Source organism: Pseudomonas sp. H1h, from assembly GCF_000633255.1.
Classification (GTDB): Bacteria; Pseudomonadota; Gammaproteobacteria; order Pseudomonadales; family Pseudomonadaceae; genus Aquipseudomonas.
In genome coordinates, this window is record NZ_AYMJ01000005.1 from 57,672 (window position 1) to 173,014 (window position 115,343).

The 115,343-nt window shown below is 59.2% G+C and carries 103 protein-coding genes, 1 other RNA gene, 2 pseudogenes and 1 riboswitch (2 of these 107 cut by a window edge); of the genes and pseudogenes, 41 read left to right on the forward strand and 65 right to left on the reverse strand.

The window, feature by feature from the left end; genetic code table 11:
* The 3 genes from U862_RS0104160 to U862_RS0104175 form a co-directional block, all read left to right on the forward strand.
* Positions 1–2,015 carry the 3' portion of a DUF927 domain-containing protein gene (locus U862_RS0104160; RefSeq protein ID WP_025109235.1) on the forward strand. Its footprint begins 892 nt before the window's first position, so only the last 2,015 of its 2,907 coding nucleotides appear in the window; its start codon lies beyond the left edge, outside the window; the stop codon is at positions 2,013–2,015.
* 87 nt (positions 2,016–2,102) lie between these two features.
* Entirely contained in the window at positions 2,103–2,966 is an 864-nt protein-coding gene (locus tag U862_RS0104165) for a hypothetical protein (RefSeq protein WP_256214619.1), read from the forward strand.
* A gap of 308 nt (positions 2,967–3,274) precedes the next feature.
* Positions 3,275–3,640, forward strand: coding sequence for a histone-like nucleoid-structuring protein, MvaT/MvaU family (locus U862_RS0104175; RefSeq protein ID WP_025109238.1), 366 nt, complete (start codon positions 3,275–3,277; stop codon positions 3,638–3,640).
* Between the two features lie 71 nt (positions 3,641–3,711).
* Here the strand turns inward: U862_RS0104175 and U862_RS0104180 are convergent, their stop codons facing one another.
* The 3 genes from U862_RS0104180 to U862_RS0104190 are packed head-to-tail and all read right to left on the reverse strand — an operon-like array spanning position 3,712 to position 8,284.
* Positions 3,712–4,860 carry a nucleoside phosphorylase gene (locus tag U862_RS0104180; protein ID WP_025109239.1) on the reverse strand — a complete coding sequence of 383 codons (1,149 nt, stop codon included), beginning with the start codon at positions 4,858–4,860 and terminating at the stop codon, positions 3,712–3,714.
* Positions 4,857–5,306 (reverse strand): response regulator transcription factor, encoded by a 450-nt coding sequence (locus U862_RS0104185; protein WP_025109240.1) that lies wholly within the window; start codon positions 5,304–5,306, stop codon positions 4,857–4,859. Before U862_RS0104185 ends, U862_RS0104180 begins: the two co-directional genes overlap by 4 nt.
* Positions 5,306–8,284 (reverse strand): hypothetical protein, encoded by a 2,979-nt coding sequence (locus U862_RS0104190; RefSeq protein WP_025109241.1) that lies wholly within the window; start codon positions 8,282–8,284, stop codon positions 5,306–5,308. The genes U862_RS0104185 and U862_RS0104190 overlap by 1 nt, the downstream gene beginning before the upstream one ends.
* 1,041 nt (positions 8,285–9,325) lie before the next feature.
* On the opposite strand from U862_RS0104190, the gene U862_RS0104195 reads away from it, so the two are divergent.
* Complete coding sequence (locus U862_RS0104195; protein ID WP_025109242.1) at positions 9,326–10,480, forward strand: TIR domain-containing protein; 1,155 nt, start codon at positions 9,326–9,328, stop codon at positions 10,478–10,480.
* A 222-nt stretch (positions 10,481–10,702) separates the two neighbouring features.
* Positions 10,703–11,032: a hypothetical protein gene (locus U862_RS0104200; protein ID WP_025109243.1), complete on the forward strand. Its 330-nt coding sequence runs from the start codon at positions 10,703–10,705 to the stop codon at positions 11,030–11,032.
* Positions 11,033–11,066: 34 nt separating this feature from the next.
* Here the strand turns inward: U862_RS0104200 and U862_RS0104205 are convergent, their stop codons facing one another.
* Entirely contained in the window at positions 11,067–11,822 is a 756-nt protein-coding gene (locus U862_RS0104205; protein ID WP_025109244.1) for a hypothetical protein, read from the reverse strand.
* Positions 11,823–11,941: 119 nt separating this feature from the next.
* Here U862_RS0104205 and U862_RS0104210 point away from each other — a divergent pair, with 119 nt between their 5' ends.
* The 4 genes from U862_RS0104210 to U862_RS0104225 all read left to right on the forward strand — a co-directional run bounded on the left by U862_RS0104210 (position 11,942) and on the right by U862_RS0104225 (position 16,427).
* Complete coding sequence (locus U862_RS0104210; protein ID WP_025109245.1) at positions 11,942–12,307, forward strand: hypothetical protein; 366 nt, start codon at positions 11,942–11,944, stop codon at positions 12,305–12,307.
* A 92-nt stretch (positions 12,308–12,399) separates the two neighbouring features.
* A complete protein-coding gene (locus tag U862_RS0104215; protein ID WP_025109246.1) occupies positions 12,400–13,578 on the forward strand; it encodes a hypothetical protein in 1,179 nt (392 codons plus the stop codon).
* A gap of 161 nt (positions 13,579–13,739) precedes the next feature.
* Positions 13,740–14,435, forward strand: coding sequence for a hypothetical protein (locus tag U862_RS0104220; protein WP_371262553.1), 696 nt, complete (start codon positions 13,740–13,742; stop codon positions 14,433–14,435).
* A gap of 72 nt (positions 14,436–14,507) precedes the next feature.
* A complete protein-coding gene (locus tag U862_RS0104225) occupies positions 14,508–16,427 on the forward strand; it encodes an alkaline phosphatase D family protein (RefSeq protein WP_025109248.1) in 1,920 nt (639 codons plus the stop codon).
* 126 nt (positions 16,428–16,553) lie between these two features.
* Here the strand turns inward: U862_RS0104225 and U862_RS0104230 are convergent, their stop codons facing one another.
* Complete coding sequence (locus U862_RS0104230) at positions 16,554–17,726, reverse strand: aspartate aminotransferase family protein (RefSeq protein ID WP_025109249.1); 1,173 nt, start codon at positions 17,724–17,726, stop codon at positions 16,554–16,556.
* Between the two features lie 102 nt (positions 17,727–17,828).
* On the opposite strand from U862_RS0104230, the gene U862_RS0104235 reads away from it, so the two are divergent.
* Entirely contained in the window at positions 17,829–18,734 is a 906-nt protein-coding gene (locus tag U862_RS0104235) for a LysR family transcriptional regulator (RefSeq protein ID WP_025109250.1), read from the forward strand.
* Between the two features lie 54 nt (positions 18,735–18,788).
* On the forward strand, positions 18,789–19,193 hold the full coding sequence (locus U862_RS0104240) for a GNAT family N-acetyltransferase (RefSeq protein ID WP_025109251.1): 405 nt from the start codon (positions 18,789–18,791) through the stop codon (positions 19,191–19,193).
* 10 nt (positions 19,194–19,203) lie between these two features.
* On the opposite strand, the gene msrA is transcribed toward U862_RS0104240, so the two are convergent.
* The 3 genes from msrA to msrB are packed head-to-tail and all read right to left on the reverse strand — an operon-like array spanning position 19,204 to position 22,294.
* Positions 19,204–19,908 (reverse strand): peptide-methionine (S)-S-oxide reductase MsrA, encoded by a 705-nt coding sequence (gene msrA, locus U862_RS0104245; protein WP_025109252.1) that lies wholly within the window; start codon positions 19,906–19,908, stop codon positions 19,204–19,206.
* Between the two features lie 15 nt (positions 19,909–19,923).
* Positions 19,924–21,732 (reverse strand): cytochrome c biogenesis protein DipZ, encoded by a 1,809-nt coding sequence (locus tag U862_RS0104250; RefSeq protein WP_025109253.1) that lies wholly within the window; start codon positions 21,730–21,732, stop codon positions 19,924–19,926.
* 43 nt (positions 21,733–21,775) lie between these two features.
* Positions 21,776–22,294: a peptide-methionine (R)-S-oxide reductase MsrB gene (gene msrB / locus U862_RS0104255; protein WP_025109254.1), complete on the reverse strand. Its 519-nt coding sequence runs from the start codon at positions 22,292–22,294 to the stop codon at positions 21,776–21,778.
* A gap of 151 nt (positions 22,295–22,445) precedes the next feature.
* On the opposite strand from msrB, the gene U862_RS0104260 reads away from it, so the two are divergent.
* From U862_RS0104260 to U862_RS0104270, 3 genes are all read left to right on the forward strand, one after another.
* The gene (locus U862_RS0104260) at positions 22,446–23,156 is read left to right on the forward strand and encodes a response regulator transcription factor (RefSeq protein WP_025109255.1); all 711 of its coding nucleotides are present in this window, start codon (positions 22,446–22,448) and stop codon (positions 23,154–23,156) included.
* The gene (locus U862_RS0104265; RefSeq protein ID WP_025109256.1) at positions 23,153–24,673 is read left to right on the forward strand and encodes a HAMP domain-containing sensor histidine kinase; all 1,521 of its coding nucleotides are present in this window, start codon (positions 23,153–23,155) and stop codon (positions 24,671–24,673) included. Before U862_RS0104260 ends, U862_RS0104265 begins: the two co-directional genes overlap by 4 nt.
* 119 nt (positions 24,674–24,792) lie before the next feature.
* On the forward strand, positions 24,793–25,497 hold the full coding sequence (locus U862_RS0104270; RefSeq protein WP_025109257.1) for a hypothetical protein: 705 nt from the start codon (positions 24,793–24,795) through the stop codon (positions 25,495–25,497).
* Positions 25,498–25,565: 68 nt separating this feature from the next.
* Here the strand turns inward: U862_RS0104270 and U862_RS0104275 are convergent, their stop codons facing one another.
* From U862_RS0104275 to hmpA, 11 genes are all read right to left on the reverse strand, one after another.
* A complete protein-coding gene (locus U862_RS0104275) occupies positions 25,566–26,057 on the reverse strand; it encodes a RidA family protein (RefSeq protein WP_025109258.1) in 492 nt (163 codons plus the stop codon).
* A gap of 198 nt (positions 26,058–26,255) precedes the next feature.
* Positions 26,256–26,570 carry a DNA-binding transcriptional regulator gene (locus tag U862_RS0104280; RefSeq protein WP_025109259.1) on the reverse strand — a complete coding sequence of 105 codons (315 nt, stop codon included), beginning with the start codon at positions 26,568–26,570 and terminating at the stop codon, positions 26,256–26,258.
* Positions 26,567–26,911: a hypothetical protein gene (locus U862_RS0104285; RefSeq protein WP_029977453.1), complete on the reverse strand. Its 345-nt coding sequence runs from the start codon at positions 26,909–26,911 to the stop codon at positions 26,567–26,569. Before U862_RS0104285 ends, U862_RS0104280 begins: the two co-directional genes overlap by 4 nt.
* Positions 26,912–27,037: 126 nt before the next feature.
* Positions 27,038–27,925, reverse strand: coding sequence for a heme o synthase (gene cyoE, locus U862_RS0104290; protein WP_025109260.1), 888 nt, complete (start codon positions 27,923–27,925; stop codon positions 27,038–27,040).
* A 10-nt stretch (positions 27,926–27,935) separates the two neighbouring features.
* Positions 27,936–28,271, reverse strand: a complete 336-nt coding sequence (gene cyoD / locus U862_RS0104295; RefSeq protein ID WP_025109261.1) for a cytochrome o ubiquinol oxidase subunit IV — start codon at positions 28,269–28,271, stop codon at positions 27,936–27,938.
* Positions 28,271–28,894, reverse strand: coding sequence for a cytochrome o ubiquinol oxidase subunit III (gene cyoC, locus U862_RS0104300; RefSeq protein WP_003227982.1), 624 nt, complete (start codon positions 28,892–28,894; stop codon positions 28,271–28,273). Before cyoC ends, cyoD begins: the two co-directional genes overlap by 1 nt.
* A 3-nt stretch (positions 28,895–28,897) precedes the next feature.
* Positions 28,898–30,925, reverse strand: coding sequence for a cytochrome o ubiquinol oxidase subunit I (gene cyoB, locus U862_RS0104305; protein ID WP_025109262.1), 2,028 nt, complete (start codon positions 30,923–30,925; stop codon positions 28,898–28,900).
* Between the two features lie 3 nt (positions 30,926–30,928).
* On the reverse strand, positions 30,929–31,870 hold the full coding sequence (gene cyoA, locus U862_RS0104310; RefSeq protein ID WP_025109263.1) for a ubiquinol oxidase subunit II: 942 nt from the start codon (positions 31,868–31,870) through the stop codon (positions 30,929–30,931).
* Between the two features lie 825 nt (positions 31,871–32,695).
* Entirely contained in the window at positions 32,696–33,205 is a 510-nt protein-coding gene (locus tag U862_RS0104320) for a disulfide bond formation protein B (RefSeq protein ID WP_025109264.1), read from the reverse strand.
* Between the two features lie 25 nt (positions 33,206–33,230).
* Positions 33,231–33,791 (reverse strand): ester cyclase, encoded by a 561-nt coding sequence (locus U862_RS0104325; protein ID WP_025109265.1) that lies wholly within the window; start codon positions 33,789–33,791, stop codon positions 33,231–33,233.
* 217 nt (positions 33,792–34,008) lie between these two features.
* Complete coding sequence (gene hmpA / locus U862_RS0104330) at positions 34,009–35,190, reverse strand: NO-inducible flavohemoprotein (protein WP_025109266.1); 1,182 nt, start codon at positions 35,188–35,190, stop codon at positions 34,009–34,011.
* Positions 35,191–35,354: 164 nt separating this feature from the next.
* Between hmpA and norR the strand changes: the two genes are divergently transcribed.
* The 5 genes from norR to U862_RS0104355 all read left to right on the forward strand — a co-directional run bounded on the left by norR (position 35,355) and on the right by U862_RS0104355 (position 39,783).
* Complete coding sequence (gene norR / locus U862_RS0104335) at positions 35,355–36,911, forward strand: nitric oxide reductase transcriptional regulator NorR (RefSeq protein WP_025109267.1); 1,557 nt, start codon at positions 35,355–35,357, stop codon at positions 36,909–36,911.
* A 176-nt stretch (positions 36,912–37,087) separates the two neighbouring features.
* Positions 37,088–37,990, forward strand: a complete 903-nt coding sequence (locus U862_RS0104340) for a chemotaxis protein CheV (RefSeq protein WP_025109268.1) — start codon at positions 37,088–37,090, stop codon at positions 37,988–37,990.
* 27 nt (positions 37,991–38,017) lie between these two features.
* Positions 38,018–38,476 carry a GNAT family N-acetyltransferase gene (locus tag U862_RS0104345; protein ID WP_025109269.1) on the forward strand — a complete coding sequence of 153 codons (459 nt, stop codon included), beginning with the start codon at positions 38,018–38,020 and terminating at the stop codon, positions 38,474–38,476.
* Between the two features lie 147 nt (positions 38,477–38,623).
* Positions 38,624–38,950, forward strand: a complete 327-nt coding sequence (locus U862_RS0104350; protein WP_025109270.1) for a hypothetical protein — start codon at positions 38,624–38,626, stop codon at positions 38,948–38,950.
* A gap of 83 nt (positions 38,951–39,033) precedes the next feature.
* Positions 39,034–39,783 carry a YkgJ family cysteine cluster protein gene (locus tag U862_RS0104355; RefSeq protein WP_025109271.1) on the forward strand — a complete coding sequence of 250 codons (750 nt, stop codon included), beginning with the start codon at positions 39,034–39,036 and terminating at the stop codon, positions 39,781–39,783.
* 140 nt (positions 39,784–39,923) lie between these two features.
* Here U862_RS0104355 and U862_RS0104360 read toward each other — a convergent pair whose 3' ends face one another.
* The 4 genes and pseudogenes from U862_RS0104360 to U862_RS0104370 form a co-directional block, all read right to left on the reverse strand.
* Positions 39,924–41,027, reverse strand: a complete 1,104-nt coding sequence (locus U862_RS0104360; RefSeq protein ID WP_371262556.1) for a methyl-accepting chemotaxis protein — start codon at positions 41,025–41,027, stop codon at positions 39,924–39,926.
* 204 nt (positions 41,028–41,231) lie between these two features.
* Positions 41,232–41,513 (reverse strand): annotated as a pseudogene (locus U862_RS31370) (PAS domain-containing protein); the annotation flags it as partial.
* Positions 41,514–41,662: 149 nt separating this feature from the next.
* Positions 41,663–41,902 (reverse strand): hypothetical protein, encoded by a 240-nt coding sequence (locus U862_RS0104365; RefSeq protein ID WP_025109273.1) that lies wholly within the window; start codon positions 41,900–41,902, stop codon positions 41,663–41,665.
* 111 nt (positions 41,903–42,013) lie between these two features.
* A complete protein-coding gene (locus tag U862_RS0104370) occupies positions 42,014–42,319 on the reverse strand; it encodes a type 1 fimbrial protein (RefSeq protein ID WP_025109274.1) in 306 nt (101 codons plus the stop codon).
* Between the two features lie 605 nt (positions 42,320–42,924).
* On the opposite strand from U862_RS0104370, the gene U862_RS0104380 reads away from it, so the two are divergent.
* From U862_RS0104380 to U862_RS0104410, 7 genes are all read left to right on the forward strand, one after another.
* Entirely contained in the window at positions 42,925–44,082 is a 1,158-nt protein-coding gene (locus U862_RS0104380; protein WP_025109275.1) for an efflux RND transporter periplasmic adaptor subunit, read from the forward strand.
* Positions 44,079–47,192, forward strand: coding sequence for a multidrug efflux RND transporter permease subunit (locus U862_RS0104385; protein WP_025109276.1), 3,114 nt, complete (start codon positions 44,079–44,081; stop codon positions 47,190–47,192). Before U862_RS0104380 ends, U862_RS0104385 begins: the two co-directional genes overlap by 4 nt.
* A gap of 9 nt (positions 47,193–47,201) precedes the next feature.
* On the forward strand, positions 47,202–47,879 hold the full coding sequence (locus U862_RS0104390) for a heavy metal response regulator transcription factor (RefSeq protein WP_025109277.1): 678 nt from the start codon (positions 47,202–47,204) through the stop codon (positions 47,877–47,879).
* The gene (locus U862_RS0104395; protein ID WP_025109278.1) at positions 47,869–49,233 is read left to right on the forward strand and encodes a heavy metal sensor histidine kinase; all 1,365 of its coding nucleotides are present in this window, start codon (positions 47,869–47,871) and stop codon (positions 49,231–49,233) included. Before U862_RS0104390 ends, U862_RS0104395 begins: the two co-directional genes overlap by 11 nt.
* Before the next feature lie 153 nt (positions 49,234–49,386).
* Positions 49,387–49,608, forward strand: coding sequence for a hypothetical protein (locus U862_RS0104400; protein WP_025109279.1), 222 nt, complete (start codon positions 49,387–49,389; stop codon positions 49,606–49,608).
* A gap of 197 nt (positions 49,609–49,805) precedes the next feature.
* Positions 49,806–51,122, forward strand: coding sequence for an OprD family porin (locus tag U862_RS0104405; protein WP_025109280.1), 1,317 nt, complete (start codon positions 49,806–49,808; stop codon positions 51,120–51,122).
* A 195-nt stretch (positions 51,123–51,317) separates the two neighbouring features.
* On the forward strand, positions 51,318–52,826 hold the full coding sequence (locus U862_RS0104410) for a sensor domain-containing diguanylate cyclase (protein ID WP_025109281.1): 1,509 nt from the start codon (positions 51,318–51,320) through the stop codon (positions 52,824–52,826).
* A 178-nt stretch (positions 52,827–53,004) separates the two neighbouring features.
* On the opposite strand, the gene lpxC is transcribed toward U862_RS0104410, so the two are convergent.
* The 18 genes from lpxC to rsmI all read right to left on the reverse strand — a co-directional run bounded on the left by lpxC (position 53,005) and on the right by rsmI (position 72,593).
* Positions 53,005–53,916 carry a UDP-3-O-acyl-N-acetylglucosamine deacetylase gene (gene lpxC, locus U862_RS0104415; protein WP_007961638.1) on the reverse strand — a complete coding sequence of 304 codons (912 nt, stop codon included), beginning with the start codon at positions 53,914–53,916 and terminating at the stop codon, positions 53,005–53,007.
* 112 nt (positions 53,917–54,028) lie between these two features.
* Positions 54,029–55,225 (reverse strand): cell division protein FtsZ, encoded by a 1,197-nt coding sequence (ftsZ, locus tag U862_RS0104420; RefSeq protein WP_025109282.1) that lies wholly within the window; start codon positions 55,223–55,225, stop codon positions 54,029–54,031.
* Between the two features lie 104 nt (positions 55,226–55,329).
* Entirely contained in the window at positions 55,330–56,589 is a 1,260-nt protein-coding gene (gene ftsA / locus U862_RS0104425) for a cell division protein FtsA (RefSeq protein ID WP_003228014.1), read from the reverse strand.
* 15 nt (positions 56,590–56,604) lie between these two features.
* The gene (locus tag U862_RS0104430) at positions 56,605–57,471 is read right to left on the reverse strand and encodes a cell division protein FtsQ/DivIB (protein WP_025109283.1); all 867 of its coding nucleotides are present in this window, start codon (positions 57,469–57,471) and stop codon (positions 56,605–56,607) included.
* A gap of 4 nt (positions 57,472–57,475) precedes the next feature.
* On the reverse strand, positions 57,476–58,450 hold the full coding sequence (locus tag U862_RS0104435; protein ID WP_025109284.1) for a D-alanine--D-alanine ligase: 975 nt from the start codon (positions 58,448–58,450) through the stop codon (positions 57,476–57,478).
* Complete coding sequence (gene murC, locus U862_RS0104440) at positions 58,447–59,907, reverse strand: UDP-N-acetylmuramate--L-alanine ligase (RefSeq protein WP_025109285.1); 1,461 nt, start codon at positions 59,905–59,907, stop codon at positions 58,447–58,449. Before murC ends, U862_RS0104435 begins: the two co-directional genes overlap by 4 nt.
* Positions 59,900–60,970, reverse strand: a complete 1,071-nt coding sequence (gene murG, locus U862_RS0104445) for an undecaprenyldiphospho-muramoylpentapeptide beta-N-acetylglucosaminyltransferase (protein WP_025109286.1) — start codon at positions 60,968–60,970, stop codon at positions 59,900–59,902. Before murG ends, murC begins: the two co-directional genes overlap by 8 nt.
* Positions 60,960–62,177 (reverse strand): putative lipid II flippase FtsW, encoded by a 1,218-nt coding sequence (ftsW, locus tag U862_RS0104450; RefSeq protein ID WP_025109287.1) that lies wholly within the window; start codon positions 62,175–62,177, stop codon positions 60,960–60,962. Before ftsW ends, murG begins: the two co-directional genes overlap by 11 nt.
* Positions 62,174–63,520, reverse strand: coding sequence for a UDP-N-acetylmuramoyl-L-alanine--D-glutamate ligase (murD, locus tag U862_RS0104455; RefSeq protein ID WP_025109288.1), 1,347 nt, complete (start codon positions 63,518–63,520; stop codon positions 62,174–62,176). The genes ftsW and murD overlap by 4 nt, the downstream gene beginning before the upstream one ends.
* A gap of 5 nt (positions 63,521–63,525) precedes the next feature.
* The gene (gene mraY / locus U862_RS0104460; protein ID WP_025109289.1) at positions 63,526–64,608 is read right to left on the reverse strand and encodes a phospho-N-acetylmuramoyl-pentapeptide-transferase; all 1,083 of its coding nucleotides are present in this window, start codon (positions 64,606–64,608) and stop codon (positions 63,526–63,528) included.
* A complete protein-coding gene (gene murF, locus U862_RS0104465) occupies positions 64,608–65,975 on the reverse strand; it encodes a UDP-N-acetylmuramoyl-tripeptide--D-alanyl-D-alanine ligase (protein ID WP_025109290.1) in 1,368 nt (455 codons plus the stop codon). Before murF ends, mraY begins: the two co-directional genes overlap by 1 nt.
* Positions 65,968–67,431: a UDP-N-acetylmuramoyl-L-alanyl-D-glutamate--2,6-diaminopimelate ligase gene (locus U862_RS0104470; RefSeq protein WP_025109291.1), complete on the reverse strand. Its 1,464-nt coding sequence runs from the start codon at positions 67,429–67,431 to the stop codon at positions 65,968–65,970. Before U862_RS0104470 ends, murF begins: the two co-directional genes overlap by 8 nt.
* Complete coding sequence (locus U862_RS0104475) at positions 67,431–69,170, reverse strand: penicillin-binding protein 2 (protein ID WP_177327312.1); 1,740 nt, start codon at positions 69,168–69,170, stop codon at positions 67,431–67,433. Before U862_RS0104475 ends, U862_RS0104470 begins: the two co-directional genes overlap by 1 nt.
* Positions 69,170–69,463 carry a cell division protein FtsL gene (gene ftsL / locus U862_RS0104480; protein ID WP_007956777.1) on the reverse strand — a complete coding sequence of 98 codons (294 nt, stop codon included), beginning with the start codon at positions 69,461–69,463 and terminating at the stop codon, positions 69,170–69,172. Before ftsL ends, U862_RS0104475 begins: the two co-directional genes overlap by 1 nt.
* Positions 69,460–70,407 carry a 16S rRNA (cytosine(1402)-N(4))-methyltransferase RsmH gene (rsmH, locus tag U862_RS0104485; RefSeq protein WP_025109293.1) on the reverse strand — a complete coding sequence of 316 codons (948 nt, stop codon included), beginning with the start codon at positions 70,405–70,407 and terminating at the stop codon, positions 69,460–69,462. Before rsmH ends, ftsL begins: the two co-directional genes overlap by 4 nt.
* Complete coding sequence (gene mraZ / locus U862_RS0104490; protein ID WP_003205355.1) at positions 70,404–70,859, reverse strand: division/cell wall cluster transcriptional repressor MraZ; 456 nt, start codon at positions 70,857–70,859, stop codon at positions 70,404–70,406. The genes rsmH and mraZ overlap by 4 nt, the downstream gene beginning before the upstream one ends.
* 401 nt (positions 70,860–71,260) lie before the next feature.
* Positions 71,261–71,614: RNase P RNA component class A (gene rnpB, locus U862_RS29095), an RNA gene on the reverse strand.
* A gap of 73 nt (positions 71,615–71,687) precedes the next feature.
* Positions 71,688–72,593, reverse strand: coding sequence for a 16S rRNA (cytidine(1402)-2'-O)-methyltransferase (rsmI, locus tag U862_RS0104495; protein ID WP_081794844.1), 906 nt, complete (start codon positions 72,591–72,593; stop codon positions 71,688–71,690).
* Positions 72,594–72,770: 177 nt separating this feature from the next.
* Here rsmI and U862_RS0104500 point away from each other — a divergent pair, with 177 nt between their 5' ends.
* The 4 genes from U862_RS0104500 to U862_RS0104515 all read left to right on the forward strand — a co-directional run bounded on the left by U862_RS0104500 (position 72,771) and on the right by U862_RS0104515 (position 76,217).
* Positions 72,771–74,582 (forward strand): penicillin-binding protein activator, encoded by a 1,812-nt coding sequence (locus tag U862_RS0104500; protein WP_025109295.1) that lies wholly within the window; start codon positions 72,771–72,773, stop codon positions 74,580–74,582.
* Positions 74,582–74,944 carry a YraN family protein gene (locus U862_RS0104505; protein ID WP_025109296.1) on the forward strand — a complete coding sequence of 121 codons (363 nt, stop codon included), beginning with the start codon at positions 74,582–74,584 and terminating at the stop codon, positions 74,942–74,944. Before U862_RS0104500 ends, U862_RS0104505 begins: the two co-directional genes overlap by 1 nt.
* 104 nt (positions 74,945–75,048) lie before the next feature.
* Positions 75,049–75,642 carry a phosphoheptose isomerase gene (locus tag U862_RS0104510; RefSeq protein ID WP_025109297.1) on the forward strand — a complete coding sequence of 198 codons (594 nt, stop codon included), beginning with the start codon at positions 75,049–75,051 and terminating at the stop codon, positions 75,640–75,642.
* Positions 75,639–76,217 carry a BON domain-containing protein gene (locus U862_RS0104515; RefSeq protein ID WP_025109298.1) on the forward strand — a complete coding sequence of 193 codons (579 nt, stop codon included), beginning with the start codon at positions 75,639–75,641 and terminating at the stop codon, positions 76,215–76,217. Before U862_RS0104510 ends, U862_RS0104515 begins: the two co-directional genes overlap by 4 nt.
* A 51-nt stretch (positions 76,218–76,268) precedes the next feature.
* On the opposite strand, the gene U862_RS0104520 is transcribed toward U862_RS0104515, so the two are convergent.
* The 7 genes from U862_RS0104520 to rplM form a co-directional block, all read right to left on the reverse strand.
* On the reverse strand, positions 76,269–76,682 hold the full coding sequence (locus U862_RS0104520; protein ID WP_003228047.1) for a ClpXP protease specificity-enhancing factor: 414 nt from the start codon (positions 76,680–76,682) through the stop codon (positions 76,269–76,271).
* A gap of 16 nt (positions 76,683–76,698) precedes the next feature.
* Positions 76,699–77,316, reverse strand: a complete 618-nt coding sequence (locus U862_RS0104525) for a glutathione S-transferase N-terminal domain-containing protein (RefSeq protein WP_007917025.1) — start codon at positions 77,314–77,316, stop codon at positions 76,699–76,701.
* A gap of 146 nt (positions 77,317–77,462) precedes the next feature.
* On the reverse strand, positions 77,463–78,245 hold the full coding sequence (locus U862_RS0104530; protein ID WP_025109299.1) for a cytochrome c1: 783 nt from the start codon (positions 78,243–78,245) through the stop codon (positions 77,463–77,465).
* Positions 78,245–79,456, reverse strand: a complete 1,212-nt coding sequence (locus U862_RS0104535; protein WP_025109300.1) for a cytochrome bc complex cytochrome b subunit — start codon at positions 79,454–79,456, stop codon at positions 78,245–78,247. The genes U862_RS0104530 and U862_RS0104535 overlap by 1 nt, the downstream gene beginning before the upstream one ends.
* Positions 79,456–80,049: a ubiquinol-cytochrome c reductase iron-sulfur subunit gene (gene petA / locus U862_RS0104540; RefSeq protein WP_003228055.1), complete on the reverse strand. Its 594-nt coding sequence runs from the start codon at positions 80,047–80,049 to the stop codon at positions 79,456–79,458. Before petA ends, U862_RS0104535 begins: the two co-directional genes overlap by 1 nt.
* A gap of 269 nt (positions 80,050–80,318) precedes the next feature.
* A complete protein-coding gene (gene rpsI / locus U862_RS0104545) occupies positions 80,319–80,711 on the reverse strand; it encodes a 30S ribosomal protein S9 (RefSeq protein WP_003228056.1) in 393 nt (130 codons plus the stop codon).
* Positions 80,712–80,725: 14 nt separating this feature from the next.
* Complete coding sequence (gene rplM / locus U862_RS0104550) at positions 80,726–81,154, reverse strand: 50S ribosomal protein L13 (protein ID WP_003228062.1); 429 nt, start codon at positions 81,152–81,154, stop codon at positions 80,726–80,728.
* Between the two features lie 245 nt (positions 81,155–81,399).
* Between rplM and U862_RS0104555 the strand changes: the two genes are divergently transcribed.
* On the forward strand, positions 81,400–82,440 hold the full coding sequence (locus U862_RS0104555; RefSeq protein WP_025109301.1) for an NADP(H)-dependent aldo-keto reductase: 1,041 nt from the start codon (positions 81,400–81,402) through the stop codon (positions 82,438–82,440).
* A gap of 101 nt (positions 82,441–82,541) precedes the next feature.
* Here the strand turns inward: U862_RS0104555 and U862_RS0104560 are convergent, their stop codons facing one another.
* Positions 82,542–83,678 (reverse strand): acyl-CoA dehydrogenase family protein, encoded by a 1,137-nt coding sequence (locus tag U862_RS0104560; protein WP_003228064.1) that lies wholly within the window; start codon positions 83,676–83,678, stop codon positions 82,542–82,544.
* A 250-nt stretch (positions 83,679–83,928) separates the two neighbouring features.
* Between U862_RS0104560 and U862_RS0104565 the strand changes: the two genes are divergently transcribed.
* Positions 83,929–84,825, forward strand: a complete 897-nt coding sequence (locus tag U862_RS0104565; protein WP_177327313.1) for a GlxA family transcriptional regulator — start codon at positions 83,929–83,931, stop codon at positions 84,823–84,825.
* Between the two features lie 197 nt (positions 84,826–85,022).
* On the opposite strand, the gene zapE is transcribed toward U862_RS0104565, so the two are convergent.
* From zapE to U862_RS0104580, 3 genes are all read right to left on the reverse strand, one after another.
* Positions 85,023–86,117 (reverse strand): cell division protein ZapE, encoded by a 1,095-nt coding sequence (zapE, locus tag U862_RS0104570; protein ID WP_025109303.1) that lies wholly within the window; start codon positions 86,115–86,117, stop codon positions 85,023–85,025.
* Between the two features lie 90 nt (positions 86,118–86,207).
* A complete protein-coding gene (locus U862_RS0104575) occupies positions 86,208–87,563 on the reverse strand; it encodes a tryptophan--tRNA ligase (RefSeq protein ID WP_025109304.1) in 1,356 nt (451 codons plus the stop codon).
* A 24-nt stretch (positions 87,564–87,587) separates the two neighbouring features.
* Positions 87,588–88,217 (reverse strand): alpha/beta hydrolase, encoded by a 630-nt coding sequence (locus tag U862_RS0104580; RefSeq protein WP_029977455.1) that lies wholly within the window; start codon positions 88,215–88,217, stop codon positions 87,588–87,590.
* A gap of 144 nt (positions 88,218–88,361) precedes the next feature.
* Between U862_RS0104580 and U862_RS0104585 the strand changes: the two genes are divergently transcribed.
* A complete protein-coding gene (locus U862_RS0104585; protein WP_007961596.1) occupies positions 88,362–88,796 on the forward strand; it encodes a YhcB family protein in 435 nt (144 codons plus the stop codon).
* Between the two features lie 228 nt (positions 88,797–89,024).
* Here the strand turns inward: U862_RS0104585 and U862_RS0104590 are convergent, their stop codons facing one another.
* Both U862_RS0104590 and U862_RS0104595 read right to left on the reverse strand, forming a co-directional pair.
* Positions 89,025–89,759 (reverse strand): OmpA family protein, encoded by a 735-nt coding sequence (locus tag U862_RS0104590; protein ID WP_025109306.1) that lies wholly within the window; start codon positions 89,757–89,759, stop codon positions 89,025–89,027.
* Positions 89,760–89,872: 113 nt separating this feature from the next.
* Positions 89,873–90,517: an MBL fold metallo-hydrolase gene (locus U862_RS0104595; protein ID WP_025109307.1), complete on the reverse strand. Its 645-nt coding sequence runs from the start codon at positions 90,515–90,517 to the stop codon at positions 89,873–89,875.
* A 205-nt stretch (positions 90,518–90,722) separates the two neighbouring features.
* Here U862_RS0104595 and U862_RS0104600 point away from each other — a divergent pair, with 205 nt between their 5' ends.
* Positions 90,723–95,024, forward strand: coding sequence for a M10 family metallopeptidase (locus U862_RS0104600; RefSeq protein ID WP_025109308.1), 4,302 nt, complete (start codon positions 90,723–90,725; stop codon positions 95,022–95,024).
* A gap of 97 nt (positions 95,025–95,121) precedes the next feature.
* Here the strand turns inward: U862_RS0104600 and U862_RS0104605 are convergent, their stop codons facing one another.
* The 5 genes from U862_RS0104605 to U862_RS0104625 all read right to left on the reverse strand — a co-directional run bounded on the left by U862_RS0104605 (position 95,122) and on the right by U862_RS0104625 (position 104,658).
* A complete protein-coding gene (locus U862_RS0104605) occupies positions 95,122–97,854 on the reverse strand; it encodes a LuxR C-terminal-related transcriptional regulator (protein ID WP_025109309.1) in 2,733 nt (910 codons plus the stop codon).
* A 170-nt stretch (positions 97,855–98,024) separates the two neighbouring features.
* Complete coding sequence (locus U862_RS0104610; protein WP_025109310.1) at positions 98,025–99,389, reverse strand: DUF1329 domain-containing protein; 1,365 nt, start codon at positions 99,387–99,389, stop codon at positions 98,025–98,027.
* A 28-nt stretch (positions 99,390–99,417) separates the two neighbouring features.
* Positions 99,418–101,307: a DUF1302 domain-containing protein gene (locus tag U862_RS0104615; RefSeq protein WP_025109311.1), complete on the reverse strand. Its 1,890-nt coding sequence runs from the start codon at positions 101,305–101,307 to the stop codon at positions 99,418–99,420.
* Positions 101,308–101,644: 337 nt separating this feature from the next.
* A complete protein-coding gene (locus U862_RS0104620) occupies positions 101,645–103,327 on the reverse strand; it encodes a fatty acid--CoA ligase (protein WP_025109312.1) in 1,683 nt (560 codons plus the stop codon).
* 146 nt (positions 103,328–103,473) lie between these two features.
* The gene (locus U862_RS0104625; protein ID WP_025109313.1) at positions 103,474–104,658 is read right to left on the reverse strand and encodes an MFS transporter; all 1,185 of its coding nucleotides are present in this window, start codon (positions 104,656–104,658) and stop codon (positions 103,474–103,476) included.
* Between the two features lie 100 nt (positions 104,659–104,758).
* On the opposite strand from U862_RS0104625, the gene U862_RS0104630 reads away from it, so the two are divergent.
* The gene (locus tag U862_RS0104630; protein WP_025109314.1) at positions 104,759–105,523 is read left to right on the forward strand and encodes a helix-turn-helix domain-containing protein; all 765 of its coding nucleotides are present in this window, start codon (positions 104,759–104,761) and stop codon (positions 105,521–105,523) included.
* 122 nt (positions 105,524–105,645) lie between these two features.
* On the opposite strand, the gene U862_RS0104635 is transcribed toward U862_RS0104630, so the two are convergent.
* Positions 105,646–106,275 carry a LysE family translocator gene (locus U862_RS0104635; protein WP_003228086.1) on the reverse strand — a complete coding sequence of 210 codons (630 nt, stop codon included), beginning with the start codon at positions 106,273–106,275 and terminating at the stop codon, positions 105,646–105,648.
* 242 nt (positions 106,276–106,517) lie between these two features.
* Here U862_RS0104635 and U862_RS0104640 point away from each other — a divergent pair, with 242 nt between their 5' ends.
* From U862_RS0104640 to U862_RS0104650, 3 genes are all read left to right on the forward strand, one after another.
* Positions 106,518–107,483, forward strand: a complete 966-nt coding sequence (locus U862_RS0104640; RefSeq protein ID WP_025109315.1) for a 2-hydroxyacid dehydrogenase — start codon at positions 106,518–106,520, stop codon at positions 107,481–107,483.
* Positions 107,484–107,516: 33 nt separating this feature from the next.
* Positions 107,517–108,515: a class I SAM-dependent methyltransferase gene (locus tag U862_RS0104645; protein WP_025109316.1), complete on the forward strand. Its 999-nt coding sequence runs from the start codon at positions 107,517–107,519 to the stop codon at positions 108,513–108,515.
* A 40-nt stretch (positions 108,516–108,555) separates the two neighbouring features.
* A riboswitch (yybP-ykoY riboswitch) is annotated at positions 108,556–108,678 on the forward strand.
* A gap of 89 nt (positions 108,679–108,767) precedes the next feature.
* The gene (locus tag U862_RS0104650) at positions 108,768–109,352 is read left to right on the forward strand and encodes a TMEM165/GDT1 family protein (protein WP_025109317.1); all 585 of its coding nucleotides are present in this window, start codon (positions 108,768–108,770) and stop codon (positions 109,350–109,352) included.
* 138 nt (positions 109,353–109,490) lie between these two features.
* On the opposite strand, the gene U862_RS0104655 is transcribed toward U862_RS0104650, so the two are convergent.
* The gene (locus U862_RS0104655; protein WP_025109318.1) at positions 109,491–110,309 is read right to left on the reverse strand and encodes a M48 family metallopeptidase; all 819 of its coding nucleotides are present in this window, start codon (positions 110,307–110,309) and stop codon (positions 109,491–109,493) included.
* 1,353 nt (positions 110,310–111,662) lie between these two features.
* On the opposite strand from U862_RS0104655, the pseudogene U862_RS31375 reads away from it, so the two are divergent.
* Positions 111,663–111,860: pseudogene (locus tag U862_RS31375) on the forward strand (HAMP domain-containing protein); the annotation flags it as partial.
* A 111-nt stretch (positions 111,861–111,971) separates the two neighbouring features.
* Positions 111,972–112,715 (forward strand): methyl-accepting chemotaxis protein, encoded by a 744-nt coding sequence (locus U862_RS31380; RefSeq protein WP_371262557.1) that lies wholly within the window; start codon positions 111,972–111,974, stop codon positions 112,713–112,715.
* Positions 112,716–112,813: 98 nt separating this feature from the next.
* Here the strand turns inward: U862_RS31380 and U862_RS0104665 are convergent, their stop codons facing one another.
* Genes U862_RS0104665 through U862_RS0104675 form a run of 3 tightly spaced genes read right to left on the reverse strand, consistent with a single transcriptional unit; the run spans position 112,814 to position 113,926 of the window.
* Positions 112,814–113,437 carry an SOS response-associated peptidase gene (locus tag U862_RS0104665; protein ID WP_025109320.1) on the reverse strand — a complete coding sequence of 208 codons (624 nt, stop codon included), beginning with the start codon at positions 113,435–113,437 and terminating at the stop codon, positions 112,814–112,816.
* Positions 113,438–113,473: 36 nt separating this feature from the next.
* Positions 113,474–113,734 carry a putative signal transducing protein gene (locus tag U862_RS0104670; RefSeq protein ID WP_025109321.1) on the reverse strand — a complete coding sequence of 87 codons (261 nt, stop codon included), beginning with the start codon at positions 113,732–113,734 and terminating at the stop codon, positions 113,474–113,476.
* Positions 113,735–113,743: 9 nt separating this feature from the next.
* Positions 113,744–113,926 carry a CPXCG motif-containing cysteine-rich protein gene (locus tag U862_RS0104675; RefSeq protein WP_020799766.1) on the reverse strand — a complete coding sequence of 61 codons (183 nt, stop codon included), beginning with the start codon at positions 113,924–113,926 and terminating at the stop codon, positions 113,744–113,746.
* 142 nt (positions 113,927–114,068) lie between these two features.
* On the opposite strand from U862_RS0104675, the gene U862_RS0104680 reads away from it, so the two are divergent.
* The gene (locus U862_RS0104680; RefSeq protein WP_025109322.1) at positions 114,069–115,232 is read left to right on the forward strand and encodes a 1-acyl-sn-glycerol-3-phosphate acyltransferase; all 1,164 of its coding nucleotides are present in this window, start codon (positions 114,069–114,071) and stop codon (positions 115,230–115,232) included.
* A gap of 65 nt (positions 115,233–115,297) precedes the next feature.
* Here U862_RS0104680 and U862_RS0104685 read toward each other — a convergent pair whose 3' ends face one another.
* Positions 115,298–115,343, reverse strand: the 3' end of a protein-coding gene (locus U862_RS0104685; RefSeq protein WP_007967709.1) for a hypothetical protein. It continues 233 nt past the right edge of the window; the window shows 46 of its 279 coding nt (coding positions 234–279); the start codon falls outside the window, past its right edge; its stop codon occupies positions 115,298–115,300.

The following is a 115,343-nucleotide window of genomic DNA, read 5'->3' on the forward strand; positions in this document are numbered from 1 at the left end:
GGGTAATCGCGCTGGAGGTTTTCAAACGCAAGCCGACGCTGAAGAACGACCGCGCCGCGTTCGCCAAGGATGGTCAATGGGATGACGGCGACGATGCCGCCGATGCGCTTGGCAAAGGCTGGACCGCCGGCCACTTCGCCGCGCTGGAAAGCAGCGGCGAGCTGTTCGGCGTGATCAAGCAGGAGGTGGTTGCTACTCCAGTTAAACGCGAGCCGGAAGCGAAGCCCAAAGCACCGGCCAAACGCCCTACCAAATCGAAAAACGACCTGATGCCGGGCGGCTTTCGCCTGACGCCCGAAGGTGTGTTTTATGCCGGCGATGATGGTGAAGCACGGCCAGTGTGTTCACCACTGGCGATCCTCGCCCGTACGCGTGACGAGAAGGGACACAACTGGGGCTTGCTGGTCGAGTTCGACGATCCCGATGGCACCAAGAAACGCTGGAACATCCCGGCTCGCACCATGACCGGCGACTTCGGCAAGGACGTGCTTGGCCCACTGGTAGATATGGGTTTGCGTCTCGCCGGTAGTCGCTCGGGACGCAACGCACGTAATGACCTGCAAAGTTATCTCGGTGGCTTCGACAGCGCCCAACGGGCACGGCTGGTCACGCGATTGGGTTGGCATGACACAGCCTTTCTACTGCCCGAGCAGCAGGTCGGCACGCACAGCGAACACCTGCACTTCTACGAGGCCGGTGCGCAGCTTCCGCCGATCAACGAAGCGGGCACGCTTGAGCAATGGCAGGAACAGATCGGCGCGCTGTGCATCGGTAATCACCGTTTGGCGTTTGTCGTCGGCGTGGCCTTCGCGGGGCCGCTGCTGCACATGCTTGGCCATGAGTCGGGCGGCTTTCACCTGTACGGCGACAGCTCCGGCGGCAAGACCACGCATTTACAAGTCGCCGCCTCGATCTATGGCGGGCCGCGTCTGGTGCGTTCGTGGCGCTCGACCGACAACGCGCTCGAATCCATCGCCGCCGCCCATTCCGACGGCCTTCTGGTCTTGGATGAAATCGGCATGTGCGACCCGCGCATCATCGGCGAGACGGTTTACATGCTCGGCAACGGCACCGGTAAGGCACGCGCCAATGATCGAGGCCAAGCGGGCCGACAGGTACAGGAGTGGCGTTTGCTGTTCCTCTCCACGGGCGAGAAGACCTTGGCTCAGCACATGGCCGAGGCCAACAAGGAGCTGAAAGCGGGCATGGAGGTGCGCATGCTCGCCGTTCCGGCCGATGCCAGCAAAGGCCTCGGGATGTTCGACACGCTCAACGGTTTCGAAGACGCGGCGGCACTGTCCGACGCGCTCAAAGCCCGCGTGGCGAACTACTACGGCACACCACTCACTGCCTTCCTGACGGCGCTATGCGAACCCGGCAAGCGTCACGGCTGGTCGTCCATCCTGCGCCGCACGCTGGAAGGTTTTATCGCCAAGTCGCTCCCGGCGTCCGCCAGCGGACAGGCACATCGTGCTGCTGCTCGCTTCGGCCTCGCGGCTGCCGCTGGCGAGCTGGCCACCGCCATGGGCATCACCGGCTGGCCGGACGGGACCGCCACTACCGCCGCCCGTGTGTGTTTGAACGCGTGGTTAAACGAACGCGGCGGCGCCGGGAACTTCGAGGGCGATGCGATCTTGGCGCGACTGCGCCAGGTCATTGAGCGCTTCGGCGAAAGCCGTTTCACCCGCTGGGAGTCGGCAGCGGCAAAGATCGATGAGCACGGCCCGCGCACCATCGACCGTCTCGGCTTTCGCAAGACGCTGGAGCACGGCATGGGCGACACCATGCACACCACCAACACCTACTACGTGTTGCCCGAGGCATGGCGCTCCGAGATCTTCCGGGGCATGAACATCAACGCCGTGAACAAGGAACTGCTGCAGCGTGGCGTGCTGGAGCCGGCCGGCGACGGTAAGGCATCGAGTCTGGTGCGTTTGCCAGGCCTCGGCCCTCAACGCTGCTACATCGTGAAGACGATTCCGGGAACGGATGACAGCGAGGCTCGGGCTGCCTGAGGGCATCTCCGCTGATCGAGGTAGCGCCGGCTTATTCCGGCCTCGCCAGCCGAATCAACCCAATCGAACTCATCAAGGACACTGAACATGACAATGAATGAATTGAAACAGCAACTCGCCGCTTTGATTGCCGAGCAAGAAGCCATTGAAAAAAGCCTTCCCATTCTGGACGCCGAGTGGCGCAATGCGCCAAGTAACTACAGTCCAATCGGCAACATGATCGGAAGCCCCGAAAGGAGCGCCGCCATGGATCGGTACTCCAGTGCCGAATGCCGCCTCAGAGCCATTCCATCCTCGATCAGTCGTATCGAAGAAAAGATGGCTTACCTGGAGCGCATTGAACAAGTCGACGACATCAAAGCAAAGTCGATCCAGACCATGTCCGAAGCGGCCGCTGAAGTCGAAGCGCTGAAGCAAACACAATCACATCTGAACCAACGCCTTCAGACCATTCAGTCGGATGCGCAGCAGTCGCTGGAGAAAGCACAGCAGGCAGAACGAGACGCTGCAAGCCTGTATGCACGCAGCCTCGCGAGTGGTGATAGCGACGGAGAGAAATCCGCCAATAGTGAAATGCAGAAGGCAGCCAAACAACTCGCAACCACTGATGAGCACGTCAGAAGACAGGAACTCATCATGGAAGCCTTACAGGTTGAACTCGACTCCCTTGAAACACAAATCGCCAATGCTAAGCAGCGCGAGGACGAAGCCAGACGTTCGGCCCTGAACGCTGTAGAGCTGACGCTGGAAGAGAAGTGGAATGCCGCTGCGGAACACTTAGTAGCTCTGGGCGCCCGAATACTTGCGGTTGACTACGCAAGGGGGAACTCGGGATACGGTTTCTCCGACCTTGATGTACCTCGATTCGGTCCATTTCATTCGAATCTACGTCGTTCAGACCTAGCTACCGCAGCCGGCGCTATCAGCGCAGAGGATCTGCTGGCAGCTTGAAACCGAAGCAGCCCGCCAGCGCGGGCTGTTTAGAATCCCATCAGGATAAAAATCATGATCCCTCAAATGCAGAGCAGCGCGAGCTGGACTGATACATTGAAGGCTCGCAAGAACCACTTGATCGGGCTGATGAAAATCTTAGACATCCAAACCGGCAAAGCCTCAAAGGTTCAGACATTAACGGTCAACTTGATCAAGAACGAAATTAATTTCATAGATGAAAAGTTAAAGGGTCGAAAGTAAGTATGAACTCCATGCTGTAATACAATTCAGATAGATATCGCCAAAACACCAAACAGGGAATGCAAATGTCAAAACTTGCCGAATACCGCCAGCTGGAAAAACACTTGGCCGAACAGCTCCAGGCACTGGAAGCGCTGAAGGGCGATTCCGGTCTGAAGAAAGAAATTGAGTTCGAGACAAAGCTCCGTGGATTGCTGGACCAATACGGTTTTAGCCTCAAGCACATCATCAACCTGCTAGATCCGCAGAGCACCAAGCGTGGTGCAGCTTCGATCGCTACGCTAGGCACTCGTAAACCGCGAGCGCTGAAGACATACAAGAACCCGCACACTGGCGAAGTGGTTGAAACAAAAGGCGGCAATCACAAGACGTTGAAAGAATGGAAAACCAAACACGGCGCCGACGAGGTTGAAGGCTGGCTGAATAAATAATGCTATTCCGAGAGAAGGCCTCATAGAGGCCTTTTCCCACACATATTCTACCACTTTCCAAAAACGCTTTCCTAAGCCTGCTTTGGCGAGAAAAAAACTTTTATGGCCTTCAAAACAAATTTCGCAGAGACAAAGGAACCATAACTGTGAATTGAATCGTTCTTTTCATCATCGCACAAATCCACGACTGTTTTAGCACATACACACACCGGTTTACTCACGGAGAGTTCTGCAGCTCGCTGCACCGCAAATACCTCCATATCTAGCCCGTTGACTTTTCTATGAAATCGCTCAATCTGCATCAGATAATCTTTATCAGCGATCACAGCTGATCCACTGGTGAATACAGCAAGAGCCGGATCCGACGCTTCGGTAGGCCGCGTACCTCGATGCCCATGCTCCAACTCTACAATCAAATTTTCATCGTCAAGAATTTCTTGTAACTGAGTAATAAAATTGGCTTCAGTTGACACCTGATATGGCTCATTCTGAAAACCATCCGTGGACCATTTACCGCTTTGATACTCATAAACCATCCTTGAGATCAATAGCTGCCCTAGTTCCGCCCTCTTACTAAAACCGCCACATATACCGCTCATACCGATGATTTTTGGCCTATACCGGTCAATGCAAGTAGCGGCGACTATCGCAGCGTTAACCAAGCCCATCTGTGGCAAAAGAACAACAGATCCTTTTCTGCCTTCCAACTCGAAGTCCCAGCAATTTATACCACCTCTATTGACCTGCTTTCCATCAGCCAACACCACATATGGTTTCCTCTCCTCATGCAGTGCGCAGAAAATTAGGAAATCCATCCGCACATTCTTTTTCAACTGAGTTAGCAAGTGATTCAGAGTTGACTTCCAGCCTGGAACATTTCTATAGTCAGCCAAAATGCAACCTTGGGCTTCAAAATCAGCGCGCACCTCTGGAAAGTCGTCCGGGTATGAGCTGATAGCCAGTAATAGCGCATCATTTTTACCGGCTTTGATTATAGCTTCAAGGATTGCCTTACCATTCGGCACCGCACTTCCATTGTCAAAACTTGGAAGTTTAAAGTCTATGATAAACAACCCAAACTCCTGAGAATTCAAGTGCGCAGCAAAATCCGTCATATTTTTTGCGCGCACTACATCACTTACAGAAACGCCCCTTTCTAATAAATGATCATTAATCGCCCGCGACTTAGCGTCATCATCTTCAATAAGCAATATTTTCATGCGCACAACCTCAAAAGCGATGTAATTTTTTGTAATGTCGGTTTCGACTTGTAGGTATAAAGCACCGCACCTATTACATTCTGACTATACTTCACTCTAATAACATCTATTGAGTTTTTCAGTTTAACTTTAACACCACCGATAAAAAAATCTGGATACTGCGTAACAATCAAAATATTAGCTTTTTTTCGATACGCCTTTAATGCTCTCAGCACTTCTACGCCACCTTGCGCTTGGTCGTGGCCCTTTTTCTTATCGTCAGAATTCTCCCCAAATGTAGAAAGCGCAATATCCAATATAATGAGATCATAATTTACAGCTTTAACTTTCAACACAGCACTGCTTACGCTATCAACTATATCAGGTAAAAATCCAAAAACCTCATTGACGCAACCGTTGATCTCGTCACGCTTATGAACCTCATCCTCAACCAATAAGATATTCATTAAACACTCCCAACGACCGCATCATCACTCACAGTTTCAGAATGCAATGTAAAGCCTAATTTTAACTCTCTACGCTCATCATTCTCTACACACCTTACAGTATGTTTTGTTTCACTTTTCTGAGTAATGAATTTTACTTTCTTTATTCCTGTATACCCTTCTGTCACCATATCGATTCCATTCTCGACCGAGCGTATTGCTTTTTTAATCCGCTCCTTGGAATTCTGATATTCGCCGGGAGACACCGTTGAAGCAATATCGACTGAAACGATATCTAGAATATCGTTGCTATCGGCCTTAATTGCGGAAACATTTACAACCACGGGAGCACCGTCTTCACCGTGTATAACCGCATTTTGCAAAAGCACTGCGATACAGTCATATAGCCTATGGACGCTGATGCCTGTGTACTTATTCCCTAAACCATCACCTGTGTACTCCACCGACTTCGGCCGATTAAGGTCAAAGAGAATAATTTCACAAAGCTCACGTACCGAGGCAGAAATAAACCCCGTCTGAGGAACCCGAAACCAATCAGCCACCTTTTTGAAAACACCACTAACCGCTTCATGAAGTTCGATTTTTATTTGTTCTTCTATACTGCCAAAAGCACCAGAAAAATGCTTGCCAATACTACTAGTAGCCTCCTGCAGGAGCTCTGTTTTAATAAATCTGGCCGCATTTTCGAGCTGAGGAGATATTTGCTTCCAGCAAAAAGAAATTACAAGATCGTTTAAAAGCTGGCTACCCGCAATGCGCAAACTACTAGACAGTATTCTAATATTTTCCCGCGTTGCAGAATCCTCTACGTTCATGTTTGAGTTAAACAACGACGTAGGTGATTTAAATTGAAGATGTTCCCGCCTTAATTTTTCTACGATCGCTTTATATTGCCCCATCCAAGCACCGACTGTTCGTTTCATTCCTGGGCTAGTCATTAACATCCGGTATTCAGGCTTGTTGAAAACAGCATCTACCGTCTCAGTAGTGACGCCATCTAAGGTATTATGCCTAATGCGCCTACCAAGATAAGATTCAATTCCAAATTCTGTATTTAGACAAAACTGCTCAAACGCATCTTTAGCAATTTGGGAAATCAGATGTTCGCTTTGATCACTCAGCGTTATAAAATATACGTCTTTACTTTCACCTTTTTCGTATTCAACGGTACGCACCGTAGCTTGAATACTTGGATACAGCGTCCGAAACTGCTCAGTAGACACCGACGGATTACCATCGAGCCATTTACTCATAGCCAAACTATCAACGTACATTCGGCTGTTATCAAAATATTTTTGCAAGGTTGCTAACTTAGACCGCGTTTCAATAGCATTGGCTTCGATGAGATATTCGATGCGATTGAGTTTTTTGCCAATAAGTGAAAGGATGTCACGTCTAATCTCTGCTGCCTGTGACGCATTCTTTACAATCTCATACATTTTCTCAAGCGTAACTTCATCTAATGACTCAACAATATAGCAGGCTATTTGTGGAGAATCGCTAAGAAGCTCATCGATAAAGCTTACTATCGACCCATCATACAGCGACTGGACATAAGCAATGAAATCTGTACGAAATTCAAAATCCACATCCGGGTCAATTGATTTTTTCCGGAATAGTGCCAGAGACAGAACAGCAATTATATTTTGACTTCCCTCAGGAACGATCCCATAGACCGACCTCATTTCTGGCTCGGTTAGAAGGATTTCCAAGCCCGAAGTATTTTCAAAAATAAATTTTATATCACCTTCTTCCAGCGCCAATAAATTAATTCTCTGAGTTATAAACCTCATGAACAAGAAAGTCCGATAAAAGGCATCTAGTTTTATATTCGGCGTAGTCGATAGCTTTGTACCGTCCACCTTAAGCAAAAGATCTTTATCTATAAAAGAGTCATCACCAATAACGAAGGTTTGGTCAAGAATTTCATTTAAAAGCCTAGCTCCAATCACCCGATCTAGTTCATTTCTAAATTTCGTTAAATGGGTTCGTTCTAGAAAAGCAGCTGAAATCCGATATAAATCTAACGTACTTCCCGTCCCATCCTCATCATCACGCATATAATGTTGAGTCACTAGCAGGTCATCACTGCCTTCACATGCGTGTCTTATTACAACTCTGATCCCTTCTAGCACTTCTGGCTGTAACCGACTCTTGAGCTCAGATACCTGGGCTAGGAAAACCTCTTCAAGATTTAAAAGAATCATTATTGAGTGAAGCGTATCAATCAGGGACGATTCTGTAGCTCGCAAAAGAAAACCGGATAAATCTTTGCCGTCTAGCGGGGTTGGTATGAAATTGCTTAACGAATACGACTTCCTAATATCTCCATCCACTTTCCCGACAAGACCGCTCACACGTCTCTGAGCAATCAAAAACAAAGAAATTCTAGGACTTAAGTTTTCAAGCGCGCTAAAGTGAAAACCCGGCTTGTCACGATGTGCAAACTCTACCTCTATATCATTTATTCTCGCTAATTGAGGGGGCGAAAACTTTCTAGTACTTCTCAGATAAGCAAGCTTGTAAGACAAAAAATTTGACGCACCATAGATCTTGCTTATTTCATATATAACTTCCAAAGCAGCATCAGTTTCAAGAACTTCCACTTGAGCCAACGGGAGCATCAACTTTAACGCTTGTAGCGCATCCAACCCTACGGAATTAACGTAGCCACACGTATATCTGATTTCGTCTCGCCAGTGCAGCGCTGTAAACCTCGTAAACATGAAAAGATTCGAGCTAGTCTTTTTCTTATCATCTTCTAGGAGCCCACCTGTGCCTTTAAGAAGAGCACCAATGACCATCATATCGCTAACGTTATTTTCTTTTCGAACGGAATCAATTTCAGCTCGATTTCTCAACTCCTGAGAAATATAACCGCGCACTAAATTTCTTTTTTGCAACGACTTAACGCTGGAAATTAAGCGATGAACCTGAGCCGAGCGCCCCATATTCGAAGAGACAAGCTTACGAGACATATATTACGCTCCTGCGTTTATATTTATAAATCCTCAACGGCCTGTTACAACTCAGGCTCTCCCCATCAAAACGGTTTGATGCATGCCTTACACGATCGACTGTTCCTTTAACCCATGCAGTCTGCAACTCATCATGACTTTATGCCATCACCATTCTCGTGACAATAACCTGACCCGAGCTCTTTCCACAACCCTACTCAGGATAAGTTTAGAAGTAGCGATACCCGCCGCTCATAGAGCTGCGGGATAGATCAGTTTTGTTTCAGTGGGATTGGTTTGCATCCATCAGTCTTATTCGATCGTCGCCTTATGACTAAGGTCGAGTATTCGCAAGGCGAAACATATGATTGATATCCAAAGTTCTCTCGTGTAATTGACAAATCCGTTTCGGATGAAAACTCCTCTGATCACATCGTTCCGTTACACCTAATCGGCTCAGTAACACCGACATAACTGAAGCGCTAGACCCGGTGTAACTGTCGATTTATCATTTAAATTCAAACAGTTACGACGAACAGTAACACGCGTAACACACGTAACATCAATTTTTAGCCGGTGCGGATCCCCTCCCCCCCTTGAAGTGCAATACCTCCAGCGTAGGGACCCAGAACGTGCGGGGGCCCCTGAAACAACCTCGGATACACGGGGTCGGAAACCCGCCGGACCTTGTTAGCGGGAGAACTCCCAGCTTAGTGAACAGGTGAACCCGGTGAACTGCCTGTTCACCTGTGCATCTGCACTACAAAACAATCGATCCAAGGTCATCATTACCGGTACGGTAACGATGTCCTTTTTTCTTCAAGATCCTTTCAATTTCAACGTTGAAATTTCAGTAAGCTCCAGCATCTCCCGCTACCACAGTCCCGCGGGTTTCCGACCCCGTGTGGCGATGAAATCCTCAGGGGCCCCCGGCTGATTCCACCCCTAGTCAAATTCCTGTCAGCGGAATGCAGATTCCCGAAGGGTGACCTACATTAAACGGTGGGCGATCAGCGCTCGGTCAGCCACTGCCGACCATAAACGACTCATCGGGAGGTAGCTGTGTCGCTAAAGATATTTCTGAGTTATGCGAAAGAGGATAAAGCTCACGCTTTTAAGTATTACGACCTCCTCGCACACGAAGGAATGCGGCCTTGGGTCGATGAGAAACACATTCTTCCAGGTCAAAATTGGGAAGCAGAGATCGACAAAGCTTTCCAGGATGCTCATGTGATCATTCTGTTACTCAGTAAAAAAAGCGTCGACAAGAGGGGGTTTGTTCAAAGGGAGGCCAATGATGCCATCGAGCGTCTTAGGTATAAAAAGCCTACCGATATATACGTAATACCCTTGCTTCTTGAACCATGTGAGGTTCCAAGCAACATCTCCGGGCGTCTGCAGTATGTTGACATCGGCACCGCAGGCGCTTGGGAACAGTTAAGAGCCTCTCTGCTGCTCGCTGCCGAGCAACAGTCGATTGAACTCACTAATGGCTTGAGTGCAGGTCCGTTCAGTATTTTCTCTGAGGTACTTGAGGACTACTGGGAAGGCTTTCCAGGACACGACATCAAAATCGGATATCCACGCTTCGAGTCTGCGACTCGTCCCGATGCGGCTAAGGAGCTATCGCTTTTCTTCGGTGGTCGAGCGACTCGCGCACTCATCGTGTCAAGGCAAAAGCCTTGGGACCAGCATCCGGATCTTTTTACAGAACCGGGAGGTTTTCAGACGCTTAACGGTCGTTGGGACGACTATGGAATTGTTCATGCTAATGACCAGTTCCTGAGCCTTACGTACGAGGTGAGCTGGTATGGCGCTGGCGCAGCGCATCCGAATTCGCACTTTGAAACTTACAATTTCTCCATGCCTGAACGACTTCAACTGCTCACCCTCGACGATTACTTCACAGATCATAATGCTGCTGTTCAGCGCATAAGCGAGCTTTGCATCGCCGAGTTGTGCCGAGAGCACTGGAGAAGGTTCAGCGAAAAACCGGATGAAAATCAGCTTGAATGGTTCAAGGGAGGTGCGGGGCCAAAAGCTGACAATTTCAGCAGCTTTACGGTTGAAGCGGATCACTTCACCTTTCTCTTCGCTCCCTATGAAGTGGCGGCCTATGCGTGCGGGAGATGGAGCGTCGATATCTCTTTTTATGATGTCCTTGATTATTTGAAAGAAGACGGGCCTCATCTGCTGGCGGTACGGCAGACCGTGTAGCTGATGATGCAAGCAGCGGCGATAACCTCGCCAGCAGTTGCGAGGCTGTATCCCTGCTTGTATCCCTAACTATATAATCTTGCTGCAAGCCACAGAATTAGTGGGCCCCGACAGTCTCCCTCGGGGCACCAAAATCAAGAAAGGTCTTGCTTAGCAAGGCCTTTTTTTTCGTCTGCCGGAAAGTGCTGCTGGCCGCCGGCGAGTTCCTACAAAGGTTCACCCATGGAAACGTCACTGGAAACAGTCGCCCTTTTCTCTCTCAAACTCGCTTACGAGGAAGAAGGCCTGAGCCCGATTTTGCGGGATGACATGGTCATGGGTGACTATCAGAAAGACGTGTTCGAATTGCTGGTGCGGCGCGGGGATGTCGAGAGCATCCAGTTCAAGATGAACGAGTGTCTGGGGTTGGCGATGGACGCCTTGGGCGGTGTCGAGAAACCGTTGGGGCGGGAACTGCACAAGTTGTCAGCCGACTTCAGGCAGGCGCAGTCGCTGGAGCAGCTCGATCAGCCGCTCCTCGCGCTCAAGGGTTATTTGAAAGACATTCTGTAATCAGACGCGCAATCTGTAGAAACAGCCCTTCGGATTACTGCCGCACTTTTACCACTCGAATGTCGATGGGAAACCCACCCGGCCCTTCCAGCTTCTTCCATCCCACGTATTGAAAAATCGCCTCCCGATCGATGGTTTCGCCCCTCTCCACCATTTCTCCGCCCAGCACCGCAACTTCCTTATAGACGGCGCAACTGCCCTCATCGGGATGGGCGGTGTAGACCACATAGGGTTTGACGTATCGCACGGCGCGGAAATGTCGGCCGCAGCCCCAATCGACCGTGATCATCAAGGTCTTCAGATACGCTTCGCCATCCGTTTCCGATTCCTCGGCGAGTTCATTGAGCTTGCCAATTCCGCCGACGTCGCTGAAGCCTAGATCGAGGGCGCGCTTGTATTCCGGTGACTTCTCGTGCTCGGCCTGAGCCTTGAAGTATTGCTGTTGAAGCTCCGCGACCAGGACCTCCTCTTCCTTGTTACGGATCACGAACGCTTGAGCAATGACGTTTTCGCAACGGGCATATTCGGGAGAGGTAAGGCTTTCCTGGGCGAGGTGATCGCGATGAACGTAAACAGTGCGATTCAAGCTGTCGACGCGGTCCATCGCTTGCCTGGTTGTCATGACCCCGTTTTGAACGTTGTTCACCACTTGCTGAAAACTCTGACAATCGGAGAGGTATTCTTTCCAGGCGACCTCCGGGGTTTCATCCCAGCCGGCAAGTGCCGGGGTCATTACGGTAGAGAGGAGGAAAGCGCTGAGCAGGCGCGGGACAGAAGAAACGGTAGGCATGTGTAGTCCGTTACGCAGTTGAAGAAAGTGGCGCGAAGCTACTATTTTGATATCTTGCCGTCCACTCTCGCTGGAGGCCTGTCAACCGCCTCTGTTATCGCGCACTCGGGAATAAACCAATGGATGCTTTGTTGTGCTTGCTAGTGATGGCCGGAACCTGGTTGTGGGTGGTGAAGCAACGGGGTGAGTGGAACTTGCTGCTTGGCAACCTTGCTGGCGCCGGAAGTAGCGTGGTAACCGGCATTGTGTTCACGCTGATTTACGGCGCAGTCATTGGTACGTCGATGGCGACACCCAACCTGGATCGCAGTCTGGTGGTGTTCACCACAAGCGCGGGCGTTCTGGCGGGGGTATGGTTGTGGATTGCCAATCGCCGTCAACCCGAACATCCGATTGCACGCCAGTTGCTGGGCGCGGTGTGTGGCTTTGCCGCCGGCATGGCGACCCTGCTAGTGCTGGCTGTGAATTATTTCCCCAACATGTGAACGGAGGGTGTGATTGTTTTGCTATCTTGCCGCCCCCAACGGCGGATCTACTCAGTAGAGCTGACACGAATTAAAGAAAGGAAGTGGATGGGATGGAAACATCGTTGATCGTGATGTTTTTGCTGGTCTGGGCAGGGATGTGGGTCTGGGTCGTCAAGAATCGTGGAACCTGGCCGGTATTCTTTGGCCACTTCGCCGGCCTGATTGCCGGGTTTATCGTGGCAGCCGTGGTGTACGTTATCGTCAACGGACTACTGCCCGAAAAATCCACCCCAGCGACATCCAGCGGCACTCAGCCGCAAATCGCCAACGAAAGCCAGCTCAGATCCTTTGTCCCACGCACGCCGGTCAGTCGCGCATCCGCTCCGACGTCGCCGTTGCTGCCAACCGACAGCCCGCGCTATCCACGGCTCTCTAAACCGCTGCTTGCCGCCAGTCTCGATCCACAGTGGAGAAGCCAATACGCGCAATGGCGAGCCAGCGCAGATATGGTCAACGGGGTCAACGGAAGTCTGGCGGGGCTGATCTGTCGGTCAGCGGCAAAATCCACGCTACGCACTCCGGACTCCGCCTCCTTCGACGAGGCTGAAGACTTTCGATTCGACGGCTACAAATCCCAAACCTACCTCGTCACGAGCAGGATTAGTGGCGAAAACATGGAAGGCACGATGGTCAGTCTCGGCTATGACTGCGCCGTGCAGTTCGTCTCCGGCAACGGGATCAAGGATGACCAATGGCGCCTGCTGGAGTTGACCATGCAAGGAAAATCAGGCCCTGCGGGTTCTGCCAACACGTCGTCCGGGGAAGCATTGCCCGAGTATGTCGCCGATGCGCCTGCTGCTACGCCAGAACCGCTCAAGTCCGGCCTGGTGGAAAACTATCTCAATGAAATACCGAAAACCCGTTCTGAACTGGCGACGGTTCAAGGGATGACTGCGCAACAGACTCTGGCTCATGCGCAGTTGCGAAAAGGGCTCATTGGGGGGCCGGACGCCAACAAAAGGCTGATCGCGTTCCAGATGTGCGAGCCGTTTTTACGCAGCGTTCTGCGTCAGCCGGAACTGGCCTTGTTTGCCGACGACAAGGCTCTCTCGACTCAGCGTTACAAAGATCAGATCTATACCAGCACAAATATGATGAAGATCCAGGACGCTGCGAAAAACTATCTGACCTATCGTTTCGAATGCACCCTGCAGGCTTTGCCAACCATGAACGAAGGTTTTGACGACTGGAAGTTGCTGGATCTGCGCTTCGAACTGACCGGTAGCTGATCGGCTCGATGAACAAGAAGCGCGACGCTTCTATTTTTTTATCTTGCTGCCCATTATTGCAGCGGGCTCGAAGCGTGCTGCCTTGAGCGTTTTTGCAGATTTAAGGACAGGATCGAATGGAGTTTCTGCGTTTTCTGGCGTTTGTCGCAGCCTGGGGTTTCATGTGGCGCTGGGTGGTGAAGAACCGCGGTAGCTGGAATATTTTCTACGGCAACATCGTTGGCGCGGCGGGTGGTTTTATTGTGGCGATGGTGGTGCTGTCGATCACGCTGTCGTTGTTTCCATCGGCGCCGGCGCAAACACAAAGCAGCGAGACACAGAGCGCTGCGGCGGCACTCATGCCTGAGCTGGAACCGGCAATGGAGCCTACACCTGTGATCGCATCCACCCCTGCCGAGTCCGACAACCTTGCGACCTATGTCGCCAGCGAACCACAGAACGAGCCTTCTCCGCCCGAGTCCGCACTTCTGCCGAACTACAGCAAGCGCCTGCCCGCCTCACTGCTGGAGAAGAACTTCAAGGACAACGCGCATAACGACTTTACCGTTTCGCGCCGATTGGCCGGCACTCATCCGAACGCGGACAAATCCATGATGGCGTTCATGATGTGCGAACCCTTCATCAAGAGTGCCATGCGCTTTTCAGCGTCGACAGCGATTGCCAATGCCAAGAGCGCGAGCAGCCAACGCTTCAAGGATCAGACCTATACCATCAGCAGCACCGTCAGCGCTCGCAACATGTTGGGCGACGATGTCAGCTACGGTTTCGACTGCTCAGTTCAACAAGTGGACGGTAACGATACTGACAAGGCCGCATGGCGACTGCTCGATCTGAAAATGAAGAAGATCGAGTCTTAAGCCTCGTTTAAGGGTTCAAGGCGCCGGCTGCGCTATCATCGCCGGCTTGTGCGCCTTGAGCTTCGCCCCCGAATGTCCCCGATACCTGCTGACCTTAACCCGCTGCCTCCCGTTTTGGCCGGCCCGCTATTGCGACGACTGGAACCGACGCGGCTGGTGCTGTGGCTGGTCGGTACCCGCGAACTGGCGCTGACCCTGCGCCTGCAAGGTGTAGGAGACATTCCTCTCGATGCCGGGAAATGCACAGTCATCCCTGTAGGCAGCCAAGCATTTATCCATCTGATCGACGCTGCCCTCGACAGCGCCCTCCCCTTCGACACGCGCATCGACTACGACCTGCTGATCGATGGCCAGACGCCCATCGCCAACTGGGCGCCGCATTTGCTGTATGGAAACGCCCACTGTCCGAATCTTGTCGTGCGCTCGCGCATCAATCAGTTGCTGCACGGCTCCTGCCGCAAACCTCATCACCCGGCGGCAGACGGTCTGCTCTGTGTCGATCAGTTGCTGGCGGCAGAGACCGATCCGCAACAACGCGCCGCCCTGCTGATGATGAGCGGCGATCAGATCTACACCGATGACGTCGCCGGGCCGATGCTGCGAGCCATTCATAGTTTGATCGAACGCCTCGGCCTGTTCGACGAACACCTCGACGGTGCCGTGGTCAGCGACAGCGCCAAGCTCTATGAACACCCGGCCAGTTACTACCACCGTGCAGATTTGTTACCGGCGCTTGAGAGCAACGAGACATTGCGCGAGCGATTTTTCGGCGGCGCGCGCAAGCCGATTTTCACCAGCAGCAGCGCCGACAATCACCTGGTAACCTTCGCCGAAGTCCTGGCGATGTACTTGTTGGTGTGGTCGCCGGTTGCGTGGACGCTAATCGATCCGCAAGCCCCGGTCCTGACACCGGAGCGACTCAAGCGCTACACCCTCGAACAAACCCGCATCGATGGCTTCAAGGCCGGGTTGGGCAAGGTCGCCCGGGCGCTGGCGCACCTGCCGAGCCTGATGATTTTCGACGACCACGACATCACTGATGACTGGAATCTGTCCGCGCAATGGGAGGAAACCGCCTACGGCCATCCGTTCTCCAAACGCATCATCGGCAATGCCTTGATCGCCTACATGCTGTGCCAGGGCTGGGGCAACAATCCGGATGCGTTCAAGGATCTGCTGGAGGACACCCGACGCCTGAGCGCCAGCGGTGATGATCGCTATCTCGACAGCCCGGTGCAGGACGCGCTGATCGATGACTTGCTGCGCTTTCAAAACTGGCATTTCGTGTTGCCAAGCAGCCCCGCGCTGGTGGTGCTCGACACCCGCACTCGGCGCTGGCGCAGCGAGATGGTGCTCAAGCAACCGTCAGGGCTTCTGGATTGGGAGGCGTTGAGCGAACTGCAGCAGGAACTGCTCGATCACCCATCGGCGATCATCGTTTCACCGGCGCCGATCTTCGGCGTGAAGCTGATCGAAACCGTGCAGAAAGTTTTCAGCTGGTGCGGTTATCCGCTGCTGGTCGACGCCGAAAACTGGATGGCCCACCGTGGCGCAGCGCAGGTGATCCTGAACATCTTCCGACACACCCGCACACCCGGAAACTACGTGGTGCTGTCCGGCGATGTGCATTATTCCTTCGTCTACGAAGTGCTGATCCGACACCGCAAGGCCGGGCCACGGATTTGGCAGATCACCAGCAGCGGGATCAAGAACGAGTTTCCGAAAACCCTGCTGGAATGGTTCGACCGCCTCAACCGCTGGCTCTACTCGCCGCGCTCGCCGTTGAACTGGTTTACCAAACGCCGGCGCATGCGCATCGTGCCGTACACCCCGGAGCATGCCGAAGCCGGTGAGCGGTTGTGGAATTCAGCGGGGATCGGGCAGGTGTTTTTCAATACGCAGGGACAGCCGAGCGAGATCATTCAGCACAATTCGAACGGGGCGGTGAAGACGCGGATGCTGGCGCCGCAGTTGGCGGATTATCCGGACTGACACGACGCCTTTTTGAGTGTGTGAGCGGGCTTGCTCGCGAAAGCGTCTGGTCAGTCGACATGGTTGTTGAATGATCAATTGCATTCGCGAGCAAGCCCGCTCACACAAGGGCATATCGGTTGCTTGTCAGTGCGCGGCCAAGGCGCGAGCCACACCTCTGACAATCATCTCCACCTCCCGCTCATCAATCGTCAGCGGCGGCAGCAGCCGTATCGTCTTGCCGCGCGTCACATTGATCAGCAACCCATGATCTCGCGCTGCAATCAACGTCAGATCGCGGATCGGTTGCTTCAACTCGATGCCGATCATCAAGCCCTGCCCACGAATTGCCAACACGTCAGGATTGTCCGCCAGCTCGGCGCGCAGGCGGGTCAGTAGGCGTTCGCCCTGCACCCGGACGTTCTCCAGCAACCCCTGTTCCTCGATGATTTCCAGCACCGTGCAGCCGACTCGGCAGGCCAGCGGATTGCCGCCGAACGTACTGCCATGACTGCCGGGGGTAAACAGATTCGCCGCCCTGCCCCGCGCCAGGCAAGCGCCAATCGGCACGCCGTTGCCGAGGCCTTTGGCCAGGGTCATGACGTCCGGAACGATGCCTTCATGCTGGAACGCGAACCACTGGCCGGTGCGGCCGATGCCGGTCTGGATTTCGTCGAGCATCAGCAACCAGGCGTGCCGATTACACCGTTCGCGCAGGGCTTTCAGGTAGCCGGGCGGTGCCAGTTGCACGCCGCTTTCGCCCTGAATCGGCTCGACCAGAATCGCCACGATCCGCTCGCCATGCTGTTGCTGCACCTGATCCAGCGCCGCCAGATCACCGAAGGGCACTTTGACGAAATCCCCCGGAAGGTCGTTGAAACCCAGGCGCACCGCCGGGCCATCACTGGCCGACAACGTCCCCAGCGTGCGGCCATGAAACGCGTTGGCCATGACCACCACCAGCGGCTGTTCGATGCCTTTGCTCCAGCCGTACAAACGCGCCAGCTTCAGTGCGGTTTCATTGGCTTCGGCACCGGAGTTGTTGAAAAAAGCACGATCCATTCCCGACAGCTGCGTGAGTTTCTGCGCCAGCTGTTGCTGCCAGTCGATGCTGTACAGGTTGGAGGTGTGCAGCAGCATTCCGGCCTGCTCGCTGATGGCCGCGACAATGCGCGGATGCGAATGGCCGACATTGGTCACCGCCACTCCAGCGACGGCATCCAGGTACTCGCGACCGGCCTGATCCCACAGGCGCGTACCCAGGCCTCTGGTGAAGCTCAGGGCCAACGGTTGGTAGGTGTTCATCAGGGCGGCGGTCATGACTTCAAACTCCAGTGAAGGTCGGTGTGTTTGCAGTATGGTTAGCCACCAGAACTGGATAAACTCGGCAGAACTTCAATCATTTAAAAGCAGAGCTTGATAATGGATCTGTTGCAGGCGATGAGCGTGTACGTGAAGGTGGTGGAAACGGGAAGCATGACGGCGGCCGCGCTGCAGTGCGAAATGTCCACGACCATGGTCGGCAATCACCTGCGCGCATTGGAGCAACGGCTCGGCGTACAACTGCTGCAGCGCACCACCCGCCGGCAGCGGTTGACCGAATTCGGTAGCGTTTACTACCAGCGCTGCCTGGACGTTTTGGGTTTGGTGGCCGACTCCGAGCGTTTGGCCGAACAAGCCCTCGACGAGCCGCGCGGCCTGCTGCGTATTACCGCGCCGCTGACCTTTGGTGTCGAACGCCTGGCACCGGCACTCAGCGAGTTTTCCCTGCAATACCCGCTGGTGAAAATGGACGTGGTGCTGACCAACCGCCGCCCGGATCTGCTGGAAAGTGGCCTCGACGTGGCGTTTCGGCTGGGGCATTTCGAGCAGTCGAACCTGATCGCCCGGCCGTTGATCGACTACACCCTGACCGTATGCGCCTCGCCGGCCTACGTCGCCCGACGCGGCATGCCGATGACCCCGCAAGACCTGCAACAACACGATTGCCTGTCGTTCGCCTACCCCGCTGGCGACGACTGGCAATCGGTGGAAAAACGCTGGCGCCTCAGCGGCCCGGACGGTGAGATTCTGGTCGATGTCAGCGGGCCGATGCTGATGAATACCTCCGCCGGACTGCATCAGGCGGCACGCACCGGCATGGGCATCGTGATGTTGCCGGATGCGCTGGTGGAACAGGATCTGCGCGACGGCAAATTGGTGACGGTAATCCCCGATTACCAGCCCCCGAGCCGCCCGTTGCATCTGCTGTACGCGCCGGATCGTTATCGCTTGCCAAAGCTGCGGCGCTTCGTGGAGTTTGCAATGCAGACGTGGGGCCGGTCCTGATCCGGATGCTTTCGACTACGCTCCCATGATCGCCGACAAGGACGCCGCCATCTGATGAAAAACAACCTCACCGTACGCGAACTGTTGCCCACTGAAGTAGAGTCCGTGCGGCTGTTTCTTGGGCAGCACGGCTGGGGTCACCGAACAGGCTCCAGCGACCACTTCGCCCAACTCATCGAAAACTCGCAACGCACTGCCGTCGCGCTGAGCGACGAGAAGATCATCGGTTTCGCCCGAGGCATCACCGATGGCTTGTCCAACGGCTATCTGTCGATGGTTGTGGTCGACGACCAGCATCGGCGCGCAGGCGTCGGCCGCGCGCTGGTCGAGCAGGTCATGGGCGACAACCCCGACATCACCTGGGCACTGCGTGCCGGACGCGAAGGCGCGCAGGCGTTCTTTGCCAGTCTGGGGTTTGAAACATCGGTGATTGCCATGGAACGACCAAGGCTCAAGTAACGCGCCTGGATCACCCCCCGCTTTTCACCAACACCGGCTTCTCCTGATAACGCTGCGCAAACAACTGCTTCAACTGCGCGACCTTCGGCATATCGTTGATCACGATATACGGATAGGTTGGATGCTCGGTCAGGAAGTCCTGGTGGTAGTCCTCGGCCGGGTAGAAGCCGTTGTAGCTTTCCAGTTTCGTGACGATCGGTTGGCTGTAGGCATGTGCCGCATCGAGCTGGGTGATGTAGGCCTGCGCCACGCGTTGCTGGTCGGCGTTGACCGGGAACAGTGCCGAGCGGTATTGCGTGCCGCTGTCGGGGCCTTGGCGGTTGAGTTCGGTCGGGTTGTGGGCCACCGAGAAGTAGATCTGCAGCAGGCTGCCGTAGCTGACTTGCGTCGGGTCGAAGGTCACCTGCACCGACTCGGCATGCCCGGTGTCGCCCTCGCTGACCCGCTCGTATTGCGCCGTGTTCGCTGCCCCGCCGGCGTAACCGGAGACGGCTTTCTGCACGCCTTTGACGTGTTGGAAAACCCCTTGCACGCCCCAGAAGCAACCACCGGCGAACACCGCGGTTTCACTGTGCGCCTGAGAGGTTTCGTCGAGGGTCGGCGGCGGAATGACTACCGCGTCCTCAGCCCCGAAGGAAAACGCCGAACACTGACCGATCACCCCGGCCAGCGCGACACCCAGCAACCCACGCCGCCATTTGTTTTGAGTTTTCATGTTGCGCACTCCCGATCAGCCGAAGGTGAAGGCGTAGGCCGATACGCCCGGGTCAAGAAATTCGATGGTGAAGGTACGATCCTTCACCGCATCGGTTTGCCGCACCAGTTGGTACAGGCGCTGTTCAGTCACGCGGCCGCTGCCATCCGCAGCGACATCGACACCGTGGGCATCACCCGGCGCCTGTCCGTCAATCGACACTTTGAAACGCACCGGTTTGCCATCCGCGCCCGGCCCCAGCACCAGGTGCAGATCGCGGGCGTGGAAGCGGTAGACGATGCGACTGGCCGGCGCGCTGGCGGTGGCGCGCTCGGCACCGACGGCCCATTGGCCGCCGAGGCTCCAGTCATTCAGGGTCAGGTTGGCCGGTGGGTTATAGGTGGCGACCTTGTCAGGCACCAGGCTGGTTTGCGGTACGAAATGCTCCGCACGCTGGTAGCCGACATAGGTTTCCGGCGACAGCACCTGATGCATGTCCGGCGCCAGTTGCACCCCTTGAGCGTCGGCGTTGATCAAGCCGTCAGCGACGCTTTTCGCCCCGGCCTCACGCAACAACTGCTGGATGACCCGTTCCGATTCGGCGTAGTCGCCTTCGCCAAAATGATGGTAACGAATGCGCCCCTGGGCGTCGGCAAAGTAGTGCGCCGGCCAGTACTCGTTGTTGAAGGCGCGCCAGATCTTGTAGTCGTTATCGATCGCCACCGGGTAGTTGATACCCAACTCTTTCATGGCTTTGGTGACGTTGCCCACGTCACGCTCGAAAGCGAATTCCGGGGCGTGCACGCCAATCACCACCAGGCCCTGATCGCGGTACTTTTCGGCCCAGGCTTTGACATACGGCAGCGTGCGCAGGCAGTTGATGCAGGAGTAGGTCCAGAAATCCACCAGCACCACTTTGCCCTTGAGTGCCTGGGCGTCCAGCGGTGGCGAGTTGAGCCATTGCACGGCGCCATTGAGCGGCGGCAACTGGCCTTCGACCGGCAGCGTTCCCGGCGCCTTGTCGGCGATTTTCATCAGCGCGCCCGTGGCCTTCATGCTGTCGTTAGCCGCGTCATCCGTTGCAGGAATTTGCGCCATCATTGTCCCGTTGCCCGCGGCAGATTTGCCAGAGAGCTTACCGACCAGCGCTTGTTCAATCCCGCCAGTGGAAGCCGTCGACAGCCGTGCCAGCAGACCGGTATCCAGGCCCAGCGCAATCGCCGCGACACCCGCGAGCATTGCCGCGCCCAACCCACGCCGGATCCACTCCCCGGTGCCGATCGAGCGCTTCATCAGCGCAAACACCTTACCGCCCAGTAAAAGCGCCGCGGCCAGTGAAGTCGCGGCGCCCGCCGCGTAGGCGAGCAACAACAGCGTGGTGGCGATGCTTGCCCCTTGCAACGCGGCGCCGGTCAGAATCAAGCCGAGAATAGGCCCGGCGCACGGTGCCCAGAGCAGCCCCGTGGCGACGCCGATCAGAAACGACGCGCCGGGACGCGGACGGTTGTCCTGGCCGGCGGCCTCGGACAAGCGGCTGCCGGCCGACACCAGCGGCCGGGTCAGGCGTTCGGCGAGGCGCGGCAGCAGCAGCGTCAGCCCGAACAGTGCAACGAACAGCAACGCGAGCCAGCGACCGTACTGATTGACTTGCACCACCCAACCGCCGCCCACCGCCGCCAACGTGGCGACGAGGGCGAAGGTCAGCGCCATCCCGGCCAATAGCGGCAAGCCACTCTTGATAAACGGCTGCCCGGTGCGAGCGAAGACAAAAGGCAGAACAGGCAGGATGCACGGACTGACGATCGTCAGCACACCGCCCAGATAAGCGAGAATCAAGAGCCACATGGTGTCGTCCTGTAGAAAGTGAAAATCGAATAAGTGCCATGGCTCATGCCGCCACGGGCTTGAACGTCATCGCCAGGCCATTCATGCAATAGCGCAGGCCGGTGGGCTTCGGACCGTCGTCGAAGACATGCCCCAGATGCCCACCGCAGCGCCGGCAGTGGACTTCATTGCGCGACATGCCGAAGGAACGGTCCTGTCGCGTGGCCACCGCGTGTTCCAGCGGCGCCCAGAAACTCGGCCAGCCGGTGTGGCTGTCGAACTTGGTCGCCGATGAAAACAGCGCCAGCTCACAGCCCGCGCAGGCGAATGTGCCACCGCGATGCTCATCGTTGAGCGCGCTGGTGTAGGCCCGCTCAGTGCCTTCTTCACGCAGGATTGCGTATTGCTCGTCAGAGAGCAGTGCATGCCATTCGTTGTCGCTGTGGGTGACCTCAAACACCTCATCGGCATGGGCCTGATCAATCAGCGCGGTGCCAGAGGAAAATTTTGGCAATACACCCGCCACCAGGGCTGCAACCCCCAGCCCGCCGCTCGCTACGAGAATCTGTCGCCGTGAAAACATGGCCGTCTCCTAAAATTCCAGGTGCCTGTCATGGAACACAGCCTAGGCTTGGGTTGATCGCCAAATCCTCACGGGAAGTTAACGAATTCGTGATAACTCACCCCGAGGAAAAGCCGCACAATGCGCTCACTGCGCCGAAGGATTGAGCTTGATGGAACCGACCAGACGCATCCTCGTGGTCGAGGATGACCAACACATCGCCGACCTGATTTGCCTGCACCTGCGCGATGAGCATTACGACGTCGTGCACTGCGCCGACGGCGACGAAGGCATGCGCCTGTTGCAACAGGGACAATGGGATGCGCTGATCCTCGACCTCATGCTGCCGGGGGTCGACGGCCTGGAAATCTGTCGCCGCGCCCGGGCGATGGCGCGCTACACGCCGATCATCATCACCAGCGCGCGCTCCAGCGAACTGCACCGCATCCTGGGGCTGGAGCTGGGTGCCGACGACTACCTGGCCAAACCGTTTTCGATGCTCGAACTGGTAGCCCGGGTCAAAGCCCTGTTGCGCCGCGTCGACGCCATGGCGCGCAACCTGAAAATGGACGCCGGCAGCCTGAGCCTCGAGGGTCTGACCATCGACCCGATCACCCGCGACGTCACCCTCAATGGCACCCGTCTGGACCTCACGCCGAGGGAGTTCGACCTGCTGTATTTCTTCGCCCGGCAACCGGGCAAGGTGTTCTCGCGCATGGACCTGCTCAATGCGGTGTGGGGTTACAGCCATGAAGGTTACGAGCACACGGTGAACACCCACATCAATCGCCTGCGGGCGAAAATCGAAAGCGATCCGGCTCAACCGACCCGCATCCTCACCGTGTGGGGTCGTGGCTACAAATTCGGCACGGAACAACCATGAAACTGACCCTGTCGCAGCGCCTGTCGCTGGTGTTCGCCGTGTTGCTGCTGGTGTGCTGCGGCACCTCGGCATGGCTGCAGGTGCGCTCCAGCCAGATGCATGAACTGGAAGTCGTGCAAGGCCTGTCGCGGGATCTGGCACAGCACATCGCCCATGACACGGTGCTGATGGACAGCAACGGCCTGATGCCCGGTGCCGTGCGTGAGTTGTTCGGCAAGTTGATGCTGGTCAACCCCAGCGTCGAGGTGTATCTGCTCGACACCGAAGGGCGGATTGTCGGCAATGCCGCCCCCGAAGGCCGGTTGCGGCGCGAGAAGGTAGACCTCGCTCCGGTTCAGCGCCTGCTCGCCGATCAGCCGTTGCCGATCCTCGGTGATGACCCACGCAGCATCGACGGCCGCAAGGTGTTCAGCGCCGCGCCATTGAAGGTCAATGGCAAACCGGCCGGCTATCTGTACGTGGTGCTGCTCAGTGAAGAACACGATCGTTTCGCCGAACGCGGTGCGACCAGTGCCGCGCTCAACACGGCATTGTTGTCGATCGGTCTGGTCGCGCTGCTGTGCCTGATCGCCGGCCTCACGGCATTCAACCTGATCACCCGGCCATTACGCCGACTGACCGACACCGTCAGCCGTTTCGACATCGACGGCGCGCCGCAATCTGCGCCTGTTGCACCAACGGCTCTGGATAAAAGCGCTGACCCGGATGAAATTGCCGTGCTCGACGCCGCCTTCCGGCAGATGCAAAACCGCCTCGGTGAACAGTGGCGCTCGCTGACCCGCCAGGATCAGGAACGCCGCGAACTGGTGGCGAACATCTCCCATGACCTGCGCACGCCACTGGCCTCGCTGCACGGATACCTGGAAACCCTGTCGCTCAAGGACGCCACGCTCACACCCGAAGAACGCCGCCGCTATCTGGGCATCGCGCTGGACCAAAGCCGCAAGGTCGGCGGGTTGGCGCAATCGCTGCTGGAGCTGGTACGCCTTGAACACGGCTTTGTGCAGCCGGTGCTGGAGCGTTTCTCCCTGATTGATCTGCTACAGGACATCTTCCAGAAATTCGAACTGGCCGCCGAAGCCCGCCACGTTGAACTCAAGGCTGGCTTCGTGCCGAATCTGCCGACGGTCTGCGCCGACCTCGGCCTGATCGAACGGGTGCTGACCAATCTGGTGGACAACGCCCTGCGCCATACGCCCCCGGGGGGCGAAATCGAACTTGATTTGAAACCCCATGGCGCATTGGTTGAGGTCACGGTCAGTGACACCGGCCCCGGCATCGCACCCGAATTACGCGAAGGTCTGTTCCTGCGTCCGTTCAATATCGGCGGAGCGCGGCGCGATGGTGGCCTGGGGCTGCGCATCGTGCACCGCATCCTGCAACTGCACGGACGCGAGATTCAGTTGCTGGATGTTCCGGGGCGCGGCGCGACTTTTCGCTTCTCGTTGCCGACCGATCCGCAAACCGCCGAACAGTGGATGATGCGCTCGATGAATTCCGACACGCCGGGCAAATAATCCGCACCGCCGGCCTGTTGCTCCGTGACAACACCGCCGCGCTCCCCTAAATTAACCGGCCTGAAAAAGACCTCGCGCTTTCTCATCTCCACTCAAGTTAAAAAAGTAGTGAAATTTCAATGTCCGATTTCAACACCGCTGAATCCGTAGTCACCGAATCGTCCAAAGCGGAATACGAAAACTCCATCAATCTTTCACAACACCTTCCACAAGCCAAAATCATCAGCGAGATGGTGCTGGACGCCTTCCAGTCGACCCGCGAAAGCGACCAGATCCGTGAGCTGCGCGCCGCGATCCGTCAAGCGCACGACCGCTTCGATGACGACAAGGCCTACGAGCTGATGGGCCAACTCAAGGCTCTGAAAGACGCCGAAGCTGCCGACATCGCCGCGCTGGAAGACCTGAGCAGCAAGTTCTCGATCGGCCGCATCCTGTCCAGCTTCAAGGACGATCCGGCGTTCCAGGAAATCGTCTACGGCCTGGCCCTCAAAGTGCTGAACCAGACCCACCAGGCGATCAGCAACCCGAGCGGCGGCAAGAGCAAAACGGCCCGCGCCAAGAAAGAAGTCGAAATCTTCACCATCAGCAAGGACGGCAGCAGCGTGACCCTGCCCCTGCGCACTCCTCGTTCGCGCTTGAGCGTTGACCGTGAAGCGCTGGAGTTCCTCGGTTTCACCTTCGTCGGTGAGGGCGAAGAAGCCGAGCTGGAAAGCGATACCTTCGTCGACAACGCCGGCACCGAGCAGGCTGTAAATCGCAAGAACATCATCACCGCCCTGCAACAGCAGACCGCGTTCGATGGCTACAGCATCGCCGCGCAGTAAGCCCCGCACAGACGAAAAAGCCCCGCTCTGAGATTCAGGCGGGGCTTTTTGTCGGGCAACGCGGGGAGTCAGGCCTCCGCGTGTACTGCGGCGATCATGTCGACCTCAATTGCCGCGTTCTTCGGCAGCTGATACACGCCAACCGTGGTGCGAGTATGCCGGCCGGCATCGCCAAGCACATGACTGAAGACGTCCGATGCGCCGTTGGCCACTTCACTCAGGTCGACAAAGTCCGGGGTGGACTTCACATACACCGTGACCCGCAATAACGCCCGGATCTTGTCCAGCGAACCCACCGCATCGACGATCAGCGCCAGGCAGCGCATGGCGCTGATGCTCGCAGCGGCCTGGGCATCCTTGAGCGTCAGTTCCAGCCCTACACGACCCGGATACACAATCCTGCCATTGACCCTCGGCACCATGCCGCTGACGTACAACTCATCGCGATGGCGGATCAGCGGCGCGTAATTGCCGCCGGCGGTGTTCTCGCCATAGATGTCGTAGTTCAGCTCTTGTGCCAGGGCAATGAAGCGTTCATCACAGGTCATCCTCTCAGTCATTTCGCCCAGCCTTTTGATCGATGCATGAAGTATCGCGGAGTAGAACAGTTGAGCGCCGGGGGAATGGCATGACGCTATCACTGAAGGTTGGATCCAAATTTAGGAGGTTTGCGGCAATATCGCAACCTGTCGCCCTGAACGACAAGCCCCGCGACTCTTTAGAATCGCGGGGCTTAAGGATGTATATCAACGAACAATCTAAACAGCCCCTAACCGCTCAACCATATCAGGGAATTTCTCCACCAAGCGGATCAACAATGCCGCCTGAGCATTGGGCTTTGACTTTTCCTGTTCCCAATTTCTCAATGTGCTTGGGCTGGTCCTGATTCGCTTTGCAAATACCGCTTGTGACATGTGCAATTTTTCACGCAGAGCAACGATCTCTTTAGCACCAACCTCGGGAACCGGCTTGTCCTCGACGACTGTATTGCGCAACGTAATTTTACCTTCGCGATGGGCGGCCATCTCTTCAACGCCCTGCATCAATTCCGCAAACAGGTCGCGCTTTTTCATGGGGTACCTCGTTTTTTCAACTCTATTTCAATGGCTTTTTTGAGCGCCTTCTCTTGCTCGGCGGACAGATTCTCAAGCTCATCTTTGTCATAAATCGCAAACATCCAAAACTGACGATCATTCATAAGCCAATAGTAGATAACCCGCAAGCCGCCTCGTCGGCCTTTGCCACGTCGGGCATCAGACCAGCGTAATTTTCGGAAGCCACCCGTTCGCGGCATTACGTCGCCCGCCACTGAATTGCACTGCAGATAGCACTGCAACTCCCGATACTCATCGTCCGTCAGATAACGACCAACGCTCGCGGCAAATACTGTGGTTTCAAAAAATACGGTTCGCATTGGCGAAATATAGGCAACTTACCTATAGCCAGACTATCAACAAATTCGAATTTTGATAAACATTCGATCAACAAAAAACCCCGCACATCTCTCAATGTGCGGGGTTTTTCTTGAGGCCATCAAGCCTTACGGCGCGTACGTCAGCAGCAGCTCGGCCGGCACCTTGAAGTCCAGGGACATCATGACGCTCAGTGCGGTGATGGTGAAGATCGAGAACACGAACAGCTTGCGTGCCCAGACCGTGTCATCCACCGCCTTGTAGCCGGTCCAGGCCATGTACAACCAGTACATGCCCATGGCCGCTGCAACGGCGAGGTAGCTCATGCCGGCGTAACCGCTGAAAGTCAGCATCAAGGTCGCCACGAGGAACGCCAGGATGTAGAGCAGGATGTGCTTCTTGGCCACTTTGATTCCGCGCTTGACTGGCAGCACCGGAATCGATGCGGCCAGGTAGTCGTTGAAGCGGAAGATCGCGATGGCATAGGAATGCGGCATCTGCCACAGGCTGAACATCACCAGCAGGGTCAGTGCGGCCATGTCGAAGCTGTTGGTTACGGCAACGTAACCGATCACTGGCGGCATGGCGCCCGACAGACTGCCCACCAGCGTGCCGTGAACCGACTTGCGCTTGAGGTACAGGCTGTAGAAGCCGACGTAGATGATGAAGCCGATTACCGCGAACAGGGCGGCCAACGGGTTGGCCACTTTGTACAACAGTGCAACGCCGAGAACACCAAGGATGGTCGCGTAGACAAGGGCCAGTTTCAGGGAGATCAAGCCCTGCACCAGCACCCGGTTCTTGGTGCGTTCCATCTTCAGGTCGATGTCGCGGTCGATGCAGTTGTTGAACACGCAACCGGAGGCCACGACCAGGGAAGTGCCGATCATGGCGGCCAGGAACACCGCCAGATCCACATGCCCTTTCGAGGCCAGGAAGAACCCGCCTGCCACAGAAAGCACGTTACCGAAAATGATCCCCGGTTTGGTGATTTGGATAAAGTGCTTGAGCGACATCGGGTCTACCTCACTTCGCCATCATGTACGTGTGGATGCTGAACATGATCCACAGCGACAGGCCAACCAGCAGCAGGATCACGATGGCCGTAAAGACAAACGCGATCACGTTGTTACGCTGCGCCACGGAGCGGTCCAGGTGCAGGAAGTAGTACAGGTGAACGATCACCTGGATTACCGCGAACAGCAGGACGATTGCCAGCGTGGTCGACTTCGGCAAGGTCGGGAACATCACCAGGCCGAACGGGATGACGGTCAGGATCACCGACAGGATGAAGCCAATGGCGTACGACTTTACGCTGCCGTGGCCAGCATCATGGCTGTCATGGGAGTGTGCATTAGCCATTACAGAGTCCCCATCAGGTAAACAACGGTGAATACGCAGATCCACACCACGTCCAGGAAGTGCCAGAACAGGCTCAGGCAGCTCAGACGGGTCTTGTTGGTCGCCGTCAGGCCGTGCTTGTTGACCTGGTACATCATGATGCCCATCCAGATCAGACCTGCGGACACGTGCAGACCGTGGGTACCGACCAGGGTGAAGAACGCCGACAGGAAGCCCGAACGGCTAGGACCGAAGCCCTCGGAGATCAGCAGGTGGAACTCGTTGATCTCCATGGCGATGAAGCCTGCGCCGAGCAGGAAGGTCATGAACAACCAGCCCAGGACCTGCTGCTTTTTACCTTTGTACAACGCCAGCATGGCGAAGCCGTAGGTGATCGAGCTGAACAACAGCAGAGCGGTTTCGCCCAGCACGTATGGCAGTTCGAAGATGTCGTGGCCCGACGGGCCACCGGCAACGTTGTTTACCAGTACTGCGTACACCGCGAAGATCGACGCAAACAGAATGCAGTCGGTCATCAGGTAGAGCCAGAAACCGTATACGGTCATCTCGCCCGAGTCGTGGTGATGGTCATCGTGCCCATGGTCACCATGGGCGTGTCCAACATTGGTCACTAAGTTCGACATGGTTTAAGCCTGTTCCAACGAGGTTACACGGGTGGCATCAGCCGGGATTTTCCCTGCCGCGACCAGACGCTTGTGCTGCTCGGCTTCGATGCGCTCGATCGTTTCAACCGGAACCATATAGCCCTGGTCGTCACGTGCGGCGTGGATCACGAAGTAGATGACAGTGCCGGCCAGGCTGGCGATCGCCAACCACCAGATGTGCCAGATCATCGCGAAACCGAAGACGGTCAGCAGTGCGCCCATGACCACACCGGTAGCGGTGTTGTTCGGCATGTGGATCGGCTCGTACTTGGCCGGAGTCTGGTACGCAGTACCGTTTTCCTTGGCTTCGGTGAACGGGTCGATGCAGTCAGCCTTAGGCAGCACAGCGAAGTTGTAGAATGGAGGTGGCGACGAGGTCGACCATTCCAGAGTGTGCGCATTCCACGGGTCACCGTGATCGCAAACGTTTTCTGGCTTCTTGCGGTCGCGCACACTGACGTACAGCTGGATCAGTTGGCAGGCGATACCGGCAGCGATCATCACCGCACCGAACATGGCAACGTACAGGTACGGTACCCACTCAGGGTTGGTGGTGGCGTTCAGACGACGGGTCATGCCCATGAAGCCCAGTGCATAGAGCGGCATGAACGCAACGAAGAAGCCCGAGATCCAGAACCAGAACGCTGCTTTACCCCAGCCTTCGTGCAGCTTGAAGCCGAACGCTTTCGGGAAGTAGAAGCCGAAACCTGCGATGTAGCCGAATACTGCGCCGCCGATGATCACGTTGTGGAAGTGCGCGATCACGAACAGGCTGTTGTGCAGAACGAAGTCAGCACCCGGGATGGCCAGCAGTACGCCGGTCATGCCGCCGATGGCGAAGGTCACCATGAAGCCCAGGGTCCACAGAACCTGGCTGGTGAAGCGCAGACGGCCCTGGTAGATGGTGAACAGCCAGTTGAATAGCTTCACACCCGTCGGGATGGAAATCAGCATCGTCGCCAGACCGAAGAAGGCGTTGACGCTGGCACCCGAACCCATGGTGAAGAAGTGGTGCAGCCAAACCATGAAGCCCAGTACCGAGATCGCGCCCGAGGCGTAGATCATCGAGTGATGGCCGAACAGTTTCTTGCCGGTGAACGCCGAGATCACTTCCGAGAAGATGCCGAATGCCGGCAGGATCAGGATGTAAACCTCAGGGTGGCCCCACGCCCAGAACAGGTTGACGTACATCATTGGATTGCCACCAAGTTCATTGGTGAAAATGTGGAAATCCATGTAACGGTCAAGGGTCAGCAGTGCCAGGGTAGCGGTCAGGATCGGGAACGAAGCCACGATCAGAACGTTTGCCCAGGTGCAGGTCCAGGTGAAGATCGGCATGTCCATCAGTTTCATGCCAGGGGTACGCATTTTCAGCACGGTCGCGAGGAAGTTAACCCCCGTCAGCGTCGTACCTAACCCGGATAGCTGTAGCGCCCAGATGTAGTAGTCCATACCCACGCCAGGACTGTATTGCAGACCCGACAGCGGCGGATAGGCAACCCAACCGGTCTTGGCGAATTCGCCGACGCCCAGGGACAGGTTGATCAGCACAACGCCGGATACCAGCAGCCAGAAGCTCAGGGAGTTCAGGAACGGGAACGCAACGTCACGCGCGCCGATCTGCAGCGGCACTGCAAGGTTCATCAGGCCGGTGAAGAATGGCATCGCCATGAAGATGATCATGATCACACCGTGAGCGGTGAAGATCTGGTCATAGTGTTCAGGTGGCAGGTAGCCAGGCGAACCTTCGGTGGCCATGGCCAACTGGGTACGCATCATGATGGCGTCGGCAAAACCGCGCAGCAGCATGACCATGGCGACGATGATGTACATCACGCCGATTTTCTTGTGGTCGACCGACGTCAGCCACTCGGTCCACAAATAGGTCCACTTCTTGAAGTAGGTGATTGCAGCGAACAACGCCAGACCACCGAGCGCGATCATGGAGATGGTAATCATCACAATCGGTTCGTGGAACGGGATCGCTTCCCAACTTAATTTACCAAACATCGTTTACTCCTCTGCACCGGCAGCTGAATGCGAACTCGAGTCCACTTCCGTGGCCGCCACTTCTTTCTCTTTCTTCTCGTGCTTCAGCGGCTTGCCCGGCTTCATACCTTCGTACTTGTCGACGATGATCTGGAACTGGTTCGGCGTGACCGAGGAGTAGAGCTCGACTGGGTTGTTCTGGCTCGGCTTGGCAAGGGCTGCGTATTCAGCTTGATCAAGCTGTTTAGGTGACTTCTTGACTTCACTTACCCAGGCGTCGAAATCTTCCTGGGAAGTTGCGATCGCTTTGAATTTCATACCGGTGAAACCGGCACCGCTGTAGTTGGCGGAGATACCGTCCATTTCAGCGTTGCGGTCAGCGATCAGGTGCAGTTTGGTCTGCATGCCCGCCATCGCGTAGATCTGGCCGCCCAGGCCCGGGATGAAGAACGAGTTCATCACGGCGTCGGAGGTGATCTTGAAGTTGATTGGCGTGTGCGCCGGGAACACGATCTTGTTGACCGTGGCAATGCCTTGTTCCGGGTAGATGAACAGCCACTTCCAGTCCAGCGCGACCACTTCGATGGTCACCGGCTTGACGTCAGACTCGATCGGACGATACGGGTCCAGCTTGTGGGTCGAAATGTAGGTGATGTAACCCAGGGCAATGATGATCAGAACCGGGATGGTCCAGACTGCCACTTCGATTTTGGTCGAATGCGACCATTTCGGGGTGTAGACGGCATCCTTGTTGGACGCGCGGTACTTCCAGGCGAACAGGAAGGTCATGACGATAACCGGCACAACGACCAACAGCATCAGCAGCGTGGCGGTGATGATCAGGTTGCGCTGTTCCAGGCCGACCTGGCCCGTTGGATTGAGCAGGGTCATGTTGCAGCCTCCCAGCAACAACGTGCCGAGCAGCGGCACTAGGCCTAGTAATCTGGGGTACCTGTTTTTACTCATCTCACGACCTCTAAAGCAGCTTGCGCAATGCAGTTGGGTTTTGATCGCCAACACTTCACCCTGCCAAGGGTTGGCATTTTCTTTGGATTGAATAAGGGCCGCCCGTCGCGCGTCAGACGCTCGACAAAACCTGGGACAGCGGTCAGTTCTTATTCGAATTCGTGGTCAAAGGCCTTGTTACAGACCAATTCCATTTGGTGCGGAAAGTTGGAAGGCACCGACACCTGGGTGTCTTGAGAGCCTTTCGACTCACTCGACACCCGACTTCCTGCTCGCCTCCTTAATAAAGGCTGAACAGTGCCGGGAATTCAGTGCGGGCGATTGTAGATAGGTAGCGCCCTATACACCATGTCTTATCCCGAAATAATTTTTATCGCCCAGAGCAACAATCCATCACCGTTTTTGCAAAAGTTCCGCATGTTATCGAAATCAATTCTCAACAAAAACACCAAAAAATGTAGGTCTATCCACCTCAGTTCAGACAGCTCTGAGCGATTTTTCCCAGCGCCGAATCGGCGCAAACCCCGATATTCCAAGGCCTCTGGCCATCTGCCAGAGCTTGTTAAAACTGCCTGATCTGGCACACGCGTGCAAAACCAGAAAAATGCCGAAACAGACCAATCCTTTTTTGTAACAACGCAGCGATCCGTGTCGGCGAAATGCCCTGCGACAGGGCGCGTGTGACAACATGTCGCACACCTGTCGCACTCTCCGTTGCCGTTCGTCACGGTGATTTCACACACACTCTGAAATGCAAAACGCCCCGATCGGCTGATCCGCAAATCGGGGCGTTTTCTGTATCGGCCAATCAGCCGAAGAGTTGATTCAGCGCAGTGCTTTTCGGTTACGCGAGGTCAATAGCGGCACCAGGATCACCACCAGCACGAAGGCCACCAGTGCCCACTGCGCCAGCGACAGACCGAGAATCGGCGGGTACGGCGTCGAGCAGAAACCGTCGACCTGGAAGCCCAGCGGGAAAATCTTCGCCAGCGGCAGGTCGTCGACAATTGGCTGCAACACATCGATGCCGCAGCTCACCGCCGGATAGAACTGGGTGTACACATGATGCCCGGCGACACCGGCGCCGGCGATCGCACAGATCACCACCAGCACTTCGAACACCGTGATGCTGCGTCGAGTGCGCATGGCCGCGCCAATAAAGGCGAACAGCGCGATCAGCAGCAATGCATAACGCTGCAGGATGCACAGCGGGCATGGCGCCTCGCCCAGCACGATCTGCATGTACAGCGCGCCACCAATCAACGCCAGGCAGATGATGCCCAGCAGCACCAGAAAGCGCCGCTCACGTCCCAGTCGAATCGTTTCCTCGCTCATCGCGTTTCCCTTGTATGTCCATGGTTCAGCTGGCCGGCGGCTGCGCTTGCAGTTGCGCCATCAGGCTGATGTTGTCTTCGATATGCCAATTGGCCGCGATGCGACCGTTGTCGATCTGATAAATATCGGTTGCCCGGAAGTCTACACGCTGGCCCTGCCCTTTGAGAGCCTTGAACGTACCGCTGAAGTGCCCGCGAAAGTGCAGATGCACCACCACGCGATCACCGGCGACGATCATTTGCTCGATCTCGCAACTCAGGTCCGGCACCGCCGTGCGAAAGAACTTCGACGCCAGCAACGGCCCGGTCGGCCCCTGCACCCGACCTTCGGGCGGTGTCTTGTCGACAAACTGCGGCGACAAGGCTGCCGTGGCCAAGGCCTCTTCTCCACTGTTCCAGAAACTGCCATAACGCCGCGCCGCCAGTTCCATGGCTTCACGTTGTACCTTGGGCAGGCTTTGATCGACGATCAGGCTCTGCGGTGTGATCAAGGCTGATTCGGCGAAGGCAACAGGACTGGCCAGCAACGCAGCCGACAGACCCAGCGTTACCAGGCTCAAACGAGAAGAGAAGATGATGTGCGACATGGGGCGATCCTGATCAGTTGAACAAACGAGCGCCTATCATCAGCATCGGGGAATAAACGATAAACCGGTTAAGAAACGATTAACCTTTAAACAGAATTTAAGAATCAGCACCGTATAACGGCCTTCGCGAGCAGGCTCGCTCCCACAGGATCTGCGTTCGACGCCAATCCAATGTGGGAGCGAGCCTGCTCGCGAATGAAGGCAACTCGGTGCTGGATTATTCCAGGGCAGAAGCCGGCCCAAAGAACTCATAACGACTCTGTTTCTCCGGCACGCCCAGTGCTTTCAAATGGCGCTTGATCGCGCCCATGAAGCCCTTCGGCCCTAAGAAGTAAGCGTCGACATCACGCTGCGCCGGCAACCACTCGCCGAGCAACTCCTGACTCAACATCCCGACCTTGTCCGCCGCCGGGCTTACGCCGTCGTCTTCGGCGTAGCAATAGAAGCGCTTGAGTTGCGGATGACGCTCGGCCAAGCCATCGATCCAGTCGCGGAACGCATGCACGCTGCCGTTACGCGCGCAGTGGATAAAGTGCACCGGGCGCTCGGTTTCCAGTGCCGCTTCGAGCATCGCCAGGGTCGGGGTGATGCCAACACCACCGCTGATCAGCACCAGCGGTTTGTCGCTGGCGGTCAGGGTGAACTCGCCCGATGGCGGGAACAGCAGAATGCTCGCCCCGACATGCAGTTGATCATGCAAGTGGTTGGACGCACGACCACCCGGTTCGCGTTTAACGCTGATGCGGTACTGACCGTTATTGGCCAACGCCGACAGCGAGTAGTTGCGACGGACTTCTTCGCCGTCGAGGACCAGTTTCATGCCGATGTACTGACCCGGCTCTGCGGCCAGGATCGGACCTTTATCCGCCGGCTCGAAGTAGAACGAGATGATCTCGGCGCTCTCTTCGACCTTGGCCGCAACGATGAACTCCCGCGCCCCGCGCCAGCCGCCGACCGCCTGCTCTTTCTGGTCATAGATCGCAGTTTCAGCGCCGATCAGGATATCGGCCAGTTGCCCGTAAGCGGCGCCCCACGCGCTCATCACTTGCGGTGTGGCGATCTCGTCGCCGAGCACTTCGGAGATGGCACGCAGCAGGCACGAACCGACAATCGGGTAATGCTCCGGCAGGATCTGCAGGGCCACGTGCTTGTTGATGATCTTCGCCACCAGATCGCCCAACTGGTCGAGCTGATCAATGTGCCGGGCGTACATCAACACGCCATTGGCCAGGGCGCGCGGCTGGTCGCCACTGGCCTGGTGCGCCTGATTGAACAGCGGGCGAACTTCAGGGTATTCAGAGAGCATCATGCGGTAGAAGTGAGTGATCAGCGCTTCACCGCCGCTTTCCAGCAGGGGAACGGTGGATTTGACGATGGCACGATCCTGGACGCTAAGCATAAGGTTGACTCCTGAGCTTCTTTGAAAAGTTGCCTTAGACTTATCAGTTTTCGTGCCAAGTAATTTATCCTTATAAATCAATGATATGAAATTAATGTAGTCATAATGACGCAAGCAGCCTTATAGTCATCTCGACTACATCTTGTCTCTTTGACTACAAAACCATGACCGCCAAATCCCTGCTGACCGCTCTACTGCCGCTGGTCGCCGACCTGTCCCGCGAACTGCCCGAAGGCGAACGCTACCGCCGCCTGCTCGACGCCATGCGCGCCCTGCTGCCGTGCGACGCCGCCGCGTTGCTGCGTCTGGACGGTGAATGGCTGGTGCCGCTGGCGGTGGACGGCTTGAGCACCGACACCCTCGGCCGGCGCTTCAAGGTCAGCGAACACCCAAGATTCGAGATCCTGCTGGAGGGCGCCGGGCCGACCCGGTTCGCTGCCGACAGTGACTTGCCTGACCCTTACGATGGATTGGTTGACGGCCAGGGCGATCATCTTGAAGTGCACGACTGCCTCGGTTGCCCGCTGTTCGTCGATGAAAAACTCTGGGGCCTGATCACCCTTGACGCCCTCGACCCGGAGCGTTTCGAGCCGATCGAGCTTGATGCCCTGCAAGCATTCGCCAGCCTCGCCTCGGCCACGGTCAACGCTGCCGAGCGCATCGAACGCCTGGCATTGCGCGCCGAGGACGAGCATCAGCGCGCCGAGGTCTACCGTCAGGCCAGCGGCCAGCAGCAACGCGAAATGATCGGCCAGAGCAAGGCGCACAAACGGCTGGTCGAAGAAATCAATCTGGTCGGCGGCAGCGACCTGACCGTGCTGATCACCGGCGAAACCGGAGTCGGCAAGGAGCTGGTGGCGCAGGCGATCCACGCGGCCTCCCCGCGCGCCGACAAACCGATCATCAGCCTCAACTGCGCCGCGCTGCCCGACACCTTGGTCGAGAGCGAACTGTTCGGCCATGTGCGCGGCGCCTTTACCGGCGCCACCAGCGACCGGCGCGGCAAGTTCGAACTGGCCAATGGCGGCACGCTGTTTCTCGATGAAGTCGGCGAACTGTCGCTGACTGTGCAAGCCAAGTTGCTGCGGGTGCTGCAAAGTGGCCAGTTGCAACGGCTCGGTTCGGACAAGGAGCATCAGGTCGACGTTCGTCTGATCGCCGCGACCAACCGCGATCTGGCCGAAGAAGTGCGCAGCGGCCGCTACCGCGCCGACTTCTATCACCGTTTGAGCGTGTACCCGCTGCGAGTACCGGCGCTGCGCGATCGCGGGCGCGACGTGTTGCTGCTCAGCGGCTTCTTTCTGGAACAGAACCGCTCACGCATGGGCCTCAACAGCCTGCGCCTGAGCAGCGACGCCCAGGAGGCGCTGCTCGCCTACACTTGGCCGGGCAACGTGCGTGAATTGGAGCACCTGATTGGCCGCAGCGCACTGAAGGCGCTGGGCAACTGCAAGGTGCGGCCGAAGATTCTCAGCCTGAATGCGGCAGATCTGGATTTACCGCGCGAGGTTGTGGATAACTCGCCCGCAACTTTCACTGACTTGAATACCGCGCCGTTGCCGATCGGCGACCTGCGCAGTGCGACCGAGCAATATCAGCGGCAGTTGATCAGTGCAGCCCTGGCGCGTCATCAGGATAACTGGGCAAGTGCGGCGCGGGAGTTGGGGCTGGATCGGGCGAATCTTGGGCGGATGGCGAAACGGCTGGGCATAAAAAGCTAAAAGCACCCTCTCCCGGAAGGAGAGGGCTGGGCGGGCGGCGCTCCGATGAGGGGCTTTGGATCTGACGCCACCCGACAACGGACCTAAAGCCCAACCTTTTGACGCCGATAACCCGGCATCAATAGTTTCTGGCGATTTGCATCCTCGCCCATCACCTTTTTCCACAGAAGGTTTATATGTCTTCCACCAAAGCCCGCGCAGATTCACTTTCGCTTCTGCTGTTTACCTTGCGCAGCGGCAAGCTGATGGCGATCAACCTGCTGAAAGTCAGTGAAATCATCCCCTGCCCGCCGCTGACCAAGCTGCCGGAGTCGCACCCGCACGTCAAAGGCATCGCCACCCTGCGCGGCGCGTCGCTGTCGGTGATCGACCTCAGTCGCGCCATCGGCGAACGGCCGCTGGAAGACCCGAACGGCGGCTGCCTGATCGTCACCGACGTCAGCCGTTCGAAGCAGGGTCTGCACGTGCAGGCCGTGAGCAAAATCGTCCATTGCCTGACCACCGACATCAAACCACCGCCGTTCGGCTCCGGCGGTTCACGCGCCTACATCACCGGCGTGACCTCGGTTGACGGCACGCTGGTGCAAGTGCTCGACATCGAGAAAGTCATCCACAGCATCGCCCCGGCGCAGATCGAAATGGCTCCGACCGATCTGAGCATGGAAGACGCCGAAGTACTGGGCAATGCGCGGATTCTGGTGGTCGACGACAGCCAGGTGGCGTTGCAGCAATCGGTGCACACCCTGCGCAATCTCGGCTTGCAGTGCCACACCGCGCGCAGTGCCAAGGAAGCCATCGATTGCCTGCTCGATCTGCAAGGCACCGCGCAGCAGATCAACCTGATCGTCTCCGACATCGAAATGTCCGAGATGGACGGCTACGCCTTCACCCGCACCCTGCGCGAGACCCCGGACTTCGCTCACCTCTACGTGTTGCTGCACACCTCGCTCGACAGTGCGATGAACAGCGAAAAAGCCCGCCTGGCTGGCGCCAATGCGGTGCTGACCAAGTTCTCTTCGCCAGAGCTGACCCAGCGCCTGATCGAAGCGGCCAAACACGTCGCGGCCAACGGTCACTGAGTCTTGACCAACAAGTACTGTTTCCTGATGCGGCGCGACCTGCGCCAAGACGTGCCGCCGACTCATTGGCCGGATGGTGTTGAACTGAGCACCTACCGCCCGCAACTGGCGTCGGCCGTGCATCTACTGATGCAACTCGGCTACCGCGAAGGCGGCGGTCGCGTGCCCGCACTGGACGAGTGGCAACAACGGTTTGAAAGCGACCCCGAATACGATCCCGAACTGTGCTTTATCGCCCGCGATGCCGAAGGCGTGGTCGGCGTGGCGCAGTGCTGGACCAGTTCGTACATCAAGAATCTGGTCGTGCATCCGCGCATGCAGGGTCGCGGCCTGGGGCGGGCGTTGCTGCTCAATGCGTTCAAGGTGTTTCAGCAACGCCGTGAAGGCTTTGTCGATCTGAAGGTGCTGGAGGACAACCTGCGGGCGCAGCGTTTGTATGAAAGTGCCGGGATGTATGTGGTTCGCCGGGAAATGGTGCCCATCTGATCTACCGCCTTCGCGAGCAAGCCCGCTCCCACAGAGGAAACGCATTCCAAATTGTGGGAGCGGGCTTGCTCGCGAAGAGGCCGGCTCAGGCAACTTCCAACCATCAGGCATACTCCAACCTTGGCCAAACCCCAAGGATGCCCCGCCATGAAAGCCCTCACCCTAAGCCTGCTCTGCCTCACCGCCCTCGCCTGCCAGGCTCACGCCTCCAGCCCCGACGCCTGGGCCGCCTACGACAAAACCGTGCTCGCCAGTTGCACCAAGGCCAGCGGCCTCAAAGACGCCAAACCCGTCGGCACACCCGCGCAATTCGATGACCGCGTTGGCTACACCGCCGTATTGCTGCAAGGCCAATACCCGCAAAAACACATGAAAGGCCAGCAAGGCACCGAGCTGTGCCTGTACAACAAAAAGTCGAAAACCGCGTTCGTCACCGAATGGGACTCGATCCGCCCAAGCGCCAAGGCGCAGTGAATGGCGCATAACTTGCTTCGATCCGGTCCTGCATGGCGGCTTTACGTCGCCGTTTCACACCTTGATTGAAGATTGATCGTTCGATGAATACGACGTTTTCCTGCGTCGGTTGCGGCAAATGCTGCACCGACCACCATGTGCCTCTGACCCTCGCCGAAGCCCGCATGTGGGCAGCGGATGGCGGGCAGGTGATCGTGCTGGTGGAGGCTTTTCTCGGCAACGGCCTGGGTTTGCCGGCGCAGCAGCGTGAACACGCCGAACGACGTTCGGTGGTGGTGCGCAGCGGCTCGACAGATGTTCACGTGGCCATTACTTTCGCTGCCTACAACGTCGGTCGCTGCCGGAATCTTGACGAAGACAACCGGTGCCGCATCTACGAACGCCGGCCGCTGGTGTGCAGGATTTACCCGGCAGAGATCAACCCGCACATCCCGCTCAACCCGGCCGCCAAGGATTGCCCACCGGAGTCGTGGCAACAGGGGTCATTGCTGATTGTCGGTGGCGAGTTGGTCGATCAGGAACTGCTGGAACTGATCCAGCGTTCACGCCAGGCCGATCGGGATGACATCCGCACCAAGGATGCGATCTGCGCCGCGCTGGGTATTCGCACCACGGCGCTCAAGGGCGATGGGTTTACCGCGTACTTGCCGAACATGAGCGCGTTTGCGGCGGTGATCGATCAGGTTTCTGCGCAACCGCTGAGTGAAGCGTGCAGCGAATGGCTGTTTCATTTGTCCGGTGATGATGTCGCCGGGCAGTTGGTGGCGGCCGGGGCGCAGGTGGTGACGGAGCCGGCGCAGACGTATGCGTTTATTTCTCTGCGCGCGGCTTGATCCGGAATTTGGAGTGGCCGCAATGGCCCCTTCGGGAGCAAGCCCCCTCCCACAAGGATCTGAGTTGTACACAGAATAAGTGAGCAACCGACAGACCTGTGGGAGCGAGCCTGCTCGCGAACAGGCCGGCCCAGGCAACCTCAATCCCGAACCTGCCGCTGCCCCCAGAATTCCCGCGCCAGCAACCTCAAATCCCCCGCCAGCCCCGCCACATCCTCAGAATTGCGCTGGCTCTGCCGTCCCTCATCCACCGTCAATTCGGACGCCGTGCGGATGCTGACGATATTACGGTTGATGTCTTCGCTCACCGCGCTCTGCTGCTCCACGGCGGCGGCAATCTGCAGGCTCATCTCGGTGATCTGCTCGACCCGCTCGCTGATCCCGTCCAGCGCCCGCGCCGCGCGTTGCGCCTGTTCGACACTGTTATCCACATGCTCGCTGCTCTGTTGCATCACCAGCACCGCGTCCCGCGCGCCGTTCTGCAAGGTGCTGATCATCCGTTGAATCTCGTTGGTCGACTGTTGCGTGCGTTGCGCCAACCCACGCACCTCATCGGCCACCACCGCAAACCCGCGCCCGGCATCTCCGGCCCGCGCCGCTTCGATCGCGGCATTGAGCGCCAGTAGATTGGTCTGTTCGGCGATGCTGCGGATCACCTCCAGCACCCCGGAAATCTCAGTGCTGTGGCCTTCGAGCTGATGGATCACTTCGGTCGCTCGCGCCAATTCTTCGGCCAGGCGCAGTACCGCGCTGCGGCTTTCACCGACCAGCAAATGTCCCTCACGGGTTTCCGTCCCGGCCATGTCAGCCGCCACCGAGGCCTGCTGCGCATGGCTGGCGACCTGCGCCACACTGGCGGCCATCTGATGAATCGCCGCCGCCACCTGATCGGTTTCGGCCTGCTGGGCCAAGGAGCTGCTGTGGCTGCTTTGCAGGTGATCAACCAATTGCGCCGCGTGCCCGGCCAACTGTTGCGACGCATCACCAATACGTCCGACCACCGCGCCGACCTGAGCTTCGAGCATCTGCAGGGCGAACTCGATCTGGCCAATTTCATCGCCACGCCCGGTGTAGATGTTCTGGCTCAACGGATTGTCCGCGATCTGGCGCGCCCGCTCGGTCAGACGCTCCAGTGGCCGCAGGATCCAGCGCACGCCCAACGCGCAGAGACTGCTACCGGCGACAAACGCCAGCGCATCGATCCACACAGACTCCGGACGCAACCAGGCCTCGATCCCCAACACCAGCCCCAGCAACGCACTGGCCAACGCCGTGATCCTGCCGCGCAAACCGAGACGCGGCAGTGGCCGCCGCCCCTTCAATTCACCGCGCAACTGCGCATACGCCCGCTCCGCCGCCGCCACTTGCCGCGTGTCAGGCCGGGTACGCACCGACTGATACTCCACCGCCACGCCATTTTGCGTGACCGGCGTGACATAAGCGCTGACCCAGTAGTGATCGCCGTTCTTGCAGCGATTCTTCACCAGCCCCATCCACGAGCGCCCGCGCTTGAGCGTCTGCCACATGTGCGCAAACGCCTGCGCCGGCATGTCCGGGTGACGCAACAGGTTGTGTGGCGTGCCGAGCAATTCCTCACGGCTGTAACCGCTGATCCTGATGAAATCGTCGTTGGCGTAGGTGATCGCGCTGGTCAGATCGGTGGTCGAAAGAATGTTCGCGTCCAGCGCCACATCGACGTTACGGCCGGTTACCGGGAGATTGATCTTCATGGAAAGCGCGCTCGTTTTATTGGAAGAGTCGGCAGGGCTGCTGACTCTAAGCGCACCAATTGGTTAACTATTGATCTGGCTCAGGATCTGAGCACTTAGCCATCACTGCGACCGAAAATCGCAGTCGATGGCCAAAGGCGGGATTTGACTCAGCGCTTGCCCATCGAACGACGGGTCCCCGGTGGCGCCATGCCCGGGGTTTTGGTGTGGCCGTTCTTGGCGCCGTTCTTGTACCACGGCTGGTTGGAACCCTTGGCAGCCGCCAGCTCACCCGGTTTGAACGGGAACTTGAAAGCCGGGATCTCGGGTTTGGTTTCGCTGGCGTCGGCAAGCTCGGCCGGGACATCGCTCACGGCGTCGTCAACCGGCGGTTGGATCGGGGAAGTCATAGAAGCTCCGCAAAGCAAAAAGTCGGGCCCGAACAGTGAGCCGCGAAGGCGCGCAGTATACCTGCGCGCCCGGCCTCGGCACCTGAAGATTTGCAGCGCACGCCGAACGGTTTACAGGTAGGTGATGGTGACGATGCCTTTGTCGGTTGAGGTCTTCAACGGTTCATACGACATGGAAACCGGCAGCGCCTGATGGCTGCAAGCATTGTGATACGTGTCTACATCGACGTTCACACCGGGCTTGATTTCAACCCGACGCGATTCAGTGGAAGACAATGCCCCGGCTCGCTCAACTGCACAGCCGGAATCGACGATTTGCCCGGTGAAACGGATCTCGCCGGATTGACTGCCAGGCGCGGCGAACGCAGTGAGTGGAAGCAGGAGAAGCACACACGGCATTGCGATTTTCAGCTTCATGACCAGACACTCCCGATGTGAGGCCCAGCGAAACCCGGGCTACACACTGTTTATCCGCGCACGGGGCTGGATCTTGAGAAGCGTAGTCGGCAAATGAGTCCCTAACTAAGAATGATCGGTCCTTTTTTTGGGGACGGTTACGCCGCCATCCCGAGCCAGCTCCCTCCCACAGGTGGAATCCGTTTCTCTGTAGGAGTGAGCCTGCTCGCGATGAACGATGACGCGGTGTTCGGACGGATTACGTGTGCGAGCCAGCCCGATCCAGCGCCCGGTTCACCGCCAGCTCGGCGCGCATGACGATCTGCTGGATCGCCAAGGCAGTGCTGGCCGGGGTTTGGATTGGGTGCACTCAGTTGGAGATGGGTCGTCTGGCAGGCCGCCTTCGCGAGCAGGCTCGCTCCCACAGTTGGATTTGGCGTATTCAGTTGGAGAGGGTCGGCTCACAGGCTGCCATCGCGAGCAGGCGAAGGCTATACCCACGCAGCAACGGATATCGACACCCGACGAAACTGACAGCGCTGACAGCTAGCCGTCACCCTCCTGACCCCCAAACAAGTTTATAAAGACCCAACCTGCCCAAACTCCAGCCCCTGGCGCCCCATCGCATGCGAATCCAGAAAAACAAAACCCTGCTAGCCCTAGTGATCGCCCTGGCCGCCGCAGGCATATGGTGGGCAAGCAAACCCGCCCCGAGCAAACTGGCAACCCCGACCGCCATCCCGGTCCGCGTCGTCGCCGTCAGCGTAAAAGACGTCCCCCGCTACACCAGCGGCATCGGCTCCGTACTCTCACTGCACAGCGTCGTCGTACGCCCACAGATAGACGGCATCCTCACCAGAATCCTCGTCAAAGAAGGCCAACTCGTCAAAGCAGGCGACCTGCTCGCCACCATCGACGACCGCTCAATCCGCGCCAGCCTCGACCAGGCCCGCGCGCAACTGGGCGAAAGCCAGGCACAACTGCAAGTCGCCCTGGTCAACCTCAAACGCTACAAACTGCTCAGCGTCGACGACGGCGTCTCCAAGCAGACCTACGATCAGCAACAAGCCTTGGTCAATCAATTGAAAGCCACCGCCCAAGGCAACCAGGCCTCCATCGACGCCGCACAAGTTCAGCTGTCCTACACGCAGATTCGCTCTCCGGTCACCGGCCGTGTCGGTATTCGTACCGTCGACGAAGGCAACTTCCTGCGCATGACCGACGCCGCAGGCTTGTTCACCGTGACCCAGATCGACCCGATCGCCGTCGAGTTCTCCTTGCCCCAGCAAATGCTGCCGACCCTGCAAGGCCTGATCAACGATCCGCAGCGGGCACAGGTCAAGGCCTACATCGGCGCCGACACCGACGGCGAAACCGGCAACCTGCTCGGCGAAGGCCACCTGACCCTCATCGACAACCAGATCAACGCCAACACCGGCACCATCCGCGCCAAGGCCGAGTTCGACAACGCCAGCCAGAAGCTCTGGCCGGGCTTGCTGGTGACGGTAAAAATTCAGACGGCGCTGGACAAGGATGCGTTGGTGGTACCACCCACTGTCGTACAACGCGGCCTCGACCAACACTTCGTTTACCGGGTGAATGGTGACAAGGTCGAAGCCGTACAAGTGCAGATGGTTTATCAGGGCAGCGGCCAGGACATCATCAAAGGTGTGAAGGCCGGTGACGTGCTGGTCACCGACGGCCAGTCGCGGCTCAAACCCGGCTCCACGGTGCAAGTCATGACCGAGCCGGCGCAGGTGGTGCAAGCGGAGCCGAAACCATGAAGGAACACAAAGGCGTCTCCACCTGGTGCATCGATCACCCGGTCGCGACGATTCTGCTGACGATCGCGCTGGTGCTGGTCGGTGCGATTGCCTTCCCGCGCTTGCCGATTGCGCCGCTGCCGGAAGCGGAATTTCCGACGATTCAGGTTTCGGCACAGCTGCCCGGCGCCAGCCCCGACACCATGGCCTCATCCGTGGCCACGCCGCTGGAGGTGCAATTCAGCGCCATCCCCGGCATGACCCAGATGACCTCCAGCAGTGCGCTCGGCTCAAGCCTGCTGACCCTGCAATTCACCCTCGATAAAAGCATCGACACCGCCGCCCAGGAAGTACAAGCGGCGATCAATACCGCCGCCGGCAAACTGCCCAAAGACATGCCGACGCTGCCGACCTGGAAGAAGGTCAACCCGGCCGACAGCCCGGTGCTGATTCTCAGCGTCAGCTCGACACAAATGCCCGGCACCGAACTCAGCGATCTGGTGGAAACCCTGCTCTCACGTCAGATCAGTCAGATCGACGGTGTAGGCCAGATCAACATCACCGGTCAGCAACGTCCGGCGATCCGCGTGCAAGCCTCGGCCGACAAACTGGCAGCAATCGGCCTGACCCTGGCCGACATCCGTCTGGCGATCCAGCAGACCAGCCTCAACCTGGCCAAAGGTGCGCTGTACGGCGAATCGAGCATCTCCACGCTGTCGACCAATGACCAGTTATTCCACCCCGAGGACTACAGCCAACTCATCGTTTCCTACAAGGATGGCGCACCGGTTCACCTGCGCGATGTCGCCAAAGTGGTCAACGGTTCGGAAGATGCCTACGTGCAGGCCTGGGCCGGCGATCAACCGGGGGTGAACCTGGTCATCTCGCGCCAGCCGGGGGCGAACATCGTCGAAACCGTGGACCGTATTCAAGCCGCCCTGCCCGGCCTCGAAGCCATGCTGCCGGCCTCGGTGCAGGTAAAAACCCTGATCGACCGCACCCAGACCATCCGCGCCTCGCTGCACGAGGTCGAGATCACCCTGTTGATCGCGATCCTGCTGGTGGTGGCGGTGATGGCGCTGTTCCTGCGCCAGTTGTCGGCGACGATGATCGTGTCGGCCGTACTCGGCGTGTCGCTGACCGCCAGTTTCGCCCTGATGTACCTGCTCGGTTTCAGCCTGAACAACCTGACGCTGGTGGCGATTGTCGTTGCAGTCGGGTTTGTCGTGGACGATGCGATTGTGGTGGTGGAGAACATTCATCGGCATCTGGAAGCCGGCGACGGCATGCGCGAGGCCGCCATCAAGGGCGCCGGCGAGATCGGCTTCACCGTGGTCTCGATCAGCTTCTCGCTGGTGGCGGCGTTCATTCCGCTGCTGTTCATGGGCGGCGTGGTCGGGCGGCTGTTCAAGGAATTCGCCCTGACCGCGACGTCGACCATCATGATTTCCGTGGTGGTGTCGCTGACCCTGGCGCCGACACTGGCGGCGCTGTTCATGCGCAAACCGGTGCATCACGCTCACGACAAATCGGGTTTCAGCGAACGCCTGCTCGGCTGGTACGAAAAAGGCCTGCGCCGCGCCCTTGCCCATCAAAAATTGATGATCGGCGTGTTCGGCCTGTCGCTGGCGATGGCGATTGCCGGTTACATCTTTATTCCCAAGGGCTTCTTCCCGGTACAGGACACCGGCTTCGTCCTCGGCACCACCGAAGCCGCTGCGGATATCTCCTACGGCGACATGGTAAAAAAACACCTGGCGATGGCCGAAATCGTCGCCGCCGATCCCGCCGTGCAGGCGTTTTCCCACTCGGTGGGTGTGTCCGGCAGTAACCAGACCATCGCCAACGGCCGCTTCTGGATCGCCCTGAAAAAACGCGGCGACCGCGATGTCTCGGCCAGTCAGTTCATCGACCGGATTCGTCCGCAGCTGATGAAAGTCCCGGGGATCGTGCTGTACCTGCGCGCAGGGCAAGACATCAACTTAAGCTCCGGCCCGAGCCGTGCGCAGTACCAATATGTGCTCAAGAGCAATGACGGCGCGACCCTCGCCACCTGGACCCAGCGCCTGACGGAAAAGCTGCGCAGCAACCCGGCGTTCCGCGATATTTCCAACGACCTGCAACTGGGCGGCAGCATCACCCACATCAGCATTGATCGAAGTGCAGCGGCGCGTTTCGGCCTGACCGCGAGCGATGTCGACGAGGCGCTCTACGACGCCTTTGGTCAGCGGCAGATCAATGAATTCCAGACCCAGGTCAACCAGTACAACGTGATCCTGGAACTGGACACCCAGCAACGCGGCAAGGCCGAAAGCCTCAACTATTTCTACCTGCGTTCACCGCTGAGCGGGGAAATGGTGCCGCTGTCGGCACTGGCAAAATTCGATGCACCCACCATCGGCCCGCTGTCGATTGCCCATGACGGCATGTTCCCGGCCGCCAACCTGTCGTTCAACCTCGCGCCCGGCGTGGCGTTGGGTGACGCGGTGATTCTGCTCAATCAGGCCAAGGCCGAAATCGGCATGCCGACCGCAATCAGCGGCAACTTCCAGGGCGCGGCCCAGGCGTTCCAGAGTTCGCTGGCCAGTCAGCCGTGGCTGATTCTCGCGGCGCTGGTGGCGGTGTACATCATTCTCGGCGTGCTTTATGAGAGCTTCGTGCATCCGCTGACGATCATTTCGACGCTGCCGGCGGCCGGGCTCGGGGCGGTGATCATGCTGTGGATCTGCGGCCAGGACTTTTCGATCATGGCGCTGATCGGGCTGGTGCTGCTGATCGGTATCGTCAAGAAAAACGGTATCCTGATGATCGACTTTGCCCTCGAAGCGCAGCGCAATCGTGGGTTGCCACCGCAGGACGCGATTTACGAGGCGTGCATTACGCGGTTCCGGCCGATCATCATGACCACCCTCGCCGCCCTGCTCGGCGCCCTGCCGCTGATGCTCGGCTATGGCACCGGCGCCGAACTGCGCCAGCCGCTGGGGATCGCGGTGGTGGGCGGTTTGCTGGTCAGCCAGATGCTGACGCTGTTTACCACGCCAGTCATATACTTGTGGCTTGAGCGGCTGTTTCACCGACGCTCACACCCAGAAGCATCATCGCCCCCACCGGCACTGGCGACCACAGACTGAGGCAGGGTCATGCGCGTTCTGATTATCGAAGACGAGGAAAAAACCGCGGACTATCTGCACCGCGGTCTGACGGAACAGGGTTACACCGTGGACCTGGCCCGCGACGGCGTCGAGGGCCTGCACCTGGCGCTGGAAGGCGACTATGCGGTGATTGTCCTCGACGTGATGTTGCCGGGCCTGGACGGCTTCGGCGTGCTGCGTGCGCTACGTGCACGCAAGCAGACTCCCGTGATCATGCTCACCGCCCGCGAACGGGTCGAAGACCGGATCAAGGGCCTGCGTGACGGCGCGGACGATTACCTCGGCAAACCGTTTTCCTTCCTCGAACTGGTGGCCCGCCTGCAGGCGCTGACACGGCGCAGCGGCGGCCATGAACCGGTGCAGGTGAGCATCGCCGACCTGTGGATAGATTTGATCAGCCGCAAGGCCACTCGCGCCGGCACGCGGCTGGACCTGACAGCGAAAGAGTTCTCGCTGCTCAGCGTATTGGCACGGCGTCAGGGGGAAATCCTCTCGAAAACCGCGATTGCCGAGATGGTCTGGGACATCAATTTCGACAGCGATGCCAACGTTGTCGAAGTCGCGATAAAACGCCTGCGCGCCAAGCTCGACGGGCCGTTCGACGAAAAACTGCTGCACACCATTCGCGGCATGGGTTACGTGCTGGAGAGCCGCGGTGTCCAGTAATTCGATCGCCCTGCGCCTCAGCGGCATGTTCACGCTGGTGGCGCTGCTGGTGTTTCTGTTGATCGGCGGCGCGCTGTATCAGCAGGTCGACAAGGGCCTGGGCCTGCTGCCGGAGGCCGAGCTGGATGCGCGTTATAGCGTGCTTGAATCGGCCCTCAACCGTTACGGCACACCCGAGCATTGGATGAAGATCAACGCCAAACTCAAGCTGCTCGGTGAGGAAGACAAGCGCATCCATTTTTGGGTGGTCAGCGGTGATCCCGGTTACGAGTATGGCGAGCCGGACGCCCCGATCCGCGCCTTCGCCAAAGGCCCGACGGGCATGCATGACCTGCAGTTGCCCGACCACCCCTATCCGTTGAAAGTGCTGCTGACCGAACTGCCGGCCAAGGATCAGCGCCCGCCGCTGCGGTTCATGATCGGCATCGACACCGAGACCTTCCACGAGACTCAGCACAACTTGCTGATCGCCTTGGTCAGCCTGGCGATTATCGGTGTGCTGATGGCGTCGGCATTGGGTTACTGGGTCGCGCGGATCGGCCTCAAACCGCTGATCAAACTGTCCCACGAAGCCCAGCGCCTGGCGCCGCCACTGCGCGCCGGACGCTTGCGGATGTCACCGTTGCCGCCGGAGCTCGAGCAGTTTGTCGAATCGTTCAACTCAACCTTGGAACGAGTCGAACAGGCCTATTCGCGACTGGAATCGTTCAATGCCGACGTGGCCCATGAACTGCGCTCGCCACTGACCAACCTGATCGGCCAGACCCAGGTCGCACTGACGCGCGGGCGCTCCGCCGAACACTACTTCGAAGTGCTGCAATCCAACCTCGAAGAGCTGGAACGCCTGCGTTCGATCATCAACGACATGCTGTTCCTCGCCAGCGCCGATCAGGGCAGCAAGGCGACCAAACTCACCGAAACTTCATTGGCCGATGAAGTCGCGACCACGCTGGAGTACCTCGACTTCATCCTCGAAGACGCGCAAGTGCAGGTGCACGTGAGTGGTGATGCCCAAGTGCGCATCGAGATCGCGCATTTGCGTCGGGCGTTGATCAATCTGCTGAGTAACGCCGTGCAGCACACCGAGCCTGGCAAGGTGATCGAAGTGCGCATCGAGGTTGCAGAACATCAGGTCAGCATCGGCGTGGCCAACCCGGGATCGCCGATTGCCAGCGAGCATTTGCCGCGGTTGTTCGAGCGCTTCTATCGGGTCGATGCGTCACGCAGCAACAGCGGCAATAACCATGGGCTGGGGCTGGCGATCGTCAAGGCGATTGCGCTGATGCATGGTGGCGATGTGTTTGTGCACAGTGATCGGGGGATGAATACCTTCGGGATTCATTTGCCGGTTTGATAGCCCTCCCCCTGCCCCTCTCCCGTTGGGAGAGGGGGCGATCGTTGCTGTTGCTGTAACAGTCATTTATGAAAATCATGCTGTTTCCCAACGCCCGGCAACTTTATCTTTGCCCGCACCAAACAGCACTTGCCAAGCAAGAAGGTTTTCAAGATGTCCAACAGTATGGGTATTGCCAGCGCGTTCGTTTTGTCCTCATTGATCCTGTCGCCCATGGCGATGGCTGAAGAATCGCAGTCGTTCGTAGCGCAGAATGCCGCTCGCGCTCACGCATTCGAACAGTCTCAGGCAGACGTGATGGCCAAGTCGCAAGACGCATCGCAAGCCCCTCAGGCCGCCACCTCCCAAGCTCAAGCGTCCGAGAAAGACAGCTGAGTCGCGCACCGCGAAAAATTTTCCCTCGACGCGGTTGTTTGGCTCTTCCCGTTCAACCGTCGTCATTCCAGGCCGCTGCCTTTCAGCGGCCTTTTTTCGTTGTGGTCTGAAAGCTGTTTGGTTCGTCTGTAACAACAAGAAACATCCCGCACCTCAAGACATTGAAGTGTCAGTTGACCCAAGGAGCTCCATCGCAAGTGCGTTACCCAGTCAGCTTCACCCCGCTGTTCATTGCAATTGCCGCAACGATTGCACCCGCCGCCCATGCCGACGAAGCCGCCAAGGAAGGCTTCGACGAAGGTTCGAGCCTCAACCTCAATGCTCGCAACTACTACATGAATCGCAACCGTCTGCAGCAGACGGACGACAACATCGAATGGGGCCAGGGTTTTCTCGGGATCTTCCAGTCGGGTTACACCGAAGGCACGGTCGGCTTCGGCATCGATGCCCATGCCATGCTCGGGCTGAAGCTCGACGGCGGTGGCGGTACCGATGGCTCGAGCATCCTGCCGGTCAGCGACGGTAACGGCAAAGCGCCGGGCTCGTTCTCGACTGCAGGCGGTACCCTGAAAATGCGCGCGTTCGACACCGAACTGAAGGCCGGCGACCTGTTCCTCACCAACCCGGTGATTGCCGGCGGTGAAAGCCGCATGCTGCCGCAGACCTTCCGTGGCGTCAGCCTGACCAACCACAGCTTCGACGGCTGGATGTTCGAAGGCGGCCAGGCGAGTTTCACCAAGCCTTACAACCAGAGCGGGCGCCAGCGCATCGGCACGTCCTACGGCAAACTGGCCGATGGCGACGAAAGCCGTCACCTGAACTGGGCCGGGGTGTCCTGGAGCGGCGTCGAAGGGCTGACCAGCAACCTGTATGCCGCCGAGCTCAAGGACATCTGGAACCAGTACTACTACGACCTCGACTACACCTGGGCGCTGAACGATCTGGTCAGCCTCAACCCGGGCCTGCACTTCTATCACACGCAAGACACCGGCGACGCCCTGCTGGGCAACATCGACAACAACACCTACAGCCTGCATTTCACCGTCGGCATCGGCAGCCACAGCGTCACTGCCGCGTACCAGCGCGTGAACGGCAACACGCCGTTCGACTACATCAGCCAGGGCGACAGCGTTTACCTCGACAACTCGCAGCAGTACTCGGACTTCAACGGCCCGAACGAGCGCTCGTGGAAGCTCAAATATGCCTATGACTTCGCCGGTGTGGGCGTTCCGGGGCTGACCTCCGCAGTGTCGTACTCGCGCGGCACCGTAGACCTGACCAAGGTCGATCCGGACAGCAAGGGCTACGCTTCGTGGTACAGCGCCGACGGCCGCAACGCCAAGCACTGGGAGCGCGACATCGACTTGAAATACGTGGTCCAGAGCGGCCAGGCGAAAGATCTCGCGGTACGCCTGCAGTGGGCGACCAACCGTGGCGGCAACGGTTACGGCGCGATTGATACGGACACGGATGAATACCGTGTAATTGTCGACTACCCGATCAACGTCTTCTAAGATCGGTGCTACAGCACCCGTCTTGAATTTTTTGATTTACCTGTGAGAGCGGGCTTGCTTGCGAAAGCGGTGTATCAGTCAACATTCCTGTTGAATGGCACACCGCTTTCGCAAGCAAGCCCGCTCCCACATTGGAATACCGTCACTGACTTCATGCAACTACGCTTATAAGACTCCCCAACCGACAGCCCCATCATGATCGCGAGCCGTACCCCACCTGTGGCGGGCAAGACCGGACGTCCCGAATTGCTGCTGATCTGCGGCAGTTCGCTGACCGTGATCGCGATTCTGTGCATCGTCACGTTTCTGCTGATCCGCGAGCACGCCAACGCTCAGGAATCAGCCACCCGCAGTGCCACCACCATCGCACAACTGATCGACGCTGACGTCCTGCGCACCGTCGAGTTGTATGACCTGACCCTGCAAGGCCTGATCGCCGCCGCGCAGCGCGATGACTTGCGCGACGTCACTCCGCAGATCCGCCACCTGGCGCTGTTCGACCGCTCGACCACCGCGCGCTTCAAAGGCGACATCCTGCTGCTCGACAAACATGGCGATGTGGTCGCCGACTCATCGCGGGTCGAGCCCAAGCCGGGCAACTTCGCCGACCGCGATTACTTTCTCGCCCACGCTTTCAACCGCGACACCGGCATGTTCATCAGCCGCCCGTTCAAGACCCGTTGCGACTGCGACGAAGCCAACCAGTGGCGCATCAGCTTCAGCCGGCGAATCTCCTCGGACACCGGTGAGTTCGCCGGCGTGGCCGTGGCCTCGATGAAGCTCGACTACTTCGATCAGTTGTTCAACAGCCTCGACATCGGCAAAGACAGCACGCTGAACATCATCGACAGCGACGGCATCCTGCTGGCGCAGAAGCCGTATCTGCAAAGCGACTCCATCGGCAAGAGCTTCGGCAACCGGCCCAACGTGGTACGGATCCTGGCCGACAAGGATGGCAATGGCAGTTTCACCAGCACCTCAAGCATGGATCACCAGCAGCGCCTCTACACCTATTCGCGGGTCGGCAACTTGCCGCTGACGGTAATGGTCGCGCTGTCCAGCGATGAAGTGTTCGGCACCTGGCGCCGCACCGCGATGTTGATCAGCGGTGCCACCGGCGTGCTCTGTGCCGGTCTGCTGTGGCTGACCTGGCTGCTCGCCCGTGAGTTGCGTTTGCGCCAACGCGCCGAGCGCGAACTGGCGCAACTGGCTGCCACCGATGCGTTGACCGGTGTAGCCAACCGACGAATGCTCGATCTGTCGCTGCGCCACGAATGGTTCCGCGCCCAGCGCTCGGGCCAGCCGCTGTCGGTGATGATGATCGACGCTGACCACTTCAAGGCCTTCAACGATCGCCATGGGCATCAGGCCGGCGATCAGGCACTGCGCGAGCTGGCCAAGGTGATCAGCGCGAACGTGCGACGTCCGGCGGATCTGGTCGCCCGCTATGGTGGCGAAGAGTTTTCGGTGATCCTCGCCGAAACCGACAGCACCGGCGCACGGCAGATTGCCGAACATATCCGCCAGGCAGTCGAGCAGATGCCGAGAGTCGAGGGAGCGGATGTGGCGATGACCGTCAGTATCGGCATCAGCACCTGGACGGCGGCGGTCGAGATGTCGCTGGAGCAGCTGTTGTTTGCGGCGGACAAGGCTCTGTATCAGGCCAAGGAAGGTGGGCGCAATCGGGTGGTGGTGGCTGGCTGAAATATTGCGGTGGTTGCAATGGCCTCTTCGCGAGCAAGCCCGCTCCCACATTTTGGAATGCGTTCCCCCTGTGGGAGCGGGCTTGCTCGCGAAGACACCAGAACAGACAACATCAAATTCAGGGCATAAAAAAAGGCCATCCGAGGATGGCCTTCAAAAAACTAGAGAGGTTTTTTACTTACACCGCCGCAACCGGGCGCATGTAAGAGATCGGTGCAGTGCTGGCGTCTTCGAACGTCACGACTTCCCACGCATCTGTCTGCTCAATCAACTTGCGCAGCAGCTGGTTGTTCAGTGCATGACCGGACTTGAAGCCTTTGAACTCACCAATCAGGCTGTTGCCCAGCAGGTACAGGTCGCCAATCGCATCAAGGATCTTGTGCTTCACGAATTCGTCTTCATAGCGAAGGCCGTCTTCGTTCAGTACACCATCGGAATCCACCACGATCGCGTTTTCAACGCTGCCGCCGAGCGCGAGGTTGTGCTTGCGCAGGTACTCGATGTCACTCATGAAACCAAAGGTACGGGCGCGGCTGACTTCTTTTACGAACGAAGTGCTGGAAAAATCCACGCTTGCACTTTGGGTGCGGTCCCGGAAAACCGGGTGATCGAAGTCGATCTCGAAGCTCACCTTGAACCCTTCGAAAGGGACGAAAGTGGCGCGCTTGTCGCCGTCTTCCACTGTCACTTCACGCAGGATGCGGATGAATTTCTTGGCGGCGTCCTGCTCTTCCAGGCCTGCCGATTGAATCAGGAATACGAACGGTCCAGCGCTGCCATCCATGATCGGGACTTCGGACGCGGAGAGCTCGACGTAGGCGTTATCGATGCCCAGGCCAGCCATGGCCGAGAGCAAGTGCTCTACCGTGTCCACTTTGACGTCGCCGTTGATCAGCGTCGTCGACATAGTGGTTTCACCGACGTTTTCCGCGCGGGCAGGGATCTGCACCACAGGGTCGAGGTCAGCGCGACAAAACACAATGCCAGTGTCGACAGGCGCAGGCTTGAGGGTCAGGTAGACCTTCTCCCCAGAATGCAGGCCTACACCTGTGGCACGGATAATATTTTTCAGTGTGCGTTGTTTAATCATGGCTTGGGCCGCTTCAGCGCAAATTGCGAACTGGTATCAACAAAGGCTGGCGATAATAGCAGACCGAGCCTTTGCTGAACACCAATCACCGTCATAGCCCTGATACATTCCATCAATCGGCCTGACGACGCAGGAATGCCGGGATGTCCAGGTAGTCCAGATCGTCTTGCGGATTCATCTTCGCGGCAGTCGCAGCACCGGCCTGAGCCTGGTTGCGCATGACGGTCGGACGGTCCAGATCGCGATAGTTCACCGCCGGTGCTTCCTGACGCGCAGGAGCCGGTTGTTGAACCTGAGCAGCGGCCATGGAGGTGTGAACGGTGTTGTCGATGACCTTCACAGGCTTCTCGATTTTCGCGCCCAGACCGGTGGCAACCACAGTCACGTGCAACTCATCGCGCATGTCCGGATCGATAACGGTACCGACCTTGACCATCGCGTGCTCGGAAGCGAAGGCTTCGATGATCGAACCCACGTCGGAGTACTCACCCAGAGACAGGTCAGGACCGGCAGTGATGTTCACAAGGATGCCGCGTGCACCTTGCAGGTTCACGTCTTCCAGCAGCGGGTTGCGGATCGCCGCTTCAGTGGCTTCACGTGCACGGTTCGGACCGCTGGCGCAGCCAGTGCCCATCATCGCCATGCCCATTTCGCTCATCACGGTACGCACGTCGGCGAAGTCGACGTTGATCATGCCCGGACGCTTGATGATGTCGGAGATACCGCGCACGGCACCGGCCAGTACATCGTCCGCCTTGGCGAAAGCCGACAGCAGGCTTGCGTCTTTACCGAGGATGGTCAGCAGCTTCTCGTTAGGAATGGTGATCAACGAGTCGACGCTTTCGGAGAGCATGCGGATGCCTTCGTCGGCAATCTGCATACGCTTGCGGCCTTCGAACGGGAACGGACGGGTCACGACCGCAACGGTCAGGATGCCCATTTCCTTGGCCACTTCGGCAATGATCGGCGCAGCACCGGTACCGGTACCACCGCCCATGCCAGTGGTGATGAACACCATGTTGGTGCCGGCCAGCACTTCAGCGATGCGCTCGCGATCTTCCAGCGCAGCCTGACGGCCGACTTCCGGGTTGGCGCCAGCGCCCAGACCCTTGGTCACACCGGTGCCCAGTTGCAGGATGGTGCGCGCGCCGATGTTTTTCAGCGCTTGAGCATCAGTGTTGGCGCAGATGAACTCAACGCCTTCGATGTTGCTCTTGACCATGTGGTTGACAGCGTTGCCGCCGCCACCGCCAACACCGATAACTTTGATTACCGGGCTTGCGGGGATGTTGTCTACGAGTTCGAACATTTTCCCTCTCCTTACATTCTCTAGTTTTTTCGCCTACTGCATTTTTGTCGCGGTGCATCTACTGCTACTGCTTGCCGCTTGAAGCTTGACGCTTCCAGCTGCTGTTAAAAGTTGCCTTGAACCCACTTCTTCAGTCGGTCCAGCAACGGCGCCTGCGGCTCATCGTTGCTGTAGCTGTCGCGGCTGCCGATGCCCGAGAACGAAATCCCGTCGGACTGCTTCTGCAGGCCGTACATCAACAAGCCAACGCCAGTGGAGTAAATCGGGTTGCGCACCACGTCATCCAGGCCCTTCACGCCATGCGGCACGCCCAGACGGACCGGCATGTGGAAGATTTCCTCGGCAAGCTCAGTGGCGCCTTCCATCTTCGACGTACCGCCGGTCAGGACAATGCCCGCCGGGATCAGGTCTTCGTAGCCGCTGCGACGCAGTTCGGCCTGGATCAGGGTGAACAGTTCGTCGTAGCGCGGCTCGACCACTTCGGCCAGGGCCTGACGCGACAGCTCGCGCGGTGGACGGTCGCCGACGCTTGGCACCTTGATGGTTTCACCGGCACCGGCCAGTTTGGCCAGGGCGCAGGCGTAGCGAATCTTGATCTCTTCGGCGTACTGGGTCGGGGTGCGCAACGCCATGGCGATGTCGTTGGTGACCTGGTCGCCGGCAATCGGGATCACCGCGGTGTGACGGATCGCGCCTTCGGTGAAAATCGCGATGTCGGTGGTACCGCCGCCGATGTCGACCAGGCACACGCCCAGCTCTTTTTCGTCGTCGGTCAGCACCGAGTAGGCCGACGCCAGTTGCTCGAGGATGATGTCGTCGATTTCCAGACCGCAGCGGCGCACGCATTTTTCAATGTTCTGCGCGGCGTTGACAGCGCAGGTGACCACGTGAACCTTGGCTTCCAGACGTACGCCGGACATGCCCAGAGGCTCGCGCACGCCTTCCTGGTTATCGATCACGTAATCCTGCGGCAGGGTGTGCAGCACGCGCTGGTCAGCCGGAATCGCCACGGCCTGGGCGGCGTCGAGTACACGCTCAAGGTCAGCCGAGCTGACTTCACGATCACGAATCGCCACGATGCCGTGGGAGTTCAGGCTGCGAATGTGATTGCCCGCCACGCCGACGAACGCCGAGTGAATGCGGCAGCCCGCCATCAGCTGGGCTTCTTCGATCGCGCGCTGGATCGATTGCACCGTGGACTCGATGTTCACCACCACGCCCTTCTTCAGGCCGCGGGAGGGGTGAGTACCGATACCGACGATTTCCAGCGTGCCGTCGTCCGCGACCTCGCCTACCAGCGCCACCACCTTGGAGGTGCCGATATCCAGACCGACGATCATTTTGCCGCTTTGCACGTTTGCCATGGGTCCTGCCTCTTCTTAATTCTTTGCGACAGCGGGTTTGTCTGTCGTCGGCGCTACAGGTTCCCGCCAGCCAACAGCGAGGCCGTTGGCGTAGCGCAGATCGATGCGCGCAATGTTCGTAATCTGGTCTTTAAGCGTCTTGTCATAGATGGCAATGAAGCGGCGCATCTTTTCCACCAGGTTGCCGCGTCCCAGCAGCAACTCGATGCCGGGGCCGGAACTGCCGGCACCGGTGGTCAGGAACCAGCTACCGCGCTCACGCAATTCCAGGCGTGCAATCGAGAAGCCCAGCGGCCTGAGCATCTGGCTCAGCACCTGGTATTGCTGCATCACTTGCTGCTGGGCCCGTTGTGGGCCGAACAGCTGAGGCAGGTGTTCGTAGTTCGCCAGTTCCTTTGGCGTAAACGCCTGGCCCTGGTTGTTCAGCAGCGACTCGTCACCCCAGCGGGCCACGGGCAGTTGCTCTTCGAGGCGGATCACCACCTGGTCCGGCCACACCCGACGTACTTCGGCGTGGGCGATCCATGGCATCTGCTCAAGCTCGGTGCGCATACCGGCCAGGTCGATGGTGAAGAAGCTCGACGCCACGTACGGGGCGATCCGCTGCTGCACCGCTTGCTGGCTGATGTAGCTCAGGTCGCCCTGCACCGCGATCTTGGTGATCGGGCGGTCGGCGTAAGGCAACAAACGCTGCGCGCCTTCGTACGTACCAAAACCCAGCACCACCAGCAGCACCGGCCAGAACAGACTTTTCAGAAAGCCGAAATTGGCTTTCGGCAGGCGCACGGACATCGGCTCTTTGGCCACCATTCGGCTGGCACCCCGCGGCACCGGCTTGCGGCCGGGTGCGGGTGGCTGATGTCTGAGCTGAGCGCCTTGCATGGTCTTAACCTCGCGCCTCTTTTTTGCCGTCGGCATCGACACTGGCGGCCAGAATGGCCAGGACCAGTTGCTGGAAATCCAGACCGGCCGCTTTCGCCGCCATCGGTACCAGGCTGTGATCGGTCATGCCGGGAGCTGTGTTGACTTCCAGGAACCAGAATTTGCCATCGGCGTCCTGCATCACGTCCGCCCGGCCCCACCCACCAATACCCAGTGCCTCGCAGGCTTGCGCCGTGAGGTCCATGAGCTCTTTTTCCTTGGCGGCATCCAGCCCGCACGGAATCCGATACTGGGTATCGTTGGCGATGTACTTGGCGTCGTAGTCGTAGAACGTGTGCGGCGTGCCCAGGGCGATAGGAGGCAACACCTGGTCACGCAGGGTGGCGATGGTGAACTCCGGACCGTGGATCCATTGCTCGACCAAGACTTGCGAATCGTAGGTACTGGCCGCTTTCCATGCGTCGATCAACTCGGACGCAGAACTCACTTTGGCCATCCCGATACTTGAACCTTCATGCGCCGGTTTGACGATCAAAGGGAAGCCCAGTTCCGTCGCTGCCGAAATACAATCGGCCTCGCTGCACAGTACGGCGTGACGCGGCGTCGGAATCCCGAGGCTGTGCCAGACCTGCTTGGTGCGCAGTTTGTCCATCGCCAGTGCCGAGGCGAGAATGCCGCTGCCGGTGTACGGAATACCGGCACATTCGAGCAGGCCCTGCATGGAGCCGTCTTCACCGCCACGACCGTGGAGAATGATGAACGCGCGGTCGATCTTTTCATTCAGCAGACGCTGCAGAAAATCCTCGCCGACGTCGATCCCGAACGCGTCCACGCCGGCGCTTTGCAGCGCGTCGAGCACCGCGTTACCGGATTTCAGCGAAACCTCACGTTCGGCACTCATGCCACCGAACAGCACGGCGACACGGCCGAAATCTTTCGGCGCGATGGTGGAGAACAGGTTGGCGTAGGCAGCAGTCATTTCAACTTCCCCTCGACCGACGCCGCAACGGCGCCAGCGAACAATTCACTTTTCAACAGCTTCGGCGCGAGACCGCCGATATCACCGGCGCCCTGGCACAGCAGGATGTCGCCCGCACGCAGCAATGGCTTGACCAGCGGCGCGAGGTCGACACCACGCTCGATGTAGATCGGGTCGAGCTGACCGCGCTGACGGATGCTGTTGCACAGCTTGCGGCTGTCCGCGCCCGGGATCGGCTCTTCGCCGGCCGGATAGACTTCCATCAGCAGCAGCACGTTGGCGTCGGCCAGTACATTGACGAAATCGTCGTACAGGTCACGGGTGCGGCTGTAACGGTGCGGCTGGTAGACCATCACCAGACGGCGCTCCGGCCAGCCACCGCGTACGGCTTTGATCACCGCGGCGACTTCGGTCGGGTGGTGACCGTAGTCATCGACCAGCATCACGTTGCCGCCGTCCACCGGCAGTTCCCCGTAGACCTGGAAGCGTCGGCCAACACCCTGGAACCCGGACAGGCCCTGGACAATGGCTTCATCGCTGACGCCTTCATCGCTGGCGATGCAGATGGTCGCCAGCGAGTTGAGCACGTTGTGATTGCCCGGCATGTTTACCGAAACATCCAGCGGCTCGCGATCCGGGCGCAGCACGGTGAAGAAGGTCTGCATGCCTTGCTGGCGTACATTGATTGCACGCACGTCAGCGTCTTCGCTGAAGCCGTAGGTCACGGTCGGACGCTTGACCAGCGGCAGGATTTCACGCACCACCGGGTCGTCCAGGCACATCACCGCCAAACCGTAGAACGGCAGGTTATGCAGAAACTCGACGAAGGTTTTCTTCAGTTTGTTGAAGTCACCGTCGTAGGTCGCCATGTGGTCGGCGTCGATGTTGGTCACCACCGCCACCAGCGGTTGCAGGTGCAGGAAGCTGGCATCGCTTTCGTCGGCTTCGGCAATCAGGTAGCGGCTGGTGCCGAGCTGGGCATTGGTGCCCGCAGCGTTCAGACGGCCACCGATGACGAAGGTCGGATCCAGGCCACCGGCAGCGAACACCGAAGCGATCAGGCTGGTGGTGGTGGTTTTGCCGTGGGTACCGGCAACGGCGATGCCGTGGCGATAGCGCATCAGCTCAGCGAGCATTTCGGCACGCGGCACCACCGGAATGCGGCGCTCCAGTGCGGTCGCCACTTCCGGGTTGGAGGTGTTGACGGCGCTCGAAACCACCAGCACATCGGCGGTCGCGGCGTTCTCGGCACGGTGGCCGATATAGATGTGCGCACCGAACGACTCCAGACGCTCGGTCACCGGCGACGCTTTCAGGTCGGAACCGGACACTTCATAGCCCAGGTTCAACAACACTTCAGCGATGCCGCACATGCCCACGCCGCCGATGCCGACGAAGTGGATGCGACGGATGCGGCGCATTTCCGGCTGTGGCATGGCTTTCTGATTCTCAACCATGGGCCACCTCCAGGCAGGTATCGACCACGCTACGGGTGGCATCGGGTTTGGCCAGACGGCGGGCCGCTTGGGCCATTTCTTCGAGTCGTTGCGGTTGCATCAAGACCTCTGTCAGGCGCGCGGCAAGGTCCGCGGCACCGGTCGTTCTTTGCGGCATCACGAAGGCAGCGCCTTCACGGGCCAAATAATCGGCGTTGCGGGTCTGGTGATCGTCGATCGCGTGGGGCAAAGGCACCAGCATCGAGGGCAGACCGACGGCAGCCAGCTCACTGATGGTCAGCGCGCCAGCGCGGCACACCACCAGGTCAGCCCAGCCATAGGCATGGGCCATGTCTTTGATGAACGGCTGCACCTGCGCATCCACGCCGGCGGCGCGATAGCGCTCTGCAGTCACTTCATCGTGGTTTTTGCCGGCCTGATGAAACACTTCCGGGCGCAAATCGGCAGCGACTTGCGCCAGGGCCTCAGGCAGCAACTTGTTCAACGGTTCTGCGCCCAGGCTTCCGCCAAGGATCAGCAAACGCGCTTTGCGACCGGCCAGGGCTGGTCGCGATGTTTCGAGGAACAGCTCGCTGCGCACCGGGTTTCCGGTGGTACGGCGGGTGTCCGACAGAGTAAAGGTGTCGGGGAACGCTTCACACACCCGGGCGGCGAACGGCACCAGCAACCGATTGGCGGTGCCGGCCACAGCGTTCTGCTCGTGAACGATCACCGGCACACCGGCCAGTTTGGCGGCGATCCCGCCAGGGCCGGTCACATAACCACCGAAGCCGACCACGCAGACTGGACGCAGCTTGCGAATCACCGCCCGCGCCTGCCACACCGACTTGAGCAACATGAACGGTGCCTTGAGCAGCGACAGCTTGCCCTTGCCACGTAACCCCGTGGCATTGATGCGGTGCAGTTCAAGGCCTGCGGCCGGTACCAGATCGTTTTCAATCCCGCGTGGCGTGCCGAGCCAGTGCACGGTGTAGCCGCGCGCCTGAAATTCGCGGGCACAGGACAGCGCCGGGAACACGTGGCCGCCGGTGCCGCCGGCCATGATCAATACGTTAGCGCCCATGGTTCGGCTCCTCGGCGAAGTCGCTCTCATGGAACTCCATCTCTTCACTGCCCAGATGGGTTCGACTCTCCCACTCGATCCTCAGCAACAAGCCGAGGCAGGCGCAGCAGATCACCAGGGAACTGCCGCCATAACTGAGGAACGGCAGGGTCAGGCCCTTGGTCGGCAGCAGGCCGACGTTCACCCCGATGTTGATCAGGAACTGACCGATCCACAGGAACGACAGACCGTACGCTACATAAGCGGCGAAGAACTGCTTGGCCTTCTCGGCCCACAGCCCGATGTACATGCCACGGATACACACGAAGACGAACAGCGCGACGGTGCACAGCGAACCGACAGCGCCCAGCTCTTCGGCCAGCACCGAGAACACGAAGTCCGTGTGCGCTTCAGGCAGGTAGAACTGTTTCTGCACGCTGTTGCCCAGGCCAACGCCCAGCCACTCACCGCGACCGAAGGCGATCAACGCCTGCGACAACTGATAGCCGGCGCCGAACTGGTCGGCCCACGGGTCGGCGAAGTTGGTCAGACGCGCCATCCGGTATGGCTGCATTTGAATCAGCAAGACCACGGCCCCGACCGCCAACACTACCATCAGCGAGAAGCGGAACAACCCGACCCCGCCAAGGAACAGCATCGCCGCTGCGGCCCCCATCATCACGACGGTGGCACCGAAGTCCGGTTCCATCAGCAACAGGCCCGCCATTGGCAGCAGCACGATGAACGGCTTGAAGAAGCCCATCCAGCTCTCGCGCACTTCCTTCTGGCGACGCACCAGGTAACCGGCGAGGTAGATCACCACGAACACCTTGGCGATTTCCGACGGCTGCACGTTGAAGAAGCTGAAACCGATCCAGCGCATCGAACCGTTCACTTCACGACCGATCCCGGGGACGATCACCATGACCAGCAGACCGAATGCGCCGATCAGCATCATCCAGCCCAGACGCTGCCAGGTGGCGATCGGAATCATCATGGTGATGATGCAGGCACCCAGGCCCAGCCCCACGTAGATCAGGTGGCGAATCATGTAGTACAGCGCGCTGCCCGATTGCGCCGCCGCCACTTCGGTGGACGCCGAGGCAATCATGATCAGACCCAGGCCCAGCAGCGCCAGGCAGCCGGCGAGCATCGGGAAGTCGAGGTCGATGCCACGGCCGGTGATGATCGGCGACGGGTACGGCTTGATGATATTGCGCAGGCTCATGCCAGATCCTCCACGGCGCGGACGAACTGGTGACCACGGTCTTCGTAATTCTTGAACATGTCGAAACTGGCGCAGGCCGGCGACAGCAGTACCACGTCACCCGGCTGGGCGACCGCGCGGCATTGCTCGACGGCGTCGACCAGCGATGTGGCGCGAATCAGCGGCACGGCGTCGCCGATGGCTTCGCCGATCTTGTCGGAGTCGCGGCCCATCAGGACCACGGCGCGGCAGTTGGCCGCCACCGGAGCACGCAAATCGTTGAACTCGGCGCCCTTGCCGTCGCCACCGGCGATCAGCACGACCTTGCCGTCGATGTCCGCCCCCAGGCCTTCGATAGCCGCGAGCGCTGCACCGACGTTGGTGGCCTTGGAATCGTTGTAGTAGCCGACGCCGTCCAGATCACGCAGCCACTGGCAACGATGTTCGAGACCGGTGAAGTTGCGCAGTGCCTCAAGCATGGCGTCGAACGGCAGGCCGACCGCATGACCGAGCGCCAGTGCCGCCAGGGCATTGGACTGGTTATGCGCGCCGCGAACTTTCAGTTCGCGCACCGGCATCAGGTTCTGGAATTCGAAGGCCAGGTATTTCTCGCCATTCTCTTCACGCAGACCGAACGCCTTGAAATCGGGTTTGTTCAGGCCGAAGGTCCAGCATGGCTGACCTTCGCCGATCAACGGACGGCTGAGCGCGTCCTGACGATTGACCACGAACTGCTTCGCCCCACGGAAGATCCGGTGCTTGGCCAGGTGGTAGGCCGGCAGGCCGCTGTAGCGGTCCATGTGGTCTTCGCTGATGTTCAGCACGGTGGCCACTTCGGCGTTGAGCTGGTCGGTGGTTTCCAGCTGGAAGCTCGACAGCTCCATCACGTACAGCTCGATATCGTCGCTCAGCAAGTCCAGCGCCGGTGTGCCGAGGTTACCGCCCACCGCAACGCGTTTGCCGGCCGCGGCCGCCATCTCGCCGACCAGGGTGGTGACGGTGCTTTTCGCGTTGGAGCCGGTGATGGCCACGATCGGCGCCTGCGCGTTACGCGCGAACAGCTCGATGTCGCCGGACATTTTCACGCCACGGGCGGCAGCGGCTTGCAGGGCCGGGGTCGCCAGCGCCAGGCCGGGGCTCACGTAGAGCTCGTCGGCACGGCACAGGAATTCGACGTCCAGCTCGCCACAACGCACTTCCACGTGCGGATAGTCACGCGTGAGCGTGGCCAGTTCCGGTGGATTGTCCCGCGTATCGGCGACGGCAAACGACACGCCCCGGTTCGCCAGGAAGCGAACCAGGGACATGCCGCTCTTGCCGAGGCCGACAACGATGCGGAAGTGGTCAGAAGCGATCAGAGACACTCGTTCTACCTCAGCTTCAGGGTGGCAAGGCCGATCAGCACGAGAATCACGGTGATGATCCAGAAACGGACGATCACGCGTGGCTCGGGCCAGCCCTTGAGTTCAAAGTGGTGGTGAATCGGTGCCATGCGGAACACACGGCGCCCGGTCAACTTGAAGGAAGCAACCTGGATAACCACGGACAGGGTTTCCATCACGAACACGCCGCCCATGATGAACAGGACGATTTCCTGACGGACGATCACCGCGATGGTGCCCAGTGCCGCGCCCAGCGCCAGTGCGCCGACGTCGCCCATGAACACTTGCGCCGGGTAAGTGTTGAACCACAGGAAGCCCAGGCCGGCGCCGATCAGCGCGCCGCAAAACACGATCAGTTCGCCTGCGCCCGGCACGTAAGGGATCAGCAGGTATTCAGCGAATTTCACGTTACCCGACAGATAGCAGAAGATGCCCAGACCGCCGCCGACCATGACCGTCGGCATGATCGCCAGACCGTCGAGGCCGTCGGTCAGGTTGACCGCGTTGCTCGAACCGACGATGACAAAGTAGGTCAGCACGATGAAGCCGGCGCCCAGCGGAATGCTGTAGTCCTTGAGCATTGGCAGGATCAGCGTGGTTTCGACCGGCGTGGTCGCGGTCATATAAAGGAAGATCGCTGCGCCCAGGCCGAACACCGACTGCCAGAAATACTTCCAGCGGCTTGGCAAGCCACGGGAGTTCTTCTCGATGACCTTGCGGTAATCGTCGACCCAGCCGATGGCACCGAACAGCAGGGTCACCAGCAGCACGACCCACACGTAGCGGTTGCTCAGGTCAGCCCACAGCAGGGTGCTGACACCGATGGAGGACAGAATCAGTGCGCCGCCCATGGTCGGTGTACCCGACTTGGACAGGTGCGATTGCGGGCCGTCATTACGAACGGACTGGCCGATCTGACGGTTCTGCAGAGTGCGGATCATCCACGGGCCATAGCACAGCGACAAAACCAGCGCGGTCAGCACACCGAGGATCCCGCGCAGGGTCAGGTACTGGAAGACCGCGAAGCCTTTGTAGAACTGTTGCAGATACTCCGCTAGCAGCAGCAGCATTAATGTTTCTCCAGACTGGACCCGCACAGAGCCGCAACGATGTTTTCCATCGCTGCACTGCGCGAACCCTTGATCAAAATGGTGGTGTTTGTGTCCTGCTCGGCGTCGAGGGCCTGGATCAGCTCGGCTTGCGTGCCGAAGTGATGCGCCTCTTTACCGAATGCGTTTACGGCGTGAACCATGTTTGGCCCAACCGCGTAAAGCGCGGAAACCTTGCCCCGGGCATACTCGCCCACGTCGCGGTGCCCCTGCTCCGCCCAGTCGCCCAACTCGCCGATATCTCCGAGCACCAGGACGGTGCGGCCGGAAAAGCCGGCGAGTATATCAACGGCCGCGCACATGGAGGTGGGGTTTGCGTTGTAAGTGTCATCGATCACGCGCATGCCGTTCTTCGCCAGTTGCGCGACAGTGCGCCCCTTGACCGGTTGCACGGCGCCCAGCCCGGTGGCAATGCCGAACAACGACACGCCCAAGGCGTGAGCGGCAGCGGCGGCAGCCGTGGCGTTGGCGACGTTGTGAGTGCCAAGCAGGTTCAATTGAACATGCTCGATACCCTCAGGTGAATGCAGGTTGAAGCCCGGGCAACCACGGGCGTCGGTGCTCAGCTCGCTGGCGTGGAAGTCTGCCTGAGGGTTGCTCAGAGAGAAGGTCAGTACCTTGCGAGCGCCGGCGCGGGTTTTCCAGATACCGAAGGCCTTGTCGTCGAGGTTGAGCACGGCCACGCCATCCGCCGCCAGACCGTCGATGATCTCGCCTTTGGCTTCGACGATTTTCTCCGGGCCGCCGAACTCACCAACGTGTGCGGTGCCGGCATTGTTCAGAATCGCCACGTGCGGCTTGGTCAGCCCGACGGTGTAGGCGATTTCACCCAGGCGCGAGGCGCCCAGTTCGATCACGGCCGCCGTATGCTCCGGGGCCAGTTCGAGCAGGGTCAGCGGCGCGCCCAGATCGTTGTTCAGGTTGCCGCGAGTGGCGAGCACGGCACCGCGAGTGCGCAGGATGCTGGCGAGCATCTCCTTGACCGTGGTCTTGCCGCTGGAGCCGGTGATGGCGGCGACCGGCTGAGTGAACGCAGCACGGTTCAGCGCACCCAACTGGCCGAGGGCCTGACGGGTGTCCTTGACCAGCAGTTGCGGCAAGGTGCTGTCGGGCACTTCGCGCTCGACCAGTGCAGCAACGGCGCCTTTGGCGGCAACGTCGTTGAGGTAGTCATGACCGTCGAAACGCGGACCGGTCAGAGCAATAAACAGTTGACCTGGCTTGATCGCACGGCTGTCGATGCTGACACCGTCGAAACTGGCATCGCTGCTGATCAGGCGTGCGTCGAGCACGTTGGTCAGCTCGCTCAATTTCAGGGCCTTAAGCATGGGCCACCTCCCATGCAGTAAGGGCATGATCGGCTTCGACCAGATCGGAGAAAGCGTGGCGCTCGCCGTTGATTTCCTGATAGTCCTCGTGACCTTTGCCGGCCAGGACAATCACGTCATCCGCCGAAGCAGCGGCGATCAGTTGGGCAATCGCCTGACCACGGCCGGCAACAAAAGTGACTTTATCCACTGCGGTGAAGCCTGCGCGGATGTCATCAAAAATCACCGCAGGGTCTTCGGTGCGCGGATTGTCGTCGGTGACCAGCACGCGGTCAGCCAGACGCTCGACCACTTCGGCCATCAGCGGACGCTTGCCGCGATCGCGATCACCGCCGCAACCGAACAGGCACAGCAACTGGCCTTTGACGTGTGGGCGCAGCGCGGTCAAAACCTTTTCCAAGGCATCCGGAGTGTGAGCGTAATCGACCACCACCAGCGGCTGAGTACCGCCACCCAGACGCTGCATGCGTCCGGCCGGGCCTTCGAGTTTCGGCAGCACCTTGAGAATTTCATCGAGGGCATAGTCCAAGCCGAGCAAGGCGCCAACGGCTGCCAGCACGTTGCTCAAATTGAAACGCCCCAGCAGCGTGCTGCGCAGATGGTGCTCGCCCTGCGGCGTCACCAGCGTGGCGCGCACGCCGTGGTCATCGAACTGCGCTTCACGGCAATACAGATAGGCGCTGCTGTCGAGCAGGCTATAGCTGATCAAACGCGACTCACGTTTTTCAGCGGCCAGTTGCCGGCCGAAATCGTCGTCGAGGTTGACCACACGGCACTTCAAATCATTCCAGGCGAACAGCTTGGCCTTGGCCTCGGCGTACGCCTCCATGGTGCCGTGATAATCCAGGTGATCGCGGGACAGGTTGGTCATCACCGCCACGTCGAACGCCAACGCGGTGACCCGGCCCTGATCCAGACCGTGGGACGAGACTTCCATGGCCACGGCTTTGGCCCCGGCCTTTTTCAGGTCGGCCAGTGTCGCTTGCATGGCAATCGGGTTCGGCGTGGTGTGCAGGCCGCTTTCCAGCGCGCCATAGAAGCCGGAGCCCAGAGTACCGACGATGCCGCAATGTTGCCCAAGCAGATCAAGTGCCTGCGCGACCAGTTGGGTCACGCTGGTTTTGCCGTTGGTGCCCGTGACGCCAACCAGATTCACGTGACGACTCGGCTCGCCATAAAAACGCCCGGCGATATCGGACAGCTGTGCAGCCAGGCCTTTGACCGGAATCAACGGCACTTCGGTGATTGGCAGCACGGTGGCGCCTTCCACTTCATAAGCAACCGCCGCCGCGCCGCGCTGCAAGGCATCGGCGATGTGCGCACGGCCATCGAACTTGCCGCCCGGCACGGCGAGGAACAAATCACCCGCACGTACGTTGCGACTGTCCAGCGCCAACTCGCGGATCAACAGATCGTGGCCGGCATGAGGGAATATCTTGTTCAGACTCAGAGACATCAGCCGCGCCCTCCATTGGCTTTCAGCGGAACGGCCGGGGTAGCGTTGGCCTGTTGGGTGGTCGGCAGGTTGTCCGGCGTCACGTTCATCAGACGCAGGGTGCCGGACATCACACGGCTGAATACCGGCGCCGATACCAGACCACCGAAGTAACCGGCCTTGGACGGTTCATCGATCACTACAACGATGGCGTAACGCGGATCGCTCATCGGGCCGAAACCGGCGAACAGCGAGCGGTAGGAGTTTTCGGCGTAGCCCTTGGTACCCACCGAGGTCTTACGTGCAGTACCGGACTTGCCGGCCACGTGATACGCCGGCACCTGCGCACGGAACACACCGCGCGGCGCTTCGATCACTTGGGTGAGCATGCCCTGCATGGTTTTTGCGACGGCTTCCGGCAACACCTGAGTGGTCTGCGGCGGCTTGTCGGTTTTGATCAGGGTCAGCGGCGCGAGACGACCGTTGTTGGCCAGCGCCGAGAACGCGTGCACCAGTTGAATCGCGGTCACGGAAATACCGTAGCCGTACGACAGCGTCGCGGTTTCTGCCTTGCGCCAGTCGCGATAGTTCGGCAGGTTGCCGACGCGCTCGCCCGGGAAGCCGAGGCCGGTATCCTGACCAAGGCCGACTTTCTGCGCGAGACGGTAAATGGTTTCACCGCCGATATCGAACGCGACCTTACTCATGCCGACGTTACTGGAATTGATCAGAATGCCGGTCATGTCCAGCACCGGACCTTCGGTCTTCGAAACGTCCTTGATCGTGTATTTACCGATCTGCAGGGAGCCCGGGTACACCTCGACGGTGTCGGTCGGTTTCCAGCGGCCGGACTCGATGGCCGCGCTCATCGAGATCGCTTTCATGGTCGAACCCGGTTCGAACACGTCGATCATCGCGCGGTTACGCATCATCGCCGGTTGCAGGTTGCGACGGTTGTTCGGGTTGTAAGTCGGCTGGTTGACCATGGCGAGAATCTCGCCGGTCTTCACGTCCATGATCACCAGGCTGCCGGCCTTGGCGCCGTTCTCGATGATCGCGTTGCGCAGTTCGCGGTTGGCCAGGTATTGCAGGCGCAAGTCAATCGACAACGCCAAGGGCTTGCCGGCCTTGGCGTTCTTGGTGACCTGGACATCCTTGATCAGCCGACCGCGCCGATCCTTGATGACCTGCCGTTTGCCCGGCACCCCGGCCAGCCACTCGTCGTAGGCCAGTTCGACGCCTTCGCGCCCGTGATCGTCGATGTCGGTAAAGCCAACCATGTGCGCGGTGACTTCACCGGCCGGATAGAAGCGGCGGAATTCTTCGATGCCGTAGACACCCGGCACTTTCAGGTCGAGCACGGCCTGACCCTGCTCGGGAGTCAGCCCGCGCACCAGATAAATGAATTCTTTGTTGGCCTGGGCTTCGAGGCGTTCGGCCAGGGCTTTCGGGTCCTGCCCCAAGGCAGCGGCAAGCGCCGGCCACTTTTCCTTGGCCAGTTGCATTTCCTTGGCGTTGGCCCACAGCGTGGTCACCGGCGTACTCACGGCCAAGGGTTCGCCGTTACGGTCGGTGATCAGGCCACGGTGTGCCGGAATCGGAATATGACGAACACTGCGCGCGTCACCCTGCCCCTTGAGGAAGTCACGATCGATCACTTGCAGGTCGATGATGCGCCAGCAGATCGCGGCCACCATGACGCCGAGCAAACCGACGACCAGACGGAAGCGCCACGGGAAGAGTGCCCCTTCGAGTTTCATCATGGCGCCACCATCTTCACGTCAGCCGCGCCGGGGATGTGCATTTTCAGTTGTTCGGTGGCCAGCACTTCGATACGGCTGTGCGCGGTCCAGGTACTTTGTTCGAGAATCAGGCGCCCCCACTCGGCCTGCGCCTTGTCGCGCACACTGAGTTCGTTGTAAAGGGTGTTGAGCAGCTGCCGGTTCCAGTGCGCGCTGTAAGACACGCCGATGGCCGACACGAGCACGCCGATAAACAGCAGCAGCATGAAAAAGCTGCCGCCCGGCAGGGGCTTGGCGAAAAGCTTGCTCACCGCAACTTCTCCGCAACACGCATGACAGCGCTACGGGAACGTGGGTTGGCTTTGAGTTCGGCGTCGGAGGCCGTCTGCGCTTTGCCATGGATTTTGATTTTCGGTTCGAACGCGACATGGCGAACCGGCAGGTTGCGCGGCAGGTTGTCGGCTTCGCCTTTCACCAGCTTGCGCATGAACAGTTTGACGATGCGATCTTCCAGCGAGTGGAAGCTGATGACGACCAGGCGGCCGCCCACTTCCAGCGCATCCAGCGCGGCTTCGAGGCCGGTTTCCAGATCGCCCAGTTCGTTGTTGACGTGAATGCGCAACCCCTGGAACGCACGGGTAGCCGGGTTCTTGCCCTTCTCCCACGCCGGGTTGGCGACTTTCAACACTTCGGCCAGATCGGCGGTACGCTCGAACGGCTTGATGTCGCGGCGCTCGGCCACGGCACGGGCCATGCGACCGGAGAAACGTTCTTCGCCGTATTCCTTGAACACCCGGGTGATTTCTTCCACCGGCGCGGTGTTGACGAATTCGGCGGCGCTGATGCCACGGGACGGGTCCATGCGCATGTCCAGCGGGCCGTCGTTAAGGAAGCTGAAGCCACGTTCGGCGTCGTCAAGCTGCGGCGAAGACACGCCGAGGTCGAGCAGGATACCGCTGACCTTGCCGGCCAGACCGCGCTCGGCGACTTCCGACCCCAGCTCGGCAAAGCTGCGCTGCACAACGACAAAGCGGCCGTCTTCGGCCGCTAGCGTTTGCCCGGTGGCAATCGCTTGTGGATCTTTGTCGAACCCGATGAGTCGACCGTCCGTCCCCAGTTGACTGAGGATCAACCGGCTGTGTCCGCCGCGACCGAACGTACCGTCCAGATAGCAGCCATCAGGACGTACGGCGAGAGCCTCGACGGCTTCGTCAAGCAGTACGGTGATGTGGTTAAAGCCGCTATCAATAGTCACAGGATCAAATCACGCAGTTCGTCAGGCATGGCGCCCGGTTGTTGAATAGCAGCAAGGTCAGCGGCAGATACCGCGTTCCATGCATCCTCGTCCCACAGTTGGAACTTGTTCAGTTGGCCTACCAGCATCGCGCGCTTATCAAGCTTGGCGTATTCGCGCAGACGCGGTGGAACCAGAAAACGACCACTGCCATCGAGTTCGAGGTCGACGGCATTACCAATCAATAAACGTTGCAGGCGACGGTTCTCTTCGCGAAGCGAAGGGAGTGCGCGCAACTTGGTTTCAATAATTTCCCACTCGTCGAGCGGGTAGACACACAGGCACGGATCAACGGCATCAATGGTCACGATCAACTGGCCGGAACTACGCGAAACGAGCTCGTCACGGTACCGGCTCGGCATGGCGAGACGGCCCTTTGCATCGAGACTGATAGCGTTAGCTCCGCGAAACACGTCAGCGTTTCTCCAATTTTTATCGTTTTGAGCTCAAAAAACCCACTTCATGCCACTTTCCGCCACTTGCGCACACTATAGGAATGCGCCCACCACACCGTCAAGGCGCGGATTAAAGGAAAACCCTTACAGAACGGAGATTTAGGAGCTTAAAAGGAGGGGTAACGAGAATCTGACGGATACTTCCGACCAATAACCTGATGCAGCACGGATAGCTGCGCTCGAAAGTTAAAGTAATTTGTTAAGAGTAAGATTTTTTCGGTATTACAAAAGCGCTTCTGCTGTTGATTGAAGCAAGGTGGGAAATGGCTATTACTGCATTTGCCGCTGCCGAACTTTAGCGCAGGCCTGCCGATAATACACAGCCCTGATGCCTTTGATTCAAGCAGGGAAAGAAAAAGGTGGAGAGTCGATCTGTAAGCCGGGTTCTGTCTTGAACAGTCATTCGTCTACGATGGCCATCACTGGACATCTTTAGCAACCTACCCGGTCCCAGCGCGGGCCACGCCTTGGGACCCTATTTGGTCTTGCTCCAAGTGGGGTTTACCTAGCCACGAACTGTTGCCAGACGTGCGGTGCGCTCTTACCGCACCTTTTCACCCTTACCGGCGCCGAAGCGCTTAGGCGGTTATTTTCTGTGGCACTTTCCGTAGGCTCACGCCTCCCAGGCATTACCTGGCACTTCGCCCTATGGAGCCCGGACTTTCCTCCCCCCCCTAATTTTCATAGAGGGCAGCGACTGTCCGATCGACTCTCCGCCGCGCAGGTTAACGGCAGAGCGCCCGAAGAACAAGCGCTAATAGCCGCGAAACCTGTCTGCGCGACGGGTTACTCGCCCTTCTGCTGGTCCAGCGCAACCTGATACAGCACGTTTTTGCGCTCACCGGTGATTTGCGCGGCGAGCGCCGCTGCACGCTTGAGCGGCATCTCTTCCAGCAACAGATTGAGGATGCGCATCGCCTCGCTGCTGACGGCGTCTTCGGACTCCGGCGCCGACCATCCCGCCACCAGCACCACACACTCGCCACGCTGCTGATTACTGTCGGACTCCACAAATGCCCGCAGCTCGGCCAACGGCAACCCCTTAAGCGTTTCGAAGGTCTTGGTGATTTCCCGGGCCAGCAAGGCCTGACGCTCGCCACCGAACACCGCTTCCATATCCTGCAGGCATTCGAGAATGCGATGCGGAGCCTCGTAGAAAATCAGCGTGCGCGGCTCTTCTTTAACCGCCTCCAGGCGCGCCTTGCGCCCCACCGACTTGGCCGGCAGAAACCCTTCAAAAATGAAGCGATCCGATGGCAGCCCCGCCGCCGACAGCGCCGCGATCAACGCGCAGGCACCTGGCACCGGCACCACATTGATCCCCGCCGCCCGCGCCTGACGCACCAGGTGATACCCCGGATCGGAAATCAGCGGCGTACCGGCATCGGAAATCAGCGCGACGTTATCACCCGCCAGCAAACGGATAATAAAGCGGCTACCTTCATCTCGTTCGTTGTGTTCATGGCACGCTGCCAATGGCGTGGCAATGCCGAAGTGCTGCATCAACCGCGCCGAGTGGCGCGTGTCCTCAGCGGCGATCAATGCCACTTCACGCAGGATTTTCAGGGCCCGGGCGCTGATGTCGTCCAGGTTGCCGATGGGCGTCGCCACCACATAAAGCGAGCCAGCAGCGGAATTCAAAGGACCTGGAGCAGTCAAAGCGCACACCTCATGATCGGTAAAAGTCGGCATTGTAACGCGTCACGAGGCTTGCGATGCTTTCCGGACAACGCCGGTTTTGCGCGTCTTTGTGCAACGCCGCAACATTTGCTTCAGCTAAATTGACGGTTTCACGCCAGTAACATCGCGCCCCGGCCAGCGCTTGGGTACAATTCCACGCTAATTTGATCGAGTATCAGGAACACTTACATGATCGCTTGCCTGCGGCTGTTCACTGCCCTCTGCCTCGCTGCCTTGCTGGCGGCCTGCGCCAGCTCTCCCTCTTCCAGCCTTGGCGAACTTCCACGGACCCCGGATGCCAGCATCGAGCAACTGCTCGAACAGGCTACCCAGGCCAAGACCCCGGAAAAAGCGGCCCTGCTACGCCTGAGCGCGGCAGACCTGGCTTATCGCCAGGGCAACGCCGGCCAGTCCGCGCAGATCCTGCAACAAGTGCCAATGGAGCAACTGAAGCCGGGCCAGCAGATCTTTGCCAGCACCCTGTCCGCCGAACTGGCCATGACCCGCAACCAGCCGAAAGCTGCGCTGACCGCTCTGAGCCATCCTAGCCTGCAACATCTGAGCGAGATGCCAGAAGACCAGCAGGTGCGTACCGGCACCGTGCACGCCCGCGCCCTGGAAGCCGACGGTCAGACCCTGGCTGCCGCTCGCGAACGCATCTTCATTGCACCGATGCTCAAAGGTGAAGCTGCCAGCAAGAACCACGAAGCGATCTGGACCCTGATCGCCTCGCTGCCGACTGATCAACTGCAACCCAACACCTCCGACGATCTCGGGGGCTGGATGGGCCTGGCTCTGGCAGTCAAAACCGCCGGCACCCTGGAGCAGCAGCAAGCCGCGATCGATGCCTGGCGCGCGCAGAATCCAAAGCACCCGGCCGCGATCAACCTGCCGTTGCCGCTGACCAAACTCAAGGAGCTGGCCAGCCAGCCCCTGAGCAAGATCGCGCTGCTGCTGCCGCAGGACGGCCCTCTGGCTGCCGTCGGCAAGGCACTGCGTGAAGGTTTCATGGCGGCGCACTACCAGGCCCAGCAAGCCGGACAGAAGCCACCAGCCATCGAGTTCTATGACAGCTCGAAACTGACTTCGATGGACGAGTTCTACCGCAAGGCCCAGGCCGACGGCGTGCAACTGGTGGTCGGACCGCTGGAGAAGCCACTGGTCAAACAACTGAGCACTCGCCCGCAACTGCCGATCACCACCCTCGCGCTGAACTACAGCGAAGGCGATCAAGGCCCGGCGCAACTGTTCCAGTTCGGTCTGGCCGCTGAAGACGAAGCCCGCGAAGTCTCGCGCCGTGCCCGTGCCGACGGCCTGCATCGCGCCGCAATCATGGTGCCGAAAGGCGAATGGGGCGAGCGCGTACTGCGAGCGTTCAGCCAGGACTGGCAGGCCAACGGCGGCAGCATCGTCGCCACCGAACGCGTTGATCAGCCAGTGCAACTGGCTCAGCAGATCGCCGACATGTTCCAGCTGCGTCAAAGCGAAGCCCGCGCCAAGAGCCTGCAGAACGCTGCCGGCACCAACGTCGCTGCACAGCCTTCGCGTCGTCAGGACATCGAATTCATCTTCCTCGCCGCCACCCCGCAACAGGCGCAGCAGATCAAGCCGACCCTGAACTTCCAGTACGCCGGTGACGTTCCGGTCTACGCCACCTCTCACGTCTACAGCGCCAGCGGCGACGTGAATCAGTACAACGACATGAACGGCATTCGCTTCTGCGAAACTCCGTGGCTGCTGGAGACCAGCGATCCGCTGCGTCAGCAAGTGGTCGCACAGTGGCCGCAAGCTGCCGGCAGCCTCGGCCGCCTGTACGCGATGGGCGTGGATGCCTATCGCCTGGCGCCGCGCCTGGGTCAACTCAAAGCCCTGCCGGACAGCCGTATCGAAGGCGAATCGGGCAGCCTCGGCATGACCCAGACTCAGCGCGTTGTGCGCCAGCTGCCTTGGGCGCAGTTCGTCAGCGGTCAGGTTCAGCGCCTGCCGGACACCCCGCGCTGATGCCCGACAGCTCGCACCTGCAAAGCGGTAAAGATGCCGAGCGCCAGGCGCTCGAGCATCTGCAACACCAGGGTCTGCGCCTGCTGGCGCAGAACTGGTCATGCAAACGCGGCGAGCTTGATCTGGTCATGCTTGATGGCGATACAGTAGTATTCGTTGAAGTCCGCTACAGAAAAAATACTCAATGGGGTGGCGCGCTCGCTAGTATCGATGAGCGCAAACGGCAGAAACTGATTTTTGCCGCGCAGTATTTTCTTCAGCGCGAGTCACGCTGGGCCGATTCCCCTTGCCGCTTCGACGTGGTGGCCATCGACAGGCACCCGGATCAGTTGAACTGGTTGCAGAATGCGTTCGATGGTTGATTCTCTGCACACCACCCCGGACACTTTCACCGACAATTTTTGCTCTTTGCTTTGCGGGCTGCACATTCACGTGCCGAACAGCCGCGCCACTTAAGGTCACACAGATGGACATGCAATCCCGAATTCGCCAGCTTTTCCAGGCCAGTATCGACACCAAGCAACAGGCGATGGACGTACTTGCACCGCACATCGAGCAAGCCAGCCAGATCATGGTCAACGCCCTGCTCAACGAAGGCAAAATGCTTTCGTGCGGCAACGGCGGCTCGGCCGGCGACGCCCAGCATTTCTCCTCCGAACTGCTCAACCGCTTCGAGCGTGAACGCCCGAGCCTGCCGGCGATCGCCCTGACCACCGACAGCTCGACGATCACCTCGATCGCCAACGACTACAGCTACAACGAAGTGTTCTCCAAGCAGATCCGCGCACTCGGTCAGCCTGGCGATGTATTGCTGGCTATTTCGACCAGCGGTAACTCGGCAAACATTATTCAAGCGATCCAGGCCGCACATGATCGCGAAATGGTTGTCGTAGCATTGACTGGCCGCGACGGCGGCGGCATGGCATCACTGCTGCTGCCTGAAGACGTCGAAATCCGTGTACCGGCTCATGTCACCGCACGAATTCAAGAAGTCCATCTGCTGGCGATCCATTGCCTCTGCGATCTGATCGACAGCCAATTGTTCGGGAGTGAAGAATGACCCCTAATCGCCTTGGCCTGCTGGCCGTGACCCTGTGCCTGGCCATCAGCGGCTGCACCTCGGTGGTGAGCGCCAGCCGTGAAGCGCCGATTGACGATGATCGCGGCACCCGCACCTTCGGCAGCAAGATCGATGACTCGCTGATCGAGACCAAGGTCGGCGTCAACGTGAACAAAGCCGACCCCGCACTGGACAAGGACTCGCACATCGTCGTCACCAGCTTCAACGGTGTCGTATTGCTGGCCGGACAAACACCCAGCGCAGACTTGAAGGCCAAGGCTGAACAAGCCGCTGCCGCCGTCCAGCGTGTGAAAACCGTTCACAACGAGTTGCAGGTCATACCACCGTCCGGCTTTCTGGCTCGCCAGAACGACACTTGGCTGACCTCCAAGATCAAGACCCAGATGCTCACCGATCCAAACATCCCTGGCTCGCGCATCAAAGTCGTGACCGAGAACGGCATCGTCTATCTGCTGGGCCTGCTGACCAAACAGGAAGCCACGCAAGCAACCAACCTGGTGCAAGGCGTTTCCGGCGTGCAAAAGATCGTCAAGCTGTTCGAATACATCGACTGACGCCCAACACGCAGACACAAAAAAGGCGACCCATCCGGATCGCCTTTTTTATTACTTCACCACTTTCAGGCTTGGCCGGCCACTCGGGCGCGGCGGCTCGCTGTCCGGCGGCGGCAAATCGTCATCCGGCTCGATATCGTCTTCGTCATCCATCGGCGACTCGAGATCGAACACCATGCCCTGACCGTTCTCCCGGGCGTAGATACCCAAGATCGCACTGATCGGCACGTACAGGCTGTGCGGGACACCACCGAAGCGACCTTCAAAGGTCACCACGTCGTTGTCCATGTGCAGATGCCGCACGGCGCTGGGCGAGATATTCAGGACAATCTGCCCGTCACTGGCGAAACCCTGCGGCACTTGCACCGCCGGGTATTCAGAATTGACCAGCATGTGCGGGGTGCAATCGTTATCCACAATCCACTCGTAGAGCGCGCGGACCAGATAAGGTCGACTGGAGTTCATAGCGGCTCCTTAAGCCTTAGCGCATATCGCGTTCGACACCAGACAGACTCGCCTGGAAAGCCTCACGCGCAAACGAGCGCTCCATATAATCAAGCAGCGGCTTGGCCGGCCGCGGCAGTTCAATACCCAGAATCGGCAAACGCCAGAGTATTGGCAATAGGCAGCAATCCACCAGACTTTGTTCCTCACTGAGGAAAAACGGCTTGTCGGCAAACAGCGGCGACACGCCCGTCAGGCTTTCACGCAATTCCTTGCGCGCCACGACACGCGCGGCCTCCTTGCTTTTCGGATCCAGAATCAGATCCACAAGACCACACCAGTCGCGCTGAATACGGTGAATCAGCAGACGGCTGTTGGCACGCGCCACCGGGTAAACCGGCATCAGTGGCGGATGCGGGTAACGCTCATCCAGATATTCCATCACCACGGTCGACTCCCACAACGCCAGGTCGCGATCGACCAGCGTCGGGAGACTGCCGTAAGGGTTCACCTCAATCAGTTTAGGCGGCTGGCGACCAGCTTCCACGTAAATGATTTCGGCGCTGACACCCTTCTCTGCAAGCACGATGCGCACTCGGTGGGAATAGTGGTCGGCGGGGTCGGAGTAACAGGCCAACCGATTGGTCACGCCCATGGCGATCCTCCTCGCTTGTTGAAATTATCGGAACCGGAAAAACGCGCGCGCCCAGAGGGCGCCTCCCGCAACACCTGGCTGACCAGACGTTGCGTTATCGGAGGCGCCCTTGGGCGCGCGCGATTAACAGCAATGCTTGAAGCGTATCAGTGCACGTCTTTCCAGTATTCACGCTTGAGCAGGTAGGCGAACACAAAGAAGAACGCCAGGTACAGCAAGACGTAAGTACCGATGCGCTGATGTTGCAGCTTAACCGGGTTAGCCGAGTAAGCCAGGAAGGTTACCAGATTCTTGACCTTCTCATCGAACTGCTCTTCGTTCAGAGCACCGGTTTTCGGCACGATGGTCAACTGATCGCACGCTTCATGGGTCAGCGGCGTACCGGTCAGCGGATCATATTGCTTCTTGCCGTCTTCGACGATCTGTACCTGTTTGCAGCCAACCACCTGGCGACCTTGCAGGCCGACCAGCACGTTAGGCATGCCGACGTTCGGGAAGACCTTGTTGTTCACGCCCCATGGGCGTGCAGGATCTTCGTAGAACGAGCGCAGGTAACCGTAGAGCCAGTCAGTGCCGCGCACACGCGCCACCAGGGTCAGGTCCGGCGGCGCAGCACCGAACCAGGTCTTGGCGTCCGCCGGCTGCATGCCGATGTTCATGTGGTCGCCAATCTTGGCACCGGTGAACACCAGTTTATCGAGCATCATTTCGTGGGGGACGCCGAGGTCATCGGCAACCCGCTCGTAACGCTGGAACTTGGCACTGTGGCAACCCATGCAATAGTTGGCAAAGGTACGCGCACCATCTTGCAGGGCAGCCTTGTCGGACACGTCGATATCGACTTTTTCCAGCTCCGGACCACCGTGTTCGGCGGCGAAAGACAGCACAGGCAAAGCAGCAAAAATCAGAGCAAAAAATAACTTTTTCATCAGCCAGTCACCCTTTCCGGAACCGGTTTGGTCTTCTCGAGCCTGGTGTAGAACGGCATCAGAATGAAGTAGGCGAAGTACAGGAAGGTGCAGATCTGCGACACCAACGTACGCTCCGGAGTCGGGGCCAGTACGCCCAGAATGCCGAGGATCACGAACGCGATGCAGAACACCACCAGCCAGATTTTGCTCATCCAGCCCTTGTAGCGCATCGATTTGACCGGACTGCGATCAAGCCATGGCAGCACGAACAGCAGAGCAATCGAGGCTCCCATGGCGATAACGCCCATGAGTTTGTCCGGGATCGCACGCAAGATCGCGTAGAACGGCGTGAAGTACCAGACCGGCGCAATGTGCTCAGGCGTCTTGAACGGGTTGGCTTGCTCGAAGTTCGGTTTTTCGAGGAAGTAGCCGCCCATTTCAGGGAAGAAGAACACGATGAAGCAGAAGATGAACAGGAAGACCACCACGCCGACGATGTCTTTCACGGTGTAGTACGGGTGGAAGGCAATGCCGTCCAGCGGAATACCGTTTTCGTCTTTATGCTTCTTGATGTCGACGCCGTCAGGGTTGTTCGAACCGACTTCGTGCAGCGCCAGAATGTGCAGCACCACCAGACCGAGAATCACGATCGGCAGGGCTACCACGTGCAGGGCGAAGAAGCGGTTGAGGGTGATCCCGGAGATCAGGTAGTCACCACGAATCCACTGGGTCAGGTCGTTACCGATGACCGGAATCGCACCGAACAGCGAGATGATCACCTGGGCACCCCAGTAGGACATCTGGCCCCACGGCAGCAGGTAACCCATGAATGCTTCAGCCATCAGCGCGAGGTAGATCAGCATGCCGAAGACCCACACCAGCTCACGAGGCTTCTGGTACGAACCGTAGAGCAGACCACGGAACATGTGCAGATAAACCACGATGAAGAACGCCGAAGCGCCGGTGGAGTGCAACAGACGCAGGATCGAGCCGTACTCGACATCGCGCATGATGTATTCAACGGAAGCAAATGCCTCTTCTGCCGACGGGGTGTAGCTCATCGTCAGCCAGACACCGGTGACGATCTGGTTGACCAGCACCAGCAGCGCCAACGAACCGAAGAAATAGAAGAAGTTGAAGTTTTTTGGAGCGTAATACTTGCTGAGATGGTCTTCCCACATTTTGGTGGCGGGGAAGCGTGCATCAACCCAATCCATGAACTTGCTCATCACGCTTTCTCCGTATCGACGCCAATGACAATCAGGTCATCGGTCTCATAGGAATGCGGGGGAACTGGCAGGTTCAAAGGCGCAGGTTGCGACTTGTAGACGCGGCCAGCCAGATCGTAGTGGGAACCGTGGCAAGGGCAGAAATAGCCACCGACCCAGTCTTTACCCAGATCCGCAGGCGCCACTTCGGGACGGAAGGTTGGTGAGCAACCCAGGTGAGTGCAGATCCCGATCAGCAGCAGAATTTCCGGCTTGATCGAACGCACTTCAGGGTCGACATAGGTAGGTTGCGTGGAGTTTTTGGAAGTCGGATCGGAGAGCTGGCCCTCGATCTTCTTGAGATTCCCCAGGATTTCCGCAGTACGGCGGACAATGAACACCGGCTGGCCGCGCCACTCGGCAATCATCTGCTGTCCTGGCTCGATCTTGCTGACATTCACTTTCACCGGTGCACCGGCGGCTTTCGCCTTGGCACTGGGAAACCATGACCCCACGAACGGGACCGCAGCCCCCACCGCTCCTGCAGCACCCACCACGGATGTGGCTGCTACCAAGAAGCGACGCCGGCCTGCATTCACGCCGTCATTGCTCATTCAGTCCTCTCCCATCAGCTTTGTGGCCTGTTAAATCAGGCATCTACTAAATAAATCAATGTTACTTATAAAAATTTTGCCGAGATGGTAATGAAAAGCCCCAATTCTGACAAGGGAATTACCCGGGGCTCCCACCCTCAAGCCTTGTAGTATAGGGGGTCTACGAATGTGGCAAGTTGTCACAGCGCAATTCTTTAATAAATCGCAGGCATAAAAAAACGCCCGGTTCCGTGAGGAATCGGGCGTTCTTTTTTGAACGTGGAAACGAATTAACGCTTCGAGTACTGCGGACGCTTACGCGCTTTACGCAGACCAACTTTCTTACGTTCAACTTCACGGGCGTCGCGGGTAACGAAGCCAGCTTTGCGCAGAGCGCTACGCAGGGTTTCGTCGTAGTCCATCAGAGCGCGAGTGATGCCGTGGCGGATTGCGCCAGCTTGACCACTTACACCACCGCCGATCACGGTGACGTAGATGTCGAATTTCTCGACAGTCTCGGTCAGCTCCAGCGGCTGACGAACTACCATGCGGGCAGTTTCGCGGCCGAAGAAGTTATCCAGCGAACGGTTGTTGATGGAGATGTTACCAGTACCCGGACGCAGGAAAACGCGTGCGGTTGCGGTCTTGCGACGGCCAGTGCCGTAATTTTGAGTCGCCGACATAATGAACTATTCCGTTAAATCTTCAGTTCTTGGGGCTGCTGAGCAGTATGAGGGTGTGCAGCGCCCGCATAGACTTTCAGCTTACGGTACATGTCACGACCCAGCGGGTTTTTAGGCAGCATGCCTTTAACCGCGGTCTCGATCACGCGCTCAGGGGCTTTAGCGATCAGCTTTTCAAAGTTGATCGACTTGATGCCGCCCGGGAAACCGGAGTGGGAGTAGTACATTTTGTCAGTGGTTTTAGCACCGGTTACACGGATCTGCTCGGCGTTGATTACGACGATGTAGTCGCCGGTGTCAACGTGAGGAGTGTACTCAGGCTTGTGCTTGCCACGCAGACGGCTCGCGATTTCGGTGGCCAGACGACCCAGGGTCTGACCAGCAGCGTCGACGACAAACCAGTCGCGCTTTACTGTTTCTGGTTTAGCAGTAAAAGTTTTCATTCTTTATAGCCTCAGGGGCCGCCCTGTAAATTAGACGGCGGATCTTACTGAATAGTGCGTACTTTGACAAGTCAAAGGCAGCCGGATACAGACGCTTTCGGGGGCTCGGGTCGGCGCGTCCGTTCAACGGCAAGATTCTTCGGCGGCGGCGCATCACTTCCACTGCAGAAAGAGGTCGGCAATTATGCAGATTGCGAAAAAATTTTCAACCTGCTTTTATGATTGTTTTGCCCAAGGAGCACCCGATGGACTATCGCCAGCTAGGCCGTACCGACCTGAACGTGAGTGCAATCTGCCTCGGCACCATGACCTGGGGCGAGCAAAACACTGAAGCTGAAGCCTTCGCGCAGATCGAGCGGGCCAAAGAGGCCGGGATCAATTTCATCGACACCGCCGAGATGTACCCGGTGCCGCCGAAAGCCGAAACCTACGCCACCACCGAGCGCTACATCGGCAATTACTTCAAGAGCCGTGGCGACCGCGCCGACTGGATCCTCGCCAGCAAGATCGCCGGCCCCGGCAACACCATCGACTACATCCGTGACAAAAACCTGCGCCACAATCGCCAGCACATCACCGCAGCGGTGGACGCCAGCCTCAAGCGCCTGCAGACCGATTACATCGACCTCTATCAATTGCACTGGCCGGAGCGCAGCACCAACTTCTTCGGCCAACTGGGTTACAAACACAAGATCGAAGCCAACCTGACGCCGCTCGAAGACACCCTTGAAGCTCTCGACGAGCAGGTCAAGGCCGGCAAGATCCGCCACATCGGCCTGTCCAACGAGACGCCGTGGGGCACCATGCGCTTCCTCGCCCTGGCCGAAGCCCGGGGCTGGCCGCGTGCGGTGTCGATCCAGAACCCGTACAACCTGCTCAATCGCAGCTTCGAGATCGGCCTGGCGGAAATCGCCATCCGCGAACAGTGCGGCCTGCTTGCCTATTCGCCGCTGGCGTTCGGTTTCCTGTCAGGCAAGTACGAAGGTGGCGCCCGCCCACCGAAAGGCCGCCTGAGCCTCTACAGCCGCTTCAGCCGCTATTTCAACGCACAATCGGAAGCCGCTTGCAGCCGTTACGTGGCCCTGGCCCGCGAGCATGGGCTGGACCCGGCGCAAATGGCCCTGGCGTTCGTCACTCAGCAACCGTTCGTCACCAGCAACATTATTGGCGCGACGACGCTTGAGCAGCTGGATAGCAACATTGCCAGTTTCGATCTGAAGCTTTCCGACGAAGTGCTGGCCGGGATTGAGGCGATTCACCAGGATCATCCGAATCCGGCGCCTTGATCGACCGCTAAAAGCTTCGCGAGCAGGCTCGCTCCCACAGGTACAGTGATCCATTGTGGGAGCGAGCCTGCTCGCGAAGAGGCCCGCCAAGACAACGAAGATCAGAGCGACCGCGCAATGATCTCCTTCATGATTTCATTGGTGCCGGCGTAAATCCGCTGCACCCGCGCATCCGCCCACGCCCGGGCGACCGGGTATTCCCACATGAAGCCGTAGCCGCCATGCAACTGCACGCACTCGTCGAGCACCTTGCATTGCAGGTCGGTGCCCCAGTATTTGGCCATCGCCGCCGTCGGCACATCGAGCTTGCCTTGCAGGTGCAGCTCCAGGCATTTATCGACGAAGACCCGGCCGATCTGAATTTCGGTAGCCATCTCCGCCAACTTGAAGCGCGTGTTCTGGAAGTCGGCGATCGCCTTGCCGAATGCCTTGCGATCACGGGTGTAATCGAGCGTCCACTTCAGCGCAGCCTCGGCTGAAGCCAGACCACCGATCGCCACGGTCAGGCGCTCCTGCGGCAGTTCCTGCATCAGGTAGGCAAACCCTGCCCCGGCCTGCCCCAAGAGGTTTTCCTTCGGCACGCGTACGTCCTGGAAGAACAATTCCGACGTGTCCTGGGCCTTCATTCCGACCTTTTCCAGGCGCTTGCCCTTCTCGAAGCCCGGCGTATTTGCCTCTACCACAAACAAGCTGGTGCCCTTGGCGCCGGCCTTCGGATCGGTCTTGGCGACGACGATGACCAGGTCAGCCAGGAAACCGTTGGTGATGAAGGTCTTGGAACCGTTGATCACGTACTCGTCGCCGTCCAGCACTGCGGTGGTCTTGACCCCTTGCAGATCGGAGCCGGCGCCCGGCTCGGTCATGGCGATGGCACTGACCATCTCGCCCGAGACCAGTTTCGGCAGGTACTTGTGCTTCAGTGCCTCGCTTCCGTAATGCAGGATGTAGGGCGCCACAATGTCCGAGTGCAGCGAAAAACCGATGCCGGTCAGACCAAGACGACCGACTTCTTCGATCACCACTGCGCTGTACAGAAAGTCCGCACCCAGGCCGCCGTACTCTTCCGGCAGATGCGAGCAGAGCATCCCTGCCTCCCCTGCCTTGTTCCACAGCTTGCGGTCGATATGGCCTTGTTTCTCCCATTGCGCATGGAACGGCACGGCCTCTTTTTCGAGGAAGGTTCGTACGCTGTCACGGAACAATTCGTGCTCGGAGCTGAACAAGGTTCTGGGGATCATGCGGCACCTTTCTTTCTTGTTGGAGGGATGTGTTCCTCAGAGACTAAGCCCCACTTCCGATACAGGACACTGGACACATCCGACAAAAAATAAGACGATCCAGCCGTCTGGTGACCACTTTCCCTTATAAAAACAAAACAAAAGTTGAATTATGTCCAAGCAAGTCTCCACGCCCTTGCGGCGCGTCAGCATCCTGGCAATCGACCGGGTTTTCGCATCCACTCTCATGCAAGCCAAGGATTTCTTCCATCTGGCCAGCCTGCGTTATGGCAAACAGCTGGGCCACGGCCTGACACCGGCGTTCGAAACCCGCCTGGTCAGCCCCGACGGCAAACCGGTGAACAGCTTCAGTGACGTGGTGATGCCGGTGGACGGCGGCCTGGAAAGCGCCGATGTCATCATCCTCCCGGCCTTTTGGGACGATTTCGAAACGCTGTGCGGGCGTTATCCACAGATCCTGCCATGGCTGCGCGAACAGCATGCCCGCGGCGCCGTCCTGTGCGGTGAAGCCACCGGCGTCTTCTGGCTGGCCGAGGCCGGGCTGCTCAATGGCAAGGAAGCGACCACCTACTGGCGCTTCTTCAATGCCTTCGCCGAGCGTTTCCCCAAGGTGTACCTGAATCAGGACAAGCACCTGACCGACGCCGACAATCTGTATTGCGCCGGCGGCACAACGTCAGCGTGCGACCTCTATATCTACCTGATCGAACGCTTCTGCGGCGCCAACGTGGCGCAGGCCGTGGCTCGCGACATCCTTTATGAAGTGCAACGCAGCTACTCGCCGGGGCGCATCGGTTTCGGCGGCCAGAAGCTGCATCAGGACGTGATCATCCTGCAGATCCAGCACTGGCTCGAAGAGCACTTCGCCGACAAGTTCCGCTTCGAAGACGTGGCGCGCGAGCATGGCATGAGCATCCGCAACTTCATGCGTCGCTTCCAGACCGCCACCGGAGACAAGCCGCTGCACTATCTGCAGCGCCTGCGCATCGAGACCGCCAAGGGCCTGTTGTCCGGCAGCCGCAAGAGCATCAAGACCATCAGTTATGAGGTCGGCTACGACGATGCGAGTTTCTTTGCGCGGCTGTTCCGTCAGCACACCGAGCTGTCGCCGAACCAGTATCGGCAGCAGTTCCAGCAGGCAGCTTAACCTTCGGCTATACGAAGATCTCCTGTGGGAGCAGGTTTGCTCGCGAAGACGGCGCATCAGTCGACATTCATGTTGAATGACACACCGTTTTCGCTAGCAAGCCCGCTCCCACAGAGGGGTTTGTGGTGAATCCGAACGGTCTTCAGCGCATAAAAAAAGGCCTGCATCAGCAGGCCTTTTTCATATTCGAAATCTGTTTAAGGCTTGTGTGCCCGCGACAGGAATTCGTGCGATTGCATCTCCAGCAGACGGCTGAGCGTGCGCTGGAACTCGAACGTCAGGCGTCCGCCGGTGTACAGGTCTTTCAACTCGACTTCGGCAGAAATGATCAGCTTGACGTTACGGTCGTAGAACTCGTCCACCATGTTGATGAAGCGCCGGGCGATGTCGTCGGTGGTGACGCTCATCTGCTCGACACCGCTGAGCAGCACGGCGTGGAAGATCTTGCCCAGTTCGATGTAGTCGTTCTGGCTGCGAGGGCCGTCGCACAGTTCGCGGAAGTCGAACCAGGCCACGTCATCGCAGGTGCGCAGGGCACGGATTTCGCGATTCTCGATGATCAGCACATCGTTTTCGACCGCTGCGGTGCACTCTGGCGTCAGCGCGCGGAAGCTCTTGCGCAGGCTTTCATGAGCGGCTTCGTCCAGCGGATAGTGGAACAGCTCCGCTTGTTCGAGGTGACGCAGTCGGTAGTCGACACCGCTGTCGACGTTGACGATTTCGGTGTTCTGCTTGATCAGCGCGATCGCCGGCAGGAAGCGCGCACGTTGCAGACCGTCCTTGTACAGGCCGTCCGGAACGATGTTCGAGGTCGCGACCAGAGTCACGCCGTTCTTGAACAGCTCTTCCATCAGCGTACCGAGGATCATCGCGTCGGTGATGTCGGAGACGAAGAATTCATCGAAGCAGATCACTCGCGACTCGGTCGCAAAGCGCTTGGCGATGATGGTCAGCGGGTTTTTCTCGCCACCGAGGGTTTTCATCTCTTCGTGCACACGCTTCATGAAGCGGTGGAAGTGGGTGCGGGTCTTTTCCTTGAACGGCAGCGCTTCGAAGAAGGTGTCGACCAGGTAAGTCTTGCCGCGGCCCACGCCGCCCCAGAAATACAGACCCTTGACCGGCGTCTGATCCTTCTTGCCGAACAGCTTGCTCAGCAGGCCCGGCTTGTTCTGGTCAGCGGCGATCAGATCTTCGTACAGGCGCTGCAAATGACGAACAGCAGTTTCCTGCGCGGCGTCATGGAAGAAGTCCGGGCGTTTCAGATCAGCTTGGTATCGTTCTAGGGGCGTCATAATTCGTTAGCAAGGCAACAAAAACGGGCCGTCACTGTAGCGACGGCCCGTAGGAATGGCAATCAGCCCTTGGTCGGGCCGCGCCGCGGATTAGTCCTGAACCGGGGTCAGCGCAACGCGCAGGGCCTCGATGGCCGCGTCCCGCGCAGCCGCATCAGCGAAGGCCGGGCTGTCGCCGACGCACTCGCCTTCCAGCCATACGCTGAAGCTCAGGTCTTCATTGCGCACATCCAGAGGCTGGCCGGATTGCAGTTGCTTGGTCACCTGACCTGCAGTTTTGCCGTCGGCGAAGTTGCGCGACAGCAGCAGTTGCTCGCCATCGGCCGCCAGCAGACGGAAACGGAAGCTGCCATCATCTTCACGGAAGCTGACGAAGCGTGCAGCTTTCGCGGCTTTCTTCTTGGTGGTCGCCGCCACTTGCACCTGATTGACGAACGAACGCAGACCGACCGCTTCACGCAGTTCGTTGAGGAACGGCGTCGCCACGGCACGGGCCTTTTTCGCGCCGTGTTGCAGGATGTCTTCCAGATCGGCCGGGCGCTCGATCAGTTGGTGATAACGCTCACGGGACTCGCCCAGTTCGTTATCCAGCAACTGGAACAGACGATTCTTCGCCTCGCCCCAACCCAGGCCGCCGAGCAGTTCGCTGCGGAACTCGTCAGCCTGTGCCGGCGTGGCGAACGCCTGGAACAGAGTGAACAGGTGCGAGTTGTCCGGATCTTTCGCTTCGCCTGGCGCGCGGGAGTCGGTAACGATACGGGAGATCGCGTCCTTCATCTCTTTGGCGCTGGAGAACAGCGGGATGGTGTTGTCGTAGCTCTTCGACATCTTGCGCCCGTCGAGGCCTGGCAATGTCGCCACGCTTTCCTCGATCAGCGCTTCGGGCATGGTGAAGAACTCTTTGCCCTGGCCGAACAGATGGTTGAAGCGCTGGCCGATGTCACGGGCCATTTCCACGTGCTGGATCTGGTCACGACCGACCGGCACCTTATGCGCGTTGAACATGAGGATGTCCGCCGCCATCAACACCGGGTAGCTGTAGAGACCCATGGTGATGCCGGCATCCGGGTCTTCACCGGTCTCGACGTTCTTGTCCACCGAAGCCTTGTAGGCATGCGCGCGGTTGAGCAGGCCCTTGGCCGCGACGCAGGTCAGCAGCCAGGTCAGCTCGGGGATTTCCGGGATGTCGGACTGACGATAGAACGTCACGCGGTCGACATCCAGGCCACCGGCCAGCCAGGTCGCGGCGATTTCCAGACGCGAGCGCTGGATGCGCAGCGGGTCATCGCATTTGATCAGGGCGTGGTAGTCGGCCAGGAAGTAGAACGAATCGGCATTGCTGTCGCGGCTGGCGAGAATCGCCGGGCGAATGGCCCCGGCGTAGTTGCCCAGGTGCGGCGTGCCGGTGGTGGTGATGCCGGTAAGGATTCGGGTACGGTTCGTCATGGGTAATCGCTTGTCAGACTGCAATCAATTCGAGAGACGCGGCAGGATCAGATCCTTGAGATCGGTCAGCTTGCCATGAAAAAAGTGTCCGCATTCTGCCACTTTCAGCAGCTCATGGGGGCGCTGGAGTTGTTCCGACCAGTCGTAGACCAACTGCGGATCGATCACTTCGTCGGTTTCCGGCTGGATCACGGTCAGCTCGCCGTGCTGCGGCAGCTGATCCTGATCGCCCAGGCGCATCACCGCCGGCGCCACCATGAACAGGTGCTTGAGCTGCACGCCCTGCGCCTCGAGACGACCGCCGAGACTTGCCGCAACAAATCCACCGAAAGAGAAACCGAACAGGGTCAGCGGCAGATCAGGGTGTTTCTCGCGCAGCCACGCGGCGGCGGCCTGAGCATCGTCGACTTCACCGCTGCCCATGTCGTGTGCGCCTTCGCTGGCACCCACACCACGGTAATTGAAACGCAGGGTGATCAGCCCTGCGTCACGCGCGGTGCGCTGCAGGGTCGAGACGACCTTGTTGAGCATGGTGCCGCCCTGCACCGGGTTCGGGTGGCAGATCAACGCGATGCCGTGTGGCTGCTCATTATCCAGGTACAGTGCTTCAATCTGGCCGACTGGGCCGGCAATCACTACAGGGGTTTCACGCATCAGCAAGGAAGGAACTCCGTGACCTCGAATCGGGTCGACTCGTCTAGCAAATTGTCTGTGCCAATCTATTGCGAGTGAATCGCGGTATACAGCGCAGGTTCGAGCCGTTAACGTAAAGCAAAGCCGTTTATAGAGGAAGGACTCGTGGAACACTCGCTCTTAGTTTGGTTGTTACCGACTCTTGCCCTGGTTGTGGGTGTCGCCATTGGATTCCTGATCGCTCGCGTCGCACCGAATGCCGCGCCGAGCCGTACGCAGCGTCAACTGGATGATATCCAGGAGCGTTTCGACAGCTATCAAAACGAGGTGGTCACCCACTTCAACAGCACCGCGATGCTGGTCAAGAAGCTGACCCAGAGCTATCAGGAGGTGCAGGATCATCTCGCCGAGGGTGCCAACCGCCTGGCCCTGGACGAGCAGACCCGTCAACGCCTGATCGCCGCTTTGCACGCCGATGCCGCGCAGGCACCGCGCGAACGCCTGACGCCGCCGCGCGATCAGGAGCCGCCACGCGACTACGCACCGAAGGCCCCGAACTCGCCAGGCATGCTTGATGAGCACTATGGCTTGAAGAAGTAATTCAGTCTTCGCTGCAAACAAAAAGCCCCCGGACAACTCGCTTGTCCGGGGGCTTTTTTGTATCTGATGATTTTAGGGTGGGGTCGGGCGCCTTCGCGAGCAGGCTCGCTCCCACATTTTGAAATGCGTTCCCCCGAGGAAGCGGGCTTGCTCGCGAAGGTGCCGGCACAGGCCACACAAAAAAATGCCCGATCACAGGACCGGGCATTTTTTCACTCAAGCATTGAGTTACGGATACTGCTGAACCGTACCCGGCTGTTGCTGCTGACCACCATACTGCTGACCCGGAATCGCCTTCAGGTTGACCTCAACGCGGCGGTTCTGCGCACGACCATTGACGTCACCGTTGCTAGCAATCGGGTTATCCGGACCAGCGCCACGGGCCGACAGGTTGGCACCGCTGACACCTTGCGACGTCAGGTAGGTGGCCACGCTCTGCGCACGACGCTGGGACAGATCCATGTTGTGCTGGCGGCTGCCGGTGCTGTCGGTGTAGCCGACGATTTCGATCTGGTTCTGGCTGAACTCCTTCAACGAGCCCGCCAGGTTGTTCAGCGGCTGATAGAAGCTTGGTGCGATGTTCGCCGAATCGGTGGCGAAGGTGATGTTGCCCGGCATGATCAGCTTGATCTGATCGCCCTGACGCTGCACTTCAACCCCGGTGTTGGCCATGCTGGCGCGCAGTTTTTTCTCTTGCTGGTCGGCGTAGTAACCGTAACCGGCCGCCGAAGCACCGACCACCGCCGCGCCGATCAAGGCACCCTTGCCGCGGTTGTTGTGGTCGATGGCAGCACCCGCCAGGGCACCGGCCAGAGCGCCGAGACCACCGTATTTGGCGGTTTTGCTCATGCCTTGCGAGCCCCCATCGGCCTGCCCCTGATTGTCATACGGGTTGGGCGAGGCGCAGCCGGCCAACATGGCCACAGCGGTAGCAACAATAATCAAACGAGGCGTGGTGAACATGAAGAGCTCCTGGTTTCGCATTCTGTGTGGCAGCGGCCCTAGGCAATAGACCTTTGCGGGCGTTGGATCATGACAATGCCGAAAAATTCCGCCGCACACTCGTGACAAAATGTTTAGGCGCGCACGAACGGGTTTTCCCGCATTTCATCCCCAAGACGCGTGTCCGGGCCATGTCCGGTAATCACTGTTGCGTCTTCGTCCAGGGTGTACAGCCGCTGCTTGATCGATCGCACGATGGTCGCCTGATCGCCGCCCCACAAATCCGTGCGTCCTACGCCGCGACGAAACAACGTGTCGCCGGCAATCAACAGCTTAGCCTCGGAAAACCAAAAGCTCATGGAACCGGGTGTATGACCCGGTGTATGCAGCGCCACGCCGCAGCCGCAGGCCAGCTCTTCATCGTCACTGAGCCAGCGATCCGGCGGCGGCACCGGGGTGTAGGGCACACCGAACATTTGGCATTGCATCTCGAGGTTGTCCCACAGGAACTGATCTTCTTTATGCAGATGCAGGGTCGCGCCGGTTTTTTCTTTCATCTGCCCGGAGGCGAGAAAGTGGTCGAGATGCGCGTGGGTGTGGATGATGCTGACCACTTTCAGGCCCAGGGCATCGAGGCGCGCCATGATCAGGTCGGGGTTGCCGCCCGGGTCGACGACGATGGCTTTTTTGCTGATCGGGTCGCCGATGATCGTGCAGTTGCACTGGAGCGGGCCGACGGGGAAAGTCTCGCGAATCAGCGTTGGGCTGGATGCAGTCATGGAGAGTCCTGGACGAACGGTAGTAGGGCTTGTTTCAGAATTCTACTTCACAAGCCGATACAGATCGCCCGGTCAGTAATTTGACGCCACTAATCAGAAAAATAGTGGCCCAATGATGTCAAAGCATCTGCTTCTGGTGCAAAATCGCATTTTTTTGTAGCGGTCGCATTCAGGAAGGGCCGCAGCGCACTCAGGAAATCCCCGCATGCCTACGCCCACGACTTATACCCTCGCGTTACCTGCCAAGCTGACTGGCGTCGCTATCGTCGACAGCCTTATCGCCGGCAAATACTGGACAGGACCGAACTGGCCTTTCGGCGGGGAAACAACGCTCAGCTACAGTTTCATGGCACCGGGGACTTCGTATTTCCCCACAAGCTACAGTCCGAAAAACGAATACAACGCGCTGTATGAGCTGACGGCTGCACAGAAGACTGCAATCACCAATGCCCTGGGTGCATGGAGTGCCGTTGCCAACATCACGTTCACGCTGACCAGCGACGACATCAATAACGTTGGCGATCTGCGCTTTGGCGGCTATCGGTTGATGGACAATAAAACCGCAGCCTGGGCCTACTTTCCTGACAACCTTCCTGCTGCCGGTGATGTCTGGGTCGGCACTGAAACCAACGACCCGAACCCGGTCAACGGCACTTACGACTACCTGACGTTCGTTCATGAAATCGGTCATGCGCTGGGTCTCAAGCACCCGTTCGATACCAGTGCAGCCAACAAGACGCTGTTGACGCCTGCTCTGGATGACGTTCACTTCACGGTGATGAGTTACAACAGCAACTATTCCTATCAGCCGACGACGCCGATGGTGCTGGACATCCTCGCGATCCAGAGCCTTTATGGCGCCAATACTGCCTGGCAGACTGGGGACAACGTCTACAAGTGGGCGCCGGATCAGTCAATTTTCGAAACGATCTGGGATGCCGGCGGAAACGACACGATCGATGCCAGCAACCAGCTCGCCTCCGTCAGCATCAATCTCAACGAAGGCGCTTACAGCAACATTGGCAAAGCCTTCGTCGATCTCACATCCCAAACCGCGATCAACGATGGGCTGGCCATCGCTTATGGCGCCAAGATAGAAAATGCCATCGGTTCGAACTTCAATGATGTGCTGATCGGCAATGCCCTGAATAACGTACTCAACGGCGCCGGCGGCATTGACACCATGGCCGGTGGTGCAGGCAACGACACTTACATCCTCGACAATGCCGCGGAGCTGGCGTTGATTTACGAGGATACCGATCCGGGTCGCGACCTGCTGACAATTACCTACGCTGCCGGCCCCCTTACCAACGTCGTCGATCTGAACCAGGCAAACCTTGTCAACGTAGAAAGCGTTCGGATCACTGGCGCCGGCGCCTTCGCCCTGCAGGGCAACGCACTGGACAACAAGCTGTTCGGCAATACCGGCAATGACTGGCTTGACGGTGGCGCGGGTGCCGACACCCTCACCGGCGGTGCCGGTGACGACACATACGTGGTCGATAACTATGGCGATGTCGTCGTCGAACTCGCCGGCGAAGGCCGCGACAAGGTCATGACCACGCTCACCTATGGTCTGGGCGCCAATATCGAAGACGGCCAATTGATGGGCAACGCCGCCCTCAACCTGAGCGGCAACGAACTCGACAACGTGCTGATCGGCAACGCCGGCAATAACATCCTCAATGGTGGCGCCGGTGTCGACACCATGATCGGCGGCGCCGGCAATGACACTTACAACCTGGATCAGGCGGCTGAACTCGCTCTCGTGCAAGAAGGTAATGATCCGGGCCGCGATCTGCTGCTGATCAACTACGCCGCTGGCCCTTCGACCAACGTCGTCGATCTGAATCAGGCAAACCTGATCAACGTGGAAAGCGTGAGGATCAACGGTGAGGGTGCGTTCTCCATGCTGGGCAACGCTCTCGACAACAAACTGTTCGGCAATGCCGGCAATGACTGGATCGACGGAGGTGGCGGCGTCGACACCCTCACTGGCGGTGCCGGCGATGACACCTATGTGGTGGACAACTACGGCGACATCGTTGTCGAGCTTGCTGGTGAAGGTCGCGACAAAGTCATGGCCTCGATCAACTACACCCTGGGCGCCAACATTGAAGACGGCCAACTGCTGGGTGATTCCGCCCTCAACCTGACCGGTAATGATCTCAATAACGTGCTGATCGGCAACGCCGGCAATAACATTCTCAATGGCGGTGCCGGCGTCGACACCATGATCGGCGGGGCCGGCAACGACACCTACAACCTGGATCAGGCTGCCGAGCTGGCGCTCGTGCAAGAAGATGCCGATTCGGGCCGCGACCTGCTGAACATCTACTACGATGCAACACAAAACAGCGTCATTGACCTGAACCAGAGCAACCTGCAGAACTTCGAAAGCGTTCGCATCAATAGCTCGGGCGCCTTTACCCTGTTGGGCAACGCACTGGACAACAAATTGTTCGGCAATGCCCAGGCCAACTATCTGGATGGCGGTGCCGGGAGCGACACCCTCACTGGTGGCGCAGGCGATGACACTTACGTGGTCGACAACATCGCAGATGTCGTTGTCGAGCTGGCGGGCGAAGGCTATGACAAGGTCAAATCCTCAATCAGCTACACGCTGGGTGCCAACCTCGAGGAAGGTCAACTGCTGGGCAGCGCCGCAATCAACTTGACCGGCAACGAGCTGAACAACGTGCTGACCGGTAACGATGGCAACAACACCCTCATCGGTGGTGCAGGCAATGACACGCTCAATGGCGGAGCCGGCATCGACACCATGATCGGTGGCAGCGGCAATGACACCTATATCCTCGATCAAGCGGAAGAACTGGCACTGATCCAGGAAGCGGACGAGATCGGTCGGGACCTGCTGGACATCCAGTACAACGCGGCCCAGAACGCCGTGGTCAATCTGTCCCAGAGCAACCTGCAATACGTCGAGAGCGTGCGCCTTACCGGTGCGGGCGCGTTTACCGTGACCGGCAATGCCCTGGACAACAAACTGTTCGGCAACGCCGATGCCAACGTTCTGGACGGCGGCACAGGCGTCGACACCCTGACGGGGGGCGCCGGTGATGACATCTACGTGATCGACAACATCGGTGACACCATCGTCGAGCTGGCGGACGAAGGTCGAGACCAGGTCAAATCGTGGATCAGCTACACCTTGGGGGCCAACCTCGAAGACGCGCAACTGCTCGGCAGTGCAGCGCTCAACCTGACGGGCAACGCACTGGATAACGTGCTGATCGGCAACGACGGCGACAACATCCTCAATGGTGGGGCCGGCATCGACACCATGATCGGTGGTGCGGGCAATGACTCCTACTTCCTTGATGACTCCTCGGAGCTGTCGCGAATCCAGGAGAATGCCGATGGCGGGCGAGACCTGCTGACAATCGAATATTCGACTGACAGAAACAGCAGCGTGATCAACCTCAACGCGTCCAATCTGCAAAATGTGGAAAGTGTGCGGGTCCTGGGTGCCGGGGCATTCTGGGTGATGGGTAACGCCCTGGACAACAAACTGTTCGGCAATGCCTACGACAACACCCTGGACGGCGGAGCCGGCAACGATGTACTGGACGGCGGTGCCGGTGCCGACAGAATGAACGGTGGCGCTGGCGATGACATTTACATTGTCGACAACGTCAACGACACCATTCAGGAAACCCCGTGGGATGGTCACGATCTGATCAAGACCTCCGTGAGTTACACACTGTCCTACAGTGTCGAAGACGGCCTGTTGCTGGGAAGTGACGCGCTCAATCTGACCGGCAACGATCTGGACAACGTGTTGACCGGCAACAGCGGCAACAACGTGCTGGACGGTGGCACCGGCATCGACACCATGATCGGCGGTGCGGGTAATGACACCTACATTCTGGATCAGGCTGCCGAGCTCGCCTTGATCCAGGAGGGTAATGATCCTGGCCGCGACTTGTTGAGCATTCAGTACAACGCGAAACAGAACAGTGTGGTCGATCTGAACCTGAGCAATCTGCTGAACGTGGAAAGCGTACGGATCAACGGCACTGGCGGTTTCAGTGTGCTCGGCAACGGCCAGGACAACAAATTGTTCGGCAACGCCGATGCCAACTACCTGAGTGGCGGTGCAGGCAATGACCAGCTCGATGGCGGGGCCGGCAATGATATTCTGCTCGGCGGCGGCGGCAAGGACACCCTGATCGGTGGTGCCGGCAGCGATCAGTTTGTCTTCAGCAACTTGAACGAAGTGGGAACCGGAAGCCTGAGTGACGTCATCAATGACTTCAACAGTCTGGAGGGCGACAAGATCGATCTGAGAATGTTTGACGCCAACCTGTTGCAAGACGGCCTCAATGCGTTCTCCTTCATCGGCTCTGCCGACTTCACCGGCGCCGGCCAACTGCGTTTCGTCGATCATGTGCTGTCGGGCAACGTCACCGGGCACGCCGGTGCGGACTTCGAGATCCAGTTGGTGGGTGTGAACAGCTTCAGCGCCAATGACCTGATGGCCTGATTCCTCCCCGCCGCACCGGCTTGCAGGTCAGGTAACAAACAAAAACGCCCCGATTTGATCGGGGCGTTTTGTTTGCGTCGGTGTAGCGCTCCAAGGCTCAGGTCAACATCCCCATTTCCTTGGCGCGCGCCACCGCCTGTGTGCGTCGCTCAACCCCCAGTTTGCTGTTGATATGGCTGGCATGGGTTTTCACCGTGTGCAGCGAGATAAACAACTGCTCGCTGATTTCCTGATTCGAACAGCCCTGGGCAATCAAACGCAGCACTGCCAGTTCGCGACTGCTGAGTTGTTCGGCAGCCGCGGACTCAATGACCGGCCGTGCTGGCACCTGCGGAAAATGCGCCAGCAACTGCTGTCCCGCAAGCGCCGGTGAGTTGTGCAATTGGCTGCGCAACCAGTCCGAATGCTCTCTGAGCAGGGCGTCAAACGGCTGCATCACGCCGCCAGCCGCCGCTTCCAGCGCCTGGCCCAACGCCCTGCGCGCCTCGGGTTCGCGGCCATTGCCCAGCAGCAACATCACTTTCTGCGCCAGCGCCATCACACACAGCAACTGCCGACCGGTTTGCTGACCGTTTTCCAGCAACACGTTCAACCGCCCTTCCGCGAGCATCGGCTGTCCCTGAATCACATCGAGCAACGCCTGTTGCAACTCGACGTGCAATGGCAGTTGTGGATGAAACTCGGGGGGTGCCGCTGCGCGTTCGCCGGTGTAGGTCTGGCCCAGTCGCGCCAGCCAGGCTTCAGCCAGATCGGTGCGCCCTTGCGCCAGCCACAGTTCGCATTTGACCAGGGTGATCATCGCCAGATAGTAGATCGGCGGCACGTCCCAGATGTGCATCAGGCGTTCGGCTTCGGCGAGTTCGGCGAAGGCCTTGGCAAACTCACCGGCGCTACCGTCCAGACGGGCGATCACGCAGTGGCCGATCAATACGCTGATATCGCGGCAAGCCCGCGCTTCTGCCAGGCCAGTCAGCAATCGAGCCCGCGCCTGCTGGGGTTGCAAGCGCATGGACAACAGAAAACCTTCATACAGCGTCAGTCGCGCACGTACCGCGTACAAACGTTGCGGGGACAGACCACGCAACCGTTCCAGGCCCTGATGCACTTCATCCAGCGCACGCAGAATTTCCCCGCGCGCCTGCAACACCCGCGCCCGGTCGTAATGCGCCAGCGCCTCGAACAACGGGTTGCCGACGCGTTGCGCCAGCTCGAGGGATTCTCGATTCAAGCCCCGGGCCCGCCACAGGTCGCCGTCGGCAATCGCCAGATTGGATAACGTGGACAGGCACATCAGCCGTTGCCCATAACGCTTGACCGGCAGGCTTTCCAGCGCCTCGCTGCAATAGCGCTGGGTCAGCTCACGATGCCCGCGCCCACGGGCAATGATTCCGCTGAGCGCCAGCCACTGCGCGAGCATCGACTTCTGCGCGGAGGCCGAGGGTGCCGGCAGGAAGCGGCTCAGATGACTCGACAACTCTTCGGCAGCATCGAGCTGACAGGCCAGCCCCAGCGCCCAGCTGTACAGCACGATCAACCGAGGCGTGCTGATCAGCAGGCTGTCGGGCAAGTCCATTTTCCAGCGCAACAACATGCCGACGTTCTGCTCGGCGAGCAGTTGTTCCTCGGACAGGTTCTGCACCAGATTCGCTGCCACATCCAGATGCCCCGCGCGCAAGGCCTGCTCCACCGCTTCATCCAGCAAGCCTTGGGCGTTGAACCAGCGACAGGCACGCAGATGTAATGTCGCGGCGGGCACCAGAGTCTGGGCCACGGGTCGGCTGCGTAGCAGATCGGAAAACAGATGGTGGTAGCGATACCAGTGACCGTGTTCGTCCAGTGGCACCAGAAACACCTGATGCGCCAACAGAAACCGCAGGATCTCGGCGCTGTCATGGGCTTCGCGCACTGCATCGCACAGTTCGCTGCAGAAACGCTCTTGAGGCGCGGTGTCATACAGAAATGACTGTACCTCGGCCGGCAGGCAATCGATGACTTCTTCCAGCAGGTAATCGCGGATCAGCCCTTCCCCGCCGTTCAGTGCCGGTGGCAACGCCGCCTCGCTGCCGGCCTCGGAGACCGCGAGCAACCAGAAGCGCAACCCGGCCACCCAGCCCTCACTGCGCTGGATCAGGTTCTCCAACGCCTCGCCGCGCAATGAACTGCTGTGCCGATCGAGCAGCGTCAGGGCTTCATCATGGGTCAGGCGCAGATCCTGCTCATGCAGTTCGAGCAACTGGCGTGACAGGCGCAGGCGCGCCAGATGCCAGTCCGGGCGCTGGCGACTGGTGACCATGACCAGCAAGCCGTCGGGCAAATGATTGAGGAAAAACTGCAGGCAACGGTCGAGTACCGGCCCTTGGGCGAGATGGTAATCGTCGAGCACCAGCAACAGCGGCGCGGTCGGTTGCAACTGCAGCGCCAGCTCATCGAGCAAACCGTCGAGCCATTCTTCGAAGGCAAACGGCTGATGGCGCTGGCGCATTTTCAACAGCCCGAGCGCGCGACTGCCCAGGTCTGGAAAGTAATCCTGCAGCCCTTCCAGCAACCGCTCGAGAAACCGTCCCGGGTCGTTATCCCGCGGGCTGAGACCTAACCACAGACTCTGCCAGTGCGCTGGCAGGCTCTGACAAAACTCCACCGCCAGCGAACTCTTGCCGAAACCTGCAGGTGCGCAGACCAGCAACAGACGTCCACCGAGTCCGGCGCTCAGGCGTTCACACAGACGCGGTCGCAATACGTAGCCGTCAGGCAACGGCGGGCGAAAGAAACGCCCGTCCAGTGTCGCGACGGCAACGCTTGCAGGACCCGGTAGCGGGGACAGATCAGTCATGGCCGGCTCTTGTTTGAATGGCTGTTGGCGGCGTAGCAGATGTCCGCAGACTAGCCTTAAACGGCGTGCATATGAAGTTGTTGCTACAAATGGCTACAAAATCGCAACGCAAAAAAAACGCCCCGAACCAGTCGGGGCGTTTTTTCGAGGATGCGGCCTCTGGTGACAGCTTAGCGGATACCGTCCTGGCCCAGGTTGCCCGGCTGGAATTCGCTCTTGGTGGCAGAGAAGCCGAAGTCATACGCCGATTTCTCTTCGTTCTTCATGCCCAGTGCCAGGTAGCGGCCCGATTGCAGGTCGTACAAGGCTTCCAGCGCGTACCACGGCACTTGCTTGTCGTAGTAATCCTCGGCATGCGCCTCGGCCACACGCCACAGCTGACCGCGACCGTCGTAGTGGTCGATGACGGCTGCCTGCCAGGTGTCTTCGTCGATGTAGAAGTCACGTTTGGCATAGATGTGACGCTGACCCGGTTTCAGGGTTGCCACCACGTGCCAGACACGACGCAGCTCGTAGCGAGTCAGGTCCTGGTTGATATGACCAGCCTTGATGATGTCGGTGTACTTGAGGGTCGGCGAGTCGATCTTGTAGCTGTTGGAGGCAATGTAGATTTCTTTCTTGCCTTCAAGCTTCCAGTCGTAGCGATCCGGTGCACCGTTGTACATGTCCAGGTTGTCGGAGGTACGCAGACCGTCCGCGGCAGTACCCGGGCCGTCATAGGACACTTGCGGTGCCTGACGCACGCGGCGCTGACCGGTGGCGTAGACCCACGCCTTGCGCGGCTCCTTCACCTGGTCGAGGGTTTCATGCACCAGCAGCACGGTACCGGCCAGACGCGCCGGTGCGGTCACTTTCTGCTTGAAGTAGAACAGGATGTTGCCCGGGTTGGCCGGATCGTAGTCCTTCATCTTGTCGCGGAACACGAACTGGTCCTGGAAATACACCAGGCTGAACGAGCCGTTGGTTTGCGGCGTCGCCTGGGTCACCAGACGGGTCACGCTGCCACCGCGATAACGGGTGATGTGGTTCCAGATCACTTCCAGGCCACTTTTCGGAATCGGGAACGGCACGGCGGTATCGAAGTTTTCCAGACCGTTGCCGCCAGCGACCAGATTGGTGGTGGTGGCGTTTTTCTTGATGGCGGCGAACACGTCATCCGGCACGGTCGAGCCGCGATGGGACGGGTAGACCGGCATTTTGAAGGTGTCCGGGTAGCGCTTGAACATCGCGTACTGGCCCGGGGCGAGCTTGTCCTTGTACTGGTCGACGTTCTGCGCAGTGATGGTGAACAGCGGTTTTTCACTGCCGAACGGATCGGACAGGAAGCCCTTGCTGTCGACCGTGCCGGCATTTTTCGGCAGCGGTTTCCAGGCCGGGATCGAACCGTCGGCGTTACCGGCCATTTCGGCGCCCATCGGGGTCAGGCTCTTGCCCAGCTTGTCGGCTTCGGCGGCGGGAACGGCCGCCATGACGCTGGTCGCCAGCAACGACAATCCCAGAACACCGGCGTGGAACAGACTCTTTGTTATTTTCATATGTATGTTCGTCCTGAAAAAACTCTGCTTAGAAGTTCACGCCAACGCTGAGGGCAACGAAGTCACGATCATCCACTGTGCTGTAGTCGCCACCAAAGAAGTTGGTGTAGGCCAGACTCGCGGTGTAGGTGTTCTGGTATTCGGCATCCAGACCGAGGCTGATGGCCTTGCGACCTTCCTCGAAGTTGCCGCCAGGGCCTGGCGAGTAACCTTTCACGTCATGGGACCAGGCCACGTTCGGCTTGAGGTTCACACCGGCGAACACGTCGCTGTAATCCCAGATTGCACGAGCGCGGTAGCCCCAAGAAGTGGCCGTGGTGAAACCGTCGTTGTTGCAGTTGCTGGAAACGTTGTCGCGCGAAGCCCCTGGGCCGGCACCGTTGATGGTGGAGGTGTTAAGGATCTGCGAGCAGGTGTTGAGGCCACCGGTCGATGGCAGCTCACCCGGGCCGAACACTGGGTCGCGGCCGTAACGGGCTTCGGATTTGCTTTCCAGCCCACCGACGTGGGTCACGCCGACTTCACCCACCAGGGTCAACCGGTTGGCGCCCATCACCTGATCGAAGAAGTGCGTCAGGGTGGTTTGCAGCTGGGTGATTTCCTTGCGGTTGTAACCGTGCAGGTCCTGCCCCGGCACACCGTTGAGAATCGACGCGTTGGTCAACGCCCCGCCCAATGGACGTACGCCGGCAAACAGAATGTCGGTGGAGTTCAACTGCACCGGGGCATTCGGCCGGTAGCTGACCTCGCCGCTCCACGCCGTACCGGTAGGCAGGGTGGTGGAGAAGCTCAGGCCGTAGAGGCGAATGTCCTCAGGGTATTCGATGAAGTATTCCGAGTTGCCCGCGACCACCAGCGGCCCCAGTGCCTGGAACGGACCTGGCAACGCCTTGACGCCGTTATAGATCGACTGAGGCGCACCGGTGGCGCTGAAGATCGGCGCACGGCTGTGATAGTTCATGAAGTAGGCGCCGAACTCGGTGGCCAGCGGATCGAACATGTACTTGGCGGAAACGCCCCACTGCCCGCTGTCACGCGCGTTGCGGTTTGGCGAACGGCGCACCAGCACACCTTCTTCGTTGACATCGACACCAGCGTTCGCCAACGGGCCGAGCGCAATGCCCGGAATCGTCGAGCGTTTGTTCAGCACCCGCAGGTTGTCATCGCAACCGGTGGTCACGATGTCCGGCTGCGAGAAGAATGTGCCGCAGTTGTCGGTCACGGTCTTCTGCCAGTCGATCTGATAGAAGCCTTCGGCCGAGAGGTTTTCAGTGATGCTCTGGGACACGTAGAACATGTTGACCGGGATCAGGCCTTCCTTGATCTCGGCACCTGGACGACGGAACGCGGAAACGTCGATCGGGTTGATCGAGTTGATACCGCCACCAATGAAGGTACTTTCACCCCAGTTCACCACCTGCTTGCCCAGACGCACCGAACCCGGCTCATCGGCAATCGAGTAGTTGTGGTAAACGAAGGCGTCGAGGATCTGCCCGCCGGAAGAGCGCGCCGCGACATCGCGGTTGTGGTTGCTGACGTCCTTGTATTCCAGGTCCTGATTCTGCAGCGCGAAGTCGTACCAGTATTTGCCCCGGACGAAGACCCCGGTGTCGCCGTATTTCAATTCGAGATCATGGATGCCCTTGAAGATCTTCGAGAAGGCCTGGCCGCTCTTGAAGTTCAGGTGGCCGTCGTCGGAGGTCTGGGACAAGCCCTTGCCGCCGTTGTTGACACCAATAAGATCCTTGTTCGGCTGCTGAGTCGAGATACTCATGCCCAGGGAGAGCGAGGAGTCGAACTGACCTTCGATTTCACCGACGTTGAAACTGACGCCGAATGCGGGCCCGGCGAGCGTAGAGGCAAGACTGACGGCCAGAGGCAGTTTAGCCCGGCGCCAGAACTGGTTTACTGATGTCATCGACGCTACTCCATGTGCATTATTGTTATGGCAGTGAGTACTTTTAAAAACGCCTGGAAGACCGGGAGCCAGTAGCCGCCCGACGTCACTCCAAAGTTGCATCGCCCCGTGTTGTGCGTGTGCCCCGTTCTTAAAAATCCTTGAGCGGACTATAGCCAGCAGGTGGTACTGCTTGATCCCTCTAAAGTGTGATTTGCAGCTGCCGGCCACTCTGGAACAGTCCTTTCGCCAGTCCGACACATGTCGGCCCCGCAAGGATGGCTGAAAATTCGGATTTAACAAGCCAAGCGCTTGCTTGGTGGGGCTGGCGCGCCGTTTTCGGCGCGCCAGCAGACGCTCAGAGCGTCGAGAGGAAGGTGCTGTTGTTGGCCTGCCATTCGGTGATGTCGAGGCGGATGCGCTTCTTGTCGAGTTTGCCGACACTGGTCTTGGGAATTTCAGTAACAAGGGCGATCTGGCTCGGAATCGCCCACTTGCTCAGGTGCCCCAATTCCACGAACGGCTTGAGGTGTTCCTTGAGCTCGCGTGCGCCGATCTCGTGCCCTTCACGGATCACCAGCAGCGCAAACGGGCGCTCGCCCCACTGCGGATCGGCAATCCCCACCACTGCTACTTCACGTACCGCCGCGTGACGGCTGATCAGGTCTTCGAGGTCCAGCGAGGAGATCCATTCGCCGCCGGTCTTGATCACGTCCTTGATCCGGTCGCGAATGTCGATCACGCCCATGCTGTCGAGCGTCGCCACATCACCGGTGTGCAACCAGCCGCCGGCCCACAGCTCGGCGCCCTTCTGCGGCTCGTTGAAATAGCCTTCGGTGAGCCACGGCGCACGCAGCACCAGTTCGCCCTGGGTTTCGCCATCGGCGGGCAGGAAGTTGCCTTCGCTGTCGACGATCGCCGCTTCCACCAGCGGCCCCGGCACACCGGCCTTGATCCGGTAAGTGGTGCGCTCGTCTTCGGTGCCGGCCATCAGTTCGTCGTTCAGGTGCGCACACGACACCAGCGGCCCGGTCTCCGACATGCCGTACGCCGCCGTCAGCTGAATGCCCCGGGACTTGGCGGTTTCATACAGCGTACGGTTGAGCGCACTGCCGCCGATGACGATTTTCCAGCCAGCGAAATCGGTGCCTTGCGCGCCTTTGGCATTGAGCAGCATCTGCAGGATGGTCGGCACGCAGTGGGAGAACGTGACCTTCTCCTTGCGCCACAGTTCGACTAGGAATTCGGGGTCGTAACGCCCCGGATAAACCTGCTTGAGCCCGAGCATGGTCGCCACGTAGGGCAGGCCCCAGGCATGCACGTGGAACATCGGGGTGATCGGCATGTACACGTCGTTGGTGCCGAGCAAGCGTACGCTGTCGATCGCCCCCATGATGGTCGACACGCCCATGGTGTGCAGTACCAGTTGCCGATGGGTGAAATACACGCCCTTCGGGTTGCCGGTGGTGCCCGTGGTGTAAAACGTGGTGGCGACCGAGTTCTCGTCGAAGTCCTGGAAGTCGTACTGCGGACTCGCGGCGGCCAGCAGTTGCTCGTACTCGCCGACCAGGTTCGGCAGCTCGGCAGTCTTTTCCGGCAGATCGGTCAGCAGCAGGGTGTTCTCCACCGTGGTCAGGTGCGGTGCGATGGCCTGGTACAGCCCGACGAACTCGCTGTTGACCAGCACAAAGCGGTCCTCGGCGTGGTTCATGGTGTAGAGGATCTGCTCCGGCGACAGGCGCACGTTGATGGTATGAATCACGGCGCCGATCATTGGAATGGCGAACATGCATTCCAGGTAGCGATGGCTGTCCCAGTCCATCACCGCCACGGTGTCACCCGCCTTCACACCGGCCGCCGTCAACACGTTGGCCAGTCGCGCCACACGTTCGATCAGGGTCGGATAGCTGTAACGCAACTGGTCTCGGTAGATGATCTCGCGGGTTTTCTCGTAACGGGCGCCGGACATCAGCAGCCGTTTGATCAGCAATGGATACTGGTAGGCCCCATCGGCCGGGGGAATGACGCGAGTCTGCAACATATGAATCCCTTTTCTGGCTGCACGGTGTTGGCGTAGAGAGCATTACTCTAGAGCCGTTATACCCCAGCCAAATCAGCCAAAGGAATGATTTGCAGAGCCGTACAAATGCTAGCTTTGCGCCAGCATTTGCCGGTATTCAGCGTCGATCAGGCCGTTTGCCCTACAGCCGCTTCGGAGGGTGTGCGTGGGAAAACCACGGCCGCGAGGAAGGTCAATACGCCAAAGCCCGCCAGAATCAAGTAAAGCCCGACAAAACCATGGCGCGGTTCGACATAGGCAATCAGCGGAATCGCCGTCGCACTGGCACCGAACGACAGGCAGTAACGCAGGGCGAATACCCGTGACTGCCACTGCGGCGCAACGAAATTGGCGACCATCGAGTCGTTCACCGTCACCTGGCCGAACACCACGAACATGAACGCCGCACCGAGCACGATCACCGCCCAGCCATCGACATACGCCATGGCGTACAACAGCGGCGCCTGACACAGCGTCAAGACAAGAAACGGCCATTTCAAACTGACCCGGTGCAGCACCTGGCCGATGCTCAATTGCGCCACTGCCCCGAAGGCATACGCCAGGCTGACCACCACGCCAAGGGTTTGCGGCGAGGCGAACAGATCATGCAGACGCTCCTGAAACAGCTTCGGGTAAGTCATGGTCGTGGCATTGAACACCACGCCACCGGTGGCAGTGGCCAGCGCCAACACGGTGAACACCGTGACCATCGAAATCCGTTGCCCCGCAGCGCCTTTCAGGGCGGTGTGCGCACGGTGCGGGATCAGCTCCTCACGCACCTGCCAGGCAAAGCCGACTCCCAGCGCAATCGCCACCACACCCGGCAACACGAAGGCCGAACGCCAGCCGAACTGCGCCACCAGCAACCCGGTGATCAGCGCCGAAAACGCCACGCCGAGGTTGCCCCACATGCCGTTGATGCCAATTTCCCGCCCGCGGTTCTGCGCGTAGGCCACCAGCATCGCGGTGCCCACCGGGTGGTAGATCGCGGCAAAAATGCCAATCAGGGTCAGCCCCGCCACCAGCATCGTCGAGCCGTTGCTCAGCCCGGTGAAGATCGCCGAGGCGCCGATGCCGAAGAAAAATACCAGCATCATCTGCCGTCGGCTCCAGCGATCCCCCAGCCAGCCGGCCGGAAGCGAACACGCCCCAAAGGCGATGAAGCCGCCCAGCGACAGCCCGATCAGCGCGGCGTAGTCGAGGCCGAAGGCCTGGGTCATGCCGAGCACGGCAGCGGGAAAAATCAGCATGAACATGTGGTCGATCACATGGGCGGCGTTGACGTAGCGTATGACGTTTCGAGATTGATTCATGGCGGCACGCTTGTGTTTGTAATGGGCGGATTGTTGTCAGCGGCCCTATGCTAAGTTGGCGAAAAAGCGCATACCTGCCAACCAGATCATTGAATCAGACATGTTAATCACCCATTTCGAACACGGCCCGGTGAGCGCCTATCCCCGGGATTATCTGGACGGCGCACACCAGCCGCTGCACCTGCACCGCGAGGCGCAGTTGTTGTATGCCGTGCGAGGGATCATGCGGGTGGTCACCGACCTCGGTGCCTGGGTGATTCCGCCGAGCCGCGCGGTGTGGATTGCACCGCATGTCGCGCACGAGATATTCATGTCCGGCGATGTGCAGATGCGCTCGCTGTTCATCTCCCCCGAATTGTCACCACCCAGCCTGCAACAGTGCTGCGTGCTGGCGGTGACGCCGCTGCTGCGCGAGCTGATCCTGCGCGCCGTGCAGGGCCCGCCGCATGCGGACAATCCGCTGATCCAGCAATTGATGCTGGAAGAACTCGCCAGCCTGGAATACCTGCCGCTGCACATTCCGATGCCCACTGACCGGCGCCTGCAAAACATCTGCATGGCGTTGCTGCACACACCGGATCACCCCAACACCCTGGAAGACTGGGCGCAGCAGGTCGGCGCCAGCTCACGCACCCTGGCGCGGCTGTTCCAGCGACAACTGAAGATGAGTTTCAACGCCTGGCGCCAGCAACTGCGCCTGATGGAAGCCCTGCCGCGCCTGCTCGCCGGGGACAGCGTGCAAAGCGTGGCGCGAGACCTGGGTTACGGCAGCGCGCGGGCGTTCAGCGCGATGTTTCGCCGTTTGCTCGGGGAGAATCCGCGCGAATACCTCAACACCCTGAGCAAACTCAGCAAACTTGTGTAGGAATCGCCTCGCTCCCCTCTGGGAGCGGGCTCGCGAAAGTGGTCTTCCAGTCACCTATGAAGTCGACTGATCCGACGCATTCGCGAGCAAGCCCGCTCCCACATTTTGATCGCAGCCAGTCCTTAATGCATCTCGGTGAACGCGAGTTTCACGCCGATGGCGATCAGCACCGCGCCCATGGTGCGGTCGAACCAGTGACCCATGCGGGCGAAACCGGCGCGTACACGTTGCTGGCTGAACAGCATGGCCACCAGGCAGAACCAGACAGCCGTCGCGACCGCGAGGTAAACCCCGTAACCGGCCTGCACCGCCAGTGGGGTGTGCGGGTTGATCACCACGGTGAACAGCGAGAGGAAGAACAGCGTGGCTTTCGGGTTCAGGCCGTTGGTGACGAAGCCCGACGTGAAAGCGCCGCGCGCGGTACGCACACCGGCTTCCTTGTGCAGATCGTCGGTAACGGTTTTCGCCGGTTGCGCACGCAAGGCCTTGAAGCCGATGTACAGCAGGTAAGCGGCGGCGGCCCATTTCAAGGCGTTGAACAGCACAATCGATTGCGACACGATCAGGCCGATGCCCAGCAGCGAATAACCGACATGCAGGAAAATCGCCGTGCCGACACCCAGTGCCGTCCAGGTACCGGCACGTCGGCCATGGGTCACGCTCTCACGCACCACCACGGCGAAGTCCGGGCCGGGACTGGCCACGGCCAGCAGATGGATCAGTGCAACGGTCAAGAATTCGGTCCAGTACATGGGGGCTCCTCTGGGGTCGATCATCAGTTTGGACACATCACCCGACTGCGTTTCCCTGTGGGAGCGGGCTTGCTCGCGAACGGCGCTGTGTCAGACAACCTTTATTGACCTGACACGCCCTCTTCGCGAGCAAGCCCGCCCCCACAGGACTTGTGAGCGCCTCGGGCACTGAGTAACCAATTGTTTCATCTGGTAGGCTCGGCAGATTACGCCTTCCGTTCACCGCACAAAAGGTACAGTTGATGACGAACCCGCGCCGCGCCGTATTCCTTGATCACCCGTCTCTGGATCTCGGCGATCTCGACCTCAGCCCGTTGCGCGCCTGCTTCAGCGACCTGCAACTGTTCGCCCAGACCTTGCCCGAACAGGTCAGTGAGCGCCTGCAGGGTGCCACTGTGGCGATCACCAACAAGATCCGCATTGACGCCGCCGCGATGGTCGCCAACCCCGAGCTGAAGCTGATCCTGATCACCGCGACCGGCACCAACAACGTCGATCTGGACGCGGCCCGCACCCACGGCATCAGCGTGTGCAACTGTCAGGGTTACGGCACGCCATCGGTGGCGCAGCACACGATCATGTTGCTGCTCAACCTCGCCACGCGCCTGGCTGATTACCAGAACGCGGTGGGCGAAGGTCGCTGGCAGCAGGCGAAACAGTTCTGCCTGCTCGACTACCCGATCGTCGAACTGGAAGGCAAAACCCTCGGCCTGCTCGGTCATGGCGAACTCGGCGGCGCCGTCGCACGACTGGCCGAAGCGTTTGGCATGCGGGTCCTGCTCGGGCAGATTCCGGGCCGACCTGCCCGACCGGATCGCCTGCCGCTGAACGAATTGCTGCCGCAGATCGACGCCCTGACCCTGCATTGCCCGCTCAACGAACACACCCGCCACTTCATCGGCGCCCGCGAACTGGCGGCGATGAAGCCCGGCGCATTTGTGGTCAACACCGCCCGTGGCGGTTTGATCGACGAGCAAGCCCTGGCGGACGCCTTGCGCAACGGTCACCTCGGCGGTGCGGCCACCGATGTGTTGAGCGTCGAACCACCGGTCAATGGCAATCCATTGCTGGCCGCCGATATCCCGCGGCTGATCGTCACCCCGCACAACGCCTGGGGCAGTCGCGAGGCGCGGCAGCGCATCGTCGGCCAATTGACCGAAAACGCGCAGGCGTTCTTCAGCGGTAAAGCGCTGCGGGTCGTCAGTTGATAAACTGCGGCACTTTTTTTCCAAGGAGCAGTTATGGATCCGCGCAGTGAAGTACTGCTTCGTCAGGCCGAGTTATTCCAGGGTTCGCTGTTGTTGGCCGGTCTGCCCGCCGACGATTTGCTCGGGCGTCTGCCCAATGCGTTCGGCTGGTGCTGGCATGCCGGCGATCAGGCCGCACTCGATGCGCGCTTCGAAGGCCGCAGCCATTTCGGCGTGAGCGTGCCGGAGCGCGAGTTCGACAACGCGGTGGTGTTTTTGCCCAAGTCCAAGGATTTGACCGATTACATTCTCAACGCCGTGGCCGCGCGTCTGGCCGGGCGCGAGGTGTTTCTGGTGGGGGAAAAGCGCAGCGGTATCGAAGGCGCATCGAAACAGCTCAACCCGTTCGGCAAGCCACGCAAACTCGACAGCGCCCGTCACTGCCAACTATGGCAAGTCACCGTGGCCAATGCGCCTGAAGCCAAATCGCTGGAAAGCCTGGCGCAGACTTATGAGCTGCCCTTGGCCGAAGGCCCGTTGAAAGTCATCAGCCTGCCGGGCGTGTTCAGCCATGGTCGACTGGATCGCGGCAGCGCCCTGCTGCTGGAGCATCTGGACAAACTGCCGAGCGGACACTTGCTCGATTTCGGCTGCGGTGCCGGTGTGCTGGGCGCGGCGGTCAAGCGTCGCTACCCGCACAATCAGGTGACCTTGCTCGACGTCGATGCCTTCGCTGCCGCCAGCAGCCGCCTCACCTTGGCCGCCAACGGTCTGGAAGCCGAGGTGCTGACCGGTGACGGCATCGATGCCGCGCCGATGGGTTTGAACGCGATTCTGAGCAATCCGCCGTTCCACGTCGGGGTGCACACCGATTATTTCGCCACCGAGAACTTGCTGCGAAAAGCAGCTAAACATCTGAAAAACGGCGGCGAACTGCGGCTGGTCGCGAACAGCTTCCTGAAATATCAGCCACTGATCGAAGAGCATCTGGGCGTGTGCGCGATCAAGGCCGAGGGCAATGGTTTCCGCATCTACCGCGCCAAGCGTGGCTGAAAATTAGCACTTGCCGAATGGATTCTGCCTAGGCAGAATCCGCTCCGTCCTAGGGGAGTAGTCTCCCACGAGCGCCAAGCTCGTCCGGCATACGTCAACATACTTGATCCTCAGATCATGGCGTATGCGACCCAAGCGTCCGCACCAGACGGATCGCAGGGTTTGACAAGACCTATGACACGCACACCTTACCCGGGGCGGGAAGGCTGTACGTGTCATAGCCGTGTCGACCCGCCCCTTAGGAAAATCCTGATGCTGGACTCGTTACTCGTTCCCACCGCAATCGTTGCCTTGGCCGAAATCGGCGACAAGACGCAACTGCTCGCGCTGATTCTCGCCGCTCGCTTTCGCAAACCCTGGCCGATCATTGCCGGTATCGTCGCCGCGACCCTGGCCAACCACGCGGCAGCCGGTGCGGTAGGCGCCTGGTTCGGCAGTTTCTTCTCAGACGCGGTGCTGCACTGGATTCTCGCTGCAAGCTTCACCGCCACTGCCCTGTGGACTTTGGTCCCGGACAAGATGGACGACGATGAAGCCAGCACCGCGCGCAAGTTCGGCCCCTTCCTGACCACGCTGATCGCGTTCTTCCTGGCCGAAATCGGTGACAAGACGCAGATCGCCACGGTGATGCTGGCGGCGCAATATCCGGAGCTGTGGCTGGTGATTATCGGTACGACGGCGGGCATGTTGATTGCCAACGTGCCGGTGGTATTGGCGGGTAATTTTGCCGCTGACAAATTGCCGCTGACCTTGATCCGTCGCCTGGCGGCTTCGGCGTTCTTCATTCTGGCGATCGTTGCGGTGTACAAGGCGATGCAGAGCAGTGGCTGGGTTTAACGGCGTCAGTCGATAGACCGCGTTATCGCTCTTCGGCGGAACGCCGCCCGGAGACAAGCCCGTTCCCACAGTGGAATGCATTCCAAAGGTGGGAGCGGGCTTGCTCGCGAAGGGGCCATCAGCCTCGCTGCAAAACCGTCAGGATTTCGGAGCTTTTTCGTACAGCGGCATCACCTTCGGAATCGCCGCCTGCAACGAAGCGATCCGGCTGGACGAGGCCGGGTGTGTGCTCATGAATTCCGGCGGTGCGCCTTCCGAGGCCTTGCTCATCTTGTTCCACAAGGTGATCGCCGCATTCGGGTTGTACCCGGCGCGTGCTGCCAGCTCGAGGCCGATCAGGTCGGCTTCGTTTTCGTTGGCGCGACTGTTGGGCAAGGTCATGCCGTAGTTGGCAACGGTGTCAGCCAGCGCCAGGCTGTCCTGACCCAGACCGAACAACGCCCCCGCACCCTGCTTGGCCATCTCGATCCCGTAAGCCTTGGACATCGCTTCACGACCGTGCTCGCGCAGGGCGTGGGCGATTTCATGGCCCATCACCGCGGCGATTTCATCGTCAGTGAGTTTCAGGCTATCGATCAGCCCGGTGTAGAAAATGATCTTGCCGCCAGGGCCGCAGTTGGCGTTGAGTTCATCACTCTTGATCAGGTTGACTTCCCACTGCCATTGCGCGGCATCGGGGCGGAAGTTCGGCGCCTGGGCAATCAGCCGGTTGGCAATCGCCTGAACCCGCTTGGCCTCGGGGCTGGTTTTGTCCAGCACGCCTTTGCTCGACGCCTCGCCAACGGTCTTCTGATAGGACTGGGCATACATCTGGTCGACCTCTTGCGAGGACAGCATGCTGAACATGTACTGCTTGCGCTCCACGCCCACGGCTCCGCCGCTGGTGGTGTTGACCGACTGACAACCGGCCAGCAGCAGCGCTGCGCTCAGTGCACTTACAACCAATGTCTTGTTCATTCAAAAGCTCCCTGAAAACATGCCGCGTATCCTAGGCGGGTAATTGTATCGACGCCAGATACAACAGACGTGTTGCATGCACTTTCAGAAGTCGCCGGCTGCCCCTGTAGGAAAAAATTCACAGGGCCGCGCAGAGCCCTCTGCAACTGCGTCGCGCACTGATCCATTTGCGACATCCTCTATCCATAGTTCCGCTCAGCACTCATGGCGCAATGCCTGCTGCCGATACAACAGCGCAGACGTCCTCTCGCGTGCGGAGCTCCCATGAAGTTCAAGTCGATCCAGTTTTCCGTCGCCGCCCTGGCCGGCGCCATCGTCCTCAGCGTGGTTGCCGCGCTGGTGCTGTACGCGCTGTTTTCCGGCGCCCGCACCCAAGACATGGTGCAACAGCGCACTCAGGCACAATTCGAACAAGTCATCGAACAACGCCTGACCTCGCTGGCCCAGACCCAGGTCAGCCAGATCCAGCGCGAACTCGAGGCGCCGCTGCTGATTGCTGGCGGACTGGTGCGCGTCAACGCGCTGCTCGGCACACCGGGCGCCGATGGTCAGCCGCGCCTGACCGTCAGCCGCGAGCAGTTGATCAGTCTGATCAAGGAGAACGTCGAGAAGAACCCGAAGATTCTCGGCACCTACATCGGCTGGGAAAAGAACGCACTGGACCACAATGATGCGGCCTACGTCGGCACCAGCGTGGTCGGCATCGATGCGGCGAACGGGCGCTTCCTGCCATGGTGGTTCCGCAATGACGACGGCACCCTCGGCCTGGACAAACTGGTGGACGTCGACGACCAGAAAGTCCTCTCCACCGGCGTGCGCGCCAGCGAGTATTACCTGTGCTCGAAAGAGAGCAAGAAAGCCTGCGTGATCGATCCGGCGCCCTATAAGGTCGGCGACAAGATCGTCATGCTCGCCTCGTTTATTGAACCGATCATGCTCAACGGTGCGTTCCAGGGCATTGTCGGCGCCGACCTGTCGGTGAACTTCATCCAGGAAATGCTCCTCGCTGCCAACCAGAAACTGTACAGCGGCGCCGGGCAGATGGCCCTGATCGGCGGCAACGGCCGGATCGTCGCCTACACCAAGGACCCGAGCAAATTCGGCGAGAAGGTCAGCGACATTCTCGACGCCGAGCAGATCGCCAACATGGCCAATCTCAAGCGCGGCGAAGTCACCTACTCAGTCAACAAGGACAAGGGCCGCATCGAGTTGTACCTGCCGTTCGGCATCGGCCAGACCGACGCCCGCTGGACCTTGATGCTGCAATTGCCGCTGAACGCAGTGATGGCCGATCTGCAGAAACTCCAGGCCGACCTTGATGCCCAGCGCAAATCCGATACGTTCGGCATGGCCATGGTCGGTCTGATCATCGCAGGCGTCGGCCTATTGGTGATCTGGCTGGTGGGCCACGGTATCGCCCGACCGCTCAAGCAAATGGTCGCCATGCTGGATGACATTGCCAAGGGTGAAGGCGATCTGACCCGTCGCTTGAGCAGTGATCGCAGCGACGAACTGGGTTCGATTGCCAAGGGTTTCAACACCTTCCTCGCCAAGCTGCAGGCGATGATCACGCAGGTGGTGACGTCGGTGCAGAGCGTCAGCGATTCCTCCGAACACACCGCCGACATCGCCATTCGCACTAACATCGGCATTCAGAAACAAATGGCCGAGATCGATCAGGTCGCCACTGCCGTGCAGGAAATGACCGCGACTGCGCAAGACGTCGCGCGCAACGCCACCCAGGCCGCGCAAGCCGCCAGCCACGCTGATCAGGCGGCCGGACAAGGCATGCAGATTGTCCGTGACACCTCGAATTCGATTGGCGTGCTGGCGGTGGAAATCGGCAAGGCCGTGGACGTGGTGCAGACCCTGGCCAAGGACAGTGAGAACATCAACGCGATCCTCACTGCCATTCGCGGGATCGCCGAACAGACCAACCTGTTGGCGCTGAACGCAGCGATTGAAGCGGCGCGTGCCGGCGAACAGGGGCGCGGCTTTGCGGTGGTGGCGGACGAGGTGCGCAATCTGGCGCAGAAGACGCAGAAGGCCACCGAAGAAATCCAGACCATGATCCAGCAACTGCAACAGGGTACCCGCGACGTGGTGCGGGTCATGGAAGACAGTCAGAGCCGCACCGACGAAAGCGTGCAGCACGCGGCGAAAGCCGCGCAAGCGCTGGAGACGATTACCCAGGCGGTGTCGGTGATCAACGACATGAACACGCAGATCGCCAGCGCGGCAGAAGAGCAGAGCGCGGTGGCGGATGACATCAACCGCAATGTGATCAATATCGGCCAGGTGGCGAATGAAGTGGCGGGGGGTGCGGATGAGTCGAGTTCGGCGAGTGCCGATCTGACCAAGTTGGCGGAACAGCAGCGGCGGTTGATCAACCAGTTCAAGGTCTGATCCGAAATCGCCTTCGCGAGCAGGCTCGCTCCCACAGTTGAAATGCATTCCAATGTGGGAGCGAGCCTGCTCGCGAAGGGGCCCGCACGGACAATGCATCAACCCGGGGTCAGACACTCCGGCCCGTTGAGTTTCGGATCATTCACCAGGTTCGCCAACACCCGCTCGCGCAATGCGGCAGGTTCACTGGCCAGCAAGCCCTGCAACACATGCAGCGGCGTCTCGGGATCGAGCCAGGCTGCTTGCCCCGCCTCATCGAGAATCAGCGGTCGACGCTGACTGGCCGCCGGCTGAGTGATCACTGCCGCGCTCAGCCACACCTGCTCCTGCACCGGATACGCTTCCCAGATCGCCGCGAAAAACAGCGAAGAGCCCTCCCCCGGCGTCAACCAGTACGGGCGCTTGCGCACGGTGCCGCGCCATTCGTAGAAACCATTGGCCGGCAGCAGGCAGCGACGCAGGCGCAGCGCTTCGCGAAACATCGGTTGTTCGGCCACCGTCTCGGCCCGGGCATGTGCGGGGGTTTTCGACAGATCGGTCAGCCACGGCGGCGTCAGGCCCCAACGGGCGCGGGCCAGCGTGCGCTGGCCGCCGACCTCGGCACGCAGCATCAACACCGAATCATTGGGGGAAATGTTCCACTGCGCCTGCTGATCGGCGGGAAAACCAGGCAGGGCCGCGAAGTCACGGTTCCAGCGAAACAGGGCATAACGTCCACACATGGGGCAACACGACTCAGAAGTAAAACGAACGCCAGCCTAACAGACCAACGTGCCGGGGAAGCTCTCCGGTTCATCGCCGGGCAGCGGCAGCGCAGCATTGTACGCGGTGATCAGCTCGCGGGCGTACTCGGCCTGATCGTTATCGACAGACAATCCCAGCAATCCGAAAATCGGCAACTCGCCCGTACCACCGAGCAGATCGCGGCCGACCAGATGCGCCTCGATGCCTTCGCTGGCAAGCATGCCCTTGAGCATTTCGCCTTCCATCAGGTTTTCCGGCTCGTAGATTCGCTGCATGGGCGCCCCTCACTCGTTTTCGCTGAAGACTTCCAGAAACCAGTCCTCGCCGTGAACCTGCAACACAAACGTGATCGGTCGACAACACACCTGACAGTCCTCGATGTAGGTCTGATCGCCGCCGGACAGATCGACAGTCGTTTCGACTTCCTCACCACAATACGGACATTCGTACAGTGCGCTCTCCAGCATCGCGGTCTCCCAAGTGACTTGTGCGTATAATCGCCGGTCTATTTGCAGGGCTATTTTTGTCTGGCTACTTTTTCAGACCGTGCCCCGCGGCTTTTCGATCAAAACCTTTACTTACCCTAGCCGTTTCCAACAAGAGAGCATGATGGGCGAATTCGATGCCATCCGACCTTACGACGACAGCGAAGTACCTGTGGTACTGGCAAGACTGCTCGGCGACAAGGCGTTTCTAGATATCCTCACCCACTTCCGCTTCCCGCGTTTTGCCGGTGCCTTCGGCTGGATGCTCAAACCACTTATAGCCCATCGGCTGCGTCGTGAGTTCGCCGGCGTGACTTCGGTGGCGACTTTGCAGGACAAGGTCGAGTCCTACGTCGACCACACCATCGAGCGCGCCACCGATGGCGTGACCTACACCGGGGTCGAGCAATTCAAGTCCGGCAGCGCTTATCTGTTCATCGCCAACCACCGCGATATCGTGATGGACCCGGCCTTCGTCAACTACGCCGTGTACCACGCCGGCCTGCCGACGCCACGCATCGCGATTGGCGACAACCTGCTGCAGAAGCCGTTTGTCAGCGACCTGATGCGCCTGAACAAGAGCTTCATCGTGCATCGTTCGATCACCGGCCGTCGCGAGAAAATGGCCGCGTACCAGCTGCTGTCGGCGTACATCAACCACTCGATCCGCAACGATTGCGCCTCGATCTGGATCGCTCAGGCCGAAGGCCGGGCCAAGGACGGCGATGACCGTACCGAGTCGGCGATCCTCAAGATGTTCCACATGAGCCGCAAGGACGAGCCGTTCGGCGAAGTCATCCAGTCGCTGAACCTGACCCCGGTGTCGATCAGCTACGAATACGACCCGTGCGATCAGGCCAAGGCCCGCGAGCTGTACATCCGCGCCACCACCGGCACCTACGCCAAGGCGCCGGGCGAGGATGACGTGAGCATTGCCAAGGGCATCACCGGCTACAAGGGCCGGGTGCACGTGAACTTCGCCGCGCCGATCAGCGAGCTGTTCGAAGACACCAAGCAATTGGCGGTCGAGATGGACAAGCAGATTCTCGGCGGTTACCGCCTGTTCCCGGTGCATTACCTGGCGTACGCGCAGTGGGCCGATGCCGATCCGCAACTGAACGTGCCGAAAGCGGCCGAGGTATTCCCGGCCGATGAACTGGCCAAGGCACAGGAAGAATGGCAGAGCCGACTGGACGCCTGCCCTGAAGAGCACCGTCCGTATCTGGTGCTGCAATATGCGACGCCGGTGCGCAATCAGTACCGGGTCAAGGCTGGGTTGCCGCTGTAAGCACGCATAGCGGAGCCTTTGTGGCGAGGCGATTTATCCCCTCGCCACAGGGTTTTGCATTCGCTTCAGAAGCGCGTGCTGATCCAGGAGACGATCAGGGCCAGGCCGAGG

Coding starts and splice junctions, on each gene's coding strand:
- U862_RS0104165 (WP_256214619.1), top strand. CDS start 2,103: ATGACAATGAATGAATTGAAACAGCAACTCGCCGCTTTGATTGCCGAG.
- U862_RS0104175 (WP_025109238.1), top strand. CDS start 3,275: ATGTCAAAACTTGCCGAATACCGCCAGCTGGAAAAACACTTGGCCGAA.
- U862_RS0104180 (WP_025109239.1), bottom strand. CDS start 4,860: ATGAAAATATTGCTTATTGAAGATGATGACGCTAAGTCGCGGGCGATT.
- U862_RS0104185 (WP_025109240.1), bottom strand. CDS start 5,306: ATGAATATCTTATTGGTTGAGGATGAGGTTCATAAGCGTGACGAGATC.
- U862_RS0104190 (WP_025109241.1), bottom strand. CDS start 8,284: ATGTCTCGTAAGCTTGTCTCTTCGAATATGGGGCGCTCGGCTCAGGTT.
- U862_RS0104200 (WP_025109243.1), top strand. CDS start 10,703: ATGGAAACGTCACTGGAAACAGTCGCCCTTTTCTCTCTCAAACTCGCT.
- U862_RS0104205 (WP_025109244.1), bottom strand. CDS start 11,822: ATGCCTACCGTTTCTTCTGTCCCGCGCCTGCTCAGCGCTTTCCTCCTC.
- U862_RS0104210 (WP_025109245.1), top strand. CDS start 11,942: ATGGATGCTTTGTTGTGCTTGCTAGTGATGGCCGGAACCTGGTTGTGG.
- U862_RS0104215 (WP_025109246.1), top strand. CDS start 12,400: ATGGAAACATCGTTGATCGTGATGTTTTTGCTGGTCTGGGCAGGGATG.
- U862_RS0104220 (WP_371262553.1), top strand. CDS start 13,740: ATGTGGCGCTGGGTGGTGAAGAACCGCGGTAGCTGGAATATTTTCTAC.
- U862_RS0104225 (WP_025109248.1), top strand. CDS start 14,508: ATGTCCCCGATACCTGCTGACCTTAACCCGCTGCCTCCCGTTTTGGCC.
- U862_RS0104230 (WP_025109249.1), bottom strand. CDS start 17,726: ATGACCGCCGCCCTGATGAACACCTACCAACCGTTGGCCCTGAGCTTC.
- U862_RS0104235 (WP_025109250.1), top strand. CDS start 17,829: ATGGATCTGTTGCAGGCGATGAGCGTGTACGTGAAGGTGGTGGAAACG.
- U862_RS0104240 (WP_025109251.1), top strand. CDS start 18,789: ATGAAAAACAACCTCACCGTACGCGAACTGTTGCCCACTGAAGTAGAG.
- msrA (WP_025109252.1), bottom strand. CDS start 19,908: ATGAAAACTCAAAACAAATGGCGGCGTGGGTTGCTGGGTGTCGCGCTG.
- U862_RS0104250 (WP_025109253.1), bottom strand. CDS start 21,732: ATGTGGCTCTTGATTCTCGCTTATCTGGGCGGTGTGCTGACGATCGTC.
- msrB (WP_025109254.1), bottom strand. CDS start 22,294: ATGTTTTCACGGCGACAGATTCTCGTAGCGAGCGGCGGGCTGGGGGTT.
- U862_RS0104260 (WP_025109255.1), top strand. CDS start 22,446: ATGGAACCGACCAGACGCATCCTCGTGGTCGAGGATGACCAACACATC.
- U862_RS0104265 (WP_025109256.1), top strand. CDS start 23,153: ATGAAACTGACCCTGTCGCAGCGCCTGTCGCTGGTGTTCGCCGTGTTG.
- U862_RS0104270 (WP_025109257.1), top strand. CDS start 24,793: ATGTCCGATTTCAACACCGCTGAATCCGTAGTCACCGAATCGTCCAAA.
- U862_RS0104275 (WP_025109258.1), bottom strand. CDS start 26,057: ATGACTGAGAGGATGACCTGTGATGAACGCTTCATTGCCCTGGCACAA.
- U862_RS0104280 (WP_025109259.1), bottom strand. CDS start 26,570: ATGAAAAAGCGCGACCTGTTTGCGGAATTGATGCAGGGCGTTGAAGAG.
- U862_RS0104285 (WP_029977453.1), bottom strand. CDS start 26,911: ATGCGAACCGTATTTTTTGAAACCACAGTATTTGCCGCGAGCGTTGGT.
- cyoE (WP_025109260.1), bottom strand. CDS start 27,925: ATGTCGCTCAAGCACTTTATCCAAATCACCAAACCGGGGATCATTTTC.
- cyoD (WP_025109261.1), bottom strand. CDS start 28,271: ATGGCTAATGCACACTCCCATGACAGCCATGATGCTGGCCACGGCAGC.
- cyoC (WP_003227982.1), bottom strand. CDS start 28,894: ATGTCGAACTTAGTGACCAATGTTGGACACGCCCATGGTGACCATGGG.
- cyoB (WP_025109262.1), bottom strand. CDS start 30,925: ATGTTTGGTAAATTAAGTTGGGAAGCGATCCCGTTCCACGAACCGATT.
- cyoA (WP_025109263.1), bottom strand. CDS start 31,870: ATGAGTAAAAACAGGTACCCCAGATTACTAGGCCTAGTGCCGCTGCTC.
- U862_RS0104320 (WP_025109264.1), bottom strand. CDS start 33,205: ATGAGCGAGGAAACGATTCGACTGGGACGTGAGCGGCGCTTTCTGGTG.
- U862_RS0104325 (WP_025109265.1), bottom strand. CDS start 33,791: ATGTCGCACATCATCTTCTCTTCTCGTTTGAGCCTGGTAACGCTGGGT.
- hmpA (WP_025109266.1), bottom strand. CDS start 35,190: ATGCTTAGCGTCCAGGATCGTGCCATCGTCAAATCCACCGTTCCCCTG.
- norR (WP_025109267.1), top strand. CDS start 35,355: ATGACCGCCAAATCCCTGCTGACCGCTCTACTGCCGCTGGTCGCCGAC.
- U862_RS0104340 (WP_025109268.1), top strand. CDS start 37,088: ATGTCTTCCACCAAAGCCCGCGCAGATTCACTTTCGCTTCTGCTGTTT.
- U862_RS0104345 (WP_025109269.1), top strand. CDS start 38,018: ATGCGGCGCGACCTGCGCCAAGACGTGCCGCCGACTCATTGGCCGGAT.
- U862_RS0104350 (WP_025109270.1), top strand. CDS start 38,624: ATGAAAGCCCTCACCCTAAGCCTGCTCTGCCTCACCGCCCTCGCCTGC.
- U862_RS0104355 (WP_025109271.1), top strand. CDS start 39,034: ATGAATACGACGTTTTCCTGCGTCGGTTGCGGCAAATGCTGCACCGAC.
- U862_RS0104365 (WP_025109273.1), bottom strand. CDS start 41,902: ATGACTTCCCCGATCCAACCGCCGGTTGACGACGCCGTGAGCGATGTC.
- U862_RS0104370 (WP_025109274.1), bottom strand. CDS start 42,319: ATGAAGCTGAAAATCGCAATGCCGTGTGTGCTTCTCCTGCTTCCACTC.
- U862_RS0104380 (WP_025109275.1), top strand. CDS start 42,925: ATGCGAATCCAGAAAAACAAAACCCTGCTAGCCCTAGTGATCGCCCTG.
- U862_RS0104385 (WP_025109276.1), top strand. CDS start 44,079: ATGAAGGAACACAAAGGCGTCTCCACCTGGTGCATCGATCACCCGGTC.
- U862_RS0104390 (WP_025109277.1), top strand. CDS start 47,202: ATGCGCGTTCTGATTATCGAAGACGAGGAAAAAACCGCGGACTATCTG.
- U862_RS0104400 (WP_025109279.1), top strand. CDS start 49,387: ATGTCCAACAGTATGGGTATTGCCAGCGCGTTCGTTTTGTCCTCATTG.
- U862_RS0104410 (WP_025109281.1), top strand. CDS start 51,318: ATGATCGCGAGCCGTACCCCACCTGTGGCGGGCAAGACCGGACGTCCC.
- lpxC (WP_007961638.1), bottom strand. CDS start 53,916: ATGATTAAACAACGCACACTGAAAAATATTATCCGTGCCACAGGTGTA.
- ftsZ (WP_025109282.1), bottom strand. CDS start 55,225: ATGTTCGAACTCGTAGACAACATCCCCGCAAGCCCGGTAATCAAAGTT.
- ftsA (WP_003228014.1), bottom strand. CDS start 56,589: ATGGCAAACGTGCAAAGCGGCAAAATGATCGTCGGTCTGGATATCGGC.
- U862_RS0104430 (WP_025109283.1), bottom strand. CDS start 57,471: ATGCAAGGCGCTCAGCTCAGACATCAGCCACCCGCACCCGGCCGCAAG.
- U862_RS0104435 (WP_025109284.1), bottom strand. CDS start 58,450: ATGACTGCTGCCTACGCCAACCTGTTCTCCACCATCGCGCCGAAAGAT.
- murC (WP_025109285.1), bottom strand. CDS start 59,907: ATGGTTGAGAATCAGAAAGCCATGCCACAGCCGGAAATGCGCCGCATC.
- murG (WP_025109286.1), bottom strand. CDS start 60,970: ATGGGCGCTAACGTATTGATCATGGCCGGCGGCACCGGCGGCCACGTG.
- ftsW (WP_025109287.1), bottom strand. CDS start 62,177: ATGAGCCTGCGCAATATCATCAAGCCGTACCCGTCGCCGATCATCACC.
- mraY (WP_025109289.1), bottom strand. CDS start 64,608: ATGCTGCTGCTGCTAGCGGAGTATCTGCAACAGTTCTACAAAGGCTTC.
- murF (WP_025109290.1), bottom strand. CDS start 65,975: ATGCTTAAGGCCCTGAAATTGAGCGAGCTGACCAACGTGCTCGACGCA.
- U862_RS0104470 (WP_025109291.1), bottom strand. CDS start 67,431: ATGTCTCTGAGTCTGAACAAGATATTCCCTCATGCCGGCCACGATCTG.
- U862_RS0104475 (WP_177327312.1), bottom strand. CDS start 69,170: ATGAAACTCGAAGGGGCACTCTTCCCGTGGCGCTTCCGTCTGGTCGTC.
- rsmI (WP_081794844.1), bottom strand. CDS start 72,593: ATGCCGACTTTTACCGATCATGAGGTGTGCGCTTTGACTGCTCCAGGT.
- U862_RS0104500 (WP_025109295.1), top strand. CDS start 72,771: ATGATCGCTTGCCTGCGGCTGTTCACTGCCCTCTGCCTCGCTGCCTTG.
- U862_RS0104505 (WP_025109296.1), top strand. CDS start 74,582: ATGCCCGACAGCTCGCACCTGCAAAGCGGTAAAGATGCCGAGCGCCAG.
- U862_RS0104510 (WP_025109297.1), top strand. CDS start 75,049: ATGGACATGCAATCCCGAATTCGCCAGCTTTTCCAGGCCAGTATCGAC.
- U862_RS0104515 (WP_025109298.1), top strand. CDS start 75,639: ATGACCCCTAATCGCCTTGGCCTGCTGGCCGTGACCCTGTGCCTGGCC.
- U862_RS0104520 (WP_003228047.1), bottom strand. CDS start 76,682: ATGAACTCCAGTCGACCTTATCTGGTCCGCGCGCTCTACGAGTGGATT.
- U862_RS0104525 (WP_007917025.1), bottom strand. CDS start 77,316: ATGGGCGTGACCAATCGGTTGGCCTGTTACTCCGACCCCGCCGACCAC.
- U862_RS0104530 (WP_025109299.1), bottom strand. CDS start 78,245: ATGAAAAAGTTATTTTTTGCTCTGATTTTTGCTGCTTTGCCTGTGCTG.
- U862_RS0104535 (WP_025109300.1), bottom strand. CDS start 79,456: ATGAGCAAGTTCATGGATTGGGTTGATGCACGCTTCCCCGCCACCAAA.
- petA (WP_003228055.1), bottom strand. CDS start 80,049: ATGAGCAATGACGGCGTGAATGCAGGCCGGCGTCGCTTCTTGGTAGCA.
- rpsI (WP_003228056.1), bottom strand. CDS start 80,711: ATGTCGGCGACTCAAAATTACGGCACTGGCCGTCGCAAGACCGCAACC.
- rplM (WP_003228062.1), bottom strand. CDS start 81,154: ATGAAAACTTTTACTGCTAAACCAGAAACAGTAAAGCGCGACTGGTTT.
- U862_RS0104555 (WP_025109301.1), top strand. CDS start 81,400: ATGGACTATCGCCAGCTAGGCCGTACCGACCTGAACGTGAGTGCAATC.
- U862_RS0104560 (WP_003228064.1), bottom strand. CDS start 83,678: ATGATCCCCAGAACCTTGTTCAGCTCCGAGCACGAATTGTTCCGTGAC.
- zapE (WP_025109303.1), bottom strand. CDS start 86,117: ATGACGCCCCTAGAACGATACCAAGCTGATCTGAAACGCCCGGACTTC.
- U862_RS0104575 (WP_025109304.1), bottom strand. CDS start 87,563: ATGACGAACCGTACCCGAATCCTTACCGGCATCACCACCACCGGCACG.
- U862_RS0104580 (WP_029977455.1), bottom strand. CDS start 88,217: ATGCGTGAAACCCCTGTAGTGATTGCCGGCCCAGTCGGCCAGATTGAA.
- U862_RS0104590 (WP_025109306.1), bottom strand. CDS start 89,759: ATGTTCACCACGCCTCGTTTGATTATTGTTGCTACCGCTGTGGCCATG.
- U862_RS0104595 (WP_025109307.1), bottom strand. CDS start 90,517: ATGACTGCATCCAGCCCAACGCTGATTCGCGAGACTTTCCCCGTCGGC.
- U862_RS0104600 (WP_025109308.1), top strand. CDS start 90,723: ATGCCTACGCCCACGACTTATACCCTCGCGTTACCTGCCAAGCTGACT.
- U862_RS0104605 (WP_025109309.1), bottom strand. CDS start 97,854: ATGACTGATCTGTCCCCGCTACCGGGTCCTGCAAGCGTTGCCGTCGCG.
- U862_RS0104610 (WP_025109310.1), bottom strand. CDS start 99,389: ATGAAAATAACAAAGAGTCTGTTCCACGCCGGTGTTCTGGGATTGTCG.
- U862_RS0104615 (WP_025109311.1), bottom strand. CDS start 101,307: ATGACATCAGTAAACCAGTTCTGGCGCCGGGCTAAACTGCCTCTGGCC.
- U862_RS0104620 (WP_025109312.1), bottom strand. CDS start 103,327: ATGTTGCAGACTCGCGTCATTCCCCCGGCCGATGGGGCCTACCAGTAT.
- U862_RS0104625 (WP_025109313.1), bottom strand. CDS start 104,658: ATGAATCAATCTCGAAACGTCATACGCTACGTCAACGCCGCCCATGTG.
- U862_RS0104630 (WP_025109314.1), top strand. CDS start 104,759: ATGTTAATCACCCATTTCGAACACGGCCCGGTGAGCGCCTATCCCCGG.
- U862_RS0104635 (WP_003228086.1), bottom strand. CDS start 106,275: ATGTACTGGACCGAATTCTTGACCGTTGCACTGATCCATCTGCTGGCC.
- U862_RS0104640 (WP_025109315.1), top strand. CDS start 106,518: ATGACGAACCCGCGCCGCGCCGTATTCCTTGATCACCCGTCTCTGGAT.
- U862_RS0104645 (WP_025109316.1), top strand. CDS start 107,517: ATGGATCCGCGCAGTGAAGTACTGCTTCGTCAGGCCGAGTTATTCCAG.
- U862_RS0104650 (WP_025109317.1), top strand. CDS start 108,768: ATGCTGGACTCGTTACTCGTTCCCACCGCAATCGTTGCCTTGGCCGAA.
- U862_RS0104655 (WP_025109318.1), bottom strand. CDS start 110,309: ATGAACAAGACATTGGTTGTAAGTGCACTGAGCGCAGCGCTGCTGCTG.
- U862_RS31380 (WP_371262557.1), top strand. CDS start 111,972: ATGGCCGAGATCGATCAGGTCGCCACTGCCGTGCAGGAAATGACCGCG.
- U862_RS0104665 (WP_025109320.1), bottom strand. CDS start 113,437: ATGTGTGGACGTTATGCCCTGTTTCGCTGGAACCGTGACTTCGCGGCC.
- U862_RS0104670 (WP_025109321.1), bottom strand. CDS start 113,734: ATGCAGCGAATCTACGAGCCGGAAAACCTGATGGAAGGCGAAATGCTC.
- U862_RS0104675 (WP_020799766.1), bottom strand. CDS start 113,926: ATGCTGGAGAGCGCACTGTACGAATGTCCGTATTGTGGTGAGGAAGTC.
- U862_RS0104680 (WP_025109322.1), top strand. CDS start 114,069: ATGGGCGAATTCGATGCCATCCGACCTTACGACGACAGCGAAGTACCT.